We start from the raw sequence: 110,826 nt of genomic DNA on the forward strand, positions 1-110,826 counted from the left end.
TGAGATCAAGATCCTCGACGACGCCGTACCGACCGCGGCCGCGGCGGCCGAGGAGCTCGGCTGTGAGGTCGGCGCGATCGCGAACAGCCTGATCTTCGACGGCGACGGCGCACCCGTACTGATCCTGACCTCCGGCGCGCACCGGGTGGACACCGCGAAGGTCGCCGCCGAGCTCGGCATCACCAAGCTCCGCCGCGCGACACCGGAGTTCGTCAGGGAACACACCGGCCAGGCGATCGGCGGGGTCGCCCCGGTCGGGCATCCGCAGCAGGTCCGCACACTGGTCGACACCACCCTCGACCAGTACGCCGAGGTCTGGGCCGCCGCCGGCATCCCCCACTCGGTCTTCCCGACCTCGTACGCCGAACTGCTCAAGCTCACCAACGGCACTCCGATCACGGTCAACTAGCCGGGCCCGAGCAGACCGTCGATGGTCGAACGGACGAAGCGCCGCGCTGCGAAGCCGCGCCGGACCCGTGAGATCGGATTGCGTCGCAGCACGCCGTCGCGCTGAGCCTTGGCGGGCAGCGCAGCAGGGCCATAGCGGCGGTGGTAGATGTCTGCGACCACCGCCGTCGGGGCGCCGAGCGACGGTAGGAGCTCAAGCGCTTCGCGCTTGGTGATGAGGCGGCCGTCGGCCAACGTCACGCCGGCGCGGGCGACTGTGATGAGCCCGAGGTCGACCCAGACGTCCGCCCACCATCTCTTCCATCGACGGGCGGCCGGGTACCAGAACGTCTCCAGGTCTTGCCAGATGAACGCCGCCAGCTCCTCGTCAGTAGTTGCCGGAAGCAAGGAAGACGGCGCTGGGCCGTAGATGCTGAGATCACCCAGCAGCAGCTCGCGCCGGGTCACCGCAGTCACCGGTCGCGAGAAGTACTCGCTGTGCGCCCAGGTCGGATGCCGCAGCGACGAGTCGCCCAGCTGCGAGACCTGCAGGTAGCTGCAATGCAGCCCGCGAGCCAACGGGTGCGCCACCTCCAGCGACCGATGAAGCGCCTGCAAAGCAGCAGCATCACCAACAGGCCGATCGAGCACAGCGATCAGATCCAGATCGCTGACCCCGACCTGATAGTCGCCCAAGGCAAGCGACCCATGCAGCCACAGAGCACGCAACGGCACCACCGACGGCAGAGACGCGACGAAGCCGTCCAGCAGACGCTGGACGGCTTCGTCATAGGGCATGCTCAGTAGGCTAGCTTCAAGTCCACGTCAGCAGCGCGGACGTATGCCATCCGGTGGCCGAACCAGATCTGGTAGTAGCGGTCCTTGCCGAGCACCTGCACGTGATCCGTCGGCGGCTGACCAGCGAACGTCGTAGCGCGGTAGTAGTCCGTCTCGATGTTCGCGTCGCCCACCGGGTAGGCCTGCCCCGCACTGATCGAGTACTGCAGCGGCGTGACGGCCTGGTAAGGGATGCCCGCCGGGTAAGCGGCCTGCTCCGGGTATGCCCGCCCATAGACCGGCACCGAAGCCTTACCCTCCTTGGGCTTCACTACCAGCCCCGGCTTGGCGAAGGCATCAGGCGCGCCGACAGCACTCTTGAACCAGGCCTTCGCACCCAGGTACCAGATGGCCACCCAGTCGCCCGAGCGCTCCGCCACCACATACTGCGAGCCAGCAGCCGCACGCCCGCCGATGTCCGACACCTGCGTGGTGGAGTCGGCACCGTTCGGCCGGTTGCCGATGTCCTTGACCAACGGAGCCGCGTCGTCCGGCGCCTGGCGCAGGTACACGAAGTTGGTCCCCTGCGGCGCACACGGCTGGCCAGCAGTGGTGCAGTCGGTCACGACCTGCTGGTTGGAGGCGAAGCCGGGCTTGATGGTCACAGTGGTGCCGGCCTTGACCGGGAAGACGCTGTGCCCGTAGATCGGCGCGCCCAGCAGGTCGAAGTAGTGCTCCCAGTCCCAGTACGGTCCCGGATCCCAGTGCATGCCCGCTACTGTCGACGGCACCGTGCCAGGCACCTGGTCGTGGCCGATGATGTGTGCCCGGTCGAGCGGGATGTTGTTCTGCTTGGCCAGGTACTTCACCAGCTTGGCCGAGTTGCGGTAGAGCGCCTCGGTGTACCAGGTCGCGCCCTGGGCGGCGAAGCCCTCGTGCTCGATCCCGATGGCGTGCATGTTCACGTACCAGTTGCCTGCGTGCCAGGCGACGTCGTTGGCGTTCACGTGCTGCCAGACGTGCCCGTCGGACGAGCGCATCGTGTACTGCCACGACACGTACGTCGGGTCCTGGATCAGGTTCAGCGTGCCCTGCCAGCCGCCCTCGGTGTCGTGGATGACGATGTAGTCGATCTTGCCCGTCTCCGGCCGGTTCGCCAGGTCATGGTTGCCGTAGTCACCGGCACCCGGCCCGTACTGCGAGTACGGCGCCGGCAGCGACTCACAAGCCAGTTGCTTCGGGCACTGAGTGGCAGCAGCAGCCGCCTTGGCCACCGGAAGAGCGGTCTTGGCCAACTGCGCCTTGTCCGGCGTCACCTTGAGCGCCGGCATGACGAGTTGCTGGCCGGTGTTCGTAGTACGGGCTGCACCGAGCGCCAGGATCGCGTAGACGTCGTCGGCGAAGCCTGCGGCGCTAGTGCGGTCCGCTGCGCCGGCATAGGTGCTCACAGCCCCATACCAAGAGGCAGCGGAGGTAGAAGCGCCCACAGGCAGATTCAGCGACCGCTGGTAGGAGGCGAGCAGTGCTGCACCACCAGCGATGTTGGCAGCGGTGTCATTGCGCAGCGCGACAGGGTCGAGCCCAGTCAGGTTCGAGGCGGTGTACAGCGTCCGCAGCGACTCCCCCTTGGCCAACTGCTCACCACTCGACCGCTCCATGAGCTCAGTCGGAGCCACAGCCGTCAGGTGCATCGGCCCGTACCCGCCGGACGTGCTCGCCTTGCCCTGGTGGTCGTCCCACCGGGTCTCGGCGTACGACACAGCCATCAGTACGGACTCCGGTACGCCGTACTTGGCCGACGCGGACCGGAACGCCTCAGCCGCGGAGGCTGATGTGGCGGACGCGGGACCCGGGGTGGCAGCGGTCGCCGCGGGTGGACCACCAGACGACACGCCGGTCATGCTGATGGGCAGCGCTACCACTGCCAGTGCGGCGAGAATCTTCGGACGACGACGCATGTTCTGTTCTCCCTGACCCTGATGGGACTACGGTCACTCAGACCGGCAACCCGTTCACTCTGGGTCGCGCGGGACCGGATGTCAACGGTTAACCATTTTTGAGGTCAGAGCGTTCGATTCTGACGACAAGCGAGGGGCCATGGAAGCGTTGCCGTTGGCGTTCACGACCGGCTGGGCGAGCGGTATCAACGCCTACGCCTGCGTGCTGATCCTCGGTCTGCTCGGCCGGTTCGCCGGTGTCGGCGACGTGCCGCACGCGCTCACCACCAACGGGGTGCTGATCGCGGCCGGCGCCCTGTTCGCCTTCGAGTTCGTCGCCGACAAGATCCCGTACATCGACTCGGCCTGGGACGCGATCTCCACCCTGATCCGGCCGACCGTCGGCGCCATCATCGCCGCCCTGCTGGCCGGTCAGGCGAGCAGCTTGCACCAGGCCGTCATCGCGACCACCGGCGGCGTGGTCGCGCTGCTGTCCCACACGGTGAAGTCGAGCCTGCGGCTGGCGATCAACACCTCGCCCGAGCCGGTCACCAACATCGCCGCCTCGTCCGGTGAGGACGTCGCGGTGGCCGGTGTCGTCTCGCTCGCCGCCTTCCACCCGACCGCAGCCCTGATCATCGCCGCGATCCTGCTGCTGATCGGGCTGATCTCGGTGTACTTCGCGTTCCGCGCGATCCGCCGGGGACTCGCCAGGTTCCGCGCCTGGCGGGAGAGAAACAGCAATCCAGCAACTGGGAGCAGTGCAGTCTGATGGCCCGCGTGATCGTCATCGGGGCCGGCCTAGCCGGTCTCGCCACCGCCGTACGGCTGGCCAAGCTCGGCCACCAAGTCACCGTCTGCGAGAAGGATGACCGCCTGGGCGGCGCCCTGGGCCGGGTGGAGGCCGACGGCTTCAGCTGGGACGCAGGAGCAGCCAGTACTACGCTCCCGGCCGCCCTGCGTGACCTGTTCCGCAAGAGCGGCCGTCCGATCGAGAGCCTGGCCCAACTGGAGCCGATCACTGAGCCGCGTCGTCACCTGTTCGGCGACGGCTCGATTCTCGACCTGCCGGTCGGCGACCGAGCACTGCAGTCAGATGCCTGGGCACACCTCGCCGACGACAAGGCGGCGAAGCAGTGGACGGACCTGGTCGACAAGTACGGCGAGACCTGGCAGATCCTGCGCAAGTCCTCGCTGGAGCCGCCGCTGATGGACAAGCTTCCCCTGGCGGCGATCCGCAGCCTCAAGCCATGGCAGTCGCTCGAGCGCACCGCGCAGCGCAGCCTCGACGACGAGCGTGCCCGCGCGGTACTGCGCTACTACGCGATCCAGCACGGCTCCGACCCGAAGCTCACGCCCGGGTATGTCGGCGTTTGGTCCTACCTGGAGCGCACCTTCGGCCGCTGGACCATCGACGGCGGATTCGGCGTACTGGCCGACGCTCTGGCGCAGCGAGCGAGTGAACGCAAGATCGACATCCACACCAACGCAGAGGTCGTCGGAGTCGACACGGACCACGGACAGGTGACCGGTGTCCGACTGGCGGACGGCAAGACGCTCCCTGCCGAGGTAGTGGTCAGCGACATCGACCCCCGCGACCTCTACGGCCAACTGGTCGACGACCCGCAGGCCAAGAAGGTCCGTCGTAAGGTGCTCTCCACCCACCAGGCCCAGGCCGCGTACGTCGTCCACCTAGGTCTCAAGGACCCAGTGCCGTCCCTGCCCTTCGAGACCGTTCTGCACGGCAAGCCGACGGTAGTGGTCCGCACCGGCGGACAGGCTCCCACAGGGCATCAGGCCTGGTCAGTACTGGTCCACGGCTACCCCACAGACGACGTACTAGATCTCCTGGTCGCCAGGGGGCTCCACATCCGGGACAAGGTCGTCTCCCGGCAGACCTCTCCCTCTTGGTGGGCAGGAGTGGCCTGGGAGGGCTACAAAACCGCCCGGCGCCGGGCAGCGAACGCCTCTCCCATCAAGGGCCTGTACTGCGTCGGCGCGGGCGCCCATCCAGGCGTCGGAGTGCCCGCTACCACGCTCGGTGCGGCCATCGTTGCGGACGCCGTCGGCAAGGCTTGATCGCGGCGCATTAAGATTGACCGTTCATGTGTGCCGTGTCGGGGAGGTGTCCCGGCAGTAGAGAGGACCCCGGTGGATCAATCCCCCACGTCGACCGATCTCGAGAACGTCGAGCGAGCTGAGCTCGAGGCCGAGCAGCAGCACGTCGACCGGGTCTACGAGCGGGTCGCCGAAGCGGCCCGGTCCGCGTCCCGGATCGCGGTCGAAGGGCACCAGCGCGGTCAGGCCCAGAACGTCGGCCGGGTCCGCGACGAGGAGCAGACCGGTCTGTACGAGCGCGACGTACTGGTGTTCGCCGCCGCCCGCCGGATCGCCGAGCTGGACGCCGAGCACGAGGGACTGGTGTTCGGCCGGCTCGACTCCGACCAGGGCGACGACACCGAGCCGGTAGCGGCCGCAGCGGACCTCGAGAGCCTGTACGTGGGCCGCATCGGCGTCCGCGACGCGGAGTACGAGCCACTGGTCATCGACTGGCGTGCCCCGGCCGCCGAGCCGTTCTACCGCGCCACTGCGACCGACCGGCTGAAGGTCGTCCGCCGCCGCGTACTGCGTAACAAGGGCCCCCGCATCGCCGGGCTCGAGGACGACCTGCTCGCCCCCGAGCGCTCCCCCTCAGACCTGCCCGTACTGGGCGAGGGTGCCCTGATGGCATCCCTGTCGCGTGCCCGTGGCCACACGATGCGTGACATCGTCGCCACCATCCAGGCCGAGCAGGACGAGGCGATCCGGGCGCCAGCCCGCGGCGTAACCGTCATCGGCGGCGGCCCCGGCACCGGCAAGACGGTCGTGGCGCTGCACCGTGCCGCTTACCTCCTGTACTCCGACCGCAGGCGGTTCGAACGCGGCGGCGTCCTGGTGGTCGGCCCGTCCGCCGCCTTCATGGCCTACATCGAGCGGGTGCTCCCCAGCCTCGGCGAGAACACCGTCTCCCTCAGGGCCGTCGGCGAGCTCGTAGACGGCGTTCGCGCGACCGCTGTCGACCAGGCGGACGTAGCAGCCATCAAGGGCTCCCTGCGGATGACCGGCCTGCTCTCCCGGGCAGCACGCGACCGGGTGCCCGATGCGCCCACCAACCTGCGCGTATTCATCAACGGCGCGACCGTCGAGCTGGACGCGAACCAGCTCGACAACGTCCGCCGCAACGCCCTGCGCCGCACACCGCGCAACAAGGCCGGCTCGGAAGCTCGCAAGGGCCTGGTGGCCGCGCTGTGGCAGCGGTTCCCCGATGACCTGCGCAACGGCGTCTACGCCGACCGCGAGTCGTTCGGCGACATCGTCACGGACCTGCCGGCGTACAAGCAGTTCTTCTCGGCCTGGTGGCCGGTGCTCACTCCGGGCTCCGTCCTGCGCTGGCTGGGCGACTCCCGGCGGGCACAGCGCTGGTCGCGGGGAGACTTCACTACGACCGAGATCGACCAGCTGTCGGCGGCTATTCGGAGTACGAACGAGTTCACCATCGCGGACGTCGCGCTGCTGGACGAGCTGGGCAACCTGCTCGGACGGCCGCCAGTGGTCGAGGCCGGCAAGGACGAGGAGTTCGACTGGCTTGAGGGGCTCTCGGACGGCGTCAACGAGGTACTGACGACCTCTGAGCGGCGTCAGCGGGCGATCGCAGCTGCTGAGGCCGAGGAGCCGGATGAGTATGCGCACGTGCTGGTGGACGAGGCACAGGACCTCTCCCCCATGCAGTGGCGCATGGTGACGCGTCGCGGCCCGCAGGCGAGTTGGACGATCGTCGGCGACCCGGCGCAGAGCTCCTGGCCCGACCCGGCCGAGGCGCGCGCCGCGATGGACTCGATGCTGTCGCACCTCCAGCGGCACACGTTCCGGCTCTCGACGAACTACCGGAACTCGGCGGAGATCTACGCCTTCGCCGGCGAAGTGATCCGGCAGCAGATCCCAGACGCCGACCTGCCGAACGCAGTACGCCAAACCGGCGTGGATCCCGAGCACCGGATCTTCGACGCGGGCAAGGTCGCCGAGGCGGCTGCCGACGCAGCAGGCGAGCTGCTCGCGCTCGTCGAGGGCACGGTCGGCGTCATCGTCCCGCCGGTACTACGACCCGCCATCGACTCGGTCCTCGCCGAGCTGGGCGACTCCCGGGTCGTCGCGCTCAGCCCGCTGGACTCCAAGGGCCTCGAGTACGACGCAGTGGTGGTCGTCGAGCCAGACCGGATCGTCAGCGACACGCTGGGCGGCGTACGGGCCCTGTATGTCGTCCTGACCCGGGCGACCCAACGGATGATTACCATCAACAGCACTACCCACTGGTTGCCCGCCCGCGCCTCCTGAGAAGGAAGTAGAGCGGCGCTTTGACGAAGAACCACCTGACGCGGGGTGCGGCACTCGTTGCCGCAACCGCGCTGCTCAGCACGCCACTGGTCGCGGCGAGTGCGGCGACCCCGAAGCTGAAGTGGGGTGCGTGCCCGGACTCCGCGGGCGCACCTCGTGGCGTGTACTGCGCCAAGCTGCTGGTGCCGCTGGACTACAGCAAGCCCACTGGCCGGCAGATCACCTTGACGCTGTCGGCCAACGGCTCGCTGAGCTCGCCACACTTCATGCTGGTCAACCCGGGCGGCCCGGGTGCCTCGGGGATCGGCACCGAGAAGCTCGTCTCCGCCGCACTCCCCCAGGCAGTAGCCGACCAGTACTCCGTCTTCAGCTTCGACCCGCGTGGTGTCGGCGCCAGTACACCGGTGGACTGCGGTGACCTGACCAAGCTGAGCCCCCACCCGGCGCTGCCCTACAAGCCCGCCAATGCCAAGCAGGAGCAGCAGCGGGTCGCCCTGGCCAAGAAGGTGGCCGACCAGTGCGGAGCCAAGGCCAAGTGGCTGCTGCCGTACATCACCACCGAGAACGCCGCCCGGGACATGGACCGGATCCGGATCGCCCTGGGCAAGCAGAAGATCGACTACCTCGGCTACTCCTACGGCACCAAGCTAGGGGCGACCTACGCGACGATGTTCCCGCAGCACGCGGGCAGGTTCATCCTGGATAGCGTCGTCGACCCACTGGTCAGCACCTACCAGTCAGGCTTCGAGCAGAACGTCGCACTCGAGCAGCGCACCCAGCAGATGTTCAGCTGGGTAGCGGCCAACGACAAGACCTACCACCTCGGCAAGACCGGGCAGGCCGTTGCCAAGGCCTGGGAGCGGATCCGGACACGGCTGGCGGCCAAGCCCGTCAGTGGCAAGGTCGGCAAGCCTGAGCTCGACGACATGCTCGCCTCCAGCATGTACACGGAGGACTCCTGGCCGACCCTGCTGGAGGCCGTGACGCAGTACCTCAAGGGAGATCCGGAAGGACTGCTGTCCGCGGCCGACCAGCTGGCTCTGGGAGTCGACCCGGCACAGCTTGCCTACAACTGCAATGACAAGGGCTGGCCACGCACCTGGTCCCGCTGGCACCGCGACACTGTGCGCTCGGATCGCCAGGCCCCCCACTATGCGTGGCTGAACACCTGGTACAGCGCCCCCTGCGCGTTCTGGCCCGTTGGTCCCGCCAAGGCCGGGCGGATCGGCTCCAGCAAGGTCCCGCCGATCCTGCTGCTCCAGGGCCGGTACGACGGCCCGACGCCGCTGGCCGGCGCGCAGCGGATGCAACTCGTGCTACCCGGCTCGCGGCTGCTCGTCGATGCCGGTGGCAACCATGCGTCGTACCTGTTCACCGACAACCCGTGTACCGACGTACCGGTGGCGAAGTACTGGCTGACCGGCAAGCTGCCCGCTAATGGCACCTGCCCGGCTTCTAGGCCGGCAGGCTAACCGCGTGGGATGACGTAGTCGACCAGGTCGGCGTCATCCGCGCCCAGGTCGGCCCAGCGACTGGTGGTGTGCAGGACCGTCAGCCCAGAGGTCGGGTACTTCTGGGTGAGCTCGACGCGGTTCGGGCTGGTGCCGTCCAGCGCCAGCTCGTCCGCGAGCCACGGGATGCCCGGGGCATGGCCGACGACGACCACCGTCCGGACCTCGGCCGGGACGTCGTAGATGACCTGGAGCAGCTCCTCCGTGCCGGCGCTGTAGATCCGCCGGTCGTACCAGACGTCGGTCGCCATCGCGCCGGCCTCAGCGGCGTACTGCCAGGTCTCCCTGGTGCGGATCGACGGCGAGCACAGGACCAACTCGGCTTCGATGCCCTGGGCAACCAAATAGCGTCCTGCCGCGGCGGCGTCGGCCCGGCCGCGATCGGCGAGCGGCCGCTCGAGGTCGGGCATCGACTCGGGCGGCACCGCCTTCGCATGCCGGAGCAGTACCAGGGTGCGGTCGATCAGGAGATCCGACGGGTCAGCCATCGGATCAGGATAGGGCGTCTAGACAACCGCTGGCTGTAGATTGCGGAACACCTGACGGGTCGCCGTCGAACGGTTCAGCGTGATGAAGTGGATGCCGGGCGCACCACCGGTGAGCAGCGCGTCGGACAGCTCGCTGGCGATCTCGATCCCGACGGCCCGGACCGCCGCCGGATCCTCGGCGACCGCCTCCAGCCGATCGGTGACGGCCTTGGGCAGCGCCATCCCGGTCAGCAGCGCCATCCGCTCGATCTGCTTGATGTTCGTCACCGGCATGATGCCCGGCAGGATCGGGATGTCACAGCCCAGCGCGGAGGCCCGCTCGACCAGCCGGAAGTAGTCGTCCGCGCCGAAGAACATCTGGGTGATCGCGTAGTCGGCGCCGGCCGCCGCCTTCGCCGCCAGGACGCGGGCGTCGGTCTCGAGGTCCGTCGCCTCCGGATGCTTGTCGGGGAAGGCCGCCACGCCGACGCAGAAGTCGCCGAGCTCGCGCACCAGCTCGACCAGCTCGATCGCGTGGTTCAGCCCCTCGGGATGCGCGACCCACGGCTGCGACGGGCCACCCGGCGGGTCGCCGCGCAGGGCGAGCACGTTGCGCACGCCGGCCCCGGCGTACGCGCCGACGACCGAACGGAGCTCGTCGCGCGAGTGGGATACGCAAGTCAGGTGCCCGAGAGGAGTGAGCGAGGTGTCCTGGGCGACCCTCTCGGTGACCCGGATCGTGCCGTCACGAGTGGTGCCGCCGGCGCCGTACGTGATCGAGACGAAGGTCGGCCGCAGCTGCTCGATCTCGCGGATCGAGTGCCACAGCACCTCCTCCGCCTCGGGCGTCTTGGGCGGGAAGAACTCGAAGGAGAACGATGGCTGGTCGCCCGACAACAGCTCGCGGATCGTCGGCGTACTGCCCGGGAGGGTGGACGGGAGACCGGTTGCCATGAGGTCAAGGCTACCCGGGGCGTGGGGGTCCGCGCGCGGACCGACTACTCTCCGAGACGTGTATGCCGACGCAGACATCCCGACCGAGATCCAGCACGCCCTGACCGCGTTCCTGGACGTCCAGCAGGTGCGGCTCGCCGCGATCGGACCGGAGCTCGAGGAACAGGTCCTCGCCGCCCGCGACGCGACCAGCGGCGGCAAACGGCTGCGACCGTCCTTCTGCTACTGGGGATTCCGCGCGGCGGGCGGCGACCCGAAGCAGCCGATCCTGAAGGCCGCGGCCAGCCTGGAGATGCTGCACGTGAGCGCGCTCGTCCACGACGACGTGATGGATTCCTCCGACGTACGCCGGGGAGCACCGGCCGCCCATCGTCGCTTCGAGGCGCTGCAGCGGGCCAGGTCGGCGAAGACCGGCAACGGCGGCGACCCGGTCGGCTTCGGGATCGGCGCTGCCATCCTGCTCGGCGATCTCTGCCTGATCTGGGCCGACGAGATGCTGCACACGTCGGGATTCGACGCTGCCTCGCTGGCGGCTGCCTCCAAGTTCTTCGACGCCGTCCGGGTGGAGGTGACGGCCGGGCAGTACCTCGACCTGGTCGCCCAGGCATCGGGTGAGGCCGACATGGACCGGGCACTGCGCGTCCTGCGGTACAAGGCTGCTACCTACACCGTTGAGCGGCCGCTACACATCGGCGCGGCCCTCGGTGGGGGCGGACAGAAGTTGATCGATGCGCTTTCGGCGTACGGGCTGCCGTTGGGTGAGGCGTTCCAGTTGCGGGACGACCTGCTGGGTGTGTTCGGGGATCCGGCGCTGACCGGGAAGCCGGCCGGGGACGATCTGCGGGAGGGCAAGCGGACGGTGCTCACGGCGTACGCGGTGGAGCACGCGTCGGAGGTGCAGCTGGCCGAGTTCGACCGGCTGTTCGGGCGGGCGGATCTGGATGACGACGAGATCCAGTTGCTGCGCGAGATCCTGCAGGACAGCCGTGCGGTCCAGGCGTGCGAGGACCTGATCACCGATCGCACCGAGGACGCCCTCGACGCGCTGGACCGCGCCCCGATCGACGACGAGACCTCCCGTAAGGCCCTGGCGGACCTGGCCATCGCCGCCACCGCCCGCCACCTCTGAGCCTTGAACCGGCGCTGAGCGTCAGGCCTTCGCGAGCAGGCTGACGGTCCGCAGCAGGTCGGCGGTCACCTCGGGATCGCCGAGGATGATCAGCTTGAGGCTGCTGCGGTCTTCGTCGTACGCCGATTCGACCCGCAGCCGCCCGAGCCCGCCCTGATTGACCGCCGCATGCAGATGCGTGCTGATCCGGTCCGCCCCTGCCCGGTCGATCGCGTCGACCTGCACGATGCTCGACACCTCGACCCGCCGATCGCTCGCGCCGCCGCCGTCGGCGGCGGCCGGGATCCCCGTGAACGCCTCGAGATCGCCGGGGCTGATCCGGTACTGCTTCCCGATCCGGACCGCGTTCAGCTTGCCGTCACGGACGTAGTTGCGCACCGTCCGCACGTGCAGCCCGAGCTGATCCGCCACCTGCTCGACCGAAAACAACACGCTAGATCCTCATCATATGCCTTAGAATTCCCTATAGATCAAATCTAAGGGAAGGATACGGTACTTTGCGCACCTATCGCGCGACCAAAGCCATCGCCAATGAGCAGGACGCGGTCGACGCCATTGCGGACGCGCACTACTGGCATCAGGCCGAGTGGCTGGTCGTACCGGTCGAGTTGCTGCCCGCAGAGTTCTTCCAGCTGAGCAGTGGGCTGGCGGGCGCGATCGTGCAGAAGTTCGTCACCTACCGGATGGGCCTGGTCGTGCTGGGCGATGTGTCCGCGCATGAGGCGGCCAGCAAGCCGTTCCGGGACTGGGTGCGGGAGGCGAATCGCGGGCGGGAGCTGCGGTTCGTACCGGACCAGGCAGGACTAGATTGCCTGCATGAGTTGGCCGCAGGCACCTGAGCTCGCCCGGCCGCGGGTGCTCAGGCAGCGGTGGCTCGACCTGTCCTTCATCCACTGGGCAGTTGAGCCGGCCAGGGTCGCCCAGTACTTCCCGGCGGGCACCAGGCCCGACACGTTCGGGGGACGGACGTATGTCGGCCTGGTGCCCTTCCGCATGGTCATGTTCCGGTCGTTCCTGGAGACCAACGTCCGCCTGTACTCCGTGGACGCCACCGGCCGTCGAGGCGTTGTCTTCCTCAGCCTCGACACCAACTGGCTCCCACTAGTGGCCGGATCGCGCAGCACCCTGGGCATCCCCTATCGCTGGGCCCGCATGCAGCACAACCAGGACGGCGGCTGGCACACCTACACCTCGACGCTCCGCTGGCCGCGCATCAAGGCCAGCAGCACGATCGAGACCCAGGTAGGCGACCGGATCGAGCTCGGCCCACTGGAGCACTTTCTGACCGCCCGTTGGGGTCTACACCTCAGCAAGGCAGGCCGCACCTGGTACATGCCCAACGAGCACCCGCCCTGGGTCCTGCACCGAGCAGAGCTCATGACCTTCGAGGATCACGGCCTGCTCGCCTCAGTCGGGCTAGGCGACCTCGGCAGTCGGCCGCCAGACCACGTGGCCTTCAGTACCGGCGTACCGGCACGGTTTGGTCTGCCTAGAGGACCGGTACTTCGCTGACCAGGTCTGGTACGTCGTCGGCCTCGCGGAGCAGCACCCGCAGTTGTCCTGACTCGTTGGCGTCTTCGGCGAAGATCTGGAGCGCCACGTCGACCGTGTCGTGGTCATGGTCGAGCAGCTCCCGCCAACCGTCCCAGAGGACGACCTCCGGCTCCCCTGTCGACCTGTCGCTCAGCGAGTCGGCCAGTGCGTCCCAGTTGCGCCCGAACCAGCGCGGCAGGTCGAACGCGGTCGCACAGACGTCCAGGAAGCCGGTCTTGTCGTGCACGCTCGTGGTGTCGAGCAGCACGAAGTTCCAGCCGGCCGCGGTGACACTACGGCGTACCTGGTCGTGGGTGAGCTTGGAGTGCCACCGGTAGACGCCCGGGCGCAAGCCGTCGCTCAACAGCGTGCGCAGCTCAGTCATCCGTCCTCCTGGATCCGGCGGAACGACTTGTAGTGGTCGTCAGTGTAGTAACGCTCGTCGCTCCGACCGGTGATGATCCGGCGTGCGCCGCGGTCGTTCTCGCCCGGAGTCTTCACGGTGAACTCGTGGTAGTACCCGTTGCTCTGCTTCGGCAGGATCTTCTCGCGGTTGCCGAAGACGATCCCGTCGCGGCTGTACGGGTACGGCCCGCCCTTGTCGATCAGCGCGAGCGTCTGCCGCGCCTCCTTCGGCAGCTCGGCGGCCGACACGTACCGAAGCCCACTGACCGGGTCCTTGCCCGCCTTGGTCGCTTGGGTCTTGACCGACTCGGACTTGGTCGCCGTACCGGAGCCTGAAGCGCTGCAGCCGAGCAGAGAGGCGGCGAGCGTGATCACCATCATCGCGATCACGACCGCGGCGATGATCCGCGCGGCCTTCGGGTTGTTCATCATCCGGCGCCCCGCAACCGCCGGCTGAACTCCCCCGCCGCCGCGGCCGGGTCATCCGCCTCAGTGATCGCCCGCACGACGACCACCCGCGTCGCCCCCGCCTCGACCACCTCGTCCAGCCTGTCGAGGTCGATCCCGCCGATGGCGAACCACGGCTTGGCGGGCTGGCGACTGGCGGCGTACGAGACCAGCTCGAGCCCGGCGGCCGCACGACCAGGCTTGGTCGGGGTTGCCCAGGTCGGGCCGACACAGAAGTAGTCGGAGCCGTGCTCATCGACAGCGGCGTTCACCTGGCTGAAGGTGTGAGTGGAGCGGCCTATCACCGGCTCCATCCCCGTGATGGCCCGCGCGGCCCGGACCGGAAGATCCCGCTGGCCGAGATGCAAGATGTCGGCTCCCGCGGCGAAGGCGATGTCGGCGCGGTCGTTGACCGCGAGCAGCTTGCCGTGCCGCTTGCAGGCGTCGGCGAACACCTCCAGGTGCGCCAGCTCGTCTGCTGCCTCCAGGTCCTTCTGCCGCAGCTGCACGATGTCGACGCCACCGGCCAGCGCGGCGTCCAGGAACTGCTCCAGGTCGCCTTGCTTCTCCCGTGCGTCCGTACAGAGGTAGAGGTGGGCGTCGGCCAGCCGGTCACGCAGTCCGGCGTCAGCGGTGTGCTCAGTCACAGGGTCAGCCTGCCATGTGTATACACACGTAGTCTTGGCGGCATGGCTGAGCGAACCTGCGATGTCGTCATCATCGGCGCGGGGCTGATCGGTCTCGCCACCGCCTGGCGACTCGCTGTAGACGGTATCCAGGTGACGGTATGTGACCCGACACCCGGCAGCCAGACGTCCTCGGTCGCCGCCGGCATGCTCGCCCCGGTGACCGAGGTCGAGTACGGCGAGGACGAACTGCTCGCTCTCAACCTGGCCAGCGTCGCCGCCTGGCCCGCCTTCGCTTCCGAGCTGGAAGCCCTCACCGGCGAGCCGGCCGGCCTCCACCGCACCGGAACTCTCTCAGTCGCGTACGACGTCGACGACGCGGCCGCGATCCGCCGGCTGGCCGACTACCAGCGCAGGCTCGGCCTGGAGGTCGAGGAGCTCTCCGGCCGGGAGGCCCGCAAACGCGAGCCTCTGCTCGCCGCGGGAGTCACCGCCGGCGTCTGGGTCCCCGGCGACCACTCTGTCGACAACCGCCAAGCCGTCTCCACCCTGCTCCGGGCTTGTGAGCTGTCAGGGGTCGAGCTGGTCCGCCAACGCGTCGACCGAGTCCTGATCACCGGTACTACGGCAGTCGGCGTCGAACTGGAAGACGGGTCAGCCATCCACGCCGGCCAGGTCATCGCAGCAGCCGGCCCCTGGTCATCCCAGCTGGACGGCCTCCCGGCAGAGCTCCGTATCCCCGTCCGGCCGCTCAAGGGCGAGATCCTGCGACTACGGGTGCCTCCGGCGTACAGGCCTGCTCTCAGCCACACAGTGCGGGCTACTGCTCGCGGGTTCGCCGTGTACCTCGTACCGCGGCCCGGTGGCGAGCTGGTGGTCGGGGCGACCACCTCTGAGCTTGGCTACGACACCCGAGTGCTCGCTGGTGGGGTGTTCGCGCTGCTGCGGGATGCACGGATGATCCTGCCCCTGGTGGACGAGCTGGAGCTTGTGGAAGCAGTGGCCGGGTTGCGGCCGGCGACGCCCGACAATGCGCCGATCCTGGGACCGTCCGGCATCGACGGCCTGCTGTGGGCGACCGGGCACTACCGCAACGGAGTACTGCTGACTCCGATTACCGCACAGATCATCGCCGAGACGGTCCATACCGGCGTCCTTCCCCCGCTGGCGAGACCGTTCCAAGCAAGCCGCTTCGCCGAAGTTAAGGTGACGACATGAACGTGCTCGTCAACGGCAGTACTGAGCAGATCGCCGCTGGGACGACTGTGGCCGATGTGGTCGAGCGCTGGGCGCGCAGCCCGATCGGTGTGGCGGTGGCGGTGAACGAGGCCGTGGTGACCCGGACAGAGTGGCCCGGGACGACGCTGGCCGAAGGCGACCGGGTGGAGATCCTCACCGCGGTCCAGGGCGGTTGAGGAGGAACAATGAGTGACGACACCCTGGTGATCGCGGGCCGAGAGTTCACGTCGCGGCTGGTGATGGGTACCGGCGGGGCGCCGAGTCTCGAAGTACTGGAGGAGGCGCTGGTCGCGTCCGGTACTCAGCTGACGACGGTGGCGCTGCGGCGGCTCGACCCGAGCCAGCAGGGGTCCGTCCTCGATGTGCTGCGCAAGCACGACATCGCAGTACTGCCCAACACTGCTGGATGCTTCACTGCCGGTGAGGCGGTGCTCACTGCGCGGTTGGCGCGGGAGGCCTTGCAGACCGACCTGATCAAGCTCGAGGTCGTCGCGGACGACCACACGCTGCTGCCTGACCCGGTGGAGCTGCTGGATGCGGCTGAGACCTTGGCGGCTGATGGGTTCTCAGTGCTCGCGTACACGAACGATGACCCGATCCTGGCTCGGCGGCTGGAGCAGGTCGGGTGTGTGGCGGTGATGCCGCTCGGCTCGCCGATCGGGTCGGGGCTGGGGATCCGCAACCCGCACAACATCAGCATGATCGTCGAGGCGGCCAAGGTGCCGATCGTGCTCGACGCGGGCATCGGTACGGCGAGCGACGCGACGCTGGCGATGGAGCTGGGCTGCGACGCCGTACTGCTGGCTACCGCCGTCACCCGGGCCGAGCGACCGGCGCTGATGGCTGCCGCGATGCGCGACGCCGTGACGGCTGGGCGGGGAGCCTTGCTGGCCGGGCGGATCCCGCGCCGCTACCACTCGGCCCAGGCGTCGTCACCCTTGGATGGCCGAGCCAGCCTCTGACAACCTCCGTTTTTCGTCTTTCTGTTTTTGGATGCCCTCGGCACCAGTTGCCGGCGGCAAACACTCGATTGTGAACCACAATCGTGTAGTTCAGCCTTAAATTGTTACCTTTTCATCACAGCCGTAACAAATGACCCATGCGCACCTGTTGTCACATCTGTACCACCACTTACCGTCAAGGGACATTCACACGGGGAGATGGAAAGATGGGCAACACGTGGCGAAAGGTCCTGCGGGTAACGACTGGTTTTGCGGTCCCGCTGCTCGCGGCCGGGGTGATCACGGCCGGCTCGCCCGGCTTCGGCCAGTACAAGGTGAAGCACGGTGACACACTCAGCCACATCGCGGCGACGTACGGGACCAACGTCCGGACCCTGGTCGCGCTGAACAACCTGCCCGGCAACGGCAACGCGATCTACGCCGGCGAGGTGCTCCAGCTGCCCGGCAAGGCGCCCAAGCAGAGCCCGGTGAAGAAGAAGTCCCTGACCGGCGGGCGGGTTCCGTACGTCGTGAAGCCCGGCGACACGATCAGCAAGCTGGCCAAACGCTTCCGCTGCTCGCAGGCCAACCTGCTGGCCGCGAACGGGCTGCGCGCCACCGACCACATCTACATCGGCAAGCAGATCCTGATCCCGGTCAAGATCGTCGCCAAGCCGGTCGCTCACAAGAAGCCGGCCGCGTCGAAGCCCGGCAAGAAGAAGAACAACACCTTCGCGGGCCGGACGTACGCCGACCACATCGTCTCCGCCGCGGACGCCAACCGCGCGGCCCTCAGCAAGCGCAAGCTGCCGACCCGGGCCCAGATGCGGACGATGATCATCCACACGGCCAAGCGCTACCACGTCGACCCCGAGCTGGCGCTGGCGATCTCCTGGCAGGAGTCCGGCTGGAAGCAGCGGGTCGTCTCCCCCGCCAACGCGATCGGCACGATGCAGGTGATCCCGTCGACCGGGAAGTTCGCCTCCAGCTTCGTCGGCCGCCGGCTCGACCTGCTCAAACCCCAGGACAACGTGACCGCCGGCGTCGTGTTGCTCAACCGTTTGACCTCCGCGGCCCGGCTCGACATCGCGGTGGCCGGCTACTACCAGGGCCTCGGCGGCGTCCGCCGCAACGGGATGTACCCGGACACGAAGCAGTACGTGAAGAGCGTCCTCCGCCTGAAAGCGAGCTTCGAGAAGGGGTATGACCCGCTCCGCTAGCCTCTGTGCGGCGCGGCGGTGGAGGCGCGACCTTGCGCCTTATTTACACTCTCAGGGCAGACAGCTTTGAGAGGCGGCTCACCGCAAGTGACGGAAGACGTAGGCACCCAGGTGGGCGACCGCCTTGTCGGGCGAGTGCTCGACGGGCGGTACCGCGTGGGTTCGCGGGTCGCCAAGGGTGGCATGGCGACCGTCTACGAGGCCCTCGACATGCGGCTCGACCGGATCATCGCGCTCAAGGTGATGCACCTCGGGATGGGCGACGACGCCGAGTTCGGCCGCCGGTTCGTCGCCGAGGCCCGGGCCGCCGCCAAGCTCTCGCACCCGAACGTGGTCGCCGTCTTCGACCAGGGCACCGACCACGACACCCTGTTCCTCGCGATGGAGTACGTCCCCGGCCGCACCCTGCGTGACGTGATCCGCCAGCAGTCGCCGCTGCCACCCGCCCGGGCCCTGGACCTGCTGGCGCCGGTACTGTCGGCACTCTCGGCCGCCCACGACGCGGGCATCGTGCACCGCGACATCAAGCCCGAGAACGTGCTCATCTCCAACGACGGCACCGTCAAGGTCGCCGACTTCGGCCTCGCCCGCGCGGTCACCACGACCGGCAACACGGCGACACAGGGCCTGTTGATGGGCACGGTCTCGTACCTGGCCCCCGAGCTCGTCACCGACGGCCGCGCCGACGCACGGTCGGACGTCTACTCGTCCGGGATCCTCCTGTACGAGCTGCTGACGGGCAGCAAGCCGCACACGGGCGATACGCCGATCCAGGTCGCGTACGCGCACGTCCATGCCGACGTACCGCCGCCTTCGCAACTCGTACCGGGCATTCCGCCGTACGTCGACGCGCTGGTGCAGCGGGCCACCGCGCGCGACCGTGACCTGCGGCCGGCCGACGCGCGGGTCTTCAGCCGTCAGGTCCACCGGGTCCGCAGCGCGATCGAGGAGGGGCTACCGGACGACCCCGAGCTGACCGGCGACCTCACCGTGCCGATCCAGCAGATGCGGCAGGACAACGGGTACGACGACGGCTACTCGCGTGGGAGCGCGTACGTCGAGCATGTCGAGCAGCCGCCGCGGAACGACACCATCGTCGTACCGTACGAGCCTGCTCAGTCCTTGCTGCGACCGGCCGGGGCGACTCGGCAGCATCAGCCCGCTGAACCACTGACTCGGCAACCGCAACAGCAGCGTCGCGGTCGAGGGTTCATCGCGCTCATCGGCGTACTGGCTCTGGCGATCGGCGTCGGGACGGCGGCGTGGTTCTACGGCGTACACCGCTACACGTCTACGCCTGATCTGCTGAGGATCACCGCGGCCGATGCGAAGACGAAGGCGGGCGAGTCCGGGCTGACGACCGTCCTGGCGAACCAGGACTACTCGGAGGACGTCGCCAAGGGCGAGGTGATGGCGACCAACCCCGAGCCCGGCGCTCGCATCCGCAAGGAGGGCGAGGTCGAGCTGACGGTCTCCAAGGGACCCGAGCGCTACCGCGTACCGCAGCTCAAGGGCCTCGACGAGGATGCGGCCCGCCGTGCCCTGGAGTCGATCAAGCTGAACGTCGGCCAGGTCAGCCAGGCCTACAGCGAGACCGTCCCCACCGGTCGGGTGATCATCTTCTCGCCGAAGTTCGACTCGGTGATGAAGCCCGGCGAGTCGGTCAACCTCGCCATCAGCAAGGGCAAGAAGCCGATCGCGGTCCCGAACATGACCGGCAAACCGGTCCGCGAAGCAACCCGCACCCTGAAGAAGGCCGGCTTCACCGTCACCCGCACCGACCAGACCAACGAGACGATCCCCCAAGGCCAGGTCATCTCCCAGACCCCCAGCAACGGCACCCTGTTCGCCAAGGACAAGGTCACCCTGGTCGTCTCCAAGGGCCCCGCCCTGCGGAAGGTCCCCAACGTCCGCAGCAAGAAACTGGTCGACGCCCAAAAGATCCTCACCGAAGCCGGCTTCCTCGTCAAAGTCGAAAAAGCCCCCTTCAACCTGGGCCTCAACCTGGTAGCCGGCCAATCCCCCGCCGCCAACCAAATGGCCAAACCCGGCACCACGGTCACAGTCACCGTCCTCTGAAGAACTTCCCACGCAGCCTCACCGCTCGCTGCTCCGTCGCTAACCACTCGGCGCCCCCGCCCACCCGGGGTATGCGCTCCTGCGTCGCGCGAAAGCGAGAGTAGGCACCGGCCTTGCTCGGGCTGAGGTCTGGCGTGGTGCCCACGGACCGGCTGCTCGATCGCCCGAGGCCGGGCGCCGTCCTCCTGCCTTATGCAGCCGACGGGCTCAGCACTCGAACGTCGTGGGCCCGGCGCCACGCCCAGCGGTCCGACCTCCCCGCCTGCTAAGCGCGACAGCCGTGCCGACCGGGGCACCGATCGCGATCACCTACGAGCGCTCTCCCCGTCGGCGAGCCACGCGGTCGCCTCCCGGACGGAGCAGTCCGGACCGTTGCTTTGTGCAACGGGATAGCCTCGGGGGGACTTGGATTGGAGTTCGTTTTGAGCCTCGTTCACCGCGAGTTGAGCGTCAACGGTCTGACCATGCACGTCGCCGAGCAGGGGGAAGGACCTTTGGTTCTGCTGCTGCACGGGTTTCCTGACAGTTGGTACGCCTGGCGGCACGTGATCCAGCCGCTGGCCGACGCGGGCTACCGGGTCGTCGCGCCGGACCAGCGCGGCTACGGCGGTACCGACGCCCCGCCTGACATCGCCGACTACTCCATCCTCCACCTGGTCGGCGACGTCGTTGCCCTGATCCACGCGCTCGGCGAGGAGAACGCAGTCGTGGTCGGCCATGACTGGGGCGCCCCGGTCGCCTGGCACACCGCGCTGCTACGGCCGGACCTCGTGCGTGGCGTCGCCGGATTGTCGGTACCTCCCACGCAGCGCGGCGGCGTACCGACGCTCACCTCGGTACGCGAGCACTTCGGCCCGGACTTCTATCAGCTCTACTTCCAAGAACCCGGTATCGCCGACGCCGAACTCAACGCCGACCTCCACACCAGCTTCCGCCGCGTGATGGGCGGCCTCGCCTCCCCGATCGCCGGCAACGGCTTCCTCGCCAGCACTCGCGAGGTCGACGAACTGCCGTCGTGGCTGACAGAGGACGACATCGACGAGTACGCCCGGCAGTACAAGCGCAACGGATTCACCGGCCCGCTCAACTGGTACCGCAACATGGACCGCAACTGGTCCCTCACCGCCGCCTGGCAGGGCGCGTTGATCACCCCGCCGGCCCTCTACATCACCGGCGGCGCCGACGTGGTCCGCACCTTCTATCCACCGGACTTCATCGACCAACTCCCCCAGATCGTCCCCAACCTCCGCGGCGTCCTCGACCTCCCCGACTGCGGCCATTGGATCCCCGAAGAACGCCCCACCGAGGTGACCGACGCCCTCCTCACCTTCCTCGGCGACCTCTAGGTCTGGCCCGCGGTCAGTTGTTCTCCGAGGTACCGGCGCCGTTCGAGGGGGTCAGCTCTCGGAGCACGCGGCGCTGGACGTCGAAGTCGGTGAACTCAGCGTTGTGCAGGGATCGCAGTACCTGGTCGAGCTCGAGCCAGTACTGCTCCTTCTCGGGCCAGGTCAGAGGCAGTACGGCGACTCGCGCGCGGGCACAGCGCAGCTCGAGGCGAAACCGCAGTACCGCGTGCTCTCCGTCGTACGCCGGTACGTCGGCCAGGCTCGCCGCAGCCGTCAACTCGGCCAGCAGCGCGGCGTGTGCATCGGTCGCCAGCGTCAGATCGGCGTCTCGATCGCGCGCAGCCGCGATGAGGTCGGCGAACTGTTGCAAAGCCAGCGCCACCAAGGCGATCACGCCGGTCTTGATCGCCTCGTTCATGACCGGGTCCCCGACCGCCAGAGCACCGAGCGGTGTCGCCGCGATCGCCATCCCGATCAGCAGCGTGAACCGCAGGATCACGCCGATCAGCCGGTCGAGCAGTGAGTGGTCGACCCCGATCTGGACCTGCTGCAGTTGATCCCGCAGCTCCTCGATCCCCTGCAACACCGCGGCCCGGTCATCGGGCCCGATCCCTCCGACCTCGGCCAGGCGGGGCAGCAGTTCGTCCACCAGCTGTGGCGAAATCCCGAGGAACTCAGCAACCTCACCGAGCGGCAACTCAGCCAACTCGGCTGCCGTCACGAGCTGCGGCACGGCCTTCCGGAACTTGCGGCGTGACCGTTTCCCGCCGCTGTCCCGCACATGCTTCGCCGCCTGCAGCAACATCAGATCAAGATCGGTCACCACATCCCGGAGCGCCGCCGCCGCGGTATTCGGCCGTCCGGCGGCCCGAGCCACCGCCCGCCGCTCCTCACTACTGAGCAGCCGGTTCAATCCAGGCGGCCCAGCCTGGGAAACCGCCCCCTTCCGCTGCTCCCGCACGTCGGAGTCCCCACCCGGCACCCCTGCGGGGGTATCCACCCCCTCCCCACCCTGAGCCGAAGCAACCTTGAACCACTCAGGACGATTCGATCCAGCCTGCGAGAAGCTCATAACCCAAGCCTAGGCCGCAACTGGGGGCCTTCAGCCGGCTCCGTGGCCCACCGGTACTTGCTCGCCGGCGCGGGTCGGCCCAGGCGGGGTGCCCTTGCCGAACGGGCTTCCACCCAACGACTCCCGCCCATGCGGCGTGAGCCAACCCGACAGCTCCGGCCCCTGGGGAACGATCTGCGTCGGATTGATCCCGGTGTGCACCACGTAGTAGTGCTCCTTGATCTGCACGAAGTCGACCGTGTCCCCGAACCCCGGCGTCTGAAACAGATCCCGCGCATACGCCCACAACACCGGCATCTCGGTCAGCTTGCTCCGATTGCACTTGAAGTGCCCGTGATACACCGCATCAAAGCGAACCAGCGTAGTAAACAGCCGCACATCCGCCTCAGTGATGGTCTCCCCCACCAGATACCGCCGGTCCCGCAGCCGCTCGGACAGCCAATCCAGCGCCACGAACAGCCGCTCGTACGCCGCCCCGTAAGCCTCCTGCGACGACGCGAACCCGGCGCGATACACCCCGTCGTTCACCTCGGTGTAGATGCGCTTGGCAACTTCATCGATCTCGTCCCGCAGGTGCACCGGGTAGAGCTCCGGCGCCCCCTCCCGCTGGTACGCCGTCCACTCCGTCGACAGATCAAGCGTCATCTGCGCAAAGTCATTGGTCACCACAGCGCCACTGGGCACATCAACAATCGCCGGCACCGTGATCCCCTTCGGGTACTTCGGATCCCGCTTGAAGTACGCATCCTGCAACCGGGGAATCCCCAGCACCGGATCCACCCCACCCGGATCAAGATCGAACGTCCAACTCCGCTTGTCATGCGTGGGCCCGCAAAACCCGACCGACAGCACATCCTCCAACCCCAGCAACCGCCGCACGATCACCGCCCGATGAGCCCAAGGACAAGCCCGAGCCACCACCAACCGATACCGCCCCGCCTCTACCGCAAACCCATCCCGCCCGTCCTCCGTAATCCGGGTCGCGATGTACCGGCTATCCCGCTCAAACTCCCCTTTGACCATCACCCCCCAAGCATCCCCTACCCCCGCATCCCCCACGCCCCCTCGCGTTTCGCTCCTCCTTCGCTCAACCCTCATTAGAGCGAGCGGCGAGGCGGCGCGGGGGCGCCGTGTCAGCGTCGTGTCAGGGGTGGTGGACAGCATGGCGGCATGAGCACATTGGTGAGCGCGACGGTAGGAGCGGTGTGATGACGGCACAGGAAGGCCCGGCGATCCAGGTACGGGGGCTGGAGAAGTCGTTCAAGGAGTTGCAGGTGCTGCGGGGTGTGGACTTCGAGGTCGCGCCGGGGAGCATCTTTGCGTTGCTGGGGTCGAACGGGGCAGGGAAGACGACGATCGTGCGGATCCTGTCGACGCTGCTGCGGGCGGACGCCGGTACCGCCGTCGTCAACGGCTTCGATGTCGCGGCCGAGCCGCTGCGGGTTCGGGAGTCGATCAGTCTGACCGGGCAGTTCGCGGCGGTCGACGAGATCCTGACCGGCCGGGAGAACCTGGTGATGGTGGCCAAGTTGCGGCACCTGAAGAACCCGGGTCAGGTGGCGGACGAGTTGCTGAGCCGGTTCAACCTCACCGACGCGGGTTCGCGGAAGGTCTCGACGTACTCCGGTGGTATGCGCCGGCGGCTCGACATCTCGATGAGCCTGATCGGTCAGCCGGAGGTGATCTTCCTCGACGAGCCGACGACGGGGCTCGACCCCGAGGCACGGCTCGACGTGTGGAAGGTGGTGCAGGAGCTGGCCAAGGGCGGTACGACGGTTCTGCTCACCACCCAGTACCTGGACGAGGCCGAGCAGCTGGCCGACCGGATCGCGGTACTTCACCAGGGCCGGATCATCGCCAACGGCACTCTCGCCGAGCTGAAGAAACTCCTTCCGCCGGCCAAGGTCGAGTACGTCGAGAAGCAGCCGACTCTGGAAGAGATCTTCCTCGCCCTCGTTGGGAACGACAGTGAAGAGGTCCAGGCATGACCACCCATTTCTTCGGCGACACCAGCGTCCTGCTGGGCCGGTCGCTGCGTCACATCTTCCGTAGCGCGGACACGATCATCACGACCGCGATCACGCCGATCGCGATGATGCTGCTGTTCGTGTACGTGCTCGGCGGGGCGATCAAGACCGGTACCGACCACTACGTCAACTACTTGCTGCCGGGCATCATGCTGATCGCGATCGCGTCGGGGATCGCGTACACGGCGGTCCGGTTGTTCACCGACATGAAGAGCGGCATCTTCGAACGGTTCCACTCGATGCCGATCGCCCGTTCGTCCGTGCTGTGGGCGCACGTGGTGACCTCGCTGGTCGCGAACGCGATCTCGGTCGTGATCATCGTGCTGGTCGGTCTGGTGATGGGATTCCGTACCTCCGCAGGCCCGCTGGCCTGGCTCGCGGTGGCCGGCATCCTGCTGCTGTTCACGCTGGCGCTCACCTGGATCGCGATCCTCGCCGGCCTGTCGGCCAAGTCGATCGACGGGGCTGCCGGCTTCTCGTACCCGCTGATCTTCCTGCCGTTCATCAGCTCGGCCTTCGTCCCCACCGACACGATGCCCGGCCCGGTCCGCGCCTTCGCCGAGAACCAGCCGGTCACCTCGATCGTCAACACCATCCAGCGCCTGTTCGCCGAACAGCCCGTAGGCAACGACATCTGGACAGCGCTGGCCTGGTGCCTGGGCATCCTGATCGTCGGTTACCTCTTCGCCCTCCGCACCTACCGCCGCCAGATCGCGTAAGCCGAGGCGACTGCGCGGGGACACCTGAAGGGCGAGGGCCGTGGGTATCACGGCACTCGCCCTTCGCCCCGCCGAGGCCGGTTAGCCGGCCTGGTTCTCGACGGATGACTTGATTCCGGCGAGGGTGTGTCGCAGGCCGTCGTCGATGGACGGCCCTTCGGCGTGGTCGGTGTGCAGGCGGACGGTCAGCAGTGAGGTTCCCTCTGCGGCAGGGCCGATGTCGAGCTCGCCGTGGTAGTCGTGCGCCCCCGTCGCTCCCCACTTCAGCTTCTTGCCCTCCTCGACCACCTCGATCCACGCCTTGCCCGAAACCTCACGCTGCGGACCACCCTCAGGCTGGATGACGGCGGCAACCTCGACCTGGTCGCCGTCGGTGCGATGAGCCTCGGTCATCTGCGGCAGATAGTCCGGCAGATGCTCGACGTCGGACAGGTATCCGAACAGAACCTGCGCGGACACCGCCACGGTCGTCGATGCCTCGTAGTCACCCATGCCGAGTTCCCTTCGTCATCGGGCGTCCGGGCGTTCGACGTCGCCGCGCCAGCCGCCGGTCTCCACACCGCGCTTCTCGATGAACTCCTTGAAGCTCAGCAGATCCCGCTTCACCCGTACGCCGATGAGCCCGGTCTTGTCGGCCACCTGCTCGGCGAATCCCTCCGGATCGAGATCCATCTGCGCCGTGACCCGCGTCGTGGTGTCACCCAGCCGATGGAAGGTGATGACCCCGGCATGCCGCGGCTCGGTGTCCGACTTCCAGGCGACCCGCTCCTCGGGGTGCTGCTCGGTGATCGTCGCGTCGAACTCCCGGGTCACCCCGGCCATACTCGTCACCCAATGCGTGTGGGTGGCGTCGAGTTGCTTGATCTCGTCGACCCCGTCCATGAACTCCGGGAACGACTCGAACTGCGTCCACTGGTTGTAAACCGCGCTGATCGGCGCCTCGACGTCGACCGATTCGGTGGTGTTGCCCATGAGTGCATTCCTCCAGTTGTGGTGTCCACAACCGGTACCCGCGCCCAGCCGGAGGAACCACGAACTTATGCACCGACGCCTCCGGGCGTACTTGCCCCGCGAGGATTGGGGCCGGGTACCGGCAGGTCTGATTCGCCGGCGTGAACCGCACGCCGGCTGCCACACCACCGAAGGGCCCCACTATGGCCGGCGATGTCGTCGATCTGATCATGCAGGACCACCGGGAGGTCGAGCGCCTCTTCGACGAGCTCAAGAAGCACCCGGAGAAGCGGAAGAACCTGGTACCTGTCCTGACCACCCTCCTCTTCGCCCACAGCCGCGCCGAGGAGGCCGAGGTCTATCCGGCCGCCGCGGCCGAAGCCGGCATCGCCGACGACGTCGAGCACAGCCAGGAAGAGCACATCGAGGCCGACCAGCTGCTCGAGAAGCTGGCCGCCATCGACCCTGACTCGGCAGCCTTCGACCAGGCCCTGGACAAGCTGGTCGAGGCGATCACCCACCACGTCAACGAGGAAGAGTCGAGCGTCCTCCCCGGCATGCGCGCCAAGCTGACCACCGCCCGCCTGACCGAACTCGGTGAGGCCTTCGCCGCCAGCCGCAAACAGCACCTCGGCGAGCAGCCCGAAGACGTCACCCGCGACCAGCTGCTGCAGCAGGCCCGCAACCTCGACCTCAGCGGCGCGTCAGCACTGGCCAAGGACGACCTCCAGAACAAGCTGCAGCAAGAAGCCAAGGACTGAGGGCAGAGCAGCCACGGCGTCAGCGGTACCTCCACGGCGCCGTACTGCTTGTTCTGGAATCTCTCGCAGGCCGCCGGTCACTCGGACAATCCGAACCGCTTAGGATCGGGCCACTGTCAGCGTCCAGAGTCCGGCGCCCGGGCCTTTGGCATGCCTGCGCGTAGGAGACTCCCTGCACCAAGCCGTCGACTCACGCAAGGAGGTCGGTCAGGCTGTCGGCCGCTTGATGGAGCGGTACAAGCTCGACGCGGTCCAAGCCTTCACCGTCCTCCAGCGCTACTCCCAGGACCGCAACCAGCGCCTCTCCATCGTCGCCCGCCACGTCATCGACACCGGCCGACTGCCTGAATAGCTCTCAGCTGGTGTGGAGGGTGCGGAAGTGGTTCAGGGACGCAGGATCGCGGTCGGCGATCTGGATCGGGGGTGTGGGCCATTGCCAGACGTTGATGCCGGGTACGCGGGTGAAGTGGATCTTTCCGCGGGTGCCGTCGACGGCGACGGTTGGCCAGGCGGCGGCGATGCGGGTGCGGTCGGGGCCGTGGGAGCGGAGTACGTCGGCTAGGACGGCGATCGTGTCGTAGCCCTCATACGCGACGAACGACGAGGCTTCGGGCAGGCGATCGAGGACTCGTGAGCCGAGCGGGGTCAGGTGTTCGGGAAGGTAGCGCAGGAACGGGACTGCCGTGCCGGATTCGCCGAGCAACGCCGCCCAGTCGGCGAACTCCGGCTGGCCGGCTGGGGCGCCCAGCACGAGGTTGGCCAGTCGCTGGTCGCCACGGATTGCTTTGACGATGGGGACGGCCGGCTCCGGGTGGCCGACCAGGAGGAGAAGAGCCGTCGCGTGGCTGGAGGCGAGGGCATCGCACAACACGAGGGGATCGCTCGCGTCGAGTTCGATGACGGTACCGCCGTGGGCGGCGAAGTGCTCCTGCAGAATGCGGGTCCCGGTGAGCCAGTAGACGCTGGGCTGAGTGGTTACTGCGATGCGAGTATGGCCCTCTCCGAGCAGGTAGTCGGCGTAGAGCCGCCAGCCCCGGGACTGCGGCGGAGCGAGTCGAGCGACCCAGTCCGTAGGTGCTGACGTGAGGTCGTCGAGGACTGCCGACGAGCAGAGGAAAGGCACCTCCAGCGCATCGGCTCGGGCAGCGACCGCGCGGGCGACGACGCTGTGATACTCCCCCGCCAAGGCGGCAACACCCAACGCCGCCAACTCATCGACCGCCGCTGAAGCCCGAGGCGGGTCGGCAGCGGTGTCTCGGACCTGAAGTTCGAGCGGGCGGCCGGCGATACCACCAGACGAGTCCACGTCCCGGACAGCGAGCTCCATCCCAGCAAGCAAACTCCGGCCCGCGGAGGTCCAGCCAGGTTGGGTCAACGGCGTCAGTACGCCGATCTGGAGGGCAGGTGCGGGCATACGGACTCCCGAGGAGAGAAGGCCCGACCCAGGGCTGCCAGGCTTCAGGAAACCTAGCAGCCGTGGGGTGCGGCCCAGCTATCCGACGACCACCCGATCGATGTCCGGTGCCCAACCGGCGGAGTTGCTGAAGGAGATGGTGTTGGCACCACCGGATTGCAGGGTCCGAGTCACCGTGACCGAGCCGACCGTGTTCCAGTCGGCAGTGGCCGGGAAGGTGACGGACTGACCGTTGACGGTGGCGGTGCGGGCGACAGCAGACGCGTAGTAGATCGTGATCGGCTTGGCGCCGCCGGTACCGCCGTTGACACCCGAGATCGACAACGTACCGAGGTTGTTGCCGATGTACCCGACCTTCGAACCGCCCGAGCAAGCGGAGCACGACGAAACGACCGCCCCACCCGCCAGGCTGCCCGCCTCGGCCTCATAGCTGGTGGGCACGCTGCCGCCCGTACCAACCGTGACGGCCCCCAGCCCGACCCACCCGTCGGCGTTCTGGGTCGCGTTGGCGAAGCGCAGTTTCTTGGCGTTGGCCGAGGTCGCCTCGAGCGGGTTCTTCACCCGCAGTACCCATTGATAGTTGCCCTGGGCCACGTTTGCCAGGTTGACCGGCGTCTGGAAGTACTGCGGATAACCGAAGTCGCGGTACGTCGGATCCGCACCGACGTTCCAGTCCGGGAACGCCCGGATCTTCAGCGGCTGGATCGTCCGCAGATCCCAGTTCGTGTCCCAGCTCTGCACGACCGTACCGGCACTGTTCTTCAACCCCACCGTCACCTTCCACGGGTAGTAGAAGGGCGCGACGCCGGTGTTGCTGATCTGTACGCCGAGGTTGGTCGTCCCGCTGGCCGTGTTCTGGAAGTAGGCCTTGTTCACGGTGAGGTTGTAGCCCATCAGCCGGACCGCGGCGGCCACGTTGGCGTTGCCCGACGAGTAGCTGGCCGACTGCTCGTTGATCTTCCAAGTGGTGTGCTCCAGTTCGATACAAGCCTTCATGTTGTCGACCGCACCCGAGCCGCCCGGCCAGTTGTCGAAGGCGGCGGTTTGGATCTCCGGCCGCACCTCACCACCCATCGAGTCGTTGATCCACTTGTTCTCGGTTCCGGTACCGAGGTTGCGCTGCAGTTGCGAGTACGACGCTCCGCCCAGCGACTGTGGCAGCGTCACCCCGGCGAGCGGCGACCCTTCCCGGTAGCAGAACGAGTCGTCGTGATACCCGACATCCCGGCTGTTCGCCGCCCCGCCGGCCGCATCGGGATAGCGGATCTCGAGCTTGGTCGTGCTGAACGCGTTGTCGTAGGCGTTGACGATCTGCGCACCGTTCGCGTCGGTCGGCATGTAGTTCGGCAAGCCGTCGGACGTGTCGGTGTCGTACGGCCAGGTGTGCCACTCGCCCCAGAGCCCGATCAGGCCGAGATGGACGAACCCGAGTCGCGGGTCGCCGTCGTACCGGGCCCCGAACGCGGCGATGAAGTTCTTCAGCGCGTTCACCAGGTACGGGCTGTCGTAGTCGGGTTCGGTGACGTTCCAGTAGGTGTCGGTCCGGTAGTTGACCTGGCCGTTGAAGCAGGACGGGATCGCGTTCGCCGGATGGCTGCCGGTGCCGCCGGGATAGACCATGTAGAAGCGGATCGCGGCCTGGTTCCCCTGCGCGGCCGTCTCGGCCAGCATGTTGTCGAGGATGCTCCAGTTGTAGCTGCCGCAGTTCGCGGCGTTCGTCATCACCTCGGACAGGCCGAAGTAACCCCACGTCAGCGCGTGCGGGTAGCCGGTGTTCTGGTTCGCGCCCGGCGAGTAGAAGCGCGCGAACCCCTTGAGTGGATTGTCGAGCGGGCCGTCGGCGGCCTGCAGAGTGTGCGCCTGCAGGGCCGGATCGGGACTGGCCGGTGGCGCGGGCCGGGCAGGCGGTCCGGCCGGAGCCGCGCCGGCCGGGGTCACCGCCGCGACGCTCAGGCTGAGCGCTGCCGTGACGGCGGTGAGCGCGGCCAGCAGGCGGCGGCCGCGGATACGAAGGGGCATGGCTTCTCCTCGGGGCGAATATGAAGAAGTGTTGACAAACTTCCGAATAACTACATCATTAATCCAGAGCGAGCCACCTGACAAGAGTTCGCCGGAGCCGATCGAGGGACAGCAATGGGCCAAGCCAGACAACGGGACGACCGGCGGGTCGCATGGTGGTTCGTCGCGCCGGTCCTGGTGGGATTCGCCGTCTTCTACGCCTATCCGGCGGTCCGCGGCGTCTGGTACTCGCTCACCGACTACACGATGCTCGGTACGCCGTCGTTCGTCGGCGCGGAGAACTACACCGACCTGCTGGCCGACCGGCAGTTCTGGAGCTCGATGCTCGTCACGGCGTACTACGTCGTGCTCAACATCAGCTCGCAGACCGTGCTGGCCCTGGTCGTCGCGGCCCTGATGCACAGGCTGACCCGTTCGGTCGTACTCCGGGCAGCACTACTCCTGCCCTGGCTGGTGCCCAACGTGACGATCGGCCTGCTCTGGATGTGGTTGCTGGACACCAATCTCGGACTCGTCAACCATCTCCTGCACGCGGTCGGCCTCGGCCCGGTCGGCTTCTTCACCGACGCGCACTGGGCGATGCCCGCGGTCGCCGGGATCAACACCTGGGCCTACACCGGATACACCGCGCTCCTCCTGTACGCCGGAATGCTCCAAATCCCGCAACACCTGTACGAGAGCGCGTCGATCGACGGGGCCGGCGAACTGCGGATCTTCGCCCGGATCACCATGCCGCTGCTGCGACCGGTGCTCGCGCTGGTACTGGTCGTGTCCCTGATCGGCTCGTTCCAGATCTTCGACACCGTCGCCGTCACCACCAAGGGCGGGCCGGTGTCCGCGACCCGGGTCATCTACTTCTTCATCTACCAGCAGGCCTTCAGCTATTTCCACATGGGCTACGCGGCCGCCGCGGCGGTCTTCCTCGCGCTCGTGCTCGGAGTGTTCACCTTCGTCCAGCTCCGCCTGCTCCGGGCGTCGAGTTCGGACCTGGCATGAGAGGCGCAGCGATGAGATCGTCCAACCGCCGGACCCCGGGACGCGTCCTGGCCTGGGTCTTCCTGGCCGTCTTCCTGCTCGCGACGATCTTCCCGTTCTACTGGATGATCCGCACCGCGCTCACCCCGGCGGCCGACCTCTACAACGACAGCAGCTCGCTGCTCCCCCATCAACCGACGCTGATCAACTTCGCCCGAGTACTCGGTCTGACCACCGAGGCGGAGGCGAGGGCGGCGGGTGGTTCGGGCGCACACCTGGACTTCGGCCGGTACCTGCTGAACTCGGTGATCTACTGCGGGCTGATCGCCGGCGTGCAGACCCTGCTCTGCTCGATGGCCGGATACGCCTTCGCCCGGCTGCGGTTCCCCGGTCGCGATCTCGCCTTCACGCTGCTGGTCTCCGCGTTGATGGTGCCGCCGATCTTCACCCTGCTGCCGAACTTCATCCTGGTCAAACAGCTCGGCTGGATCAACACGATGGCCGGTATGGTCGCGCCGACGATCCTGATGACCCCGTTCGCGGTCTTCTTCCTGCGCCAGTTCTTCCTCTCCCTGCCCCGCGAGGTCGAGGAGGCCGCCATCCTCGACGGCGTCGGGCCGTGGGGAATGTTCTGGCGGGTCGCGATGCCGATGAGCCGTGGGCCGCTGATCACGATCGGTCTGACCACCACCGTCTGGGCGTGGAAGGACTTCCTCTGGCCGTTGCTGGTCGGCCGGGGCGAGGAACACCGCCTGGTGACCGTCGCCCTGGGCGTGTTCCTGCAGCAATCGCCCAACACCCAACCGGACTGGACCGGCCTGATGGCCGCTTCCACCCTCTCGGTCCTACCCGTCCTGCTGCTGCTCGTCTTTCTGGGGAAGCGACTGGTGCAGTCACTCAGTTTCACCGGCGGCAAGTAGCTCCTTGCCGTCAGCAACCATTCATCGGAGGACGTCATGAACCGCATCACCCTGGGCGCAGCAGCGCTGGCCCTCTCGCTGACCGCCCTGACCGGGTGCACCTCGAGCGACGATTCCGGATCCGGCGGCGCGGTGACGCTGGAGTACTGGCTGTGGGACGACAACCAGAAGGCGTCGTACCAGGCGTGTGCCGACGCGTTCCACACCGCGAACCCGGACATCACGGTCAAGATCACCCAGACCGCCTGGGCGCAGTACTGGCAGAACCTCACCACCCAGCTGGCCGCTGGTGACGCGCCGGACGTGTGGACCGACCAGGCGTCGTACTACCCGCAGTTCGTCACCAGCAACCAGATCCTCGACATCCAGCCGTTCGTCGATCGCGACAAGGTCGACCTGTCGCAGTACCAGGCCGGGCTGGCGGATCTGTACGCCAAGGACGGCAAGCGGTACGGCCTGCCGAAGGACTGGGACACGATGGCGCTGGTCTACAACACCACGCAGCTCAAGGCACAGGGCATCGCGCCGGCGGAGCTGGAGAACCTCACCTGGAATCCCTCCGACGGCGGCACCTTCGAGCAGCTGATCGCCAAAGCGACCGTCGACGAGAAAGGGCGCAACGGGCTGGACCCCTCGTTCGACAAGTCGAAGATCAAGACCTATGGTTTCCTGCCCGAGTGGGCCGACGGGTCGCAGGGGCAGAACGGCTGGGGGAACCTTGCCGTCAGCAACGGGTTCGAGTTCCTCGACAAGAATCCTTGGGGCACGCGGTACAAGTACGACGACCCGAAGCTCGCCGCGACCATCGACTGGTTCAAGTCGCTCATCGCCAAGGGGTACGCTCCCCCGCTGGACAAGGCCTCGACGCTGTCGCGCGATGCCCTGCTCAGCGCCGGGAAGGGCGCCATCACCTTCGCCGGTTCGTGGATGATCAACAGCTACCTGGCCGCGGACGCCAAGGTGAAGTTCGCGTTCGCGCCGCTGCCGACCGGACCGCAGGGACGCAAGACGGCGATCAACGGCCTGTCGGACGCGATCAACGCCGGTACCGAGCACCAGGAGCAGGCGTGGAAGTGGGTCAAGTTCCTCGGCTCGGCCGACTGCCAGAACATCGTCGGTGGTAACGGCGTCGTCTTCCCCGCGATCACCGCCGCCGGTGACAAGGCGCTGGCTGCGCACAAGGCGAAGGGCCAGAACGTGCAGGTCTTCGTCGACGAGGCCAAGGCGCCCGGCGGGACCTTCTTCCTCCCGGTCAGCGAGCACGGGAACGAGATCTCCCAGCTGGTCCAGGACGGGATCCAGTCCGCGGTACTGGGCCAGTCCGACTCGGCGACGGCTTTGAAGAAGGCCAACGACCAGGTCAACGCTCTGTTCAAGTAGCCACGTATCTAGCGCTCAAGTAGAAGGAAGAGCATGACTCTGCTCCTCGATGTGGCCGGACACACCCTCGCTCTACGCCACGACGGACCAGGCGTTCCGCGCGCCGCCGATGGAGGCATCATCCTCCCGGCGGGGCGGGTCGCCCTCCTGCACGACCTCGGAGACGGCCTGTTCTACCGGCACGGACAGAACTCCTGGAGCCCCTGCGGCTGGCGCCGGTTGTCCGACCAGCCGCTGCGGATCGCCAATCCGGTACGCCGAGTGACGGCCGACGACGACGCGTGGGACGACCCCTGTCGCCACCACTCGTCGGCCGTCGCCGCTCTCCAGGGAGAGGACGGAAGCGTCTTGCTGCTTGGCGCGCTGGGCCTGGGGGTGCCGCGGTTGACCGCCGATCGCGACACGTTGGCTGGGTGGTACGAGACGGGCGCCGCGCCCTGGTTCATTGCCTATGGCCCCGAAGAGGTCGTGTTCGCGGCCTATGCCCGGCAGCTCGCCGAGGCTTTGGGGCACGGGCGGAACCGGGCGGGGAACGTGTGGTGTTCCTGGTACGCGTACTACGAGGACATCACCGAGGAGCAGCTCACCAAGGACATCGAGGCGCTGGACGGGTTGCCTTTCGATGTCGTACAGGTCGATGACGGCTGGGAGGAGATGGTCGGCGACTGGTACGCCAATGGCAAGTTCCCTTCCGGCATGAGCGCGCTGGCTTCGCGAATCTCGGATGCCGGTATGGCGCCGGGGTTGTGGGTGGCGCCGTTCATCGCGCTCCCCTCCTCCCGGATCGCCCTTGAGCGTCCCGAGCTGTTGTTGCGCGATGTGAGTGGTGCGCCGGTTGTTGCCGGGTACAACTGGGGTACTGGGTACTACGCGCTCGACGTCACACTGCCGGCTGTGCAGGAGCATCTCGTTGAGCTGACGCAACGGCTCGTCCACGAGTGGGGGTTCCGGTACCTGAAGCTTGACTTCATCAACGCGGCGGCAGCGCCCGGCGTACGGGCTAATGGTGCTGGGCGTGAGGAGGCCTATCGTGATGCGCTGGAGTTGATCCGCCGGACTGCGGGCGATGATGTGTACCTGCTGGGCAGCGGTGCGCTGCTGCTGCCGTCGCTCGGGCTGCTCGACGGGCTACGCAGCGGGCCGGATGTCGCGCCGATGTGGCAGAACTACGCCAGCGACGATCCGTCCGACGCGATGGCCCGCAACGCGGTCGTCAACACGCTGCACCGGCTGTGGCAGGCGCCGCTGGCCGAGGTCGATCCTGATGTCGTCTACTTCCGCAGCCGATTGAACCTGCTGACCGAGCAGCAGCAGGAGTGGCTGCGCGATCTCGCCGACATCTGCCGGTTCCGGGCGGTGTCCGATCCGCCTTCCTGGCTGCGACCTGACGAGTTGCAGGCGATGAACGAGTACTTGAGTAGTACGCCGCGGATCGAGCGGGTCGGGCGGTACCGGTACCGGATCGACGGGCGGGACGTCGACTTCACGCCCGCGGTCGGTCCGCAGAGCGGGTCTGCCTATCCGATCAGTTGATAATGTTGCCGAGATGGCAACACGAAGGAGCGACCAGCCGTGACAGATGGCGCCGTCGCCGGCGTGGACCTTCCGCGGCTGCGCGAACTCAACTCGCTGACGATCGTCCGGGCGCTTCGCGATCACCCGCCGTCGACGGTGACGGAACTGTCGCAGCGCACCGGGCTGTCGCGTCCGGCCGTCGATTTGATCGCTCAGAACCTGGTGGCCGATGGCTGGGCGACCGTGATCGAGGCGGGTACCAGTAGTGCGGTGGGGCGGCCGGCACGGCGGTACCAGTTCCGTAGTACCGCCGGCTATGTTCTCGGCGTCGATGTCGGCGTACACAAGGTGCTCGCACTGGTCGCCGACCTGAACGGCGAAGTCCTCCACAGCCACCGAGCCGCCGTCGCCGCGGACGCCGACCCTCAGGCACGACTCGCGGCGCTCGACGAGGCGATCGAGGAATGCCTCACCGCCACGAAGAAGAAGCCTGCGGATGTCTGGGCCGTCACCATCGGTGTCACCGGCCCGGTCGACTCCTCCGGACGTACCTCCCTCTTCACCCCGCTCCCCGGCTGGGACCAGGTCGACCTGCCCGCACACCTGGCCGGCCGTTTCTCCTGCCCGATCATCGTCGAGAACGACTGCAAACTCGCGGCCCTCGCCGAGCGCTGGAAGGGGGCCGCCAGCGACGCGAGCGACGTCATCTACGTCCTGGCCGGCATGCGCATCGGCGCCGGCCTGATCCTCGACGGCGTACTCCGCCGCGGCTACGGCGGCGCCGCCGGCGAGATCGGCGCCCTCAAACAGGTCCGCTGGCTAGCCGCCCCCTCCCACCTCGAGAACTGCCCCGGCGTCCCCGCCAGCGTCAGCCCCGACGACGCCGCCGCCTGGGTCTTCGAAGCCGCCCGCCACGGCGACCGAGCCGCCAAAACCGCTGTCTCCCGCTACGTAAAAGACCTGGCCGTAGGCGCCGCAGCTCTAGTCCTAGCCCTGGACCCCCAGGTAGTCATCTACGGCGGCGGCTTCTCCCGCTCCGCAGACCTAGTCCTAGCTCCCCTAACCGCCGAACTCCAACGCCTCTGCCTCCGAGTCCCCGAAGTCCGAGCCTCCACCCTCGGCGCCGACTCAGTCGCCCTAGGCGCAATCCGCCTAGCCCTCAACGAACTGGACAACCGCCTCTTCTCCACCACGCTCTCCTCCCCCGCAGCCCCCACCGTCCGCTGAACCACCCCACGCTGCCTCACCTGCTCGCTCCTCCGCCGCTCGCCGCCTCGGCGCTCCCACCCGCGCTGGGTATGCGCTCTTCCGTCGCGCGAATGCGAGAGTAGGCACTCGCTTGTCGAGGGCGGCTGTCCGATGAGGGCGCTGCGAGCGTGACGGGCCGGGCGCAGTCCGGCCAGCGTGGTTGGGCATGCGCGGCGAATCCCTTGATGCGGGGGCGAGTCGCGCGGGCAACGAGCAGCTACTGGTACAGCTCGACGGTGCGGTTAGTGATGCGTCGTTGCATGCCCACCCGTTGCCCGGCCAGGGCTACATCGAGCAAGGCTTCCGTCTCAGCCCGATGGCCTCGATCGTCTGCGAAGCTCACGTCATGACGCATGAGGTGTTGCTGGCTGCACTCCTGGTCGTGGCGTCGTTCGCTACTGCGTTGTTGTCGGCCATTGCGGGCTTCGGTGGTGGGGTGCTGCTGTTGCCGGTGTTCGTCGCGGTCTTCGGTCCTCGCGACGCGGTCGCCGTCCTCACCGTTGCGCAGCTGGCCAGCAACGGGAGCCGGGTCTGGTTCAACCGTCACGAGATCGACCGGCGTCTGGTGATGATCTTCGCCGCCGGCGCAGTACCTGCTGCTGTGGCCGGTGCACTGCTTCTAACCACTGCACCGCTCCAAGCACTGACCCGGATCATCGGAGTGTTTCTGCTCGCGATGGTTGTCTGGCGCCGGATCCGCCCGAACGCAGCGCGAGTCGGCGACCGCGGATTCGCCGCACTCGGTGCCGCATCCGGATTCGGATCCGCACTCGTCGGCAGCGTCGGCCCCATGGTCGCCCCGTTCTTCCTCGCCCGCGGCATGGTCCGAGGCGCCTACATCGGCACCGAGGCCGCCTCCGCAGTCGTCATGCACCTCACCAAACTGATCGTCTTCGGCGCAGCAGCCGTCCTCACTTGGCGTACCGGACTAATAGGCCTCGCCCTCGCACCCGCAGCAGCCGGCGGCGCCTGGGCCGGCAAGAAGATCCTCGACCGCCTACCCGTCACCATCTTCGTCATCCTGGTCGAAGCCGGCCTCATCATCTCCGGCCTCCTCCTCGTGGTCACTGGCGGCTGACCTAGGCCGAGTTGCCAAAGGTTTGTGAGCCGGGCGCCCCAAATTGCGGCGCCGACCGCCGTCTCACAGCACGGACCACGGCGACAGCGCAACCCTGTCCATCCGGAGCGTGACGGCAGACGCCGGACGATGTGGTGCGTCGGCGTCTGCCGTCGGGAATCAGCGGTGGGTCAGTTGGCCGGGAGGCGGCCGAGTAGGCGCTGCATGATGGCGATCTCGCGGTTCTGGTCGGTTTGGATCTTCTTCGCCAAAGCGATCGCGTCGGCGTTCTTGCCGGCGGTCTGTTCGGTCTTGGCCATGGTGATCGCGCCCTTGTGGTGCTCGATCATCATCTCGGTCCACATCCGGTCGAACATCGCGCCCTGGGCGTTGCCGAGGTCGGACATCTCGTCCTCGGTCATCATCCCGGGCATCGATTCGTTGCTGTGATCGTGGTGGTTTGCGACCGGCACGGGCTTGCCCCAGCCGGTCAGCCAGCCGGTGAGGGTCTTGATTTCGGGATCCTGTGCCGACTTGATCGCCAGGGACAGCTTCCTGACCTCGGCTGTGGTTGCCTTGCGGGCGCCCATCGTCGCCATCTGCACGGCCTGCTGGTGGTGAGGGATCATCTGGGTGGCGAACGCGACATCGGCGTCGTCGAAGTCTCCGGCCGTACTGGTCGAAGCACTGGCTGACGGGGTGCCGTGGTTCATGCCGGGCATGGAGCCGCTGTCGGTGTCGTCGCCGCACGCGGACAGGGTGAGGCTGCCCAAGACGATCAGGGCCGTCGGGGCAGCGGTCTTCCACAGGTGGTGTCGCATAGTTGAGTCCTTGTCGTCGAAGCTGAACAACTGCGTGAATCCGGGCGCCGCCTTCAAGGCGATCGCACCCGGTAGTGGGCAGAGTTCGGCCTACGTCCGCAGAACGCAGAGCTTCGACAAGACCGGTCGGCACCAGAGCGGTGACGGGTCGTCAACCGCCACGAGGACCGGGGAGCCGGTCAGCTGGACCGGGTGTGCAGCGGTGAGGCTGCACCGGGCGAGAGCGACGATCAGCGCGAGCAGGAGCGCGACGAGCATCCCCAGGCAAACATCGTCCATCGCGTGGATATGGCCGTGGCCGTCCGGCCGCGCGGTCAGCTCGAGCGAGGACTCGACGTGCCCGGAAACACCAATCATGGCGGGGTTGTACGCGTGCCCATGATCTGCCGAGTACGACGCAGCCGACGCACCGGCCTGCGGCTGACCAGGTACCGGCGATTCGGTACCGAGGAAGGCCGACTGTCCTGGCGGGCTGCCTGCCATCTGATGGCCGACCGCCATCGCGGCGTCGTGATTTCCGGTCAGGCCGTGCATGGCGAACACACCTGCCAGGAGCAGCACGGCGATCAGAGCCCTGACGGACCCTCGTCGTGTGCACCAGCGCAGGCAGTTCATCGCCCCAAGCCTAGCCAGGACGTCCTCGCCGAACCTGGCATGGGCTACCGCTTCTAGCCGTGAGCCGGCCAATTCGGTGAAGTCTGGTCTTGCCTCGGTCCAGTAGCTGAACGTGCCGGCGACGAGTGCATCGAGAGGAGCGGGACCCATAAAGGCGATGACTGGCTGATCAAAGCTCAGGAGATTCGCTCCCGACGACTACCGCCGGCTCGGATTGAACGATCAGTCAGCGTCGAGCCACGGGATCAGCGCCGCCAGCAGGCGGTCCGGTGCGTCCAACGGGATCAGGTGGCCGCAGTCGTCGAGCTGGATCGAGGTGAGGTCGTCGGCGAAGGGAACGAGTTGCTTCGCCAGGGTCTGGCCGACCGGGTGGGAGCCGATGGCAAGTACGGGAACCTTGAGGCCCCGGGTGGGGAGGAGCTCGGCCAGCTCCTCCGCAGTACGGGACCTCGCCCGGTAATGCTCGAAGGCGCCGGCAAGCGCTGACTCTCCTTGGTAGGAAGCGGCGAAGGCATCGGTGAGTTCGGAGCCGATCCCCTCCCCACTGACCGTCCCGGCGCGAAGGAACCATTCGATGTACTCACGCTCATGACCGACCAGCACCCTCTCAGCCAAGCCAGGCACTTGGTGGAAGCCGAACCACCACGGCAAGCCGTTCTGCGTGAACGCCTCTGCTCCCGCAACGCCTGGCAACACCATTTCCATCACAGCAAGCCGCTGCGTACGGTCCGGACGCTGCAACGCGAACCCGATCGCCGCCGCGACACCCGCATCGATCCCGACCATCGTCGCGCTCTCGATATCGAGATCGTCGAGCAAGCCTTCGAGGCGTTCGGCCAACTCGAGTGCCGAACCGCCGGTGACGAGATCAGGCGCGACCACCCGGTGCGTCTGCGCGAGCCGGGGCGTGATCCGGTCCCACAGCCGATACGTATGCGGAAATCCGTGCAGTAGAACGACAGCTGACCCGGTACCGACGTCGATCACGAGGCTCCTCTGATTACCTTGGCTACCTGATGAACGCTACGAACCTCGGAGGAAGCATGGAAGACGGCACTTCCGCGCCACCAGGTCACTCGGGGGTAACCACCCCACGCGGCGACCTGTTCAACCCTGCTTGCCCGACCCGGCAACTGCTCGACCGCATCGGCACCAAATGGGTCGCGATGATCGTCAAAACCCTCGCCGAATCAGGCGAACTCCGGTACGCCGACCTCAAACGCCGCACCCCCGGCATCTCGGCCAAGATGCTCGCCCAGACACTGCGCGGACTGGAGAACGACCACCTCGTCGTACGCCGAGTCGAGCCGACCGTTCCACCCGCGGTCTCCTACTCCCTGACCCCACTCGGCCAGAGCCTCGACCAACCTCTCGCAGCCCTACGCGACTGGGCCGAAACCCACATGCCCGAGATCAACCGCGCCGCCCGACCCTGAGCAGCAGCTCGGCGAGCTCAGCAAGCATCGTGATCATGCACTCATGCCCGGTCGGCAGCTCCCACACCCGCGCCGGGTTACCGTTCGGCTGAACCGCACCGACCGGACGACGCGTGGCTGCGGAGGTTTCGTCCGACACCGCTTGTTGGCGAGTTCTGACACCGCCGGGCACGTGTCGGTGCCGCGGATGTTGGTTTGCGTCGACACCGCTTCCGCGCCCGACGGGTGTCAGGTTGTCCGCTGCCTTGTGGCTTGGGCCAGACGGTAGGAGTCGGTGCCGGTCTCGAGGATGGTGCCGCCGAAGGTGAGTCGGTCGACGATGGCTGCACATAGCCGGGGGTCGGTGAAGGTCTTGGTCCAGCCGCCGAAGGACTCACTGGACGCGATCGCGACCGAGGCCTTCTCCTCACGTGCTGCGCAGGGCTTCGGTGGGCGGTACTGAGTCGGCCCGGAGTGCGGGGTACGACCGACGACGGAGCCGCCGCCGACGACATCAACCTCGACACCACCTGTCCCCCGTGTCCCTGGCGCGACGAAGATCTGCTTGCGCGGTGCCTAATCGGTCTTCCCGCAACACCTCGCGGGCCCCTCAGTGTTCGCTGAAGAACCGTAGCAACAGCGGGCCGACGGTCTGTGGGTCGACGACGTGATCCGGCCCCTCGAGGGTCTCCCGTTGAGCGTGGGGTAGTAGGTCTGCAAGCTCGTCGGCTGCGCGGTCGAAGAAGTCCGAGGGCAGGCCTGCCATATAGGGGACCGTGATCGGTCCTCCGGTGGTGACCAGGACCGGTTGGGTGACCGTTGCCAGTCGATCGGCCGGCAGTTGGTAGCGGTTGACGAAGACGCTGTCGTGGACCAGCGTGGGCGCGAGGGCGACCGAATGCGCCCAATGCGCCGTCTGCTTGCCTGCCGCTTTCCTGGCCGCGATGTTGTCGTCGGAGGCGCCGCTCAAGCGCATGAACAGTTCGAGAACCTCCTCGTCTCGCCCGGCGTCGAAGGCGCGTCGGGTGTCCGCGACGTACTCCTCGAATCGCTGGCGGATGTCGTCCCCGACCGCGTAGGGCACCTCCCACACGGCGATCGTGTCGATGGCTGACCCGGCCGCGGCCGCTTCCAGCGCCAGCGCGCCGCCTGAGGACGCCCCGAACAGGTGTGCCGAGCCGCCCGCCTCCGCGATCAACGCATCCAGGTCCTCGATCTCCCTTTCCACGGCGTACGGCTCGGTGAAGCCGCTCGCGCCGCGTCCCCGACGGGCATAGTTGTAGACCGTGAAGTGCTCGGCGAGAGCCGGCGCCAAGGGAGCGTTCTCCACCCCCTCGTCGAGTGCTCCGCCCACCAGAATGACGGCCGGACCGCTTCCCTTCCGGTCGTAGGCGATGGTGGTGCCATCGTTTGATGTCACGCGAAAGGCCATCTCGTTCATCTCACATCTCCGTTCGAGAGGTTTGTCTCAGCGCCTGAGCAGCGTGCCGACGACGGCCTCAGTGCGCGACCACCGCGTCCTTGCGATCACGGCCGCCACCATGAGTAAGGCGAGCGGCAGCCAAGGGCTCTGCTCGAGCACGAACTGATCGGTGATGACAGCACCGGTCAGCAATGCCGCCAACCCGAGACTGGCCAGGCCCGCCAGAGCCGGGATCAGAAGTCCAACCCCTCCCGCGACCTCCAGCGCTCCGACCAGGTACCGGAGCCACTGGCCAGCCCCGATGTCGGCGAACATGTCCACCATGACCGGGTCGCCGGCGAGCTTCGAGATTCCGCCGCCGGCGATTATCGCCGCCAGCACGACGTGCAGAATCCAGACCCCGATGCTGCCCGCCCGCCCGGGCGTGCGCGCAACGGTTTCCGAGTTTTTCTTGGGGATGGTGCTCATTCGGCTCTCCTTGTCGTGTCCGGGTCTGGTAGCGGTGATGGCTTTGGCCGAGTGGGCCGGGTTGTCGGAGTTGATTTCGACCAAGTGCTCGCGGTAGCGGCATCTACTTCTTCTTGCGGTAGAGGACCATGGTGATGGGACCGAAGACCGCGACGAGAAGTACGGACGAGACGAGCACCCAGCCGAGTTCCCCGGCGGGCACCGAGCCGTCCATCAGGCCGCGTACCACGGTCGCCAGGTGGGTGATCGGGTTGACCTCGACGACCGCCTGCATCCACCCGGGCATCGTCTTCGGGTCCACGAAGATGTTGCTCACGAACGTCAGCGGGAACATCACCATCATGCTGACCCCCGCCACCGAGTTCGGCGTGCGCAGGATCAGGCTGAGCATCGTCCACAGCCACGACAGGCAGAACGAGAACACCAGCAGCAGCACCTCCGAGAGCACCACGCCGACGGCGCCACCCTCCGGCCGGAACCCCAGGACCAGTCCGAGCGTGATCACGATCGCCGACCCGATCGAGTAGCGCATCACATCGCCGAGCAGGGCGCCGACCAGCGGCGACGGTCGCCACACCGGAAGTGACCTGAACCTGTCGAACACCCCCTTCTGGATGTCGGTGTTCAGCGTTATGCCGGTGTTCATGGTGATCATGACGTTCGCCTGCACCAGGATCCCGGGCAGCAGGAACTGCAGGTACTCCTGAGTCGACCCGGCGAGCGCGCCACCGAACAGGTAGGTGAACATCAGCGTGAACATGATCGGGAACATGGTCACGTCGACGAGCTGCTCCGGGACGTGCTTGATCTTCAGCAGAGCGCGCCAGCCGAATGTCAACGAGGTGCGCACCGGGCCGGGGCGAGACGGCCGCTCACCGGCCAACAGCACGCTGCGCAGCGCGTCCTCAGTGACCGGCGCCGACCCCTGCTCCGCGGACGTGGCGGTCATGCGGCATCCTCCTCGGGTGTCTCCTCGGCGGCGTGTCCGGTCAGGGTGAGGAACACCTCGTCCAGGCTCGGCTGACCGAGCGCGAACTCGGTGACGTCGATGCCGCTGCGGGACAGCTCGGCCAGGGCGCGGGCGACCCGCTCGGGGTCGGAGATCCGCGCGGACAGCGCGGCCGGGTCAGCGGACGGTTCGGCCGCCACCTCGAGGACGCCGGCGAGGACCCGCTCTGCCTCGGCCCGCTGCTCGGGCGCACGTAGCCGTACGTGCAGCGAGCCGGCGCCGACCGATGCCTTGAGCTCGCCGCTCGAGCCCTCGGCGATCACCTTCCCGTGGTCGATCACCGCTATCCGGTCGGCCAACTGGTCGGCCTCGTCGAGGTACTGCGTGGTCAGCACCACGGTGGCGCCCTCGGCGACCATGCCCCTGACGATCTCCCAGACCTGGTTCCTGCTGCGCGGGTCGAGCCCGGTCGTGGGCTCGTCGAGGAAGATCAGTTCGGGGGTGACGACCAGGCTCGCCGCGATGTCGATGCGCCGGCGCATCCCGCCGGAGTACTTCTTCACCTGCCGGTCGGCCGCCTCGGCAAGACCGAACGCGTCGAGCAGGTCGGTCGCCCGCTCCCTGCCTCGGCGGCGTGAGTAGCCGAGCAGTCTGGCGAGCAGCAACAGGTTCTCCACCCCGGTGAGGTCTTCGTCGACCGACGCGAACTGCCCGGTGAGGCCCACCCTGCTCCGCACCGCCTGGGCGTCACGCACGACGTCGTAGCCGAGCACTTGCGCCTCTCCGGCGTCGGGGCGCAGGAGCGTGGCCAGCATGCGGATCGTGGTGGTCTTGCCCGCCCCGTTCGGACCGAGCACGCCGTACACGCCCCCGGCGCTCACGGCCAGGTCCACACCGGCGACCGCGTGGGTCGTGCCGAAGCTCTTCTTCAACCCTCTCGTCTCGATCGCGAGCTTTTCCATGGGTTCGATTCCTTCTCTCGGAGTTGCGAACGGATTGGTGAGCTAGTCAAGTTTGACTACTTGGCCAGAGCAGACAAGGACGAAACGTCTGGTCAAGTTGACTAGGCGCGCATCTTGAGGTGACCGGGGACCGTTCGCCACGAACCCGGATCATCGGCCATGGTGTAGGCGCCCTCAGACAGTCGTTTGCTCAGGCCCTTCGCCCACTCCAGTTCGGTGCGTGCCTGTCCAGCCCACAGTTCGGCCTGATCGCGGACGTGCTCGGGGGCGTCCCTATTGGGGTGCTCCCGCCACTCGGCCTGCACTACGAGCTCCGCTTCCAGTCGCGCGACCCGCTCGTTGACCTGCGCGATGGCATCTGCCCTGGTCAGCATGGGCAACATGGCGATGGACGCGTTGAGCATGTCCGGGTCGTGGGTGCGCCGCAGACCGTCGCGGACCAGTTCGACCATCTCGTCACGTCCCCGAGCAGTCGCGCGATACAGAACGCGCTCCGGCCCGGAGTTGCCCGGCTCGGCGTGTTCGGTGAGGAGGCCATCAGCAGCCGCCTTCTTCAGCGCGTGATAAATCGAGCCGGGCTTGATCTTGGCCCAACTCTCCGCACCCCAGCTCTGCAGTTCGGACCGCACCTGGTAGCCATGCGCGCCGCCGGAGAGGTGCACGATACCGAGTACCAGGAGCTTCGTCGCCGACATGCGCCCACCTCCGCTCAACCCTCTCGTCTCGATCGCGAGCTTTCCCATGGGTTCGATTCCTTCTCCCGTGTTGCGAACGGACCGGCTGAGGCTAGTCCAGTTTGACTACTTGACCAAAGTACACGAGGAAGAAACGTCTAGTCAAGCTTGATTAGGCGCGCATCTTGAGGTGACCGGTCGCAGCCGGGTTGCCGAACCGTACAGGTTGCTGAAGGCAACGAACCGGCTGGTCCGACAGGATCGTAGGCCGCGAGCATGGCACGGAAACCTTCGTCGTCCATCTGGTAGACGTCCACTTGCAGCCGTACCCAACTGTCGGCGTGCTGCGGGCCGATCTGCTCGATGCGGAAGTGGGTGGCTGCCTGCTCGACCGGCTCAGCGCGGCGTACGACCTGGACATCGGTCAGACCGGGCGCGACTCCGTACGACGCCGCGATCTCGTCCCAGTCCGAACCCCGTCGCCTGCGACCAGAACGACAAAGTGTCCCGCGGCGCCGCCAACGCGACAACCGAGCCGAACCGACGCCGCATCAACCCCAGCACAGACGACCCGGGACCGGACTCATCCGCAAGACCCCAGAGCGACTCCGCCTCGACCCGTTCAATCCGCTCGATCAACTCCACCCGGCCATCATGTCTTCCTTGCCCTTCAATGCCTAGCTTGCTTGTGGCAAGTCAGGGGGTAGACTGGCGCGGCTGCTGGGCAAGCCAGATCGTCGTGCAGGCTCGCGGCTCACTGGACAGGAGGAAGGCGGCGCAATGCCCGTTGCGAAATTTCAGCATCAGAGTTGTTCGGTCGCTCGGAGTCTTTCGGTGCTGGGGGAACGCTGGACGCTGCTGATCCTGCGTGACGCGCTGGAAGGAATGACTCGGTTCGGGAGCTTCCAGGAGTCTCTCGGGATCGCGCCCGATGTGCTCACCGACCGGCTGAACACCCTGGTCGAGTACGAAGTGATGAGACGTGAGGCCTATCAGGAGCCAGGCCGCCGCACCCGGTACGAATACGAGCTCACCGAGGCCGGCAAACAGCTCCACGTCATCATCGGCGGCCTCCAGCAGTGGGGCGACGCGAATCTGCCTTGGCCGGAGGGCCCGACGGCTTTGAGGCAGACACGCGGTACGTCGAAGCCCCTGCACGTCGGGTTCGTCGACGAGGACGGGCGTGAGGTTCCGCTCGACGAGGTCGACACGGTGCATTTCAACGACTACCCGAACCGATAGGCAGGCCAGGGTGCCGGGGTCCCGGCGCCCTGGTCGCAGTCATGTCAGCGCACGGTCTTCGCGGCCGTGGTGATGATCGCGGTCACGTCCGACGGATGGGAAACCATCGCCAAGTGAGATGACTCGATCCTGACCACGTGTGACTTGGCCCGGGCGGCCATCACTTCCAGCTCCGCCGGTGGGATCACTTTGTCGGCGGTCCCGATGAGAGCCCAGGACGGGATCGACACCCAGGCGGGGGTACCGGAGGGCTCGTCGAGGGCACTGGCGGCCAACGGCCGCTGACTGGCGGCAAGCACGGCCGCTGTGCCCGGCCGGACGTCGGCGGCGAAGATCTGGCGGAAGAGCTCCTGCTTGACATAGAGGTCCACGTTGCCCCCGCCGCCCGGAATGGGCACGAAGTCGAACACCGTACTCGGATCGGCAACGGCTACGCCTGAGCCCGGCTTTGCCGCAGCCAGTTGCACGACCGATTCCGCGGCATCGGGCATGAAGGCATCGATGTAGACCAGTGCCTTGACGTTGGGGTTTCCCGTTGCCGCATTGGTGATCACGGCTCCGCCGTAGGAGTGACCGACCAGCACCAACGGGCCGCTGATACTCGACAGGTAGCCGGCCAGATAGGCGGAGTCGGTGGCCAGTCCTCGTAGTGGGTTGGGCTCCACCATCACGCGATATCCGCGGCCTTGAAGCCGCTCGGTGACGGCCGACCAGCTGGAGCCGTCCGCCCACGCGCCGTGGACCAGCACGATCGTCGGCTTGACTACCGACGAATCATCAACGGCCGCCGCCGAGCGACCGGCACCACCTGTCAGCGTCAGCCCGAGTGCGCCGACCGCCAATACGGCGATCAGTCCTCGGACAGCGTTCCTCATCTTGGGCATGACCTCTCCTAGTTGTAGCTGTAGCCGAGCATTGGTTGATCCGTACTACGGGCTCCGCGGCCCGACTGATGTCGAACAACTCAGCCTTGGTGGCTTCCGGACGTCTCCTGAAGCCATCGCAGGGTGTGTTCGGCGATCTCCTGCCAACCGGAATCGAAGACATAGGAATGGCCACGGTCCGCGAAGACCTCGTAATCGGTCCTGGCGTTGCGCTCATACAGCCCGAATGCCTGCCGCGCGACGACCTCCGGAACGGTGTGATCCTTCCCGGCGCCGATGATCAGCAGCGGTCCCCGATCGGCTGTCGCGGTATCGACGGCCGTCGGCGAGTTCGGGTCCTTCTTGGCTTCGGTTGCCTCGAACAACGGGCGGCCCGGACCGGGGATGGCCCATCGCTCGAAGAGTTCGCCCGCCTCCGCCTTCGTCACCGCGTTCCCGAAGGCATACCGGAACTGTCGGCGGGTGAGCGCCACGGCCCTGGACCGGTTGGCCTTGCTTTTCAGCACCGGGAGCGCAGACCTGACCTGGGCCAGCGGCAACTTCGTGACGCCCTTCATCGGTGCGGGGCTGAGCGCGACCGCCGCCGAAGCGACCTTCTGCGCAAGGAGCTTCTGCGCGACCAGTCCACCGAAGGAGTGGCCGACGACGATCGGCCGTTCCGGAAGATTGCGCGCGATCTTCTCGTACGCCTCGGTGACAGCCTGGATCCCCACTCCACCCAACCCACTGGCATCGGCGCGGGTCTGAGCCGCCGTGGCGAGATCGCCTGGCCATCCAGCCACGAGCGGGTCGTAGCCCGCTTGCCGAAACAGCTGCACCCACGGCTCCCACGCATCCGAATGGATCCACAACCCATGGACGAACAACACTGGCCTGCCTTGACTACCTGACATGACACTCCTTGACTGCAATAGATTCGGTCGTTACTGAGGACTGCGTTACGGGTGCAGCTTCGACGGCCAGTCGGCCGGCACCCGTCCCTGTGGACCGGGAACTGACTGGTCCTGCGGGTGTTGGGTCGGTGCTGCCAGAACGGGCCCGTCGAGGAAGTTGTCTGTGCGGTAGTCCCAGAACCAGTCCTCGCCGGGCTCGAAGCTCTGGATGACCGGGTGGCCGGTCGCCTCGGCGTGAGCGGTCGCGTGCTGGGACGGCGAGTTGTCACAGCAGCCGATGTGGCCGCAGGCAGCGCAACGCCGTAGGTGAAACCACCATCCACCTGTTGCGTCACACTCGACGCAACCTGTCCCGCTTGGCGGGACCGATGTGTCGATGGCTTCGGATTGCCGACTCATGCTGCGCCTCCGTGGTTGTTGGCGGTCGTCGTGGCCTGGCGCAAGGCGACGAAATCTGTGACGGTCTTGACGAACTTTTCGGGCTCGCCGACGACCAGGGTTGGGACGTCCACCTCGGCAAGCCGATCCCGTACGTCCCGCAGGTCCGGCCTGCGTTTGGGATCCACCGTCAGATCGACCGTCCGCTGCCACTCAGCCAGCTGCTCGGGCTGATCCAGAGCGAGTTGCAGCGCGACGAACCCGCCGTGCGAGTGGCCGAGGAAGTAGACCTTCGCGTCGCCGAGCTGCTGGATGACTTGGTCTGCGAAGTAGGCGTACCTCTCGACGCTGTAGTTACCGTCGGGGAGCAGATCCGACTCCCCCGTACCGACGGGCGCGAGATAGACCATGGTCATCTCCCGCTCGAGGTCAGGCATTCGCAAGTACGGCCAATGGATCCCGGGGCCACCAGGGTGGACGACACAGGCAGGACCACGGCCGGCTACGTGATAGCCGAACCTCAGCCCGTCGATCGTGACCACGTGCGATCGAGGCGTCGACGCGTCAGACATCTGGAGAGCTCCAATTCTTGGGGACGATGGTGGCCTGGCCGGCGCTGCTCAAGCTCTTGCCAGCGCGGCATGGGTCGATGCCACCGCGCTGGCGCCTTCGCCGACGGCCGCCGCGACCCTTTTCATCGAGCCGTGGCGCAGATCGCCCACTGCGAAGAGGCCGGGAGTGCTGGTCTCGAACGGCAGCGGCCGGCGGCCGTTCCACTCGGGTCCCAGTTGATCCTGCGGAATCAGCGCGTCGGTGAGGATGAAGCCGTGGTCGTCACGGACGACCTCGCCGAGCCATTCCGAGGCGGGTTGGGCACCGATGAAGCAGAACAGCGCGGAACTCTCGCCCGTGAGCTCGTTGCCGGCGGCATCGGTGAGTGTGAGGCCCGTCAGGTAGTTGTCGCCGTACAGCGCCGTGACCCGGGTCGAGGTCCGAACGGTGATGGCCGGGTCCGCGAGGATCCGTTCGACCAGGTAGCTCGACATCCCCGTCCTGATGTCGGCGCCTCTGATCACGAGGTCGACCTGACACTTCTTGGAGGCAAGAAAGATGGCCGCTTGGCCGGCCGAGTTCGCCCCGCCGACGACCGTTACGGGCAACCCGGAAAGCCTCCGGGTCTCGACCTCGGTCGCGGCGTAGTAGATGCCCGCGCCCTCGAATTCCGGCCATCGTTCGAGCGGCAGCTTGCGGTACCTCGCTCCGGTCGCGGCAACCACGGCTCGTGTCGCGATGACCGTCCCGTCCACCAGGTGAATCTTGTGCTCACCGCCGCTCGACTCAAGCCGTGCCACCTCGCACGGGCTGTAGACGCTCGCACCGAACTTCAACGCCTGGGTATGCGCCCGGCCGAGCAGGTCTGCTCCGCTCAACCCGTTCGGGAAGCCGAGGTAGTTCTCGATCCGGGAACTGGCCGCAGCCTGTCCACCGGGGCCGATGCTGTCCAGCAGCACCGTCTCAAGCCCTTCGGACGCGCCGTACACCGCAGCCGCGAGCCCGGCCGGTCCCGCCCCCACAACGACCAGGTCGACACTCTTGTCTGCCTCGGCAAACCGGTAGTTGAGGCCCAAGAGCTCGGCCAGCAGCCCTGGTGTCGCGTGGCGGATCACTCCTGCCGCGGTGATCGCTACCGGGAGATCGCCAGGTGTCAGCCCAGTTGCTCTCAGCAACTTGAGACCTTCGGCCGTGCCCGAATCGAGCCACTGGTGTGGCAGTTGCAGGCGTGCCGCGTAGGTACGCAGCGCCAGTGACGACGCGGTCCGCTCCTCGCCGACGATTTCCAGCGACCGCGCCGCGCTGGCCTTGAGCTCGTTGCGGCGCGCCATGAAGGTGGTCAGCAAGATGTCCGAAAGTTCGGCATCCTCGGCCATCAACCGGCGAAGCTCCGTCGGTGTGATCCGGTGTACCTGACCCGCCTCAGCCATCCGTCCGGTCAGATAGACCGCCTGTCCGCTGAGCAGGCTGATCTCGCCCAGAACCCCTCCCGGCCCCTCGCGCGCGATCACCTCCGCGGCTTCGCCGGCCCGGAGCTCACGAACGACCTCGGCGGCGCCGCTGTCGACCAGGACCAGGTCGTACGAAGGGTCGCCGGGGCTGTAGAGCACCTCACCGGCCTCAGCATCGTGCGGGGTGCCGTACATGCGGAGTCGATCCAGCTGTTCCGGGCTGAAGACCGCGGAGGTATGCGGGTGGGCCTGATCTTCTGACGGCATCTTCGTTCCCTCGATGGTCGGCTCCGGCGGAGGTCCGGTTCGTGTTGACTTGTAAAACACTAGCCAGCATACTTGCGATAGTCCAGTCGGATACCGCTCGGCAATTCGTTGCTTCGGGCCCCTTCTGTATGCCTTCCATCCAGCTGAGGACCAGGAGCCCGTCATGACGACAACCTCACCGCCGCAACTCGCGGGCAGCATCGAGCCACGACGCTCAGGTGAGCGGAGACGCAGGATCGGCTTCGCGGGAATGGCCTGGGTCTCGCTGTCGCTCTCGATCGCAGCCGCCGCACCTTCGCCGCTCTACGTTCTGTACCAGGCAGAGTGGGGTTTCGCGTCCTGGCTACTCGGGCTGGCGTTCTCGGTCTACGCGTTCGCGTTGCTACTGGCCCTGGTGACTGTCGGCTCGTTGTCCGACTATCTCGGCCGCAGACCCGTCCTGGCCAGTGCCGCCCTCGCCCAGCTGACAGCGATGACGCTGTTCCTGGTCGCGCCGAACATCGGCACGGTTCTCGCAGCCCGGACCCTGCAAGGGTTCGCCACCGGAGTCGCGACCGCAACCGTCTCGGCCGCGCTGACCGATCTGGCGCCAAACAGGAACCGGCAGCTCGGTGCCGTGATCGCCGGTATCGCCCCGCTGGCCGGACTGTCGGTAGGCGCGATCTCCACCGGCCTGATCGTGCACGCGGCGCACACCCCCATACCGATCGTCTTCACCGCGCTCGACGTCCTTTTCGTGATCGGCCTGGCGGTCGTCGTAGCCGCGCCCGAATCGGTACAGCGCCGCGGCGGCGCTTGGAAGAGCCTGGTGCCACGCCTCCGGATCCCGCCGGCTGCCAGGACTGCCTTCGTCGCGAGCTCGCTCCTCAACGTCGCGGTCTGGACCACCAGCGGGCTCTGCCTTGGGCTGGTCGCGGTGATCAACCGCGATGTCTTCGACCTGCACAACGGCCTTGCCAACGGCGGCATCATCGCCCTGGTGATGGGTGTGTCCACCGCGACAGCGATCGTCACGCGGCATCTCGACGCCCGCTCCAGTGGACTGATCGCCACGACCACGCTGGCGGCAGCAGCCGCAGGGATCGGCGTCGGTGTGGTGGCCACGAACCTGGTGATCTATCTGGTTGCCTCGGTCGTGGCCGGAATCGGTGTCGGTACGGGATTCGGCGGCTACATCCGGCTCCTGACCCCCACCACTGGTTCCGAGGATCGCGCCGAGCTGTTCACCGCGATGTATGTGGTCAGCTATCTGAGCTTCGGCTTACCAGTGGTGGCAGCAGGCGCCTTCATCGATTCGGCCGGGCCCCGGCCTGTCATCACCGTCTTCTGCGCCTTGACCGCGGTGTCGGCCGCCCTGGGCAACCTGATGCTCAAACGATTCGCGAGCCGTGGGTCTGATCGATGACTTCCAGTACCTCCCCGGCCGGCGTCTCCGGCGTACTGCGGGACAACTCCCCCGATCCGGAACGCGTCACCTACCTGGAGCTCTTCTTCGATCTCGTCTTCGTCTTCGCAATCACCCAGATCTCGGCCGTGCTCACCGTGGAGCCGACATTCCTGGCCCTGGCCCAGGGTCTGATCATCTGCCTGGCGGTCTGGTGGGTCTGGGTCTACACCGCGTGGGCTACCAACTGGCTCAACCCCGAGACCCGGTCGGTCCTGCGGCTCCTGCTGGCCCTGACCGCGATCGGACTGGTGATCAGCGAATCCATCCCGTCCGCGTTCGGCCATCGCGCGCACCTGTTCGTCGCGGCCTATCTTGCCTACGGAACCTTGCGCACAGTCGGGGTGATCGCGGCCACGCGTACCGCAGCACCTACTGTCGCCGCCGGGCAGTGGCGCATCCTCGCCTGGTCGATCGGCTCCGGAGCGTTGTGGACGGCCGGCGCCGCTCAACATCGCGAGACCTGGCGGGTCGCCTGCTGGGGCCTGGCGATTGCCACCGAGTACGCCGGGCCCGCGGCGTTGTTCTGGCTCCCAGGTCTGGGCAGGTCCTCCTGGGGCGCGTGGCGGATCCGGGGCGGGCACTTCTCCGAGAGATCCGCGCTCTTCGTGATCATCGTGCTCGGTGAGTCGATCCTCGTCATCGGCAACGCGCTCGACACCGATCAACTCACCCGGCCGGTCGTACTGGCCGCCGCGGTGAGCTTCATCGGCGCCGCCCTGCTGTGGTTCCTCTACTTCGCGCACGGGCAGGCGAGAGGCCGCGACTTCCTCGCCGGCCGGATCTCGACCGGACCCGTGGCCCGGCTCTCGTACACCTATCTGCACGGAGCGCTGATCGTCGGCCTGGTCGCCACCATCCACGGTTCCGAACTCGCCCTGCACCGCCCGATGGAGCTTGCGACGACGCCGGACAGCGTTCTGGTACTTCTCGGCCCCGCCCTCTATCTGGGTGGACTGGTTGCGTTCAAGTCATCGATCGGCGTGCGAGTCGGCCAGATTCCCGCACATCTGCTGGGTATCGCCAGCCTGACCGCCCTGTTCGGACTCTCCGCATTGCACGCCGTCTCAGCCACGCTGCTGGAACTGGCCACCGGCGCCATGGCGACGATGCTCCTTATCGCCATCTGCGACGAGATCCTCTACCTGCGCCGCACCCGGACCGAGCCGATCACCGTGGGCCGCTAGTCGGCGCTGCGGACCGGATAGGCGGCGGTGCGCACGAAGTCGACGTCGTCGACGCCACGCAGCTTGGCCGGGTTCTCGACGAAACCGACCCGGACCGGTCGATGGGTTCCCTTCGTCTCCCGCACCATGGTGGGGCCACAGGCCGGAGGAACGAAGTCGTCTCCCCACTGCTGGAGCGCCGCCAGTACCACCCGCAACTGCCGGCCCGCCTCGGTCGGGTGATAACTCATCCGAGGACGTGAGCCCTGTTCGCGATACTCGTGTTTCTCGAGCACACCCGACGTCACCAAGGTCGCCAGCCGGGCGGTGAGAATGTTCGGGGCGATCCCCAAGGCGTCCTCGAAATCGGCGAACTTCGTCACACCGTTGATCAGCGCCTCACGCAGGATCAGGAACATCCACCGCTCGCCGACGATCCCAACAGTCCGCTCGATCGAGCAGAACGCGGCTTCTGCCGGCGTGGTCAGGGCAAGACTCATCCCGACAGCGTAGGCCAGGTAGCACAGCGCTAGCCAGCGCCTCCACGCCGGACGCAGTCACGACAGTGCTGTGAGTCACGACTCCTGGACGCCAACTTGGTCAGTCGTGCCGCAACACGACCGGCTGGCAGGCGTGCTGTACGCCGGGCAGAGCGTTGCGGCGCACGCTTATCCCGGAACGAACCGTCAGGAACGCGATGAGTCCCCCCACTGCACACATCGCCGCGCTGATCAGCATGCTGGTACCGAATCCTGCGCTCAGGGACCCGGCATCCGCGGCACTACGAACCTCGACGCCGGCCACACCCGGCAGCACCGCGACGGAAATCAGACCAGCAACACGCGCGATCGCATTGTTCGCGCCCGATGCTGCGCCGGCCCGATCGTCACCGACGGATGCCAGCACCGCGGAGGTCAGCGGCGCGATCGTGATCGCCAGGCCCAGCCCGAACACCAACACACCAGGCAGGACACCGCTCAGATACCGGGTGTCCAGCCCGATACCTGACAGCAGCACGAATCCGGCCGCGGCCAACAGCGGGCCCGCCACCATCGCAAGCCTGGGTCCGGTGCGTTGAGTCACTGCACCGACCCAGGTCGACAGCAGCAGGATCTCCAGCGTGATCGGCAAGGTGGCCAGGCCTGTCTGGGTTGCGGAGTACCCCATGGACATCTGCAGGAACAAGCTGAGCAGGAACAAACCGAGACTCAAGGCTCCGTAGATCATGAAGGTCAGAAGGTTCGCCCCGGCGAACTGGCGCGACCGGAACATCGTCAGCGGCAGCAGCGGCGCCGGATGACGCGATTCGATGACCACAAAGGCGACAAGGAGCGCGGCACCGCAGACACCTGCCGCAATCGTGACGGGTGTCCATCCGTTCATGGGCACCTCGATCAGGGCGATGGTCACTCCTCCCAGGCCGAGAGTGGCGGCGACTGCCCCGGCGGCATCCAGCCTGCCTGGCGCGGCCATGCGGCTCTCCGGTACGTGCCGGACTGTGGCGGCCAGTGCGATTGCGGCCAGTGGCACGTTGATCAGGAACACCGCTCGCCAGGAGATCGTGTCGACCAGCCAGCCTCCCAGCAGTGGACCGAGGGCACTCGAAACTCCGGACAGCCCGGCCCACGCTCCGATCGCGCGGCCCCTGTCGTCGGCGCGGATCACGCCGTCGATCAGCGCGAGGCTACTGGGCACCAGCAGCGCTCCCCCAATGCCCTGCGCGAGCCTTGCCGCGACCAGGACGGCGGGTGTCGGCGCGAGTCCACAGGCGATGGACGCAGCGGTGAAGATGACGAGGCCGATCAGGAACAGCCGCTTCCGGCCGCGCCGGTCCCCGAGGGCTCCGCCCAGCAGCAACAGGGCGCTCAGCGTCAGCAGGTAGCCGTCCATCACCCACTGCAGAGTGGCGAACCCACCACCGAGGTTCCGCGCGATCGACGGCAACGCCACGTTCACGACCGAGCCGTCCAGGAAGACGATGCCCGAACCGAGCGCGGTGACGGCGATCAGCCATCGGCCCCCGCGCGAGGACAAGGCCAGCCGGCCCGGTGCAGCAGAGCCGGCCGCCACAGCGGCCCGTCCGTCACCTGCGACCGTCATCAGGTCAGCCCGGGCTGACGGATGCCGGCCAGAAACTCGTCGATGGTCGACACGACGTGACCGAACCGTGGGTAGGAGATGTCGATCGCGGCACGGTGCGCCTCCTCGGTGAACTCGGCGACCGCGTCGGTCAGGAAGGTCACGTGGTACCCGGCCTCGAGAGCATGCCGGCCGGTTCCCTCGACGCAGGTCTGCGACGTCAGCCCCGCGAACACCACCTTCTCGATCCTGTTCTCCCTGAGCAGATCATCGAGATCGGTGCCTCTGAACGAGTCGTACATCCGGTGCCTGCTCACGACGACGTCACCGGCGGCCGGCCTGAGCGGCTCGTAGAAGTCGGCTCCGTAGCTGCCCTTCCAGAACAACTGGTGGGCCAGGCCACCCTGGAAGGTCGGGTGGACGTACTTGAGGTCGTCGAAGCTGTGCTCGTCCAGGCCGTGCGGGGCGTAGAAAGTCTTCACCCCGGCGCCCCGGGCGCCTTCGAGCAGCCGGGCCAACTGTGACCTCAGATCGAGCTTGTCGCGCATCTCACCGATCTGAGCGTTGAGCTTGCCGTCGTCGGCCAGGAAGTCGTTCAGCACGTCGATCAGGATCAGGCCGGTGCTCACGGCGTCGTACTGAGCGGAGTCCATCGAGGGGTCCTTCGTCTGGGCGTGGTCGGAGTCGCTGGTCGCCTGCAGCCACCACTGATGCGCAGCTCTTAATTAGATGGCGACTGTAATCTAACGTATGCTGACTTGTCTAACACTAGTCAGAATCGACGGTGTCGGACTCACTACTCTTCAGGGGAGCTGCAGATGCGGTACACCACCTTCGGCCGACGGACCGGCCTGCGCGTCTCGCAGTACGCGCTCGGCACGTCCAACTTCGGCACCCGCTGGCCCACCGGGGCCGACGAGGAGTCCTCCCGGCAGATGTTCGAGGTGTTCGCGGAGGCCGGCGGGACCTTTCTCGACACCGCCGACACCTACCAGTTCGGCGAATCGGAGACCCTGCTCGGCCGGTTCCTGGCCGGCCGCCGGGACCACTTCGTTGTCGCGAGCAAGTACTCTCACGCCTCCGTCCCCAACGGCGGGTTGCTGGAAACCGGCAACAGCCGCAAGACGATGGTCCGCGCGCTCGAAGCGTCTCTGCGGCGACTCGACACCGACTACCTCGATCTGTACTGGGTCCACTCGCCGGACTTCGTGACCCCGATCGAGGAGATCGTCAGCACGCTCGATCACCTTGTGCAGCAGGGAAAGATCCTGCACGGCGGCCTGTCCAACTTCCCCGCCTGGCGGATCGCCCGCGGTGCCACGCTCGCTGACCTGCGCGGCTCCGCGTCATTGATCGGGGCCCAGTTCGAGTACAGCCTCGCCGCCCGGGACGCCGAGCGCGAACTCCTGCCGATGACCGAAGGTCTCGGGCTGGGAAGCACCCTCTATTCACCACTCGGCGGCGGACTACTCACCGGCAAGTACCGGCACAGCAAAGAGGGTCGCCTCACCACGATGAACTCCATCATCCAGCGCGAGGACACCGACCAGAAGACCGCCGTCGTCGATGAGGTTCTGGCTGTCGCGACCGAGCGGGGCGAGAAGCCTTCCCGGGTAGCGATGGCGTGGCTCAATCAGCGCGCTCGCCGATCCTCGACCGCGGTCGTGCCAGTCATCGGACCGCGCACCACCGACCAACTCGACGACTATCTCGCCGCACTGGAGATCACCCTGACCAGCGAGCAGTACGACCGCCTCGAGAAGGTGTCCACTCCCCCACTCGGCATTCCGCACGACGGCGCCCGGCAGACCACGAACGCCGTTCTCGGCGGTCAGCTCGATCACTTCGACCAGTTGGGCGCCGTCAGTTGACGCAGCCCGTCCCCCATTTGCGAACACGATTCACTACCAGAGATGAGTAGGACAGATGACGAAGATCAAGAACGCCGTGGTGCTGGTGACGGGCGCCTGGTCGCCAGCGCGTTCGGGCCGGTACTCGGGAAGAACGGCGGCGAAGTCTTATATATGATCGTCGTCATCCATCAGGCTGAGTGATGTCAGCCCAAGAAGGAGGACGGGCTGTGCGAGTCTCGCGCGAGCAGGCGGCAGAGAATCGGGAGCGGGTACTGGCCGTTGCCGGGCGGCTGTTTCGTGAGCGGGGTTTCGACGCGGTGTCGATCGCGGACCTGATGGGTGCTGCGGGTCTCACACACGGCGGCTTCTACAAGCAGTTCACCTCGAAGGAAGCTCTCCAGGCCGAGGTGTGCGCCCGTGGCGCGGCGGACAGCGTCGCCGCCTTCGACAAAGCGCTCTCCGCGGCCCGGCAGGGCGAGACGGGCAGCTCTAGTGCCTTCGCGGCGCTGCTCGACGACTACCTGTCCGCGAAGCATCGCGACCAGCCCGGCAACGGCTGCACGGTGGCTGCCCTTGCGGGTGACGCCGGCCGGCATGGCGAACGAGTGCAGGAGCAGTTGGCGGCCGGCGTTCGGGGCATGGCCGAGGCTGTCCATGTGATCCGATCCACCGCGGTACGGAGCGCGGGCGACAGCACGGATCAGCTGGACCTGGCAACCTTGTCGGCCATGATCGGCGCTGTCGTCCTTGCCCGGTCGGTACGCGAGACCGATCCCTGGTTGTCCGAGCGGATTCTCTCGGACACCAAGCATCGGCTCGCTCAGTAGAACAGCGCGCCGGCGGGACCGGTCGTCATACAGCCACTCACGCAGCCAGGGTTGCGTTCATCGTGATCGGTACCGAGAGGGCTTTGGAGAAGGCGCACCATGCGCGGGCTCCTTCGGCGATCTCGGCGAACTTCTCCTGCGACGCGCCCGGACCTTGGCCTCGACTGTCAGGTGGATCCCCGCGATGGACGGCCCGTGGTCATCGGTGGCCATGGTGAGGGCGACCGAGGTATGCACGTAGTCGACCGTCAGGTCGTGGTGATCGGAGATGTTGGCGAGCGCGTGGTTGAAGCAGCCGGCATGGCCGGTGGCGAGCAGCTCTTCGGGGATCGCCCCAGCGGCGCCGTCGAAGCGGCTCGCGTAGGTATACGCGGCGTCGCGCAAGGTGCCGGTGGTTGTCGAGAGACTTCCTTTGCCTTGTTTGAAAGGCCCGTGCCAGTCTGAGGTACCGGTAACAATCATGGATGTCTCCTGAAGTCGTTCGGGCACGACGGCGGCTACTTGCCGGCTGCGGGCTTGATCTTGGCGATCTCCTCGCCGAGGTGATACTCCAACGGGCTCTTCTGCTGCAGGCCGTTGTCGAACAACTGAGCCGCGACCGACTGGAACTCCGGACGTGCCGCCGCACCCCAGAAAGCGTCCGAATGCAAGGGGAACTCCTCGTCGGGAAGACGGGTGTACTTGTTGATGAAGCCCTTGATCTCGCCGAGTGCACGGTGATCCCAGTTCGACACGCGGGTGGCGTAGGCATCGACGAAGGCCTCGAACTCGGCGTCGGGGACTGCGCGGTTCACATAGCCGTACCTCTCCGCGAGCGCGCCGTCGAAGTCGTCGCCACCGAGGAGGATCTCGAACGCACGGCCGCGGCCCACGAGAGCCGGCAGCCGTCCGCCCGCACCGCCGCCGGCCACGGCCGTGAAGCCGACCTCCATCTGACCCAGAATCGCCTTCTCCACGCTGGCGAAACGGATGTCGGTGGCCAGGACGAACTCGCTCCCGGCGCCGCGCGCGATCCCACGGATGGCACTGATCGTCACCTGCGGCAGCTTGCTGATCCGCACGGTGATGTCCACCCACGCCGGATAACCCGTCGCACTCGGCAGCGCCTCGGCGATCGACGGATCTCCCGCCAGGTCGTAGTGGGCGAGATAGAAGTCGGGGTCGGCGCTGTCGAACAGCACGACATTGACGGTCTCGTTCTGCTCCAGCTCGGTGAGCAGCACCTTGAGATCGCCCATCATCTCCGCGTCGATCACATTGACCGGCGGGTTGTCGAACGTGACCCGCCAGAAGGTCGGTGACTCCGGAGTGAGCGTGAGATGCCTGGGTTTGTACTCGTCGATGAAGGTCATGCCACGAACATACAAGTCTCACTTGTAAAAAGCTAGCCAGACTGGATCCGGGTAAACTCGGTGACGATCAGAAGCTGGATTGGGCCGCGATCGCATCGCGGTCGATGAGGGACCAGACGTGGGCGATCCGTCCGCCTTCGAACCGGTAGAAGACGTGCTCGGCGAAGGAGACCGCCCTGCCTGTCGGTTGATGGCCGAGGAATGTGCTCGTCGGGGTGCAGTCGAACCAGAGCCGGCAGGCCACCAGGTCGTCACCAATAGACAGCAACTGGGCCTCGAAGCGCAGGTCCGGGACCGCGCGAACATCCTCCGCGATCATGTCGGCGTACTCCTGGCGGCTCAGCAGCTTGTCGTTGTAGACGAGTTCGTCGCAGACATAACGGTCCAGCTCGTCGAACCGCCGGCCGTTCAACGCGTCGAGGTACGCCAGGTACGTGGACTCCAGGTGGTCGTGAACCACGGGTTCTCCCTCAAATCAGCCGGCTTGCTGGTGGCGCTCGCGGTAGACGCGGGTCTTGTGGCGGTTGCCGCAGATATTCATGTCGCACCAGCGCCCTCGACCGCTGCGCGATGTGTCATGGAAGGCCCACCGGCAGTCCGGCGCCGCGCAGAGCTTGACCCGGCTCCAGTCTCCGCGGCCCACGGCCACAACCACCGTCTCGACGAGGGTGTCGAGCCAAGGCCTTCCCGACCGGGCCGCGATTCGCAACCCGCCCGCATCGTCATGGACGAGCTGAAGCGGATAATCCGCGAACGCCGTGGCGACATCGAACTCACCCGACAGCGACTGACGCAGCGCCGCACGAAGAGCGACGGCAGCCGTCAGATCCTCCGGACCCAACTCATCCCCGGCCGCGTGCAGGTCGCACTCCCCCAGCCAGTCCACCAAGCCGCCCGGCGAAGTCAGCCGCTCACCGCCGGCATGGTTCTGACCGTGCCGGCTGAACGATCGCTGGTCGACCGTGTTGAGGAACTCGGCGATCAAGTCCAATCCATCCACGACACCACCATACACAAATACTGGTGTTGCGGACCATCAACACCACTGTTAGCGTTCAACGGTGTCGATGGAAAGGATGCAGAGATGCCCGGCTCCCAGCAAGTACTCACGGTGCCCGACGCCGACCTCGACGACCTCCGCGCACGCTTGCGCGGGACGCGGTGGGCGAAGCCATGGCCGGTCGACGCCTGGAGAACTGGTACCGACAGCGACGAGTTGCGTCGACTGGTCGGCTACTGGTCGACGGCGTACGACTGGCGTGAGCACGAAGCGGCGGTCAACGCCCTGCCGTCTGGGTTCGCCGACGTCGGGGACATATCTGTTCACTACCTGCGTTTCGACGCCGAGCGCGCCGGGGCACTACCGCTCCTGCTGGCCAACGGCTGGCCCAGTTCGTTCCTCGAACTGGCCGGCCTGGCAGACCGGTTGTCCACGCCCTCGCGGTACGGCGGTAACGCGGAGAACTCGTTCACCGTTGTCGTCCCGAGCCTGCCCGGGTTTGGACTGTCTCCGCAGCGGCCGACCCTCGACCAGGCCCCGCTGACCCACGACATCTGGCACCGGCTCATGCACGACGTTCTCGGTTTCGAGCGGTACGGCGTACACGGCTCCGACCTAGGTGCAGGAGAGTCCAGCTTGCTCGCGCAGGCCCAGCCGGAGGCGGTGGCCGGCGTACATCTCCTGGACGCCGCCGGACCGCAAAGCTACGACCCGGCGGGGTTGACCGACGACGAACGCGCTTACCTGGCAGCAGAGAAGGCCTGGTTCGACGCCGAAGGCAGCTACGCCCACCAGCAGGAGACCCGCCCGCTGACCCTCGCCCAGGGTCTGTCCGATTCTCCGTCGGGCTTGCTCGCCTGGATTCTCGAGAAGTATCGGGCGTGGAGCGACTGTGGCGGCGACCCGGCAGGCCGGTTCGGGGACGACTTCCTCCTGACCCAAGCGTCGCTGTACTGGTTCACCAACACGATCTCGACCTCGTTCCGCCCCTATTACGAGCGAGCTCACGGAATCAGGCCGAGCGTCGAACGTGTCGAGGTGCCGACCGCGATCGCCGTCTTCCCCCACGACCTCGGAGGCCGGCCACCCCGCGAATGGATCGAGCGGACCTACCACCTCACCCGCTACACCACCATGGCCCGCGGAGGACATTTCGCCGCCCTCGAGGAACCAGACCTGCTCGCCGCCGACCTCACCACCTTCTTCTCCGAGCTCGCCTGAGGTCGGATCATTCTTTTCTGGTTGTGTGTTCGGTTCGTAGCTGGTCGGTGGCCACGTTGATGCCTGCGACCCGCCCGGCCAGGGTTGGGTGGCTGTGCTCGAGCTTGGCGCCGGCCTCGGCCAACGGTGCCAGCAGCATTGCGGTGTCGCTGTCACCGAGGGCGTGCAGGACCCGGTCGACGCTGGCCTGGGTGGCCGGGTCGAGGTTGTCGAGCACGGTGATCTGCGCGGCGAGCCGGCGCAACCTCGCGGAGTTCTCCCGCGCCCACTGAGTGACGGCCCGGTCGCCGGCGCGCCGGTCGCGGGCTGCCTGGACCCGTTGTTCGCCGGTCACTCCTTCCGGGTCGGTGGTGTGGGGGTTGAGCCGCAGGTAGCGGCGTTCGGCGGCCTGACGGCTGGACACCCCGAGCGCAGGGGCGATCTCGACCCAGCTCGCGCCACGGTCGCGGGCCGCGCCGATCAGCATCGGTTCCCACGCCGCGAGCCGGTCCTGGACGACGCGCAGCTCCGCCAGCGCAGTCAGGACGTCCGTCGAGGTGACGCTTGCCGAGCCCGCCCGGTCGGCGTCGTCGCCGGCCAGGGCGGTGAGCTGCCGGACGGTACGTTCCACGGCGGCGATCGCAGCCGCGGGAGGCGCCTCCTGGTGACCCTGGACCATGCCATCGGCTGCCATCGTCACGCTCCCGTCTGCTCTTCGAACATGTCAGCACTTCGATGACATTTTCTACTTGTCATCGTTCCGTTGACATGCTATATCGGAAATGCAGGGTGACACCACCCGTGGATTGAAGACCGAACTGAAGTCTGTTCGAGGACTGAGGAGGTGCAGGGACGATGTTGATCCGTACCGATCCGTTCCGGGAGTTCGACCGGCTTGCCCAGCAGTTCTTCGGGAGCCAGGGGCCGGGCACGTGGTCACATCCGACGGCGATGCCGATGGATGCCTACCGCGAGGGCGATCAGTACGTGGTGGCGTTCGATCTGCCGGGGATCTCGCCGGAGGCGATCGATCTGGACGTCGAGCGCAACGTGCTCACGGTGAAAGCCGAACGCCGGCCGCTCGAGCTCGGCGAGGACGTGGAGATGCAGGTAGCCGAGCGTCCGCTCGGGGTGTTCTCCCGCCAGTTGTTCCTGGGCGACACCCTCGACGCCGACCGGATCGAGGCCGGTTACGAGGCCGGCGTGCTGACGCTGAAGATCCCGATCGCCGAGCAGGCGAAGGCGCGCAAGATCGCGATCGCCAACAACGACGGCGACCGCAAGCAGATCGACGCCTGACCCGTCGGCGTGCGCCGTGGCGCGCCGACCCGGCGGGACTCGACAAGAACAAGGTCAGGGACACGTTGTCGATGGGGTGAGATCGATGACCGCAATCCAGCAGCAAAGACTCGACGAGGCCGAGGTGTTCGTCGACCTCGTGCTCAGCAACGACGACTGGGTACGGGCCGAGTTCGACGAACTGATCGCCGACTGCTGGGAATCGCCGTGCGAACCACCCCTCGACAAGGGTTGTCCACCCGCCGGCGGATGGTCGGCAGGGCCACCGTCCAGGTGGCCCCGCCAACCAAGGAAACCGGTGCGCTCGACCGCGCCCACTAGCCGGCCGCGCGGACGGGGACGCGGCCCTCCGGGGCCGGGTCGTGCCCACTCCTTGAGTAGTCCGGCCGAGGCGGTCCAGTGAGGACGCCCCGGTGACAGTCCCGTGAGGAGGTGAGCAGATCCCGGACAAATGAAGCCTTGACCCGGTGATGCGGCCGCCCGCAGTCAAATCCTCGACCCGCAGCGACGAGACCTTTGTCCGCCGCCTGTCCTTCCTAGGACGACACACGCTGGCGCGGGCCGCCGCATCACCCCGGTCGATCACCCCGATTCACGACCACAGTCCTTACTTCGCAGTGGATTCCCCCGGCACAGGTGAGCGCGATGAATCACAATGCGGCCCAGCGACCGGCCTCGACGAAGACCGTGCGGTGGCTGCCGACCGACCCGTTCGCCCACTTCGAAGACATCCACCGCCGGATGAACCAGCTGATGCAGCAACTCACCACGAACCCTGCACCAACGGACTGGAAACCCGCGGTCGACATCGAAGAGACCGACGACGAGTACCTCATCGAGGTCGACCTGCCCGGCGCCTGCACCGACGACGTGGTGCTGGAACGCAACGACCACTCCCTCACCGTGCACGGCCAGATCCCCGCCCGCAATCACACCGGCGTACTGCGCCAGCGCACCCGCCACACCGGGCCACTGCACCACACCATCCGCCTTCCCGGACCCGTGCTGGGCGAAAAGATCACCGCGAGGCTGACCCATGGCCTCCTCGCCATCCACGCTCCGAAGGCCGACCCCGGCCCCGCCCACCGCGTCCACATCGTCGACCCCGACGCCGATCTCGACACTTCCAGCGGAGGGCAGCCATGACCACAGCACGGGAACCCGACCCATACCTGGTCCTCGGCGTTACCGTCGAGGCCTCCGACCACGACCTCGACCACGCCTTCCGAGGCCTCGTCCGCCGGCTCCATCCCGACACCCGCACACCACCGGCACCAAACACCCGCGCGGACACCGATCTCGACGCCGACCTCACTGTCGACGCCGATGCCGACCGGCGGCTGCAGGAACTCCTCACCGCCTACGCCACCCTGCGCAACCCCATCAGCCGCGCCGCGCACGACCGCACCCGAACCAGACCGGCCCCCCACCGTGCGGCTGCATCGGCCACGACACCGATGACGACACCGCCGGCCCGAGTCCACGCCGTGCAGCAGCCCTCCACACCTCCTACCGCGATCAGGGTCGGGCCGGCGCTCCGGGTCGGGCCGGTGCGCTGGGAGCCCTCCGCAAGCCAGGGCCCGCGAAGTCGCTGAGCCTTACCAAGTCACCCCTCTAGCCGCGCCGTCGATTGTCCGCCGGTCCGCCGTCAGGACGGGAGCTCGGGGATCGATGAGGTGCGCTTCGCGCACGTCCAGGGTCTGGTAGGTCAGGGTGGGCTGGCCGACCTCAGGTGGTTGACGACCTTCTCGGTCACGCTGAGCCCGGCCACGGCATGGTCTTCCCAGAAGGTGGGGAACTCCGGTAACCCAGCACGCAGCCGGGCGACAGAGGCAGCGTGGGGAGTAGCAGAGCCAGTCGATTCCTTGGGTTTGTCAGGTGTCTGAGAGGCTTTGGTCGTGAATCGGTCGCGGATTGCTGTGTTGGCCTTGCTTGCGGTGGCGGCGGCTTGGGGGTCGACCTTCTTTTTGACCAAGGATCTGCTGACGCGGATGGATGTGGCTGATTACCTGGCGTTGCGGTTCTTGATCGCGGCGGTGGCGTTGATTGCCATTCATCCGCCGGCGATCTCGAAGCTGAGTCGGCTGGATCGGGGGCGAGGTGTTGCCCTGGGCATCATGTATGGGGTTGCGCAGCTGGTGCAGACCGAGGGGTTGCGGCATACGTCGGCGAGTGTGTCGGGATTTGTGACCGGGATGTACGTGGTGTTCACGCCGTTGCTGGCGGCAGTGATTCTGCGGCACAAGATCGGTAAGTGGGCTTGGGTCGCGGTTGTGCTGGCGACGGTGGGGCTCGGGGTGCTGTCGCTGCGTGGGTTCAGCATGGGGACCGGGGAGTTGCTGACGCTTGCGTCGGCTGGGTTGTACGCGTTGCACATCATTGGGCTTGGGGCCTGGTCGACACCGGGCAACGCGTTCGGGTTGTCGGCATTGCAGATGGTCACCATCACCGTTGTGTGCGCAGTCGGGGCCATTCCGGGCGGGTTCTCGCTGCCCAGCGGGACGGGTGACTGGATCGCGGTTATTTACATGGCGTTGATCGCCGGCGCGGTCGCGTTGATTGTGCAGACGTGGGCACAGGCCCACCTGACACCGACCCGGGCGGCGATCGCGATGACAATGGAGCCGGTGTTCGCTTCGGCCTTCGCCGTACTCTTCGGAACGGAGAGTGTGACCGGGCGGATGCTGATCGGTGGCGCGCTGGTCATGTCGGCGATGTATCTGGTCGAGCTGGCGCCGCGGCGGAAGTTCGAGGCCGAGGTTCAGCACTTGGGGCAGTAGGAGGGAGGGTGAGATGCGCGACAACAGTGCGCTAAGAGTGCGGTGGTTTCCGTACGCCGTGATCGCGCTCCTCCTCGCCGTCCTCGCGACCGGTACGGCGGTCAATCTCGACCGCAATCCCCAACCGCAACTGGTTGCCGAAGGCATCACCGGCCGCGCCGGCCCGACCGCGCTGGAGTCCCCCACCAACGAGGCTGACCTGGCCAGGCCGGAGCTGATCCGCGATGCGCTGATCGATCTCGACGCGCTCACCCTGCCCGATGGCGCGACGCTGGCCGGGTGGAACGGGCCCTGGCGGTTCGTGTGGCCGCGGGACGCGTCGTTCGTCGCCGCCGCGCGCTGCTCGATCGGACAGTACGCCGAAGCCGACAAGGTGCTCGGATTCCTCGACAAGATCAGGCCGGACAAGGGCCGCTGGGCAGCAAGGTACTCCGCTCCGGAAGGCACCGAACCCCAAGACGGTCGCGAACCCCAACTCGACGGCTCGGGCTGGATTCTCTGGGCAACCTGGTTCTGTGGAGAGACCCAAACCGCAAAGTCAGGCGCAGAAAGCACCACAACCCTGAGCAAGTACTGGCCGATGGTGAAGGAGTCAGGCGATCAGATCGTCGCCGAGATCCAAGCCACAGGCCTGCCCGACCCCTCCCCGGACTACTGGGAGCGCCCTGAGGATCAGGTGACCCTCGGCACCATCGCCCCACTCATCACCGGACTCCGCTCCGGTCTGGCGATCGCCAGAACCCTCAACCACAGCGACGAAGTAGCGCACTGGCAAACAGCGCTCGGGCGACTGACCAAGGCGACCGACAAGCACTTCGGCCCGACCTACCCCCGCACCCCCGCCAAGGCCGTCAGCTTCGTCGAGCCAGGCATCCAACCGGTAGCTCTGCAAGGCGGCGCCGACGCGATCGTCACGGTTCTCGGCCCACCCTTCGCCCCCGCCCGCGACGTGACCACGAAGGCGATCGAGCACGCCCGGAACGTACTCACCCAGCCCAACGGCGGCGTCACCCCAGGCGAGGAGTGGCGTACCGACGGAGTCTCGTGGACGCCGCAGACCGCTCTGTTCGCACTGAGCGCGGCCGCCCGCGGCGACCGCAGCACAGCAAGAGAACTTCTCGACTGGCTCGACACCCACCGCACACCGACGGGCTCGCTGCCGGAGAAGGTCAACCGCGACCTCAAGCCCGCCGGCGAAGCCCCCCTCGCCTGGACCACCGCCCTGGTAGTCCTCACGGCCTCCGCGCTGGATCACCCACTACCAATCCCCTAAAGAATCTCCATCACATCGGCAGTAGGTGCGGCAGGCCGCGCAGTCGACGTCGCGGTGGAGTAGAAGAACGCAGTCGACGCAATGTCGTCCTGCAGCGGCAGGTACCGCCCGCCCGACCGCCACCCCAGTGCCTGTACGTCGACCCGCAGCCGCGTCCGGAACCGCACAGGGTCCGGCAAATGGAACCGGTACATCCCGAACCTCTGCTGACTCTGGTACTGCCCATCCGGCCGCAAAACCTGAGGCAACCCCAGATACGGCGTACTGAACTCCGTGTATCCACCCCGATCCGCGCCCAGATCGAAGTTCCACGCACCCCCGAAGTAGTCCTCGGTCCCCGTCCCGCAGATCGTCGGGAACTCCTCGTCATCGTCGACGTAGAACTTGACCTCCCCCTCACCCCACCAGCCACTGCTGTTCACACCCCAGGCCAGATACGTCCCCACGTAATGGCCAGGTCCCTCCACGCCATCCAAAAGCATGTGAACGGCCTTGGAGGCCAGCGGATTGCTCCGCCGCCACTGCGTGTGCAGGTACGCCGATCCATCGGCCACCGCACCCAGCCAGTAGTCCACCTGGAAGTAGACGACCACGGACGTGTCGGCCGTGTTCTCCAGCGTCAACAAGGCCTGCGACCGGAACGGCATCTCCCAGTAGCAGTTGAAGCCGCCATTGGGGTTCACCGCGACCGGCAGCGAGTTGACCTGCGCGAACCGCCCCCACCCCGAGCAGAAGAAGTCCCCCACCGGCGCCTCGATCGCCGGCGCCTCGTCGCCGTCCCAATGCCCGCGCAACACCAGCCGACGCCAGTTGTCGCTATGGGTGGTGAGCCAGATGTGCGTGATGCAGCCCGGCCCGGCGATGTCGGCGAGCGTCACCGTCTCCCCCGCCGCGATCTCGATCGACGGCGACACCTTCCAGCCGACCCCGAGATCGCGCGCCGCGTGAGCCCCGGTTCCCTCGGTACGCCGACCGCCCTGGCCGGGCTCGCCAGTGGGGTTCTCCGCGCTGATGGAGCGGGTCTGGACGTCGACGACCGCGCTGATCCCGGACAGGTTCGGAAGAGTCATGCGCCCGAGCCTAGGGTCCGGGATCGCCCGTCGACAGACTTGGAAATCGATTTCTCACACTCTGGTCAAAAGAGTGGGACAGCAGATCCGACCCGGGCGCAGTCTTTAGTGGTGCAGGCCGGCATCAGCCGGCCCGGACGAGGAGACGGTGTGACGTTCGACGAATGGGCCCGGGTGGGGCTGCCCAAGTTGCTCAGGTTCGCGACCGTCCTGTGCGGATCCGGCGATCTCGCCGGCGACGTGGTGCAGGACGTCGCGATCAAGGCGCACCGGCATTGGGACCGGGTCGCCGCGGCCGACGTACCCGATGCCTATCTGCGCCGGATGGTGGTCAACGAGTACCTGTCCTGGCGCCGCAAGTGGTCCCGGATCGTTCCCCGGCCCGAGATCTTCGCGACCGAGACGGTCGCCGACCACGCGGTCCAGCAAGCCGACCGGGACGAGCTGATCACCGAGCTCGCGAAGCTGCCCCGCCGGCAGCGCGCAGTCCTGGTACTGCGGTACTTCGACGGCATGTCCGACGCGGAGATCGCCGAGACCCTCGGCTGCTCGGCCAGCAACGTCCGCGCCCACGCTTCCCGCGCGCTGGCCGCCCTGCGGATCGAGCTGGCCGCCCCCAAGTCGTTTCAGAACACTGGAGTAACCCATGCGCACTGAGGAAGACCTCCGCAACGCCTTCGACCACCTGGCCGGCACGGCCCCCGCCGCCGCCGAGATCCTCGCCCGCCTCACACCCGACGCCAAGCCGGTACGCCGGACTCGCACGCCGCTCGTCCTGGCCACGGCCCTCGCGACTGCCGCCGCAGCCGTCGGCGGGCCACTGCTGATCTCCCACCTGAGGGAATCCGGGCAAGCGGCCCAGCCGACCACGGGCACCGCCTGGACGCCTTGGCTCGACGTGCCGACGCTCAAGGGGATGCGGATCAATCCCCGCGTCAGCACCGCGAACCGGCAGACCTGGGAGCTCGACAAGGTCATGGGGCCCTGGTCGGCGACCTGTCTGGTCACCGCGCATCGCAACGGGGACTTCGATCCGAAGACCATTCCGGCCGGCAGTCCGGACGTGGACATCAACGGGGCGAGCGGCCGGGTGATCACCTCGACCAAGAACAAGCCGCTGGTTCCTGAGCCGGACAGCGGCTTCATGCGCGGATTCATGACCTACCCGGCGAAGACCATCGTCTGGCAGCCGGCTCCCGGTCTCTGGGTGCTGGTGAGCTGCCAGACCCAACTCGAGGGTGGCACTCCCCAGGTCCCCAAGCTCGACACCCCGTGGAAGGTCGACCTGCCGAAGGCGACGGAGCTGGCGCGGGCGATCTCTGTCGGTGGACAGCTCGTCTCGCCGTACAAGATCGGCTATCTGCCGAGCGGGATCAAGCCGAACCGGGTGACCTATCAGAGTCCGATCGGTGAGGTCGCGGGTACCGGGCACAACTTCATCACCTTCCTGTCCGATGGTGATCCGGCGACCGGCTATCAGCCGAAGCCGAAGCCGAAGGATCCGGTCTACAAGCGCTCGCCATGGGAACCCATGCCGGGTGACGATCTGAAGATCACCTACAACACCAGCAAGTTCTGGGACACGGTGTCGAGGATCCGGACGCTGCCTGATCTGAAGATCAACGGCATGGACGGCTGGTACGTCGGCGACGGCATCGCGGGCGACAGCGGGTCGGTGGGCGGGGCCAACGACGCGAAGACGGCGGTCCACCTCGAGGGCCACCGTGTGCAGGTCACCGTCCAGAGTCTCGGCGGCATGGTCAGCCAAGCCGACCTGGTCAAGGTCGCCCAAGGCCTCCAGCTCGCCGCCAGCAGCACAGACCAGGCCACCTGGTTCGACATCGCGACGGCGATCCCCGCCCCGAGATGAGCGCGCCACGTGGGCGCACGGCACGGGCCTGCGGCGTGAGCGCGGCAGCGTAGGTGATCAGCAGGCGCGGACCTTGGCGGTGAGGCCGTGTTCGAAGGACAGGCAGGACCAGGGGCGGCCCTGGTCCTGCTTGGCGCGGATGATGAGGGGGTAGGCGTCGGCGCCGCGGATGGTGGGGCTGCGGTCGGTTTTGAGGGTGCCGATCGCGCCGCCTCGGGCCTCGGCGGCGGCTTTGACGTCGGCGATGGTGACGGTGCTCGCGGACTGCTTCTCAGCGGCGGCCTTCGCGTCGTCCGCCACTGCGAGGGCGAATTTGATCTCCGGCGGCTGGGACCAGGTGGTCGAGGTCGCCGGGAAGACCACGCCGAACATCACCAGACCGACCAGGCCGATGATCAGGCGGGCCTTGCGGGCGTTGTCCGCCGCCAGGATCGCCGCGCAGGCGAGCGCGACCAGCAGCGTGACCCCGCGGATGATCCAGTGCCGGTCGAGCCGGCTGTCGACCGCGAGGGCGGCGACCAGCGCAATCACCACACAGGCGACCGCGGCAATCGCAGCGCGTGCGTTGGGCGACACCGCCCGAACCCCAGACGGCACAACCCCAGCCTCCGGCGGTTCGGCGTCGGTATTGGGCAGCTCGGAACTCATGGCGCTGACGATAGAGGGGTGCCGTTCGTCGCAGCGAATCGGCCGTTCGCCGAGTGGCGCGCCGGGTGAGGGCAAACGATCGGGGTGACGGTGGCAGGTTCGAAGGAGTCCCCACCGCCCCGAGGGATTGGACGCCGTCATGAGTTCTGAGGACCCTGGATTCTGGAGTGTTTCGCGTCGCCGGGCGCTGCAGCTGACCGGTGGGGTGGCCGTCGCAGGCACCCTGCCGACCGGCTCGGCCGACGCCACACCGGCCGCCGAGTCTCGCAGTACCGGTGGGTCGGCCAGTCTGAGCCAAGGCACCAACTTCATGGTGTCGGTATCGCCGGACGGGCGATGGCTGGCGTTCGACCTGGTCACCGCGATCTGGGTGACGCCCGCCCAAGGCGGTCAGTCGCGACGGCTGACCGATGACCTCCAGGACGCGACCCGGCCGCGCTGGGCGCCCGATGGAGAGAGCATCGTCTTCCAGTCCTATCGGGACGGCAACTTCCATCTGTGGACGATCCGGCCCGACGGGTCCGGGCTCCGGCAGCTGACGACCGGACGCTTCGATCATCGCGAGCCGATGATCGCGCCCGACGGCAAGTCCGTACTGTTCTCGTCGGACCGCGGCGGCAACGGGAGCTACGGAATCCACCGCCTCACCCTCGCCACCGGTGCGATCGTCGCGCTGACCGACGACCCCAGCGAAGAGGCCGAACCGGTCTACTCACCCGACGGAACCAAGATCGCCTTCACCGTCGACGCGTCCGCCATCATCGAGCTCGACCTGACCACCGGACAACGCCGTACTGCGGTCGCAGCGCGCACCGGCAGCAGCCTCTACGGCCCGTCGTACTCCCCCACCGGCCAACTCGCCTACGTACGCCTCACCGGCCCGGTCAGCGAACTCATGATCGGCGATCAACCGGCGACGAGCGGCAAGGACGTCTTCGCCCTGCCACCCTCCTGGGACGCCACCGGCGAGCTCTACTACACAGCCGACGGCCTGGTACGAAAGCTCAAGGCGGACACCGTCGTCGCCTTCACGGCCGCCGTGCCGGTCACAGCGAAGCGACCGCGACCGAAGTCGCCCGACCTCGAGTCGACCAAGCGCCACCGCGTCCTGGGCATCGCCGGCCCGACCGTCTCCCCCGACGGCCGCTGGCTCGCCTTCCGAGCCCTGAACGCCCTCTGGCTCGCCGAGACCAGCGGCCGCGGCCAACCACGCAAGCTCGTTGCCGACGGCTACTTCAATTCGGACCCGGACTTCTCGAAAGACGGCAAGACGCTGCTCTACGCCAGCGACCGCGACGGCACGGCCGACCTCTGGTCACACGATCTGGCCACCGGCGCCGACACCAAGCTTTCGTCCCTGCCCGGCGCCCAGACCGCGCCGCGCTACTCCCCCGACGGCAAACAGATCGCCTACCAGGACCAGGACGGCATCGCCTGGGTCCTCGATCTGGAGTCGGGTCAGGTCCGCCAGCTCACCCCGACGCTCTTCCAGCCCGGCCGGGTCAGCTGGTCCGCCGACGGCAGCACGATCGTGCTCGGCGCGGTCAAACCGTTCTCGAAGCGCTTCCGCGAAGGCACCAGCCAGCTCCTGTACGTCGACGTCGCGACCACCGCCCTCGAGTACGTCGAACCGATGCCGTTCCGCTCACTCGCCACCCGGGGCGACGACGGCCCGGCCTTCTCGCCCAACGGCAAGTGGCTCGCCTTCGTCGTCGAGAGCCTCCTGTACGTCGCACCGGTCGACCGTCGCGGCCGCTTCACCGGCAACCCACGAGCGATCACTGACGAGGCGACCGATTCGCCTGTCTGGCAAGACGATCGGACGCTGCTCTACCTGCACAACGGGCAACTACGCCGTACGGACCTGCGGGGCTCGCGGCCGCAGACCGTCAAGCTCGACCTGCAGTGGCAGCGCGCGAAGGTCAACCAGCTCGTGACGATCCACGCCGGCGCGGTCTGGGACGGGCGGGCGAAGGAGCTGCGACAGGACGTCGATGTCGTTGTGGACGGGTCGAGGATCGCAGCGGTCCGGCCGCATCACGGCAAGGCGGACATCGACGCGAGTGGGCTGACCGTCATGCCCGGGCTGATCGATGCGCATGTGCACTGGCATCTGCGTGGGCGCGCTTGGGGGTCGCGGCAGGGGAACGTCTGGCTGTCCTACGGGGTGACGACGACGCGGTCGCCGGGCGATCCGGCGTACCAGATGCAGGAGACTCGGGAAGCGCTCTCGCACGGGTCGCTGACCGGGCCGCGGTACTTCGCGACGGGTGAGGCGATCGACGGGTCGCGGGTGTACTACAACTTCATGCGGCCGACGCTGTCGTTGCGGCAGCTGGGCCTGGAGCTCGATCGGGTCGAGGGGCTCGCGTACGACCTGGTGAAGACGTATGTGCGGTTGCCGCTCGAGTATCAGCGGCGGGTGATCGCCGCGGTTCATCGGCTCGGGCTGCAGTTGTCGTCGCATTATCTTTACCCGGCTGAGCATCTCGGGATGGACGGGATGGAGCACACGGGGGCGACGAATCGGCTCGGCTACTCGCATACCGTGAGCCGGCTCGGGCGGGCGTACGGCGATGTCGTGACGCTGTTCACCAAGGCCGGGTTGTCGGTGACGCCGACGTTGTTCAACTCGACGATGGCGCATGTGGATGATCCGTCGCTGGTGAACGATGTGCGGACGACGACGCTGTATCCGGCGTGGGAGTACGCCGCGTTGCAGGCCAAGGTGCAGGCGGCTGCTGGGCCGGCCGGGGTGACGACGCGAGCGTTGCTGGCGGGGAACGTGGACATGGTGTTGCGGATTCACCGGGGTGGTGGGCTGGTGATCTCCGGTACGGATTCGCCGTTGGACAATCCCGCGATCTCGCTGCATGCCAACCTGCGGTCGATGGTCGCGGGTGGCTTCACGCCGTACGAGGCGCTGACGACGGCGACGCGGAATCCGGCGAAGTGGCTGGCGCTGGAGGACAAGCTCGGGGTTGTTCGGGCGGGCGCGCAGGCCGATCTGTCGTTCGTGCGGGGGAATCCGCTGGCGGACATCACGCAGGCGGCCGCGGTTCAGCAGGTGATGGTGGGTGGTCGCTTGCACACCGTGGACCAGTTGCTCGCGCCGTTCACGGGTCAGCAGGTGGCGCCGGCGCTGGTTGCCGCAGGCAACACTCCGCAGCCACTGACCGCGTCGCAGGCGCACGCGCATGACCCGGAGTACTGGTGGCATGAGCCGGAGTGGTTACACAGACTTTGCTGCGAAGGGTGAAATAGGCTCGGGTGCATGAGCGACCTGGGGATCTCGGCGGCCAGTGCGGCGGAGCTTGTGATGATGCGGCAGTGGGCTGCTGACGAGGGATGGGATCCGGGGGTCTCGGACATGTTGGCGTTCGGGGCCGCGGATCCTGCGGGGTTCCTGGTCGGGCGGGTGGACGGTTCGCCGATCGTTTGTTGCTCTGGGGTTCGGTACGGGCGGGACTACGGGTTCCTCGGGTTCTACATCGCTCGACCGGAGGTGCGGGGGCAGGGCTATGGGATCGCACTCTGGCAGGCGGTGATGGCGCATCTGGCTGAGCGCACAGTCGGTCTCGACGGAGTAGTCGACCAGCAAGACAACTACCGGAAATCCGGCTTCAAACACGCCCTCAACCACGTGCGCTACTCGGGTGTGCCAACCGTTGGGACTGGTTCAGTGCCGGCCGGGGTTGAGTTGGTGGATGGGCGGTCGCTGCCGTTTCGGCAGGTGGCTGATTACGATCGGCGGTTCTTTCCGGCGGAGCGGGAGGCGTTTCTTTCGGTCTGGGTGGGGTTGCCTGGGCACCGGTCGGTGGCTGCGGTCAAGGACGATGAGCTTGTCGGCTTCGGGGTGCTGCGGCCTACTGACAGCGGCGCGCGGATCGGCCCGCTCTATGCAGCGTCGGAGGGCATCGCGGAGGCCGTCGTGGGCAGGCTCGCGACCTCGGGCGAGGAGATCGCGCTCGACGTACCGGATGTGAACGCGGCAGCGATCAGGTTGGCCACCCGCCTCGGGCTGAGCCCGACCTTCGAGTGTGCGCGGATGTATGCCGGTGGTCCGCCGCCGGTCGTCGATCAGGCGGGGATCTTCGCGACGACGACCCTCGAGCTCGGGTAGGCGGGAATCCGACATTTCCGCACGGCATCTTGCAGTAATCAACATTAGCTCCTAGCGTGATCGCGACTTGGTGTACCCGCCCGTTCACCGATCGTGAGGATGCTCAATGTTCAAGTTGTTGTTGCCACTTGTGCTGATGGTTCCTGGGGTGCCGGCGCAGGCCGCTGACCAGAGTTGGGTGCTGCCCGGTGTGGGCGGCGTCGGCGCGACCGTGCAGTCGACCGGGGGCAAGCTCCGCCTCGACGTCAGCTCGAAGGGCGCCACGGTGGTCAGCGTCGCGGACCTCGGCGTACTGACCGCTGCCGGTGACCTGTCCGAGAACCTGGCGCTGACCTCGGAGACCCACCAGACGCTGCGGTCGTCGTACCGGATGACGACCGGGAAGCAGCGGGACCGGACCGTGTTCCAGCAGGAGAGCCGGCTGACCTTCGGCAACTCGAGCGGGTCGTTCGCGTTGGTCGTCCGGGTGTCCGACGACGGCGTCGCCTTCCGGTATGAGCTGCCCGGCCCGGTCACCGTCCAACGCGAGACCGGGGGCTACGAGTTCGCCGCCGACGCGACCAACTGGCTGCAGCCGTACAGCCCGCAACACGAGAACGAGCACGCCCAAGCGACCGCCGCCACCGCACCGACCGGCCAGTTCGGCCACCCCGCACTGTTCCGCACCGGAGCCAACTACGCACTACTGGCCGAATCAGGACTCGACGGCCGGTACTCCGGCGCGCGCCTCACCCACACCCAAGGCTCCATCCGGTACGACGTCCAGCTGGCCGACCCACAAGTCGCATCATCGGGGCCCTTGGCAACCACCTGGCGAACGATGATCGTCGGCGACCTCCCCACCGTCACCGCCTCGACCCTCGTCGACGACCTCGCCGACCCGGCCCGCTTCACCGACACCAGCTGGATCAGACCCGGCCTCTCGTCCTGGTCCTGGCTCGCCGAGAACAACAGTCCACGCGACTTCGAACGCCAGAAGGCCTACGTCGACGCGGCCGCGAAGAACAGCTTCAAGTACATCCTCGTCGACGAAGGCTGGAGCGCGGCCTGGCTGCCTGAGCTGACCCGGTACGCCCGTGCCCGCGGTGTCGACGTACTCGTCTGGTTCCACTGGACCAACCTGCAGACGCAGGCCCAGCGCGACGACTGGTTCCCGAAGCTGGTTGCCTGGGGCATCAAAGGCGTGAAGGTGGACTTCATGGAGTCCGACACCCAGGCGCGCTACCAGTGGTACGACGCGATCCTCGCCGACACCGCGAAGTACAAGCTGATGATCAACTTCCACGGCTCGACGGTGCCGCACGGACTGGCCCGGACCTGGCCGCACCTGATGACGATGGAGGGCGTCCGCGGCGAGGAGAACGGGCTGAACGCGTCGCGCAACACGATCCTGCCGTTCACCCGGAACGTGATCGGCTCGATGGACTACACGCCGACCCGGTTCGCGACAGCGGCCAACCCGAAGCCGCAGACCACCAATGCGCACGAGCTCGCCCTCCCGGTCGTCTACGAATCGGCCTGGACACATGTCGTCAGCTCGCCGGAGGAATTGGCGTCGCAGCCCGAGGGTGCGCGATTCCTCGGTCAGCTGCCGACGACGTGGGATGACACGCGACTGGTCGCGGGAGCGCCTGGTAGTCAGGTGGTGATGGCTCGACGGAGTGGGACGAGGTGGTTCGCCGGTGGGATCACGGCGGGTGGGGCGAGCACTTTCGCAGTACCGCTGACGTTTCTTGGCGGTACGCAGCAGTGGCTCGTCGAGGTGATCACTGACAACGGCGCTCAGCTTGCCAGGTCCTCGTCCGTGCGCAAGGAAACCGACCAGCTGGCGATTGCTGTTGGCAACCATGGCGGCTTTGCCTTGCAGGCTTGTCCGTACTCCACTGGGCTCACGACTTGCGATCAGGCGCGTCCGGCCGTTCCGACGACGAAGGTCACGGTGACTGCTTCGGCCGGCGAGGTGGCGACGGGTGAGACAGTGAGCGTGCAAGGGGTGTTCGCCGTTCAGGCCAATGGGCCGGTGCGCGATCTGACGCTGGCTCCGGAGGTACCGGCCGGATGGACGCTGGTTGCGGGTGCGCCGGTGGTGCGGAACCGGATGAACAACGGGGAGAGCGTGACGGCGAGCTGGTCGCTGCGGCTCGACTCGGGTGGCGCTCGGGGTGATCTCGAGCTGGTGGTCGCCGGTGACTACACGACGGCAGACGGGCGGGCGATCCACTCGGCCGGGGCGGCGCCGGTCTTCGCAGCGCCTCCTGCCCCGCGGGGTTCGACGTACGTGAGTGATCAACCGTGGATGAACGAGACCAACGGGTACGGCCGCCCACAGCAGCGGGATCGCAGTCACGGCGGGGACCTGCCGCCGGCGACCCTGTCGATCGCGGGCAAGACGTTTGCCAAGGGCATCGGTTCGCACGCGGCGAGCTCGCTGACCACTTGGCTCGGTGGTGCTTGCACGCGGTTCGTGGCCGACGTCGGGATCGATGACGACGTCGAGTCGGCCGAAGGTTCGGTCACTTTCGTGGTGGTCGGCGATGGCAGGACGCTGGCCAGTACTCCGGTCATCCGCTCCGGTGATACCGCCACTCATCTGGATCTCGACGTCAGCGGGATCAAGCGGCTGACGTTGTCGACCACGGACGGCGGCGACGGGAAGAACAGCGATCATGCCGATTGGGGAACGGCGTCGCTCGCTTGTGCTTCTTAGCCTTCGGAGGCTTTGAGGATGCGTTGGCCGAGGGTGTGGAGTGCCTCGCGAAGCTCGGGTGGCTCGATCACCGAGAAGGTCGCTTCGAGCGACGCGAGGCGGTAGGCGTACCAGTCCGGCTCGTCGGTACTTCCGATCAGCCGGGTGTGGGTCTCGTCGATCGGCTCGAGCCGGCCGAGTTTGCGGGCGAGCACGATGTCGGCGAGCGGCGCGTCGATCACCACCTCGATGGCGTAGCGCCAGCCCTGGGCGAAGTGGTCCTCGATGGCGGCGATCGGATCGAGGACCTCCGGTGGGTCGAAGGTCTCGTCCATCAGCTCCGTCGTGGTGACGCGGTCGACGCGGAGTACTCGCTGGGCGTCCTTGGTGTGCGACCAGCAGAGCAGGTACCACAGGCCTTGGCGGACGGAGACGGCCCAGGGATCGACGTCCATCGTGATCGGGTCGCGGTCTCCCCTGGTGTAGCCGATGCGCAGCCGGCGGGCCGCCGTACAGGCTTGGACCAGGGCTGCGGTCGTCTCGGGGTTGGGGTAGGTGCCTTCGGCTGCTTGGCGTGGGGTGATGATGCGGCGCATCGACTCGGCGGGCTCAGCGACCGGCTTGGGTAGTACGCGGATGATCTTGTTGAGGGCGCTGCCGGCCGGGTCTTCCGGGTCCGAGGCTCGGTGATGGCCTTCTAGCGCGGCCATCATCAGCCCGAGTGCTTCGGCGGTGGAGAACATCAACGGTGGGAGGCGGAAGCCGCGGCCGACGCGATACCCGCCGTACCGGCCTGGGGTGGACACGATGGGGATGCCGGCTTCGCGGAGGATCCCGACGTACCGGCGGGCGGCGCGGTCCGTGACGCCGAGCCGCTGGCCGAGGCGCTCACCGCTGATTCCGGGGTTGTCCTGGATCAGCTCCAGCGCCATCAGCGCCTTCGCCGTCGGGCTCAGTTCGTCCACGATCACCAGTCAACCTCCCTTCCCGGACGCAGAACGTCCGCATTGGATATTAACGTCCAGAACCATGACTAACTACGACCTCCCACACGAGGCGCCGATCGCGGGGACCGAACTCGAGACGATGCTCGGCTCGCTGGAGCGGCAGCGCGCGATCTTCGCCTGGAAGTGCGGCGGCCTGGACTCCGCCGGCCTGCAGAAGTCCCACCCGCCGTCGACGATGACACTCGGCGGGTTGATGAAGCACCTGGCGCTGTGCGAGGACGAGTACTTCACCCACCGCCTGACCGGAACGGAACTGGGAGCGCCGTGGGACGCGGTCGACTGGGACGCCGACCCCGACTGGGAGTGGCACTCGGCCCCCGACGACACCGCCGAGGAGATCTACGCGCTCTGGAACGCGGCGGCCGACCGCTCGCGAGCAGCCGTCGCCGGAGTACTGGCAGAGGGCGGGCTGGACAGCTTGGCGCAGTACAAGAACTCTCGTGGCGAGACGCCGACGCTGCGGCGGCTCCTGATCGACCTGATCGAGGAGTACGCCCGCCATGCCGGCCACGCGGACCTGATCCGCGAGGCGGTGGACGGGCTGACCGGTGAAGAGCCACCGCGATGACGCTCGACTCCGTTGCGGACCAGTTGACCTTCCGGCTGGCCAACGAGGCGTCGTGGGAGGACCTGCAGCTCGTCTTGGGCGACAGCGATGCCGGGCAGTGTCATTGCCAGCGGTTCAAGACACGCGGGTGGATGTGGGCGGTGACCACCGAGCCCGAGCGGGCCGGGCTGATGCGGGAGCAGACCAACTGCGACAACCCGGGAGCCAAGCAGACGAGTGGGCTGGTGGCCTATCTGGATGACGAGCCGGTCGGGTGGTGTGCGGTTGAGCCGCGGACGGCGTACCCGCGGCTGTTCGGGCGTACGCCGGTGCCGTGGAAGGGTCGCGACGAGGACAAGGAGGACGACTCGGTCTGGGTCATCACCTGCTTCGTCACGCGGTCCGGGTACCGGCGGCGCGGGGTCAGCTACGGGATGGCTCGCGCGACGATCGACTACGCCCGCTCGCGTGGGGCCCGGGCGCTGGAGGGGTATCCGATGATGCCGGCGGCCGGAAAGGACGTGCCGTGGGGTGAGCTGCACGTCGGGCACTACAGCGTCTTCGAGGAGGCCGGCTTCAAGGAAGTCAGCCACCCGACGTTGCGGCGGTTTGTGATGCGGGTCGATTTCTAGAAGGGCAGCTTGGGTTGCGGCGGCGCGTGGGTCGGGTCGACGCCGTCGAAGAGGCTGCTGACCGACTCGCCGTCGTGGATCCGCTTGATCGCCTCGGCGAACAGGCCGGACACCGAGCTGACCTGCAGCTCGGGGAAGCCGTCCGGGCGCGGCACGGTGTCGGTGCTGATCACCTCGGTGATCGACGGGTGCGACCGCAACCGCTCGACCGCCTTGCCGGCGAACAGTCCGTGCGTGGTGGCGACGGCGGCCTGCGTACAGCCGAGGTCCTTCAACCGGTCCAGCAGCTCGATGATCGAGCCGCCGGTGGCGATCTCGTCGTCCAGGACGATCGCCTTCTTGCCGGCCACGTCGCCGACGATCGCGTCGATCACCACCCGGTCGTCCGAGAGCCGCTGCTTGCTGCCCGCGGCTACCGGCAGGCCGAGCAGCCGGGCGAACTGGGTCGCCGTCTTCGCATTGCCCAGGTCGGGGCTGACGACGACTGTGTTCGTGAGGTCGGTACCGCGGAAGTGCTCGGCCAGTACGCCGATCGCGGTCAGGTGGTCGACCGGCACCGAGAAGAACCCGTGCACCTGGGGTGCGTGCAACGTCATCGTCAGCACCCGGTCGACACCGGCCGCGACGAGCAGGTCGGCGACCAGACGGGCGCCGATCGAGATCCGCGAGGCGTCCTTCTTGTCCGAGCGCGCATAGGCGTAGTGCGGCATCACGGCGGTGATCTGAGCCGCCGAGGCGCCCCTGGCCGCGTCGATCATGAGGAGCAGCTCCATCAGGTGCTCCTGGGTCGGCGGAACCAGCGGCTGAACGATGTAGACATCGCGCTGGCGGCAGTTCACCTGCAACTGAACCTGTAGGCAGTCGTTGCTGAACCGGTGGATCTCCACCGGCGACAGGTCCACACCGAGATCGGTGCAGATCTGCTGAGCAAGGCTGGAATGGGCACTGCCACTGAACACGACGATCTCTCGCACGGCTCTCCCCGAACGCTGTGACCCGACTGCTTGAAGCCTATCTCGCGGGGTTTTCCATCTTCGCCTTGAGGGCGTCCAGCAGCCCCTGCACCAGCTTGATCGTGTCGTCGTCGATCAGGTTGGCGCCCTCGTCGAAGCGCTCGTGGGCACGGAACGCCATCACCTCGGGCTTCACGACGACGTCCGAGTGGGTCCAGAGGAACGCCTGCCGGAGCGCGAGCTGGGCCCGGACGGTACCGAAGTTGGTCGGGGCGGCGCCCATGATCGCGATCGGCTTGTGCAGCAGGACCGAGGTCGCCGACGGGCGCGAGGCCCAGTCGATCGCGTTCTTCAGTCCGCCGGGGATCGAGTAGTTGTACTCCGGGGTCGCGATCAGCAGCCCGTCGTGGGCCGCGATCTCCTCGCGGAGCCGGCGCGCCTGGGCCGGCAGGTTCTCGGGGGTGTCGAGGTCGCCGTCGTACCAGGGCAGGTCGGCCAAGCCCTCGTAGATCGAGATGTCCACACCGTCGGGCGCGAACTTCTGCGCGGCCCGCAGCAACGCGGTGTTGAGGGAGCCGGCGCGGAGACTGCCGGAGATACCGAGAACCTTGAAGTCAGTCACGAAACAATTTAAACATAAACTATCTGCTCGCAATTCCCTGCCCACGGTGAGTGAGGTCACTTCACCGCTTCAGCTGAGGTCGCCGCCGTGGTCCGGTGGGCTCAGCTGAGGATGCGGGCCAGGATCTCTGCCGCGGTCCGGCAGTCCTCGGCTGAGGCGTCGAGGTGGGTGACGACCCGTAGCTGGGTGGCGCCGACGCCGCCAACTCGTAGGCCGGCTGCCTCGGCGGCTGCCACAACCTCGGCGACGGAGTGGTCCGTGCCGGCGAGGTCGGCGACGACGATGTTGGTGTCGACCTGGTCGGGTTTGACCGAGCCGGGGGCAGCGTCGGCGAGGAGTTCGGCGATCTGGCGGGCGTTGGCGTGGTCTTCGGCCAGGCGCTCGACATTGTGGTTGATCGCGTAGAGGCCGGCGGCGGCCAGTACGCCGGCTTGGCGCCAGCCCGCGCCCAGGCGTTTGCGCCAGACTCGTGCTTCCTTGATGAGCTCGGTCGAGCCGACCAGGACGGAGCCGACGGGGGCGCCTAGGCCCTTCGAGAGGCAGACGCTGGCGGCGGCCGCTCGGGAGGCGTAGGCCTTCAGCGAGATGCCTGAGGCGACCGATGTGTTCCAGAGGCGAGCGCCGTCGAGGTGGAGGGGCATGCCGATCGAGTCGAGCTCGTCGGCCAGGGCGTCGTACGAGCGCTGGATGGCGCCGCCGCCGAAGTTGTGGGTGTTCTCGACCGAGACGGCTGCGGTCTGGACGAAGTACGGGCCGAGGTCGGGGGCGATCAGGGTGCGGATCTGCTCGAGGTCGATCTGGCCGGCTGGGGCGCTCCAGGTGCGGGTGGTGACGCCACTGATCGCCGCGTGGGCGCCGAGCTCGGCGCGGGCGATGTGGGCGCTCGCCTCGCAGAGCACCTCGGAGCCGGGTGGGACGAGCGCCCGGACGCCGAGGATGTTGGCCAGCGACCCGGTCACGGTGAAGAGCCCGGCCTCATGCCCGAGCAGCGCGGCGACCGTCTCCTCGAGTTCGGTGACCGTGGGATCCTCGCCGTACACGTCGTCGCCGAGAGGGGCGCTGGTCATCGCGGCCAGCATCCCCGCGGACGGCTTGGTCACCGTGTCGGAGCGAAGGTCGATCATGCCGCCTCCGCTCCCGTCGCCGTCCCGGCCATCGAGGCGGGCGCCGGCGTTGCGTAGTACCGGATCATGCGCGGGCGCCGCGGAGGCGTTCGGCGACGAGGAAGGCCAGTTCGAGGGACTGGTGGCGGTTGAGGCGGGGGTCGCAGGCGGTCTCGTAGCGGTTGACGAGATCTTCGGCGACCAGTTCCTCGCCGCCGCCGAGGCACTCGGTGACGTCGTCGCCGGTGAGCTCGATGTGCATGCCGCCCGGCCAGGTGCCGACCTGCTCGTGCGCGTCGAAGAAGCCCTGGACCTCGTCGATCACGTCGTCGAAGTTGCGGGTCTTGTAGCCGTTCGGCGTCTCGTAGGTGTTGCCGTGCATCGGGTCGCACACCCACGCGACCGGCGAGCCGTGGTCGCGGACCGCCTCCAGCAGCGGCGGCAGCCCGGCGCGGATCTTGCCCGCGCCCATCCGGGTGATGAAGGTCAGCCGGCCCTCGATCCCCTTCGGGTTCAGCTTGTCGATCAGGGCCCGGATGTACTCCGGGGTCGTGGTCGGGCCGATCTTCACGCCCAGCGGGTTGCTCAACGTCGACAGGAACTCGATGTGCGCGCCGTCCAGCTGACGGGTCCGCTCCCCCACCCAGAGCAGGTGGCCGGACACGTCGTACGGCAGCTCGGTGCGCGAGTCGATCCGGGTCAGGGCGTGTTCGTACTCGAGGATGAGCGCCTCGTGGGAGGCGTAGAAGTCGACCGTCTTGAACTCGTCGGCGGTCGCCCCGCAGGCGCGCATGAAGGCGAGCGCCCGCTCGATCTCACCGGCCAGCTGCTCGTAGCGCTGCCCGACGGGCGAGGACTTCACGAAGTCGGTGTTCCAGGCGTGCACCTGGTGCAGGTCGGCGTACCCACCGGTGGTGAACGCGCGGGTCAGGTTCAGCGTCGCGGCGGCCGCGTTGTAGACGCCTCGCAGCCGCTGCGGGTCTGGGATCCGCGACTCCGGCGTGAAGTCCAGCCCGTTCACGGCGTCACCCCGGTACGACGGCAGCGTCACGCCGTTGCGCGTCTCGTCGCCGGAGCTGCGGGGCTTCGCGTACTGCCCGGCGATCCGCCCGACCTTCACGACCGGCACGCTCGCGGCGTACTGGAGCACGACGGACATCTGCAGCAGCACCCGGAGCTTGGCCCGGATGTTCTCGGCGGTCACCCCGTCGAACGTCTCCGCGCAGTCGCCACCCTGCAGCAGGAACGCCTCACCGCGCGCCACCGCACCGATCTTGGTGGTCAGGTCGTCGCACTCACCGGCGAACACCAGCGGCGGCAACGTCCTGAGCTGCCCGATGACGTGTTCCAGCGCCTCTTGATCCGGCCACTCCGGCTGCTGCAACGGCTTCAAGGCCCGCAGCTCGTCCAGAGTAGGAACCCCAGGCACTTCCCCCGCACTCAACGTCGCAAATTGCATGTCCCCAGCCTATTCCAGCCGTCTCACCCTCTGCCCAGCCGTCTCACCCCGTCCACCCCGCCCCCGCCAGTCGCGCCCGCCGCCAGCCCCACTTGGGGAGGGAAATACCCCGCTCCGGGGGCAAGATCCACCCCGGCACCGGCCAAAATCCTCCCCGGGCTGGGGTGTCCACAGGGCCAGGAAAAGGGGGCGCCGCGGGTGGTGGGTCGAGGGCATCTTGTCTGTGTGGAGAACGATCAGCAGGGGCGAGTGGGGGCGGCGTTGAGGGGTGGGGGTGATGAGTCGGTTCGGTTGTTCGTGGAGTTGCGGCAGCGGCAGAAGGGGGCCTTCAGCCGGACGCAAGCGTTGGCGCACGGGATCACCGACAAGGTGCTCCAGCGCAGGTGCCGGGTGCGGCAACTGCAGCGGGTGCATCACGGCGTGTATGTCGACTTCACCGGTCCGTTGCCGTGGGAAACCAGGATGTGGGCTGCCTGGCTCGCCTGCGGACCGGAGGCTGCCCTGACCGGCAAGACCGCGCTCCGGTACTACGGGTTGGAAGGCGACTGGGATGACAACGACCCGATCCACCTGGCCGTACCCCACGCGCGTCGCCTCGACCGCCGGGGAAAGATTCGGGTGACCCGCTGGCGCGAACTCGATGCGCGGTTGCATCCAACCCGCAAGCCACCGACCGTACGGCTGGAGGTCGCCCTGTTGACGACCGCGAGCCGGGAACGAGAGACCGCACGGCAGGCAGCAATGCTCCTGGACGCCTGTCGCCAGCGCCGGACCACTCCACAACGGCTGCTGGCCGAGCTGGAATCGCTCGGGCAGCTGGCCGGTCGAGACGGCATCCGGCAGATCCTGCTCGACGCTGTGGACGGTGTGCAGTCGTTCCTCGAACAGTGCTACCTGCGCCGGGTCGAGCGCGCTCACGGCCTGCCCACTGCCGACCGCCAGGTAAGAGCCGTCACAGCTGCCGACTCCACCACGGCTGACCACTCCGGCACGGCCGAGTCCACGACCACTCCCCCGGCCAGCCCTTCGACGCGAGTCGTCTATCGCGACGTCGAGTATTCGCCGTACGGCGTGATCGTCGAACTCGACGGCCGGCTCGGCCACTCCGACGCGCTGTCCCGCTGGCGTGACATGAGCCGGGACAACGCCGCTGCGACGAGCGGGAAGCTCACGTTGCGGTTCGGGTACCAGCTCGTCAGCCACCCCTGCGAGACCGCAGCCCAGGTGGTGACCGCCCTGCGCCACCGCGGTTGGACCGGCGCCCCTCGCCTCTGCTCCCCCACCTGTGCGCTTGGGGAGGATCCTGTCCGGATCCGGGGAGGCAAATACCCCCATTCGGGGGCAACATCCTCCCCACCGGAGGCGAGAAACCTCCCCGGCTAGCTGAGCGAGCTGAGGTCCGGTGGGACGTCGACCGCGTGCTCCCGCAGGACGCTCAGCGGAATCGTCTCGAGCGCTCGGTGGTGGCTGGACGCGAGGACGATCGGCGCTGCCGCACCCGCGTGGTACGCCTGAAGCCAGCGGACCGCGACGACACACCACCGGTCCCCCGGGCGCAGGCCGGTGAAGCCGAACTCCGGCCGGGGCGTGGACAGATCGTTGCCGATCGACGCCTGATGAGTCAGAAACTCCGTCGTCATCACCGCGCACACGGTATGACTGCCGAGATCCTCAGGGCCGGTGCTGCAGCAGCCGTCGCGATAGAAGCCGGTGACCGGATCGGTGCCGCACTCCTGGAGCGCCTCGCCCAGGACGTTGAGTTCGTTCTCCATCGGAGGTCGGTCAGGATGCCTTGGTGTCGCCGAGGCGGGGCTTGATGTGGTCGTCGACCGACTCGCCGGCCTTGATGAGTTCCTTGGCCTTCTCGGCGTACATGTCGACGTACTCCTGGCCGGACAGCTCCATCAAGGCGTACATGATCTCGTCGGTGACCGAGCGCAGCACGAAGCGGTCGCGCTCCATCCCCTCGTACCGGGAGAAGTCGAGCGGTTTGCCGATCGACACGCCCGGGCGGATCAGCCGGGGCAGCCGGCGGCCGGGCTCGCGGATCAGGAACTTCGGCCAGACCGAGCCGGGCGGGTTGAGCTTCTCGGTGTCGATCATCGCCACCGGGATGACCGGCACGCCGGCCACGATCGCCATCCGGGCCACGCCGGTCTTGCCCTTGTAGAGCCGGCCGTCGGGCGAGCGGGTGCCCTCGGGGTAGATGCCGAACAGCTCACCTTTGGCGAGGATCTCCAGCCCGATGTTCAGCGCGGCCAGCGACGCGCGGCCACCCGAGCGGTCGATCGGGATCTGGCCGACCGAGCGGAAGAAGGTCGCCATCAGGCGGCCCTTCAGCCCGGGCGCGGTGAAGTACTCCGACTTCGCCGGGAAGACGATCTGCCGCGGCACCGCCACCGGCAGGAACACCGAATCGGTGAACGCCAGGTGGTTGCTCACCAGCAGCGCCGGCCCGGTCGAGGGAATGTTCTCCAGCCCCTCGACCCTGGGACGGAAGAGGAGCTTCGCAATCGGTCCGACGAAAAACCGCCTGAGGAACAGGTACAGCAACGCCTTCACCTCCGTCACTCGGCCGAGAGCCTACGGTCCACCATCCTCCAGAAGCAACGTGACCGCCAGGAATAGGCGGGTTGCACTCTGTGTTGTCCCGTGGTTGCAGACTGGGTGCGATGTCGATCACGACACTCATGCCGGGGTGGGCGGGTGGCTCCGTGGCTGCGACCATTGGCATCTGCTGGATCCGTCCGACCGTCGAGGAGTACCCGTGGCAGTGCAAGCTCATGCGGAGGAGTTCCGCAGCCCAGGATCCGGTGCGAACGCCGCGACCGGGGTGCTCCTGAGCCACGGCTTCACCGGCTCGCCACGGTCGATGCGGCCGTTCGCCGAGCACCTGGCGGCCGAGGGCTTCGGGGTCGCCGTACCGCGGTTGCCCGGGCACGGGACGACCTGGCAGGAGATGAACAACACCCGCTGGCAGGACTGGTACGCCGTACTGGACAACGAGTTGGAGCGCCTGCGCAAGGAGCACGACCGGGTGTTCGTGGCCGGGCTGTCGATGGGCGGATGCCTGGTACTACGGCTCGCCGAGCAGCACGGCGAGGACATCTCGGGTGTGATCCTGGTCAACCCGTCTGTGCAGACCGACGACAAGCGGCTCGTGCTGCTCCCGGTGCTGCAGCGGCTCGTCCCGTCGTTCCCCGGCATCTCGAACGACATCAAGAAGCCCGGCGTCGACGAGGGCGCCTACTCCCGGATGCCGTTGCGCGCGCTCCACTCGCTCTCGCAGCTCTGGACGATCACCCGGGCGGATCTGGCCAAAGTCACCCAGCCGGTGCTGCTTTTCCGCAGTACTGTCGATCATGTCGTGGAACCGAGCTCGGGCCGGTCGATCCTGGCGTCGATCTCGTCCCGCGACGTGACCGAGACCCTGCTCGAGGACAGTTACCACGTGGCCACTCTGGACAACGACGCACCCCGCATCTTCGCCGACTCCACCTCCTTCATCCACCGGGTGACCGCCGATGCGTGACAACGGCCTGACCGCGTCGACCTACACGTCGATGGGCGGCATAGACCCCCAGATCGCCGAACCAGTCCTCAACGCCCTGGCCGAGGCGGACATCGCGGCGTACACCAAGGCTCCGCGCCAGGCCGCGCAGGCGGACGACGTACCCAAGGAATCAGCTGAAACTGACGCTGAGGCCGCTACCGACCCGGAAAGCACCGCCGTCGCCGAGTCGGCCGCACCGGCGCCGGCGATGGCTGACGAAGCCGCTCCCCCGCGGATTCCCGTCGGGTTCGACGAGATCTTCGTCGATGCTGCGGCCGAGGTCAGGGCCCGGGGGGTCATTGCCCGGAGTACCGAGGATGCCGAGTGGGCGTCTTTGGTGGAGCAGTTCAATCTGCCGTCGGCTGAGGGGCATGACGCGACTCCGGTGCCGCGGTGGCCGGTGAGTGAGGATGTCGAGGAGGGGTCGTACGAGCCGCTCATCGACGTACCGGCCGGGTTGATCGTCGGGGACACCGATGAGGATCCGCCGGAGGAGCCCCCGGCCCGGCGGCAAGAGGATCATCATGATCATTTCGTGCCGCCGGAGCCGCCGAAGGGACCGAAGCTGGACTGGATCAGCCGGGCTGCTTGGCTCGGGTTGATCGGTGGGCCGGTGCTGCTGATTCTGGCGGCGCTGCTCGACTTCGGGACGGGACGGATCACCACGCTGGCGGTGGTCGGGTTCATCGGCGGATTCCTCACCCTGGTGATCCGGATGAAGGACCGGCTGCCACCGGAGGACACCCCGGACGATGGCGCCGTCGTCTAGCCGTTAGGCTGCAGATCGTCGGACAATCCGACGAGATGGAGCCGAAGGAGGCACCCGTGCAGGTCACCGAGACGGTCGAGATCACCGGCCACCTGATGGATACCGGGTTGCTGTCCCGGGTCCTCGACGACATCCGCGGGTACGGCGGCGAGTACACGCTGGACAAGTTCGACCTCGGCTACGACAAGGACGACCCGTCCACCGTCCGGATGACCGTCGGCGCCGAGGACGAGGAAGCGCTCCAGCGCCTGCTGATGCGGATCCAGACCAAGGGCGCGAACCTGGTCAACCCCGGTACGCCGGAGATCTCCGAAGTACTCCAGGACGGCGTCTTCCCGGACGGCTTCTACTCGACCACGAACCTGCCCACCAGCGTCCGCCTCAACGGCCACTGGGTACCGGTCCGCAACCCCGAGATGGACTGCGGCCTGCTGGTCGAGGGCGAGGACGTCCGGACCATCCCGATGTCCGAGGTGAAGGCCGGGATGCGGATCATCTCCAGCGCCCAGGGCGTCAAGGTCACTCCGCCGATCGTCACCCACGACGAGGAGTCGTTCGGCTTCATGGAGTCGGACGTGTCCAGCGAGAAGCCGCAGGGCGTCCTGGTCAAGCAGGTCGCCGAGGGCATGCGCGAGGCGAAGGCAGCCGGGCTGAAGGTGCTCTGGGTCGGCGGCCCGGGCATCGTCCACACCGGCGCCGCGCCGGCCATGGTCGCGATCGTCGAGGCGGGTTTCGTCGACGTCATGTTCGCCGGCAACGCGCTGGCCACCCACGACATCGAGTCGTCCTTGTACGGTACGTCGCTCGGCGTCGACCTGGCCCGCGGCCGCGGGGTCGAGCACGGGCACGAGCACCACATCCGGGCGATCAACACGATCCGCAAGGCCGGCTCGATCGCCGCGGCCGTCGAGTCCGGCGTACTGACCTCTGGCGTGATGCACGCCCTGGTCAAGAAGGGCAACAAGTTCGTCCTGGTCGGCTCGGTCCGCGACGACGGCCCGCTGCCGGACGTCTACACCGACGTACTGGCCGGCCAGCGAGCGATGCGCGCCGAACTCGAAGGCGTCGGCTACTGCCTGATGGCCGCGACCATGCTCCACTCGGTTGCCACCGGCAACATCCTGCCCGCGTCGGTCCCGCTCACCTGTGTGGACATCAACCCAGCCACCGTCACCAAGCTCGCCGACCGGGGCTCCGCCCAGGCCCGAGGCATCGTCACCGACGTAGGCCTCTTCATCGAACACCTGGCCCGGGAACTCTCCCCGGCCTACGCCGACGCCAACTGACTTTGTCGGTGCCGAGTGCCATGGTGGATCCATGGCACTCAGGACGAAAGCTCATTGGTTTGGTGTGGTGCTCAACTCGCCTGATCCGAAGGCGTTGGCGGAGTTCTATCAGCGGTTGCTCGGGTGGACGTTGTATCCGTCGGACGACGACTCCGACTTCGTCAGTCTGGCGCCGTCGGAGGAGGCGGGGTACAACCTTGCCTTCCAGCGTGAGGATCTGTACGAGCGTCCGGTCTGGCCGGCTGAGCGGGGGAAGCCACAGATGCAGCTCCACCTTGATCTCGAGGTGGACTCGCTCGACGAGGCGGTCGCGCATGCTGTCGGGTGCGGGGCGGAGTTGCCGGAGTTCCAGCCGCAGGAGCGGGTTCGTGTGATGCTCGACCCAGATGGTCACCCGTTCTGCCTGTATCTCGGCTGAGCAGGCAGGATGGGTTCCATGACGGAACTCGTGCACCTGGCGGTTGTCGACGGCATCGCGACGATCACGCTCGACTCGCCGGACAACAAGAACGCGCTCTCCCAGCAGCTGACCAGCGAGCTGCTGGCTCACCTGGAGACGGCTGACCGGGACGACGCCGTCCGGGCGATCGTGATCCGGTCGGCGCTGGACGTGTTCTGCTCCGGGGCGGATCTGTCCGAGGCGACATCGGTCGGGATGAAGGTCGGCGCGCAGCGGATGGTCGACGTCCAGCGCGCGATCGTGGCGAACTCCAAGCCGGTCGTCACCCGGGTCGCCGGACCGGTACGGGCCGGCGGGATCGGTATCGTCGCCGCCTCCGACATCAGTATCGCCGGCCACAGCGCGACCTTCGCCCTCACCGAGGTCCGCCTCGGCCTGGCCGCCGCGACGATCTCGCTGACCGTGATCCCCCGACTGACCGACCGCGCCGCCTCCCTCGCCTTCCTCACCGGCAACAGCTTCGACGGCGTCGAGGCAGCGAGCCTCGGACTGGTCACCCAGTCGGTCCCCGACGCGGAGGTCGACTACACCCTCGCCGAAACCCTCAAGTCCCTCCTCAAGGGCGCCCCCCAAGGCCTCCGCGAGTCCAAGAAACTCCTCAACCGAGAACTCCTCGCCGACATCGACGCCCGCGGCACCGACCTCGCTGAGTTGTCCGCATCACTGTTCGGCTCCCCCGCCGCACAGGAGGCGATGCTCGCCTTCCTCAACCGCAAGAAGTAGTAGCCGAACTCAGGGCAGGGTGAGCTCGACCAGCATCGGGAGGTGGTCGGAGCCCGCGGCCAGGTCGGCGCGGGTGACGCCTTCGACGGAGTCGAGCGGGATGACCCGCCCGGCTAGGCCTGGGGACAGCAAGGCGCCGTCGATGCGTTTGACTGGGTTGTCGGAGTGGAAGGTGTTGCCGGCGTTGAGGCCCAGGTCGGTCAGGCCTTCGGCGGCTAGGCGGTCCCAGACCGGGCCGCCTGGTTCTTCGTTGAGGTCGCCTACCAGGAGGTAGGGGAGGTTGAAGGACTTACAGCCCCGGAGTACCTGCTCCAGTTCGTGCTGGCGGCCGCGGATGTGGAGGCCGAGATGGCAGACGATCAGGGCCAGGTCGACGCCACCCAGCGTGGTTCGGCCGCCGACCGAGCCGCCGGGGAGCTGGGTCGCGATGAAGCGGAAGCGGCGGCGCACGAACGGGCGCCAAACCCTCCAGTGCAAGGGATCCGCGAGGTCGATGCCATCGGCAACCAAGATCGCGTTGCGTGCCGAGGCCGCGACGTACCGGAGGCCGAAGCTTGCCGCCATCGCCTCGCGTTTGCGGCGGGTGCCCCACCAGGTCGGCGCTTCCTGGACCAGCATGACGTTCGGCGCGCAGGCCTTGACCACGCGCGCCAGCGCCTCCCGGTCGTCGCCCCAGCGGTGCACGTTGTACGAGAGCACCCGCATCGAAGGCCCGGCCGCACCCCCGTTGCTCGCGGCAACCGGCTCGGAGCTGGCCGCGCCCTCGTCGCTCGCGGCAACCGGGTCGGGGCCGTTCGTCATGCCTCGGTGTCGCCGTTCAGCTCGGCGGGCGCCGGTTCTTTGATCGGTTCGGCCGTTCGCATGCCCGTACGCCGGCCAACCGACTTGCGCGCCGCCCGCTCGAGCCGGGTCGACCGGGCCCCACGCGCGGCGGCCGTCTTGGCCGTCACCGCGGTCGTCTTGACCCGCACCCGACGCAGCCAGGTCGCCTCTTCGCGCGCCAGGTCGGCCGCACCGACCATGCCGGCTTCAGGACCCAGTACCGCCCGTACGATCCGCGCCTCGGGCCGGAACCCGCGCCCGGTCAGCGTCCGCTTGAAAGCCTCCCGCGCCGGCGCGAGCAGCAACTCCCCCGCATCCGACACGCCACCACCGATCACGAACGTGCCGGGGTCGAGCGCAGCCGCCAGATTGGCCAGGCCGATTCCGAGCCAGCGGCCGACATCTTCCAGCAACTCGACCGCGACCGGATCGCCGTCCTTCGCGAGCGCGGTGACCATCGGACCGTTGATCTTGCGCGGGTCGCCATCGGCCGCCCGCAACAGGTTGTGAGCAACCGGCGAACCGGACAGCGCCAGCTCACGAGCCTCACGCGTCAACGCGTTGCCCGACGCGTACTGCTCCCAGCACCCACGGTTGCCGCACTCGCAGCGGTGCCCGCCCGGTACGACCTGCATGTGCCCGAACTCGCCGGCGATACCGAACTTGCCGCGCTGCAGAGCACCGTCGTTGAGGATCGCGCCGCCGATACCGGTACCGAGCGTGACGCAGACCAGATGGCTCTCACCCTGCCCGCCGCCGAACCGCCACTCCGACCAGGCGGCCGCGTTGGCGTCGTTCTCGACCACCACCGGCAGCCCGAGCCGGCGCTCGACGGCGTCGCGCAGCGGCTCGTGCCGCCACGCCAGGTGCGGGGCGAACAGTACGGACGAACGCGTGCCGTCGACGAAGCCGGCCGCACCGATCCCGACCGCGATCACGTCGTGCCGCGACTCGAGGTCGTGCACGATCTCGGCGATCGCGTCCTCGGTCTCGCGCGGGTCCTTGGTCGGCGTGTCCCGGCGCAACCGGTCCAGGATGTTGCCCTCCGGATCGACCACTCCGGCGGCCACCTTGGTGCCACCGATGTCGATCCCGATCGTCAGCGCCTGCGTCAGAGCCATGTCACGACCCTCCTGGTGGATCCCCCGGATTCCATAGCAAGCCTACCTACCGCTGATGAGCTCAACGGTGTTTCTCCGGGGCCGGGGCCGGCTTGCGGGCCAGGTCGGCGGCGCCGATCAGGCCGGCGTCGTTGCCCAGTTCGGCGAGGCCGAAGGCCGGGTGCGGGCGGTTCGCCTTGGCCGGCAGGTTCTTCTCGAAGGCGACCTGGGCCGACTTCAGCAGCAGCTCCTTGGCCGCGCTCACGCCACCACCGATCACGATCGTGCTCGGGTCGAACAGCGTCGCGATGCTCGCCAGCCCTTCACCCAGCCAGCGCCCGAGGTCGTCAAGCAGTTCGACAGCGCACGGATCACCGGTAGCCGCCGCCTCGGTGATCATCGGACCGGTCAGCGCGGCCGGGTCGGTGATCCCACAGACGCTCAACATCTGCGCCGCCGCCAGCGACCCAGACTCCGCCTGCGCACGTCCCTCACGCACCAGAGCCCGCCCCGACGCGTACTGCTCCCAGCACCCACGAGCCCCACACCCACACCGATGCCCGCCCGGTACGACGCGCATGTGCCCAAGCTCCGCCGCGACCCCATGAGCACCGCGCAGCAACTCGCCGTCGATCACCACGCCGCCACCGATCCCGGTGCCGACCGTCACGCAGACCATGTGCTCGACATCCTTCGCCGCACCGAAGGCGAACTCGCCCCAGGCGGCCGCGTTGGCGTCGTTCTCGACCACCACGGGAACCTTCAGCGCGTCAGCGACCCGTGCGCCGAGCGGTTCGTCCCGCCAGGCCAGGTTCGGCGCGAAGAGCACGGTCGAGCGGTCCGAGGAGACGAACCCGGCAGCGCCGATTCCGACCGCCTCGACCTGGTGGTCCTTGATCAGCTCGGCGGCCGCGTCGATGATCGCCGCCGCGGTCGCGTCGACCGAGTCGGCCGGGGTGTCGCGATGCGTGCGCGCGCCGATGGCGCCGTCCGCGTCCACGATGCCGGCGGCGATCTTCGTCCCGCCGACATCGATGCCGATGCTCAATCCCATGGTTCGGGGTCCTCACTCACGTCGATCCGGTCCACGCGGGACCGGGCGGGCCGTTCGGGTTCCTGCGCCTTGGCGGTCCGCGACTCTGCGTCCTCCCGGGCCTGCCGCGCGGCCTCCGCGGCAGCTTCCAGCAGCGACCGTACCGATCCGAGCACCCCGGCCGCGGCCGTCGACAGCTGCTCGATCGTCTCCGGGCTGGTCGTCCGAACCTTCGCGATCAACTGGCACAGCGGACACCACTGACACTCGGGCCCGCTACGCGACGTACTGTGCTGATGCTCTTCTTCGGGTGCTGGTTCTTCTTTTTCAGCTTTCGGTGGTTCCTGGTGGTCGTGCTTGGCGGCCTGCTGCAGTACCGCGAACAGCTTGGCTGCCTCTTCGGCGACCGAGCCGACGGGCTCCTTGCTCATCTGGTGCCCTCCGAGATCGCCGTCGGCTCGTTGTCGAACTGCTGACTCATCTGCTCACGGATCTCCTGCGCCAGCGCCTCGACCGAGTCCAGCGCCCCGTTCGCGGACCCGTTCGCAGGCGGCAGATCGACAGCCCGCGGCAACGGCTCACGCGGCGCGAATCGCACCTGCAGCCGCCCATCGTCCAGCCGCGCGCCCGCGACAACTCCACGGGCCAGCGCCGCCGGCAAGGGCAGCACCCGCCGGTACGAGCCAACAGTGATGATCAGCTCGTCCCCGTGCCGGGCCAGCTCAAGGTCGCTGGCCGACGCGAGCGGCAGCGGCATGGTCAGCGTGTACGTCCGCCCGTCGGTGTCGATGTGCCGATCCACCCACAGCGACGTCTCGTCGGTCGCCCGGGTGAACGGGTCGTCCTTGCCGTACATCTCGACCGCGAACGCCGCGAGCTCCTCGACCCCGACCGGCTCGCACGCACGGTACGGCGACTCCCAGATCGGCAGCGGCCGGAACGAGTCGGCGACGTCGTCGAGGATCCCGCGCTGCGCAGCGACCCACTGGCGTCGCCAGTTGTCGGCGCCGGCCGCCGGGAAGACCCGGTTCGCGATGACGCCGTCGACGCGGTAGCCGAACAGCGACAGGGTCGTGAGCGAACGTCGGGCTTCGGCGACGACGACGGCTTCAGGGGTCAGTACCAGCCGTACTGAAGCATCGGGGCCGGTCAGCAGCGTGCGGATGTCGGCCAGGTCGCCCTGCAGCCGGCGCAGCGCGTCGAAGACGGTGTCGTCGGGCATCGGCAGCCCGGAAGCCTTGCTGAGCCAGGGCCGGAAGGCGCGGACGACCTTGCGCTCGGCATTGAAGATGCGGCCCAGGTACCAGGTCAGGGCGTCCGGCAGTGCGAGCAGCCGCAGCGTCTCGGCGGTCGGTGCGCAGTCGACGACGATCACGTCCCAGCGGCCGGACCGGACGTGGTCGCGCACCTCGAGCAGCGCGAGCACCTCCTCGGCGCCCGGCAGCACGGTCAGCTCCTCGGCCTCGATCGGGTCGACCCCGATCACGTTCAGCACCGAGCGCAGGTACGCCTGGATGTCACCCCAGGACCGCTCGAACCGGCGCTGCGCGTCGATCTGCTGGACGAACAGCAGGTTGTCGATCTCGGTCGGTTCTCCCCCGACCTCACTGTCGAACGCATCCGACAGCGAGTGCGCGGCATCGGTCGACAGCACCAGCGTGCGCAGCCCCCGCAACGCGGCGAGCGTCGCGGTACCGGCCGCCGAGGTGGTCTTCCCCACGCCGCCTTTACCCGTGTACAGCAGAATGCGAGTCACTGGATCAGGACTCGACGCGCTTCTTGAGGCCCTTCAGGGCGGTGTCGATGATGACTTTCTCGGCCTTGCGCTTGAGCAGGCCGATCATCGGGATCGCCACGTCGACGGCGAGCCGGTACGTCACCTCGGTGCCCTGGTCGCCCAGGTCGCGCAGGACGTACGAGCCGTCCATGCCCTTCACCATCTTGGCCTGGACGAGCGTCCAGGTGACCTCGTTGCGGGACCAGACGTAGTCCAGCGTGTACTCGTCCGAGATCGCCCCGGCATCCACCTTGAACCGGACCTGTTTGGGCCGGCCGGCCTCGTCCGTGGACAGCACCTGCGTCTCCCGCATCGAGTCGGCCCACTCCGGGTACGCCTCGAAATCCGCGATCACCGCCATGATCGCCTTCGGGGTCGCGTTCACGACGATGGTCGAGGTGGTCTGCTCTGCCATCGATTCACCTCTTCGCTGCCGGGACGGGTTCTGCCAGGACTGATCGGAGGTCGCTCGCGCGGCCCCGGGGTCCAGCGACGAGACTATCGCGGGATCGGACTGCACCCTTCCCTCACCCGCGGCGCGGCCTTGCTCGAGTTCGTCCTTCAGCCGCCAGATGTTCGCCCGGTACTGCGCCACGTACCGTTCCCGCAGTTTGCCCAGCCGGCGACCGCCGACCGCCTTGACCGGGTCGATCCGCAGGTACCAGTGCACGACCACTCCGTCTCGCACCGGCTCCAGCCACCACTCCGCCGTACCGATGCCCTCGCCGGTCACCGCCCAGCGCACGCCGTCGGGGCCGCGCCGCTCGGTCGGGGTCAGGATCAGGCCCGGCCACCACTGTTTCCACAGGGTGTCCGCGCCGAGCCGCTGGGCAACGTAGGCTGGTTCGGCGACGAGGAGATCGTCGCAACTGATGTCTAGCGCCGGCATGCCTTGATCCTGGTGTCCAGTGAGTCACAGATCTGACTACTTGTGGGTAGGTTGACGGTAGCGTGCGTCTGAGTTGTCCATTCGTAACCGTCTGAGGAGACGCGAATGCGTGAGTTCACCACCCCTGCCGTCATCGAGCCGCCGACCACCGGCAGCTTGAGCGATCCCGTCTGGGCGAACGCGTCGTCCCATCCTGACACCGCGGTGTTCAGTCGACGGGTCGAGGGTGGCGGCTGGCTGGACATCACCGCCGCCGAGTTCGCGCAGCAGGTGGGTGCGGTGGCGAAGGGCCTGATCGCGGCCGGCGTCAAGCACGGCGACCGGGTCGCGCTGCTCAGCGCCACGCGGTACGAGTGGACCCTGATCGACTACGCGATCTGGAGCATCGGCGCGGCGACCGTGCCGATCTACGAGACCTCGTCGGCCTCGCAGATCCAGTGGATCCTGACCGACTCCGAAGCGGTCGTGGCGGTCGTCGAGAACGCCGCGCACGGGGTCGTCGTCGAGTCCGCCCGGGCCGAGGCGCCCGCCCTGCAGGAGGTCTGGCAGATCGAGTCGGGCGCCGTCGACCAGCTCACCGCCCTCGGCCAGCAGATCAGCGACGCCGAGCTGGACAAGCGGCGTACGGCGGTCGTCCCTGGTGATCTCGCGACGTTGATCTACACATCAGGCACGACCGGGCGGCCGAAGGGCTGCAAGATCAGCCACTCCAACTTCATGGACGAGCTCGGCACGGCCACCAAGGTGCTGCCCGACCTGTTCAAGCTGGACGGCGCATCGACGCTGCTGTTCCTGCCGCTGGCGCACGTGTTCGCCCGGATCATCCAGGTCGGCTGTGTGCTGATGCGGGTGAAGGTCGGGCACACCGCCGACGTGAAGAACCTGGTGCCGGACCTCGGCTCGTTCAAGCCGACCTTCATCCTGAGCGTGCCGCGGGTGTTCGAGAAGGTGTTCAACACTGCGTCGCAGACCGCGCACTCGGCCGGCCGGGGCAAGATCTTCGACGCCGCCGCCGAGACGGCGATCGCGTACTCGGAGGCGCAGGACAAGGGTGGCGCGGGCTTCGGGCTGAAGGCCAAGCACACGCTGTACGACAAGCTCGTCTACGGCAAGCTGCGCGCGGTGCTCGGCGGCCAGGTCGAGTACGCCGTGTCCGGTGGGGCGCCGTTGGGTAATCGGCTCGGACATTTCTTCCGCGGCATCGGCGTACCGGTGCTGGAGGGTTACGGGCTGACCGAGACGACTGCCGCGCTGGCCGTGAACCTGCCGGACGACATCCGGATCGGGACGGTCGGCAAGCCGCTGCCCGGTGTGACGGTCGGTGTGGCCGACGACGGTGAGCTGCTCTTCAAGGGCGGGCAGGTCATGCTCGGCTACTGGAAGAACGACGAGGCGACGGCTGCGGCGATCGACTCGGACGGGTGGTTCCACACCGGCGACCTGGGTGAGTTCGACGCGGACGGGTTCATCAAGATCACCGGGCGGAAGAAGGAGATCCTGGTGACCGCGGGCGGCAAGAACGTGGCCCCCGCAGTACTGGAGGACCGGATCCGGCTGCACCCGCTGGTCAGCCAGTGCATGGTCGTCGGCGACGGCAAGCCGTTCATCGCCGCGCTCGTCACGATCGATCCGGAGACCATCCCGGCCTGGGCCGAGAAGCACGGCAAGCCGAACGACATGTCGGTCCTGGTGGACGACGAGGACCTGATCGCCGAGATCCAGACCGCCATCGACGACGCCAACACGGCCGTCTCCAAGGCCGAGGGCATCAAGAAGTTCAGCATCCTGACCGAGGACTGGACCCAGGAGAACGGCGAGCTCTCGCTGAAGCTGTCGCTACGCCGCCACATCGTGATGAAGAAGCACGAAGCCGACGTCGAGGCGCTCTACGCCAAATAGGCACCGCCTCCGCCACCGACTGACGACCTCGAACAGGTAGCGGTGACCTTGAACACGCTATTTCTTGTTCAGGGTCGCCGGTGGGTGTTCAAGGTCGCCGGTTGTGGCGGGCGGATCAGTCGGTGAGGTCTTCGTAGGTGTTCTCGGCGGCTTCTTTGAGCTCTTTGACGGCTTCGCCTACGCCGGTGGCGGCGAGGATGCTGCCGAGGATCGTGTTGGCCCACTTGAAGGCGCTGAGGTACCGGCGTGGGCCCGGGCCGACGGCGTTGAAGAGTCTGGCCAGCGACCGAGCCCAGCCCGCGAGCTTCACCCGGAGGTTGGCGCCGGTCAGGCCGCAGACGAACAGGCGCTCGTCGTACGCCGCGTCGCCGACCACCTCGCGCAGTTCGGCGAAGGCGTCGCGGTCGGCCAACTCGTCGTACGCTGCGAGCAGCTCCTGACTCTGCTCGGACGGCAACAATCCGTCCGGCCCGATCGCCAGCCGCAGGAACTCGTCCAGCTGCCTGACGAACTGCTGCAGTGCTTCCCGATCCTCAGCGGGCATGACTCCTCCAGGGCAAGTTTCTGGCGGAGGGCCTATCTGCTACATCGGAAAGCTCGGTGGCGCGTTACCTGCCGAGGGACAGCTCAGTGGCGGGTCAGTTGCTGAAGGACAGCTCGCCGGCGTGCTCGACGAGCTCGAGTTCATCGCCGAGCGCCCACTCGGCCACCCGCGAGACGGTCTCGGCGGAGATCGCCGGGGTGACCGCCGTGGCGGGGATGCCGGTGGTGCTGTGGGCGTCGTGGGGCAGGACGACGCGCAGGCCGCGGGCGAGCGCAGTACGGGCTGTGGCACTGACGCACATCTCGGACATCAGTCCGCAGATCGCTACCGCTTGTACGTCGTGAGCGGCGAGAAGCTCGGCGAGCGGAGTACCGGCAAAGGAGTCATCCCGCAGTTTGCGGATGATCGACTCCCCCGGCTCGACACCGAAATGGAGTTCCCACCCCGGTCCACCCGGTGCATCCGCGGTCCCCGGGGCACCGTCGTTCTGGACGTGGACGATCAGTACGCCGGCCGCCCGTGCCTTCGCCAGGAGTTCGCCCACCCGCTCGAGCAACCGCTCGGACTCAGGTACAGCGGCGAGGCTGCCCAGCTGGAGGTCGATGATCAGCAGTGCCTGGACTGATTGCATGGGCGCGAGCGTAACGACTCGTGCCCCGCGGTGGCGCACCCTCCAACGCCACCGCAGGGGTGCAGTGGCCCCCTGAAACCACCGCTGAGTCGCGCCTCCCCCCTCCAAGGCACTGTGCCGGTCGCGTTTCTGATCACCGGCTTGATGTACAAGAGGACCGAGATACCCGCTTGATACGTCCGATTCCCGGATAATTTTCGGCGGCTTCGGTATCTCAGGGTCGCCGGCCGCCTCCTCTCCGGCAGAACAGACCGATCGTGGACGGAGTCCGCCGCAACCGCGACAATGAGTGAGTGGCTGGCGGGGCCGCCGACAGAACCGGAGTCTTTGCAATGGATCTGCTGCGAGATGTCAGCACCGCCGAGCTCGTCAAGCGAGCGCAGGCGGCTGACCAAGCGGCGTGGAACGCGCTGACGGCGCGGTACACCAACCTCTTGTGGTCGGTGGCCCGCGGCATGCGCCTGGGCAGCGACGACGCTGCCGACGCCGTCCAGACGACCTGGCTGCGACTGGTCGAGCGTCTGGACACGGTGCGTGAGCCGGAACACCTGGGCAGCTGGCTGGCGACGACCGTACGCCGGGAATGCCTCGCGATCCTCCGCCGCCGGGTGCCGACGCCGACCGATTCCGACTGGGACAGCCTGCCGGACGACGACGCCGCTCCACTCGACGCCGGTCTGCTGAAGACGGAGCAGGAATCCGCTCTCTGGCGAGCGTTCCGCCTGCTCAAGCCGCGGTGCCAGGCGCTCCTGCGAGTGCTGATGGCAGATCCACCACCGGCGTACGCCGATGTCGCCGCGTCCCTCGACATGCCGGTCGGAAGCATCGGCCCGTCCCGCCAGCGCTGCCTCGCCAACCTACGGAAGCTGGCCATGCCATGAACGCCTTCGACGATGACGACGAGCTGATGGCTCAACTCAGTCGGCTCGCCGGCGAGCTGGACGCCGTACCGGAGCATGTGATGGCCGCTGCCCGGGCGGCGATTCTCACCCGCGACCTCGACAGCGAGCTGGCCGAACTGGTTGCCGACTCCTCGGCGACCGAGGCGGAGCTCGAGTTCGAGCTGGTCCGGGGTGGAGCCGTCGACGTGGATCGGCTGCTTTCCTTCGACAGCGGCGAGCTCCAGGTCGAGTTGGAGGTCGTGCGGGATGGCGACGAGCTGACGCTGATCGGTCAGGTGATCGGTACTGCGCCGGTGGACTGCTCACTCGAGTACGGCGACAGTCGCCGGGTCGCGCTGCCTACCGACGAGCTGGGGCGGTTCCTGGTCGACGGGTTGTCCGGTGGGCCTTTGAGAGTGCGGTGCAGGTCGGCGACAGGCGCTTCGGTCGCGACAGCTTGGGTGATGGTTTGACGCTGTCAGCACCCGAGGGCGACGAAGGACAGCGCGGTGGCGAGCATGACCGGGTCGTCGGCGATGCTCGCCCGGACGGCGCGCAACGCAGTACCGAAGGATGCTCCGCCGCGCAGGTGCTCGTGGAAGTCGACCATCAGGCCGGCGGTGGCGGCGTCGTTCACCGGTACGACGCTGGCGAGCAGGCTGGCCGTGCCGAGTGGGACCAGGGCGGAGACGACGCCGAGGAGTTCGTCGGCGCCGACCGCAGCGGCGACGCCGGACTCGCAGCTGGACAGGACGAGTCTTTGCGGGGCCCGGCGCAGGCGGCCGAGATCGTAGATGGTCAATGGGCCGTCGTGCAGGGTGAAGTTGGAGAAGAGCGGGTTGTCGGTGCGGAAGATGCCGTGGGCGGCGATGTGCGCGGTCCAGGCGCCGTCGAGCGCGGCCAGGGCGGCCTCGGCGGTCGCGCTCTGGTCCAGCAGGGTGATCGCGTCCGGGTAGCCCTTGTTGATCAGTTCGAGTTCGCCGCCGCTGCCGTCCAGACCTGGGCCGACGACCAGCGCCACCCGGCGGCGCGACGGGGCCTTCGTCCGGCCGGCTTTCAGCCACAGCGCGGCCGAGGGGGCCACGGTCAGCGGCACCGCACCCAACGCCGGCAACATCGCCCAGGGCGCCGACTGCAACCGAGCAGTGGGAACGACGACGACGGGTCCGCTCGGGTTGCCTCTGTGCAGGTCGGCCGCGGCTGGACCGAGAAGAACCTGCTGCAGTCGCTTGCCGGCGGTTTCAAGAGCTTCCAGAGCTCTGGCCGGTGGCCGGCCTCGAGCCAGCCGGCGCAGCATGAACCTGGCCAGCTCGATCTCCCGGACGGCCGCGGCCACCGGCCCGACCCGATGCATGCGCACCCGGCGCCCGACCACGCTGATCGCAAACAGCTCGCCATCTACCTCGGTCAGCTCAACCAGCCGATGCTCCCCCAGCCCACCCAGCAGTTCCTCCAGATCCCCAGAGGTGGTCGGGGTGCTGGTGGGGCGGGCGGCGAGGCGGCGGGTCCTGGACCGGATGGCGGATTCGAGGCGGGTGCGGTCGGTGAGGAGTCGGTCGGTGACGGGGCCTGGAGCGGACTCGTTGAGGCGGGCGGTGATGTTGCGGAGGGCGGCGAGTTCTTCGGCGAGTTCCCGATCGTCGGGGCCGTGGACCGGTGGTACGGCGAGGGCGCCGGCTCGCCAGAGTTCGCTCCAGCGCAGGAGCATGCGCGCGTCTCCCCGGCGTACGGCGTGTCGCTGGGCGAGGGCCGCAAGCTCGGTCCCGTACGCCGCCGCATGCGCGCGCAACTCAGGCGCCGCCAGCGAACGCTGGTGATCCCCAGCCGCCTGCAACCCGCGCCGGCAAGCGATCAGCGTCGCGGCGGTGGCGCCCCGACCCTCCGCCCGCAGCGCCTCCGCGAGCCAACCCGCCGCATGACCGTACGCAGGCCCGCGCCGACGGAATCGAGCAGCAGTGGCCAGGTGCCGATCCGCGTCGTCTCGCCGACCGACCTCAGCAGCCAGCCGGCCGGCGAACAGATGCGCCGACGCCGCCTCTGCAGAGTGCAGCTCGTCGAGCCGATCAGCCACCCGCCCGGCCTGAGTGCTCAACCGCGCACCACGCTGGCCAGCGTCGTACCGCGACTGCAGCACGACGAACGACGCCCGAGCCTGCCAACTCTTCCGCCCCTGCCGCCGGAACAGTTCAGCAGCAGCCGCAGCCCGCTCCCCCGCCAGAGCGGCCTGCCCTGCCGCCTGTGCTGCCTGCGCCGCAGCGAAGAGCAGATCAGCCGTCGCAGTCCCGTTCCCAGTCTCGTTGGCCAGCGCCTCCTCCGCGCTGGCCAGCGCTTCACCCGCCAGCCCAGCAGCGAGCAGCACCGCCGAGCGGTCGATGGCCAAGCTCGGCCAGGACGTCTGCAGGGCCGCGTAGCGAGCCCCCGCTTCGTCGAGAAATCCGAGCGCCTCGGGCAAGTCGCCCCGCTGATAGGCCAGATCTGCCCGATTGTGGACCGCCATCGCCGACTCCAGGTCCTGGCCCTCGGCGGTCAGCAGTTGCTCGGCGATCACCAGGTCGCGGTCGGCCCGGGTCGCCTGCCCGAGCGCGGCGTACACCAGGAACCGATGGGTGCGCGAGCGCGCCTCCCACAGCCGGTCGCCCCCTGTGCGCAGTACCTTGACTGCCCGGCGAAGGTCGGCGAGCGCTTCGTCGTACCGGCCGAGCACCCGCAACAGATAGCCCCTGCGCATGAGGACGCGACCACTGTGAATTCCATTGCTGAGCGCAACGGCATGGTCCAGCGCCGTGAGTCCTTCCGCCGCGCGGCCGGCCAGCCCCAGGGTGAGCCCGAGGGTCGCCTCGACGTCGGCCGTCCGCTCCGGATCGCCCGACCTGCCCGCCAGCCGAACCGCCCGGCGAAGCTCCGCGATGGCCTCGGCCGCCCGCCCCGAGTCGCGCAGCACGATGCCCTTCGCCTGGTGAGCGATCGACGCGGTCCGTGGATCCGGCGACTGCGCGAGCAGGGTCTCCGCCGCCCCGAAAGCCTCGGCCGGCCGCGCCACCGCGAGCGGAAGCAGATCGTCAGCTGCCTGCTGACGGCCTGGTCGGGGGTCGCCATTGGCAACTGACACGGGGACGAGTCTAGTGTCCTGAGTCGGACGTTGGCGCTTCAGCTCCAGCGTCCAGGTGCGTGCATCGCGGTGCTGGAGGAGCATCCTCGATGCGGAGCATCGTGGATGCTGCGCCAGTGCCGGGAGGTGCGTGCCTGGGCGCTGGAGATGTGCGCCAACGTCCGACTCAGGACACTAAGTTGCTGGACACAGAAACTGCAGGGTCGAAATCTGGAGGGGTAATGCAGGAAGACACATCGGGCGAAGGGGCGGCGGCCGCCGGTCCGAAGGATGTTCCCGAGACGCCGTGGGCCGAGCAGCGCCGGGCCATTCAGGAAAGTTATGGCGCCGGGCCGGGCAAGTCGCGGTGGCGGGTGGGGATCGGCACCGGTGCCGGTGACACCGAATTCCTCTACGAGGAAGGCGTGCTGCTCGTCCGGCAGCAGTACTTCGACGAGGTGCGCGAGATCCTCGTGCAGCTCGGGCTGTTCCCCTCCGAGGACGACCAGGCGGCCGAGCGGCGGGCAGCCGATGCCGAGGGCCGGGCCGAGCGTCAGTTCGTCGAACCCGTGCTGGCGGGCCTGCGGCTCGTTCGGCTCTCGTCGGACCGGGACTACGACACGATCGAGGTACTGGAAGCCGTCACCAAGGGCGGCCGGCCGAGCGTCGACGGACGGGCCGCCACGCAGATCAGCGGGGTCGGCCGGGACAGCGTCGCGCTGAACCATGTCGTCCCGCTGTGTGGCAACGGTGCCGGATGTCCGGCGACCGAGCCCGAGCCGGTACCCGCCGTCAGCTCGCCGTACCCCGGCTACACCCCGGATCGCGGGGCCGGCGACGGGGTCAAGGTCGTCGTGGTCGACACCGGGTTCGACGCGGCAGCGCCGGGACGCAGCCAGTGGCTGGAGGGCGTGGAGGGTGATCCCGACTACGCCCAGATCGGCGACACGCTGAACAAGTACGCGGGTCACGGCACCTTCATCGCCGGACTCATCCGCTGCGTCGCGCCGCGGGCCGAGGTGTACGTCCGGGGGGTGCTGAACTTCGGCGGCTCGGCGCTGGAGTCCGACCTCGTCCAGGCGCTCGACGCCGTCCTGAACGAGGACTTCCCCGACATCATCAGCATGTCGGCCGGCACCCACGCGTACGACGCGACCGGTCTGCTCAGCTTCCGGGTCTTCGACGAGTTGCGGCTGAGCCACCACAAGGGCGTCGCCCTGATCGTTGCAGCAGGCAACGATGCGAGCCGGAAGCCGTTCTGGCCGGCCGCGTCGCCGTTCAGCGTCTCGGTCGGGGCGCTCGCGACCAGCTGGCAGGGACGGGCGCCGTTCAGCAACTTCGGTGGCTGGGTGGATGTCTATGCGCCTGGGCAGGATCTCGTCAACGCGTTCCCGGTCGGGAGCTACGAGTACCACGAACCGCCGAACGTGATCCCGGGGCAGCCGCCGCGGGTGGAGCGGTTCTACGGGATGGCTCGCTGGAGCGGTACGTCGTTCAGCACCCCGATCGTCGCCGGCCTGGTCGCCGCCCGGATGACCCGCACCGGCGAGAACGGCCGCGACGCGGCTGCGGCGCTCGTCAAGGAGGGCCAACTGAACGCGCAACCTGCCGTCGGCGCTGTCCTGCTCCCCGAGTAGGCGGCATCCAGGGGACCTCGCCGGCTAGCCGGGGTTCAGGAAACGGGTGATCGAGCTGATCCGGTCGTCGCTGATGGTCAGGACTACGTGTCCGGTGTCGCGGCGATCGGATCCGGTCACGAAGTAGCACCGGTACGCCGGCAGCCGGTTGGCGCCGGCCGGCTCCAACTCCAGGGTCGCTGAGTCGCGCCCGCCGGCGCTGGCCTCGAGGAACGCGGCGATCGCCGGCGGGCCGTAGTACTGGTGTGGTGCCGGAGGCATGGCCAGCCAGGCGTCGTCGGTGAGCAGGGTCTTGATGGTGGTGATGTCGTCGGCGGCGAAGGCTTCGGCGAATCTCCGGGCGACGTCGCGTTCGGTCTCGGTGTCGCGCGGTGGTGGCGGGCTGTGCAGGGATGCGCGGGCGCGTTGGAGTGCGCCTTTGACGGCTGTCGGCGTGGTGTCCAGCAGCTCGGCGGTTTCGGGCGTGGAGAAGTCCAGCACGTCGACCAGGATCAAGGCGGCCGCCTGACGCGGGGGCATCCGCTGGAGTGCGGTGATGAAGGCGAGTTCGATGTTCTCGCGCTTGACCAGCTGATCGTCGAGCAGCGCATCGGGGTACGGCTGGAGCCAGGTGACGTCGCCGCGGCTGGTCGGCTCCGGCGGATCGAACGGTGGCAGCGGCTCGGCCGGCGGGCGGCGCTTGCTGTCCCGGATCGCGTTGAGGCAGCGGTTGGTGGCGATCTTGTACAGCCAGGTGCGCAACGACGAACGTTCGTCGAAAGCGGACAGCCCGCGCCAGGCGGCCAGCAACGTCTCCTGGAGCAGGTCGTCCGCATCGGTGAACGAGCCGAGCATCCGGTAGCAATGCAGATGCAGCTCACGCCGGTACGGCGCGGTCAGCTCCTCGAAGCTCTGCATCCCCACATCGTGCCAGCCCTCACCGTTCCGATCGCGAACCCGCCGGTGTCTATCCAGGTATGACAACACCACTCGACATCGTCCTGGCCTACTACAACGCCTGGACCGGCCACGACTTCGACCAGGCGATGACCTACCTCGCCGACGACCTGGTCTGCCACGCGCCGGCCGGGCGGATCGAAGGCGCCGAGGCGTTCCGCGCCTTCATGGAGCCGTTCTCCCAGATCCTGCTCAAGGCGGAACTGCTCGCGTCGTACGGCGACGACACGACCGTGCTGCTGATGTACGGCACCACCACCCGCCCAGTTGCCGACGCGCCCGGTGCTGAACTCCACACCGTCCGCGCCGGCAAGATCGTCGACCTCCGCATCATCTTCGACCGACTCCCCTTCGAGCAGGCCCGCGCTGCCCAGGGCAAGCCCGCCTGACGACTACGGCGCGGGCGGGCCGTCGAAGGGGGCACTCCAGGTCTGGTTGGGCTGGTGGGTACCGCAGGAGTAGGTCGCGACTACTGCATTGGGGTCAGCGAGGTTGCCGCCGGCGATGTCGATGCAGACGCCGGTGGACTGCCTGAGCTGGCCGGAGCGGTTGTAGGTCCACTTCTGCTTGGTGTCGCTGCTGTTGCAGGCGGCCAGCCGGAGGCCGGTGGAGTCGCCGGAGATGCACAGCGCCGTGTTCGCCAAGGAGGAGATGAGTCCCGTGGCCTGGCGTTGCCACTGCTGGTTGCTGTTGCCGGTACAGCCGTACAAAGCGACCTTGTTGCCGACAGCAGCACCGGTATAGGCGTCCAAGCACAGGGCGGTTGCCTGGAATGCACTCTGCGGCGCTTGGATCTGACCAACCGGGATCGCGGCGCCGCAGCTTCCCGGGTCGATCGTGTAGATGGCGGTGTCGTGACTGGCGATCGTCATCGTGATGGACGATTGCACCGACTGGTTGGTGTGACTCCACAGGTCCCGGGCGGTGCGAGTGCAGCCGGTGTTCCCGAAACCCACCCGCGCCAGGTCCAGGGTGTAGCTGGTCGAGGTGGAGTTCTTGTTCAGTACCGCGACCGCGCGGCGACCGCCGGCCAGCGGCTTGACGACGACGTCGATCCCGGCGGTGGCCGAGGCGTTGCTGCGGGACGCGAGGTAGCCACCCGCACCGAGCGCGTCCTGGTCGACGGCGATGATGTCGCTGTTCTTGAGAATGTTCAGCTGCGGCGCGTACGTCGTCGGGTCGGCGGCCAGCTTGCGGATGTCGGAGCTGATCATCAGCGGCGAGCCCATCGCCGACCAGAGCGCGAACTGGCTGCGCTGCTCGGCGAGGGTGAGCTGCTTGTTGTCACCGATGAGCAGCATGTCCGCGTCGTTGTGGTTGCCCGGGCCGTTGTAGCGGGCCAGCGCGATGGTGTCGGTGAGGTTCTGGTAGACGCCGCCCTCGTAGTAGTCGCCACCATGCGGCCAGTTCCAGGCCGAGGCGTTGTCGCCGTGCCAGACGGCGATGTCTGGACTGACCCGCCACATCTGGCCGAGGGTGCGGACCCAATCCATCGAGTTGTACTTCTCGGTGCTGGTCGGGCCGTACCCGGCGGGTGCGGACTCGTTGAACAGGATCTTCCGGCTGGTACTGGCCGTGGCCGTCTTCAGAGCGTTGGCCATGGTGGTGAAGATCTGCTGACGATTGCTGCTGGTCGTCCCGCAGTTGTCCAGCTTGAGGGAGTCGATCCCCCAGTACGCCAGCGAGTTGGCATCGGCTTGTTCGTGTCCCATCACCCCGCCTGGTACGCCCTGGCAGGTGTTGACGCCCGAGGTGCTGTAGAGCCCGGTCTCCATCCCTTGACTGTGGAGGTAGTTGGAGTAGTCGGTCAGCTCCCAGTCGAACCCGGGCTGGCTGCTACTGCCCCAGGTTGCCGCCCCATGCAGGTAACCGGCGCTCGTCCGTTGCATCCAGCAATCGTCCACGGTGAGGTTGGTGTAGCCGGCAGCAACGAGACCGGTGTCCTTCATGGCCTTGGCCTGGTCCTGCATGAACTGCTGGAACGAATAGCCGGTCCTGGTGCCGTCGAGACGTGCTTGCGCGGCGCAGGTGAAGCGCGCCCAGTTGTTGAAGCCCATCATCGGTTTCACGCCGATGGCGGTGCTGGTGTTCGCGGCGATCGGGTCGGCGACGGCTGCGGGCGACGTGCTGACGACCAGTCCGGTGGTGGCCAGCGCGGCTGCTGATGCGAGGGTGACCAGCCTTCTCATGGGCGGGCTCCTTTCAGGAGGAGTTTCACGAGCCGATGGCCGGGTCGCTGGTGGAGGCCGCACCGGTCTCGATATGGCCGGCGAAACGACGCAGGTACGCCGAATCGGTGCTGCTGGTGACGCTGATGTCGTACCAGCGGTTGCCGGCGGCAACGCCCCAGTTGGGCACCACGCGGGAGGTGCCGGGCTGGACCGTGTACGAGTACGGCTGGGTCGGCGCGTAGCGGTCCACGCCGGTGAAGGTCACGGCTTTGGTCCCGCCGTTGACGAAGGTCAGGTCGACGTAGCCGGTCGCCGCATTGTGCCGGGCGGTGACCTCCGGTCCCAGTTCCGCGATGGTCCCGGCCCGCTCCTGGACGAAGCCGTTGGGTCCGTACACACCGAACTGGTAGCGGGTCGACGGCAGCGCCCAGGTGTCGGTGAGAGACTTGCCGCCCCCGACCGTGTAGGGCCAAGGTCCGTCGCTACGGGTCGCCGAGGTGACGAGGAACCCCGCTCCTGCCGTGCCCCGGTTCGTGAAGGTGAACTGCATCCGGCCGTTGACCACCACGGTGTCGACTGCCAGGTCGTACGGAATCGCCCGTGCCTTGCGCACACCGGACTCCTGCATGGGCAGCGCGCCGGTCTTGGGCGGGACCGGGTGGTAGTCGGGCGGCGAGGTGTGCGAGGCCGGCGGCTTGTACGCCGTCGTACTCGGCAACGACGGCTTCGTGCTGTCGGACCCGGTGAAGTCGAAGGCCGAGGTGAGGTCGCCGCAGACCGTCCGGCGCCAGTCGGACACGTTCGGGCTGTGGACTCCGAAACGCTTCTCGATGAACTGGATGATCGAGGTGTGGTCGAAGGTCTGCGAGCAGGTCCAGCCGCCGCGGCTCCAGGGCGAGATGGCCAGCATCGGCACCCGCGGTCCGAGCCCGTACTGCAGGTTGGTCGTGTAGCCCGATCCCCCGCCGCCGGTGTAGATCTCGCCGGTGGTGCTCGCGGTCGACAGGCCCTGCGCGGCCGACGCCGGCGGGTACGGCGGGACGACGTGGTCGAAGAAGCCGTCGTTCTCGTCGTACGTGAGCAGCAGCACGGTCTTGCTCCACACGGCCGGGTCGGCAGTGAGCGCGTCGAGGACGCCCGACACGTACCAGGCACCGTAGTTGGCGGGCCAGCTCGGGTGCTCGGTGAAGGCTTCGGGGGCGGCGATCCAGGAGACCTGCGGCAGGTTGCCCGCCAGTACGTCGGCTTTGAGCTTGTCGAAGTACCCGTCCCCGTTCTTCGCGTTCGTACCGGTGCGGGCCTTGTCGTACAAGGGGTTGCCGGGCTGGGCGTTGCGGTACTTGTTGAAGTACAGCAACGAGTTGTCGCCGTAGTTGCCGATGTAGGGATCGCTGTCCCAGCCCCAGCTGCCAGCGGCGTTCAGGCCGGAACCGATGTCCTGGTAGACCTTCCAGGATACTCCTGCCTGCTGGAGGACCTCGGGGAAGGTGTTCCAGCCGTAGCCGGCTTCCTCGTTCCCGACCACCGGTCCCCCGTTGGTGCCGTCGTTGCCGACCCAGCCGGTGTACATGTAGTAGCGGTTCGGGTCGGTCGCGCCCATGAACGAACAGTGGTACGCGTCGCAGATCGTGAACGCGTCGGCGAGGGCGTAGTGGAACGGGATGTCGGTGCGGGTCAGGTGGGCCATCGCGGTGGTGCCCTTGGCGGAGATCCAGCGGTCCCAGCGGCCACCGTTCCAGGCGTTGTGCGTGTCGTTCCAGCCGTGCGGCAGGTCCTCGATGAAGGTCAGGCCGAGGTTGCTCACCGCCGGCCGGAACGGCAGCGTCACCTTGCCGCTGCCGTCCGCCTGGTACCAGACGCTCTTCCCACTGGGCAGCGGGAGCGGGCGGGGATCGCCGAATCCACGGACACCGCGCAGCGATCCGAAGTAATGGTCGAAGGAGCGGTTCTCCTGCATCAGGACGACGACATGCTCGACGTCCGCGATCGTGCCGGAGCTGATCGCCGCCGGGATCGCGGCGGCCTTCTCGATGACGGCGGGCAGCGCGGTGGCCGCGGCGGCCGCACTCGCGAACTGCAGGAACCTACGGCGATTGACGTCGGTCACGGGACATCTCCTCGTGGGCGTGATCCGGGGCGGGATACAGCGACGCAGCAGCAGTGCTCATTAATGAAAGAAAGCGCGTTTAAGTGCGCATTACTCGGCATCCGCATGCATCATCGAACCGGCTCATGGCCCTGTCAAGAACTCCGCCGGCACTGAAGGGAAACCTCTCGGGAAAAGTGCTCACTTGGTGAGCACTTCACCCCGGCATGATGGCTTCACCAGCTCGACACCGACCCAGGGAGTGCCCCGATGTTCCGAGGATTCGCCACCATCAGCTTCTACGCCGACGACCTCGCCGCCGCGCGCGACTGGTACGCCGAACTGCTCGGCCAGGAGGCGTACTTCCAGTTCCCGCCCGCTCCGGCACCGCCCGCGTACTTCGAGTTCCGGATCGGCGACGACGAGGACGAACTCGGCTTCATCGACCGCAAGTACGCCCCGCCCGGCGCCGCCAACGCCCCTGGCGGCGCCGTCATGCACTGGCACGTGGACGACCTGCAGGCCACCTTCGAAAAGCTCCTGTCGATGGGCGCCAAGGAATACACCCCCATCACCTCCCACGGCGACAGCAACTTCACCACCGCCGCCGTCATAGACCCCTTCGGCAACGTCCTGGGCATCATGCACAACCCCCACTACCTGGAAATCCTCCAGGCACGCACGGGCACGGCGGCCGGCTGACCCCACGCTGGCCGGCCGGGCCATTCGCATCTCGCCGGCTGACCTGCCGGGCCAGCCGCATCTCGCCGGCCGGCCCGGGCAGGCGCTCAGGAGATGATCTGCGCGATCTCCCAGTGATTGCCCGCCGGGTCGGCGAACGCGGCGGTCCGGCGGCCCCAGGGGCGGTCGATCGGACCGTTCACCAGCTCCACTCCGTGCGCCTTCAGCTCAGCGGCCGTTGTATCCACGTCATCTACTCGGATGGTGAACAACGACCGCCCGCCACTACCGGCCGTCGCGGGCCCGATCAGCAGCGGAACCTCGGCGACGGTGACCAGGTTCAGCATCAGGTTGCGCAGCTTCAGCAACGCCGAATCCTCGTCCTCGAAGATGACCTCGAGCCCGAACACCCCCACATAGAACTCCTTGCAACCAGCAACGTCATC

General features: G+C 67.6%; 113 protein-coding genes (1 of these 113 cut by a window edge). 55 read left to right on the forward strand and 58 right to left on the reverse strand.

The genetic code is table 11. From position 1 onward, the window contains the following. The coding region (locus ABD116_RS13175) for a YbaK/EbsC family protein (RefSeq protein WP_343968536.1) at window positions 1-409 on the forward strand (409 nt) is incomplete at its 5' end. On the opposite strand, the gene ABD116_RS13180 is transcribed toward ABD116_RS13175, so the two are convergent. Both ABD116_RS13180 and ABD116_RS13185 read right to left on the reverse strand, forming a co-directional pair. After that, window positions 406-1,185: a hypothetical protein gene (locus tag ABD116_RS13180; RefSeq protein ID WP_343968538.1), complete on the reverse strand. Its 780-nt coding sequence runs from the start codon at window positions 1,183-1,185 to the stop codon at window positions 406-408. The two genes, ABD116_RS13175 and ABD116_RS13180, sit on opposite strands and share 4 nt — an antisense overlap. A gap of 2 nt (window positions 1,186-1,187) precedes the next feature. Beyond that, entirely contained in the window at window positions 1,188-3,122 is a 1,935-nt protein-coding gene (locus tag ABD116_RS13185) for an N-acetylmuramoyl-L-alanine amidase (protein ID WP_343968540.1), read from the reverse strand. A gap of 139 nt (window positions 3,123-3,261) precedes the next feature. On the opposite strand from ABD116_RS13185, the gene ABD116_RS13190 reads away from it, so the two are divergent. From ABD116_RS13190 to ABD116_RS13205, 4 genes are all read left to right on the forward strand, one after another. Further along, window positions 3,262-3,873 (forward strand): DUF4126 domain-containing protein, encoded by a 612-nt coding sequence (locus tag ABD116_RS13190; protein WP_343968542.1) that lies wholly within the window; start codon window positions 3,262-3,264, stop codon window positions 3,871-3,873. Next, window positions 3,873-5,180, forward strand: a complete 1,308-nt coding sequence (locus ABD116_RS13195) for a phytoene desaturase family protein (RefSeq protein ID WP_343968544.1) — start codon at window positions 3,873-3,875, stop codon at window positions 5,178-5,180. Before ABD116_RS13190 ends, ABD116_RS13195 begins: the two co-directional genes overlap by 1 nt. Window positions 5,181-5,252: 72 nt before the next feature. Continuing rightward, a complete protein-coding gene (locus ABD116_RS13200; protein WP_343968546.1) occupies window positions 5,253-7,472 on the forward strand; it encodes a HelD family protein in 2,220 nt (739 codons plus the stop codon). Window positions 7,473-7,492: 20 nt separating this feature from the next. After that, window positions 7,493-8,944: an alpha/beta hydrolase gene (locus ABD116_RS13205; protein WP_343968548.1), complete on the forward strand. Its 1,452-nt coding sequence runs from the start codon at window positions 7,493-7,495 to the stop codon at window positions 8,942-8,944. Here the strand turns inward: ABD116_RS13205 and ABD116_RS13210 are convergent. Both ABD116_RS13210 and metF read right to left on the reverse strand, forming a co-directional pair. After that, a complete protein-coding gene (locus ABD116_RS13210) occupies window positions 8,941-9,471 on the reverse strand; it encodes a SixA phosphatase family protein (RefSeq protein ID WP_343968550.1) in 531 nt (176 codons plus the stop codon). The genes ABD116_RS13205 and ABD116_RS13210 overlap by 4 nt on opposite strands. Window positions 9,472-9,489: 18 nt before the next feature. Continuing rightward, window positions 9,490-10,404, reverse strand: coding sequence for a methylenetetrahydrofolate reductase [NAD(P)H] (metF, locus tag ABD116_RS13215; protein ID WP_343968552.1), 915 nt, complete (start codon window positions 10,402-10,404; stop codon window positions 9,490-9,492). A gap of 58 nt (window positions 10,405-10,462) precedes the next feature. Between metF and ABD116_RS13220 the strand changes: the two genes are divergently transcribed. Next, window positions 10,463-11,533, forward strand: coding sequence for a polyprenyl synthetase family protein (locus ABD116_RS13220; RefSeq protein WP_343968554.1), 1,071 nt, complete (start codon window positions 10,463-10,465; stop codon window positions 11,531-11,533). 21 nt (window positions 11,534-11,554) lie between these two features. On the opposite strand, the gene ABD116_RS13225 is transcribed toward ABD116_RS13220, so the two are convergent. Further along, window positions 11,555-11,965 (reverse strand): helix-turn-helix domain-containing protein, encoded by a 411-nt coding sequence (locus ABD116_RS13225; RefSeq protein ID WP_343968556.1) that lies wholly within the window; start codon window positions 11,963-11,965, stop codon window positions 11,555-11,557. 65 nt (window positions 11,966-12,030) lie between these two features. On the opposite strand from ABD116_RS13225, the gene ABD116_RS13230 reads away from it, so the two are divergent. Further along, window positions 12,031-12,372 (forward strand): DUF4180 domain-containing protein, encoded by a 342-nt coding sequence (locus ABD116_RS13230; RefSeq protein WP_343968557.1) that lies wholly within the window; start codon window positions 12,031-12,033, stop codon window positions 12,370-12,372. Further along, entirely contained in the window at window positions 12,350-13,045 is a 696-nt protein-coding gene (locus ABD116_RS13235; RefSeq protein ID WP_343968558.1) for a YqjF family protein, read from the forward strand. Before ABD116_RS13230 ends, ABD116_RS13235 begins: the two co-directional genes overlap by 23 nt. Here ABD116_RS13235 and ABD116_RS13240 read toward each other — a convergent pair. From ABD116_RS13240 to thiE, 3 genes are read right to left on the reverse strand one after another with little or no spacing between them, the layout of a single operon-like run. Then, the gene (locus ABD116_RS13240) at window positions 13,023-13,451 is read right to left on the reverse strand and encodes a barstar family protein (RefSeq protein ID WP_343968559.1); all 429 of its coding nucleotides are present in this window, start codon (window positions 13,449-13,451) and stop codon (window positions 13,023-13,025) included. The two genes, ABD116_RS13235 and ABD116_RS13240, sit on opposite strands and share 23 nt — an antisense overlap. Continuing rightward, window positions 13,448-13,900 carry a guanyl-specific ribonuclease gene (locus ABD116_RS13245; RefSeq protein WP_343968560.1) on the reverse strand — a complete coding sequence of 151 codons (453 nt, stop codon included), beginning with the start codon at window positions 13,898-13,900 and terminating at the stop codon, window positions 13,448-13,450. The genes ABD116_RS13240 and ABD116_RS13245 overlap by 4 nt, the downstream gene beginning before the upstream one ends. After that, window positions 13,900-14,565, reverse strand: coding sequence for a thiamine phosphate synthase (gene thiE / locus ABD116_RS13250; RefSeq protein ID WP_343968561.1), 666 nt, complete (start codon window positions 14,563-14,565; stop codon window positions 13,900-13,902). The genes ABD116_RS13245 and thiE overlap by 1 nt, the downstream gene beginning before the upstream one ends. 42 nt (window positions 14,566-14,607) lie before the next feature. On the opposite strand from thiE, the gene thiO reads away from it, so the two are divergent. The 6 genes from thiO to ABD116_RS13280 all read left to right on the forward strand — a co-directional run bounded on the left by thiO (window position 14,608) and on the right by ABD116_RS13280 (window position 21,369). Next, complete coding sequence (thiO, locus tag ABD116_RS13255) at window positions 14,608-15,762, forward strand: glycine oxidase ThiO (protein ID WP_343968562.1); 1,155 nt, start codon at window positions 14,608-14,610, stop codon at window positions 15,760-15,762. Continuing rightward, window positions 15,759-15,959 (forward strand): sulfur carrier protein ThiS, encoded by a 201-nt coding sequence (gene thiS, locus ABD116_RS13260; protein WP_343968564.1) that lies wholly within the window; start codon window positions 15,759-15,761, stop codon window positions 15,957-15,959. Before thiO ends, thiS begins: the two co-directional genes overlap by 4 nt. Window positions 15,960-15,968: 9 nt before the next feature. Beyond that, the gene (locus ABD116_RS13265; protein WP_343968566.1) at window positions 15,969-16,745 is read left to right on the forward strand and encodes a thiazole synthase; all 777 of its coding nucleotides are present in this window, start codon (window positions 15,969-15,971) and stop codon (window positions 16,743-16,745) included. A 206-nt stretch (window positions 16,746-16,951) separates the two neighbouring features. Then, complete coding sequence (locus ABD116_RS13270; protein ID WP_343968567.1) at window positions 16,952-17,944, forward strand: LysM peptidoglycan-binding domain-containing protein; 993 nt, start codon at window positions 16,952-16,954, stop codon at window positions 17,942-17,944. 87 nt (window positions 17,945-18,031) lie between these two features. Further along, on the forward strand, window positions 18,032-20,023 hold the full coding sequence (pknB, locus tag ABD116_RS13275; RefSeq protein ID WP_343968568.1) for a Stk1 family PASTA domain-containing Ser/Thr kinase: 1,992 nt from the start codon (window positions 18,032-18,034) through the stop codon (window positions 20,021-20,023). 422 nt (window positions 20,024-20,445) lie between these two features. Beyond that, a complete protein-coding gene (locus ABD116_RS13280) occupies window positions 20,446-21,369 on the forward strand; it encodes an alpha/beta fold hydrolase (protein WP_343968570.1) in 924 nt (307 codons plus the stop codon). A gap of 13 nt (window positions 21,370-21,382) precedes the next feature. Here the strand turns inward: ABD116_RS13280 and ABD116_RS13285 are convergent, their stop codons facing one another. Together ABD116_RS13285 and ABD116_RS13290 are read right to left on the reverse strand one after the other, a co-directional pair. After that, a complete protein-coding gene (locus ABD116_RS13285) occupies window positions 21,383-22,369 on the reverse strand; it encodes a hypothetical protein (RefSeq protein WP_343968572.1) in 987 nt (328 codons plus the stop codon). Between the two features lie 102 nt (window positions 22,370-22,471). Next, entirely contained in the window at window positions 22,472-23,605 is a 1,134-nt protein-coding gene (locus tag ABD116_RS13290; RefSeq protein WP_425552087.1) for a glutathione S-transferase family protein, read from the reverse strand. A 44-nt stretch (window positions 23,606-23,649) separates the two neighbouring features. Between ABD116_RS13290 and ABD116_RS13295 the strand changes: the two genes are divergently transcribed. Beyond that, window positions 23,650-24,429, forward strand: a complete 780-nt coding sequence (locus tag ABD116_RS13295; protein WP_343968574.1) for an ABC transporter ATP-binding protein — start codon at window positions 23,650-23,652, stop codon at window positions 24,427-24,429. Further along, window positions 24,426-25,187 carry an ABC transporter permease gene (locus tag ABD116_RS13300; protein WP_343968576.1) on the forward strand — a complete coding sequence of 254 codons (762 nt, stop codon included), beginning with the start codon at window positions 24,426-24,428 and terminating at the stop codon, window positions 25,185-25,187. The genes ABD116_RS13295 and ABD116_RS13300 overlap by 4 nt, the downstream gene beginning before the upstream one ends. Before the next feature lie 81 nt (window positions 25,188-25,268). Here the strand turns inward: ABD116_RS13300 and ABD116_RS13305 are convergent, their stop codons facing one another. Together ABD116_RS13305 and ABD116_RS13310 are read right to left on the reverse strand one after the other, a co-directional pair. Next, window positions 25,269-25,679, reverse strand: a complete 411-nt coding sequence (locus tag ABD116_RS13305; RefSeq protein WP_343968578.1) for an SRPBCC family protein — start codon at window positions 25,677-25,679, stop codon at window positions 25,269-25,271. A 15-nt stretch (window positions 25,680-25,694) separates the two neighbouring features. Next, window positions 25,695-26,159 (reverse strand): SRPBCC family protein, encoded by a 465-nt coding sequence (locus ABD116_RS13310; RefSeq protein ID WP_343968580.1) that lies wholly within the window; start codon window positions 26,157-26,159, stop codon window positions 25,695-25,697. Window positions 26,160-26,341: 182 nt separating this feature from the next. Here ABD116_RS13310 and ABD116_RS13315 point away from each other — a divergent pair, with 182 nt between their 5' ends. Beyond that, window positions 26,342-26,899 (forward strand): hemerythrin domain-containing protein, encoded by a 558-nt coding sequence (locus ABD116_RS13315; RefSeq protein WP_343968582.1) that lies wholly within the window; start codon window positions 26,342-26,344, stop codon window positions 26,897-26,899. A gap of 145 nt (window positions 26,900-27,044) precedes the next feature. Then, window positions 27,045-27,251: an ANTAR domain-containing protein gene (locus ABD116_RS13320; RefSeq protein ID WP_343968584.1), complete on the forward strand. Its 207-nt coding sequence runs from the start codon at window positions 27,045-27,047 to the stop codon at window positions 27,249-27,251. 3 nt (window positions 27,252-27,254) lie between these two features. Here ABD116_RS13320 and ABD116_RS13325 read toward each other — a convergent pair whose 3' ends face one another. Next, window positions 27,255-28,313 (reverse strand): ABC transporter substrate-binding protein, encoded by a 1,059-nt coding sequence (locus ABD116_RS13325; RefSeq protein WP_343968586.1) that lies wholly within the window; start codon window positions 28,311-28,313, stop codon window positions 27,255-27,257. A 78-nt stretch (window positions 28,314-28,391) separates the two neighbouring features. Next, entirely contained in the window at window positions 28,392-30,332 is a 1,941-nt protein-coding gene (locus tag ABD116_RS13330; RefSeq protein ID WP_343968588.1) for a DUF4832 domain-containing protein, read from the reverse strand. 114 nt (window positions 30,333-30,446) lie between these two features. Here ABD116_RS13330 and ABD116_RS13335 point away from each other — a divergent pair, with 114 nt between their 5' ends. The 6 genes from ABD116_RS13335 to ABD116_RS13360 all read left to right on the forward strand — a co-directional run bounded on the left by ABD116_RS13335 (window position 30,447) and on the right by ABD116_RS13360 (window position 37,448). Continuing rightward, a complete protein-coding gene (locus ABD116_RS13335; protein WP_343968590.1) occupies window positions 30,447-31,328 on the forward strand; it encodes a carbohydrate ABC transporter permease in 882 nt (293 codons plus the stop codon). Between the two features lie 11 nt (window positions 31,329-31,339). After that, complete coding sequence (locus ABD116_RS13340; RefSeq protein WP_343968592.1) at window positions 31,340-32,227, forward strand: carbohydrate ABC transporter permease; 888 nt, start codon at window positions 31,340-31,342, stop codon at window positions 32,225-32,227. Window positions 32,228-32,263: 36 nt separating this feature from the next. Beyond that, window positions 32,264-33,607 carry an ABC transporter substrate-binding protein gene (locus ABD116_RS13345; protein WP_343968594.1) on the forward strand — a complete coding sequence of 448 codons (1,344 nt, stop codon included), beginning with the start codon at window positions 32,264-32,266 and terminating at the stop codon, window positions 33,605-33,607. 33 nt (window positions 33,608-33,640) lie between these two features. Next, complete coding sequence (locus ABD116_RS13350) at window positions 33,641-35,140, forward strand: glycoside hydrolase family 36 protein (protein WP_343968596.1); 1,500 nt, start codon at window positions 33,641-33,643, stop codon at window positions 35,138-35,140. A gap of 39 nt (window positions 35,141-35,179) precedes the next feature. After that, window positions 35,180-36,349, forward strand: a complete 1,170-nt coding sequence (locus tag ABD116_RS13355; protein WP_343968598.1) for an ROK family transcriptional regulator — start codon at window positions 35,180-35,182, stop codon at window positions 36,347-36,349. Window positions 36,350-36,536: 187 nt separating this feature from the next. Beyond that, on the forward strand, window positions 36,537-37,448 hold the full coding sequence (locus tag ABD116_RS13360; protein ID WP_343968600.1) for a sulfite exporter TauE/SafE family protein: 912 nt from the start codon (window positions 36,537-36,539) through the stop codon (window positions 37,446-37,448). A 170-nt stretch (window positions 37,449-37,618) separates the two neighbouring features. Here the strand turns inward: ABD116_RS13360 and ABD116_RS13365 are convergent, their stop codons facing one another. From ABD116_RS13365 to ABD116_RS13375, 3 genes are all read right to left on the reverse strand, one after another. Then, on the reverse strand, window positions 37,619-38,248 hold the full coding sequence (locus tag ABD116_RS13365) for a DUF305 domain-containing protein (protein ID WP_343968602.1): 630 nt from the start codon (window positions 38,246-38,248) through the stop codon (window positions 37,619-37,621). A gap of 90 nt (window positions 38,249-38,338) precedes the next feature. After that, window positions 38,339-39,013 (reverse strand): hypothetical protein, encoded by a 675-nt coding sequence (locus ABD116_RS13370; protein WP_343968604.1) that lies wholly within the window; start codon window positions 39,011-39,013, stop codon window positions 38,339-38,341. Window positions 39,014-39,085: 72 nt separating this feature from the next. Further along, window positions 39,086-39,850, reverse strand: coding sequence for an alpha/beta fold hydrolase (locus ABD116_RS13375; protein ID WP_343968606.1), 765 nt, complete (start codon window positions 39,848-39,850; stop codon window positions 39,086-39,088). Between the two features lie 56 nt (window positions 39,851-39,906). Between ABD116_RS13375 and ABD116_RS13380 the strand changes: the two genes are divergently transcribed. Continuing rightward, on the forward strand, window positions 39,907-40,299 hold the full coding sequence (locus ABD116_RS13380; protein ID WP_343968608.1) for a winged helix-turn-helix transcriptional regulator: 393 nt from the start codon (window positions 39,907-39,909) through the stop codon (window positions 40,297-40,299). Between the two features lie 228 nt (window positions 40,300-40,527). On the opposite strand, the gene ABD116_RS41790 is transcribed toward ABD116_RS13380, so the two are convergent. The 6 genes from ABD116_RS41790 to ABD116_RS13410 all read right to left on the reverse strand — a co-directional run bounded on the left by ABD116_RS41790 (window position 40,528) and on the right by ABD116_RS13410 (window position 44,775). Continuing rightward, window positions 40,528-40,839, reverse strand: a complete 312-nt coding sequence (locus ABD116_RS41790) for an ATP-binding protein (RefSeq protein ID WP_425552089.1) — start codon at window positions 40,837-40,839, stop codon at window positions 40,528-40,530. Window positions 40,840-40,888: 49 nt separating this feature from the next. After that, a complete protein-coding gene (locus ABD116_RS13390; RefSeq protein WP_343968610.1) occupies window positions 40,889-41,698 on the reverse strand; it encodes an alpha/beta fold hydrolase in 810 nt (269 codons plus the stop codon). A gap of 48 nt (window positions 41,699-41,746) precedes the next feature. After that, window positions 41,747-42,169, reverse strand: coding sequence for a DoxX family protein (locus tag ABD116_RS13395; RefSeq protein ID WP_343968612.1), 423 nt, complete (start codon window positions 42,167-42,169; stop codon window positions 41,747-41,749). A gap of 103 nt (window positions 42,170-42,272) precedes the next feature. Further along, window positions 42,273-43,118, reverse strand: coding sequence for an ABC transporter permease (locus ABD116_RS13400; protein WP_343968614.1), 846 nt, complete (start codon window positions 43,116-43,118; stop codon window positions 42,273-42,275). Beyond that, complete coding sequence (locus tag ABD116_RS13405; protein WP_343968615.1) at window positions 43,115-44,080, reverse strand: ATP-binding cassette domain-containing protein; 966 nt, start codon at window positions 44,078-44,080, stop codon at window positions 43,115-43,117. The genes ABD116_RS13400 and ABD116_RS13405 overlap by 4 nt, the downstream gene beginning before the upstream one ends. Window positions 44,081-44,181: 101 nt before the next feature. Beyond that, the gene (locus tag ABD116_RS13410; RefSeq protein WP_343968617.1) at window positions 44,182-44,775 is read right to left on the reverse strand and encodes a PadR family transcriptional regulator; all 594 of its coding nucleotides are present in this window, start codon (window positions 44,773-44,775) and stop codon (window positions 44,182-44,184) included. 813 nt (window positions 44,776-45,588) lie between these two features. Between ABD116_RS13410 and ABD116_RS13415 the strand changes: the two genes are divergently transcribed. After that, the gene (locus ABD116_RS13415) at window positions 45,589-45,996 is read left to right on the forward strand and encodes a winged helix-turn-helix transcriptional regulator (RefSeq protein ID WP_343968619.1); all 408 of its coding nucleotides are present in this window, start codon (window positions 45,589-45,591) and stop codon (window positions 45,994-45,996) included. A 44-nt stretch (window positions 45,997-46,040) separates the two neighbouring features. Here ABD116_RS13415 and ABD116_RS13420 read toward each other — a convergent pair whose 3' ends face one another. The 5 genes from ABD116_RS13420 to ABD116_RS13440 all read right to left on the reverse strand — a co-directional run bounded on the left by ABD116_RS13420 (window position 46,041) and on the right by ABD116_RS13440 (window position 50,586). After that, the gene (locus ABD116_RS13420) at window positions 46,041-46,880 is read right to left on the reverse strand and encodes an alpha/beta fold hydrolase (RefSeq protein WP_343968621.1); all 840 of its coding nucleotides are present in this window, start codon (window positions 46,878-46,880) and stop codon (window positions 46,041-46,043) included. Window positions 46,881-46,960: 80 nt separating this feature from the next. Then, window positions 46,961-47,773 carry an alpha/beta hydrolase gene (locus ABD116_RS13425; protein WP_343968623.1) on the reverse strand — a complete coding sequence of 271 codons (813 nt, stop codon included), beginning with the start codon at window positions 47,771-47,773 and terminating at the stop codon, window positions 46,961-46,963. Between the two features lie 45 nt (window positions 47,774-47,818). Beyond that, window positions 47,819-48,172: a UBP-type zinc finger domain-containing protein gene (locus ABD116_RS13430; protein ID WP_343968625.1), complete on the reverse strand. Its 354-nt coding sequence runs from the start codon at window positions 48,170-48,172 to the stop codon at window positions 47,819-47,821. Next, complete coding sequence (locus tag ABD116_RS13435; RefSeq protein ID WP_343968627.1) at window positions 48,169-48,723, reverse strand: alpha/beta fold hydrolase; 555 nt, start codon at window positions 48,721-48,723, stop codon at window positions 48,169-48,171. Before ABD116_RS13435 ends, ABD116_RS13430 begins: the two co-directional genes overlap by 4 nt. A gap of 48 nt (window positions 48,724-48,771) precedes the next feature. Beyond that, window positions 48,772-50,586: an FAD-dependent oxidoreductase gene (locus tag ABD116_RS13440; RefSeq protein WP_343968629.1), complete on the reverse strand. Its 1,815-nt coding sequence runs from the start codon at window positions 50,584-50,586 to the stop codon at window positions 48,772-48,774. Here ABD116_RS13440 and ABD116_RS13445 point away from each other — a divergent pair. Beyond that, window positions 50,585-51,826, forward strand: a complete 1,242-nt coding sequence (locus ABD116_RS13445; RefSeq protein WP_343968631.1) for an MFS transporter — start codon at window positions 50,585-50,587, stop codon at window positions 51,824-51,826. The two genes, ABD116_RS13440 and ABD116_RS13445, sit on opposite strands and share 2 nt — an antisense overlap. Beyond that, window positions 51,823-53,052, forward strand: coding sequence for a low temperature requirement protein A (locus ABD116_RS13450; protein ID WP_343968633.1), 1,230 nt, complete (start codon window positions 51,823-51,825; stop codon window positions 53,050-53,052). Before ABD116_RS13445 ends, ABD116_RS13450 begins: the two co-directional genes overlap by 4 nt. Here the strand turns inward: ABD116_RS13450 and ABD116_RS13455 are convergent. The 3 genes from ABD116_RS13455 to ABD116_RS13465 form a co-directional block, all read right to left on the reverse strand. Further along, the gene (locus tag ABD116_RS13455; RefSeq protein ID WP_343968635.1) at window positions 53,049-53,531 is read right to left on the reverse strand and encodes a winged helix-turn-helix transcriptional regulator; all 483 of its coding nucleotides are present in this window, start codon (window positions 53,529-53,531) and stop codon (window positions 53,049-53,051) included. The two genes, ABD116_RS13450 and ABD116_RS13455, sit on opposite strands and share 4 nt — an antisense overlap. 100 nt (window positions 53,532-53,631) lie before the next feature. Then, complete coding sequence (locus tag ABD116_RS13460) at window positions 53,632-55,131, reverse strand: MFS transporter (protein WP_343968637.1); 1,500 nt, start codon at window positions 55,129-55,131, stop codon at window positions 53,632-53,634. Continuing rightward, window positions 55,131-55,763: a cysteine hydrolase family protein gene (locus ABD116_RS13465; RefSeq protein WP_343968639.1), complete on the reverse strand. Its 633-nt coding sequence runs from the start codon at window positions 55,761-55,763 to the stop codon at window positions 55,131-55,133. Before ABD116_RS13465 ends, ABD116_RS13460 begins: the two co-directional genes overlap by 1 nt. A 165-nt stretch (window positions 55,764-55,928) precedes the next feature. Here ABD116_RS13465 and ABD116_RS13470 point away from each other — a divergent pair, with 165 nt between their 5' ends. Together ABD116_RS13470 and ABD116_RS13475 are read left to right on the forward strand one after the other, a co-directional pair. After that, the gene (locus tag ABD116_RS13470; protein ID WP_343968641.1) at window positions 55,929-56,981 is read left to right on the forward strand and encodes an aldo/keto reductase; all 1,053 of its coding nucleotides are present in this window, start codon (window positions 55,929-55,931) and stop codon (window positions 56,979-56,981) included. A gap of 209 nt (window positions 56,982-57,190) precedes the next feature. Further along, window positions 57,191-57,790: a TetR/AcrR family transcriptional regulator gene (locus tag ABD116_RS13475; protein ID WP_343968643.1), complete on the forward strand. Its 600-nt coding sequence runs from the start codon at window positions 57,191-57,193 to the stop codon at window positions 57,788-57,790. Between the two features lie 57 nt (window positions 57,791-57,847). Here ABD116_RS13475 and ABD116_RS13480 read toward each other — a convergent pair whose 3' ends face one another. The 4 genes from ABD116_RS13480 to ABD116_RS13495 form a co-directional block, all read right to left on the reverse strand. Beyond that, window positions 57,848-58,279: an OsmC family peroxiredoxin gene (locus ABD116_RS13480; protein WP_343968645.1), complete on the reverse strand. Its 432-nt coding sequence runs from the start codon at window positions 58,277-58,279 to the stop codon at window positions 57,848-57,850. A gap of 8 nt (window positions 58,280-58,287) precedes the next feature. Further along, window positions 58,288-59,142, reverse strand: a complete 855-nt coding sequence (locus tag ABD116_RS13485) for an enoyl-CoA hydratase/isomerase family protein (protein WP_343968647.1) — start codon at window positions 59,140-59,142, stop codon at window positions 58,288-58,290. A 67-nt stretch (window positions 59,143-59,209) separates the two neighbouring features. Continuing rightward, on the reverse strand, window positions 59,210-59,602 hold the full coding sequence (locus ABD116_RS13490) for an ester cyclase (RefSeq protein WP_343968649.1): 393 nt from the start codon (window positions 59,600-59,602) through the stop codon (window positions 59,210-59,212). Window positions 59,603-59,617: 15 nt separating this feature from the next. Then, the gene (locus ABD116_RS13495; protein WP_343968651.1) at window positions 59,618-60,127 is read right to left on the reverse strand and encodes a CGNR zinc finger domain-containing protein; all 510 of its coding nucleotides are present in this window, start codon (window positions 60,125-60,127) and stop codon (window positions 59,618-59,620) included. 99 nt (window positions 60,128-60,226) lie between these two features. Between ABD116_RS13495 and ABD116_RS13500 the strand changes: the two genes are divergently transcribed. After that, a complete protein-coding gene (locus tag ABD116_RS13500) occupies window positions 60,227-61,363 on the forward strand; it encodes an epoxide hydrolase family protein (RefSeq protein WP_343968653.1) in 1,137 nt (378 codons plus the stop codon). A gap of 7 nt (window positions 61,364-61,370) precedes the next feature. On the opposite strand, the gene ABD116_RS13505 is transcribed toward ABD116_RS13500, so the two are convergent. Then, on the reverse strand, window positions 61,371-62,036 hold the full coding sequence (locus ABD116_RS13505; RefSeq protein WP_343968655.1) for a hypothetical protein: 666 nt from the start codon (window positions 62,034-62,036) through the stop codon (window positions 61,371-61,373). Between the two features lie 161 nt (window positions 62,037-62,197). On the opposite strand from ABD116_RS13505, the gene ABD116_RS13510 reads away from it, so the two are divergent. The 5 genes from ABD116_RS13510 (at window position 62,198) to ABD116_RS13530 (ending at window position 66,694) form a co-directional block, all read left to right on the forward strand. After that, the gene (locus tag ABD116_RS13510; RefSeq protein ID WP_343968657.1) at window positions 62,198-62,641 is read left to right on the forward strand and encodes an Hsp20/alpha crystallin family protein; all 444 of its coding nucleotides are present in this window, start codon (window positions 62,198-62,200) and stop codon (window positions 62,639-62,641) included. A gap of 645 nt (window positions 62,642-63,286) precedes the next feature. Further along, window positions 63,287-63,787, forward strand: coding sequence for an Hsp20/alpha crystallin family protein (locus ABD116_RS13515; protein WP_343968659.1), 501 nt, complete (start codon window positions 63,287-63,289; stop codon window positions 63,785-63,787). Then, on the forward strand, window positions 63,784-64,236 hold the full coding sequence (locus tag ABD116_RS13520; RefSeq protein WP_343968661.1) for a J domain-containing protein: 453 nt from the start codon (window positions 63,784-63,786) through the stop codon (window positions 64,234-64,236). The genes ABD116_RS13515 and ABD116_RS13520 overlap by 4 nt, the downstream gene beginning before the upstream one ends. Window positions 64,237-64,539: 303 nt before the next feature. Beyond that, on the forward strand, window positions 64,540-65,421 hold the full coding sequence (locus ABD116_RS13525; RefSeq protein WP_343968663.1) for a DMT family transporter: 882 nt from the start codon (window positions 64,540-64,542) through the stop codon (window positions 65,419-65,421). 13 nt (window positions 65,422-65,434) lie between these two features. After that, window positions 65,435-66,694 (forward strand): glycoside hydrolase family 15 protein, encoded by a 1,260-nt coding sequence (locus ABD116_RS13530; protein WP_343968664.1) that lies wholly within the window; start codon window positions 65,435-65,437, stop codon window positions 66,692-66,694. On the opposite strand, the gene ABD116_RS13535 is transcribed toward ABD116_RS13530, so the two are convergent. Further along, on the reverse strand, window positions 66,691-67,764 hold the full coding sequence (locus tag ABD116_RS13535) for a glycoside hydrolase family 172 protein (RefSeq protein ID WP_343968665.1): 1,074 nt from the start codon (window positions 67,762-67,764) through the stop codon (window positions 66,691-66,693). The genes ABD116_RS13530 and ABD116_RS13535 overlap by 4 nt on opposite strands. A 150-nt stretch (window positions 67,765-67,914) precedes the next feature. Between ABD116_RS13535 and ABD116_RS13540 the strand changes: the two genes are divergently transcribed. Both ABD116_RS13540 and ABD116_RS13545 read left to right on the forward strand, forming a co-directional pair. Next, window positions 67,915-68,421 (forward strand): SigE family RNA polymerase sigma factor, encoded by a 507-nt coding sequence (locus ABD116_RS13540; RefSeq protein ID WP_343968667.1) that lies wholly within the window; start codon window positions 67,915-67,917, stop codon window positions 68,419-68,421. Further along, complete coding sequence (locus ABD116_RS13545; RefSeq protein WP_343968669.1) at window positions 68,411-69,634, forward strand: hypothetical protein; 1,224 nt, start codon at window positions 68,411-68,413, stop codon at window positions 69,632-69,634. Before ABD116_RS13540 ends, ABD116_RS13545 begins: the two co-directional genes overlap by 11 nt. 57 nt (window positions 69,635-69,691) lie before the next feature. Here the strand turns inward: ABD116_RS13545 and ABD116_RS13550 are convergent, their stop codons facing one another. Beyond that, a complete protein-coding gene (locus ABD116_RS13550) occupies window positions 69,692-70,282 on the reverse strand; it encodes a hypothetical protein (RefSeq protein WP_343968671.1) in 591 nt (196 codons plus the stop codon). 139 nt (window positions 70,283-70,421) lie between these two features. On the opposite strand from ABD116_RS13550, the gene ABD116_RS13555 reads away from it, so the two are divergent. From ABD116_RS13555 to ABD116_RS13565, 3 genes are all read left to right on the forward strand, one after another. Further along, window positions 70,422-73,541 carry an amidohydrolase family protein gene (locus ABD116_RS13555; RefSeq protein WP_343968673.1) on the forward strand — a complete coding sequence of 1,040 codons (3,120 nt, stop codon included), beginning with the start codon at window positions 70,422-70,424 and terminating at the stop codon, window positions 73,539-73,541. Window positions 73,542-73,556: 15 nt separating this feature from the next. Beyond that, on the forward strand, window positions 73,557-74,405 hold the full coding sequence (locus ABD116_RS13560) for a GNAT family N-acetyltransferase (RefSeq protein ID WP_343968674.1): 849 nt from the start codon (window positions 73,557-73,559) through the stop codon (window positions 74,403-74,405). Between the two features lie 106 nt (window positions 74,406-74,511). After that, the gene (locus ABD116_RS13565) at window positions 74,512-77,112 is read left to right on the forward strand and encodes an NPCBM/NEW2 domain-containing protein (protein ID WP_343968676.1); all 2,601 of its coding nucleotides are present in this window, start codon (window positions 74,512-74,514) and stop codon (window positions 77,110-77,112) included. Here the strand turns inward: ABD116_RS13565 and ABD116_RS13570 are convergent. Continuing rightward, window positions 77,109-78,062 (reverse strand): helix-turn-helix transcriptional regulator, encoded by a 954-nt coding sequence (locus ABD116_RS13570; RefSeq protein WP_343968678.1) that lies wholly within the window; start codon window positions 78,060-78,062, stop codon window positions 77,109-77,111. The two genes, ABD116_RS13565 and ABD116_RS13570, sit on opposite strands and share 4 nt — an antisense overlap. 58 nt (window positions 78,063-78,120) lie before the next feature. Between ABD116_RS13570 and ABD116_RS13575 the strand changes: the two genes are divergently transcribed. Continuing rightward, window positions 78,121-78,666: a mycothiol transferase gene (locus ABD116_RS13575; RefSeq protein WP_343968680.1), complete on the forward strand. Its 546-nt coding sequence runs from the start codon at window positions 78,121-78,123 to the stop codon at window positions 78,664-78,666. Continuing rightward, window positions 78,663-79,277 carry a GNAT family N-acetyltransferase gene (locus tag ABD116_RS13580; RefSeq protein WP_343968682.1) on the forward strand — a complete coding sequence of 205 codons (615 nt, stop codon included), beginning with the start codon at window positions 78,663-78,665 and terminating at the stop codon, window positions 79,275-79,277. Before ABD116_RS13575 ends, ABD116_RS13580 begins: the two co-directional genes overlap by 4 nt. On the opposite strand, the gene ABD116_RS13585 is transcribed toward ABD116_RS13580, so the two are convergent. The 4 genes from ABD116_RS13585 to ABD116_RS13600 all read right to left on the reverse strand — a co-directional run bounded on the left by ABD116_RS13585 (window position 79,274) and on the right by ABD116_RS13600 (window position 83,414). Then, on the reverse strand, window positions 79,274-80,251 hold the full coding sequence (locus ABD116_RS13585; protein ID WP_343968684.1) for a ribose-phosphate diphosphokinase: 978 nt from the start codon (window positions 80,249-80,251) through the stop codon (window positions 79,274-79,276). The genes ABD116_RS13580 and ABD116_RS13585 overlap by 4 nt on opposite strands. A gap of 37 nt (window positions 80,252-80,288) precedes the next feature. Further along, complete coding sequence (locus ABD116_RS13590) at window positions 80,289-80,852, reverse strand: NADPH-dependent FMN reductase (RefSeq protein WP_343968686.1); 564 nt, start codon at window positions 80,850-80,852, stop codon at window positions 80,289-80,291. A 101-nt stretch (window positions 80,853-80,953) separates the two neighbouring features. Continuing rightward, window positions 80,954-81,976: a threonine aldolase family protein gene (locus tag ABD116_RS13595; protein WP_343968688.1), complete on the reverse strand. Its 1,023-nt coding sequence runs from the start codon at window positions 81,974-81,976 to the stop codon at window positions 80,954-80,956. Between the two features lie 64 nt (window positions 81,977-82,040). Continuing rightward, window positions 82,041-83,414, reverse strand: coding sequence for a class II 3-deoxy-7-phosphoheptulonate synthase (locus ABD116_RS13600; protein WP_343968690.1), 1,374 nt, complete (start codon window positions 83,412-83,414; stop codon window positions 82,041-82,043). A gap of 225 nt (window positions 83,415-83,639) precedes the next feature. On the opposite strand from ABD116_RS13600, the gene ABD116_RS13605 reads away from it, so the two are divergent. Next, the gene (locus ABD116_RS13605; protein WP_343968692.1) at window positions 83,640-84,797 is read left to right on the forward strand and encodes a type IV toxin-antitoxin system AbiEi family antitoxin domain-containing protein; all 1,158 of its coding nucleotides are present in this window, start codon (window positions 83,640-83,642) and stop codon (window positions 84,795-84,797) included. On the opposite strand, the gene ABD116_RS13610 is transcribed toward ABD116_RS13605, so the two are convergent. Next, window positions 84,794-85,186, reverse strand: a complete 393-nt coding sequence (locus tag ABD116_RS13610; RefSeq protein WP_343968694.1) for a DUF2237 family protein — start codon at window positions 85,184-85,186, stop codon at window positions 84,794-84,796. The two genes, ABD116_RS13605 and ABD116_RS13610, sit on opposite strands and share 4 nt — an antisense overlap. A 10-nt stretch (window positions 85,187-85,196) precedes the next feature. After that, window positions 85,197-85,985, reverse strand: coding sequence for a lysophospholipid acyltransferase family protein (locus tag ABD116_RS13615; protein ID WP_343968696.1), 789 nt, complete (start codon window positions 85,983-85,985; stop codon window positions 85,197-85,199). 196 nt (window positions 85,986-86,181) lie between these two features. Here ABD116_RS13615 and ABD116_RS13620 point away from each other — a divergent pair, with 196 nt between their 5' ends. From ABD116_RS13620 to ABD116_RS13640, 5 genes are read left to right on the forward strand one after another with little or no spacing between them, the layout of a single operon-like run. Further along, a complete protein-coding gene (locus ABD116_RS13620; protein WP_343968698.1) occupies window positions 86,182-86,946 on the forward strand; it encodes an alpha/beta hydrolase in 765 nt (254 codons plus the stop codon). After that, on the forward strand, window positions 86,939-87,736 hold the full coding sequence (locus ABD116_RS13625) for a hypothetical protein (protein ID WP_343968700.1): 798 nt from the start codon (window positions 86,939-86,941) through the stop codon (window positions 87,734-87,736). Before ABD116_RS13620 ends, ABD116_RS13625 begins: the two co-directional genes overlap by 8 nt. A 35-nt stretch (window positions 87,737-87,771) precedes the next feature. Next, entirely contained in the window at window positions 87,772-89,022 is a 1,251-nt protein-coding gene (locus tag ABD116_RS13630) for an ornithine cyclodeaminase, nickel-pincer nucleotide-dependent (protein WP_343968702.1), read from the forward strand. A gap of 31 nt (window positions 89,023-89,053) precedes the next feature. Beyond that, the gene (locus ABD116_RS13635) at window positions 89,054-89,440 is read left to right on the forward strand and encodes a VOC family protein (protein ID WP_343968704.1); all 387 of its coding nucleotides are present in this window, start codon (window positions 89,054-89,056) and stop codon (window positions 89,438-89,440) included. A gap of 18 nt (window positions 89,441-89,458) precedes the next feature. After that, entirely contained in the window at window positions 89,459-90,205 is a 747-nt protein-coding gene (locus ABD116_RS13640; RefSeq protein ID WP_343968706.1) for an enoyl-CoA hydratase-related protein, read from the forward strand. A 9-nt stretch (window positions 90,206-90,214) separates the two neighbouring features. On the opposite strand, the gene ABD116_RS13645 is transcribed toward ABD116_RS13640, so the two are convergent. From ABD116_RS13645 to ABD116_RS13670, 6 genes are all read right to left on the reverse strand, one after another. Then, window positions 90,215-91,006 carry an endonuclease/exonuclease/phosphatase family protein gene (locus tag ABD116_RS13645; RefSeq protein ID WP_343968708.1) on the reverse strand — a complete coding sequence of 264 codons (792 nt, stop codon included), beginning with the start codon at window positions 91,004-91,006 and terminating at the stop codon, window positions 90,215-90,217. Continuing rightward, window positions 91,003-92,148 carry an ROK family glucokinase gene (locus ABD116_RS13650; protein WP_343968710.1) on the reverse strand — a complete coding sequence of 382 codons (1,146 nt, stop codon included), beginning with the start codon at window positions 92,146-92,148 and terminating at the stop codon, window positions 91,003-91,005. Before ABD116_RS13650 ends, ABD116_RS13645 begins: the two co-directional genes overlap by 4 nt. 61 nt (window positions 92,149-92,209) lie before the next feature. Beyond that, window positions 92,210-93,181 carry an ROK family glucokinase gene (locus ABD116_RS13655; RefSeq protein ID WP_343968712.1) on the reverse strand — a complete coding sequence of 324 codons (972 nt, stop codon included), beginning with the start codon at window positions 93,179-93,181 and terminating at the stop codon, window positions 92,210-92,212. Beyond that, a complete protein-coding gene (locus tag ABD116_RS13660) occupies window positions 93,172-93,591 on the reverse strand; it encodes a hypothetical protein (RefSeq protein WP_343968714.1) in 420 nt (139 codons plus the stop codon). The genes ABD116_RS13655 and ABD116_RS13660 overlap by 10 nt, the downstream gene beginning before the upstream one ends. Continuing rightward, on the reverse strand, window positions 93,588-94,916 hold the full coding sequence (locus tag ABD116_RS13665; RefSeq protein ID WP_343968716.1) for an ArsA family ATPase: 1,329 nt from the start codon (window positions 94,914-94,916) through the stop codon (window positions 93,588-93,590). Before ABD116_RS13665 ends, ABD116_RS13660 begins: the two co-directional genes overlap by 4 nt. Window positions 94,917-94,920: 4 nt before the next feature. Then, the gene (locus ABD116_RS13670; RefSeq protein ID WP_343968718.1) at window positions 94,921-95,826 is read right to left on the reverse strand and encodes an SRPBCC family protein; all 906 of its coding nucleotides are present in this window, start codon (window positions 95,824-95,826) and stop codon (window positions 94,921-94,923) included. A 105-nt stretch (window positions 95,827-95,931) separates the two neighbouring features. On the opposite strand from ABD116_RS13670, the gene ABD116_RS13675 reads away from it, so the two are divergent. After that, complete coding sequence (locus tag ABD116_RS13675; protein ID WP_343968720.1) at window positions 95,932-97,725, forward strand: AMP-dependent synthetase/ligase; 1,794 nt, start codon at window positions 95,932-95,934, stop codon at window positions 97,723-97,725. A 115-nt stretch (window positions 97,726-97,840) separates the two neighbouring features. Here ABD116_RS13675 and ABD116_RS13680 read toward each other — a convergent pair whose 3' ends face one another. Both ABD116_RS13680 and ABD116_RS13685 read right to left on the reverse strand, forming a co-directional pair. Further along, entirely contained in the window at window positions 97,841-98,269 is a 429-nt protein-coding gene (locus ABD116_RS13680; RefSeq protein ID WP_343968722.1) for a hypothetical protein, read from the reverse strand. Window positions 98,270-98,363: 94 nt separating this feature from the next. After that, complete coding sequence (locus tag ABD116_RS13685) at window positions 98,364-98,900, reverse strand: isochorismatase family protein (RefSeq protein WP_343968724.1); 537 nt, start codon at window positions 98,898-98,900, stop codon at window positions 98,364-98,366. Window positions 98,901-99,232: 332 nt separating this feature from the next. Here ABD116_RS13685 and ABD116_RS13690 point away from each other — a divergent pair, with 332 nt between their 5' ends. Continuing rightward, window positions 99,233-99,781, forward strand: a complete 549-nt coding sequence (locus ABD116_RS13690) for an RNA polymerase sigma factor (protein ID WP_343968726.1) — start codon at window positions 99,233-99,235, stop codon at window positions 99,779-99,781. Next, entirely contained in the window at window positions 99,778-100,254 is a 477-nt protein-coding gene (locus tag ABD116_RS13695; RefSeq protein ID WP_343968728.1) for a hypothetical protein, read from the forward strand. Before ABD116_RS13690 ends, ABD116_RS13695 begins: the two co-directional genes overlap by 4 nt. Before the next feature lie 5 nt (window positions 100,255-100,259). On the opposite strand, the gene ABD116_RS13700 is transcribed toward ABD116_RS13695, so the two are convergent. Further along, the gene (locus ABD116_RS13700; protein ID WP_343968730.1) at window positions 100,260-102,890 is read right to left on the reverse strand and encodes a CHAT domain-containing protein; all 2,631 of its coding nucleotides are present in this window, start codon (window positions 102,888-102,890) and stop codon (window positions 100,260-100,262) included. 221 nt (window positions 102,891-103,111) lie between these two features. Here ABD116_RS13700 and ABD116_RS13705 point away from each other — a divergent pair, with 221 nt between their 5' ends. Then, window positions 103,112-104,506: a S8/S53 family peptidase gene (locus tag ABD116_RS13705; protein ID WP_343968732.1), complete on the forward strand. Its 1,395-nt coding sequence runs from the start codon at window positions 103,112-103,114 to the stop codon at window positions 104,504-104,506. Between the two features lie 24 nt (window positions 104,507-104,530). On the opposite strand, the gene ABD116_RS13710 is transcribed toward ABD116_RS13705, so the two are convergent. Then, entirely contained in the window at window positions 104,531-105,403 is an 873-nt protein-coding gene (locus ABD116_RS13710; protein WP_343968734.1) for an RNA polymerase subunit sigma-70, read from the reverse strand. Window positions 105,404-105,462: 59 nt separating this feature from the next. Here ABD116_RS13710 and ABD116_RS13715 point away from each other — a divergent pair, with 59 nt between their 5' ends. Continuing rightward, on the forward strand, window positions 105,463-105,831 hold the full coding sequence (locus tag ABD116_RS13715; protein WP_343968736.1) for a nuclear transport factor 2 family protein: 369 nt from the start codon (window positions 105,463-105,465) through the stop codon (window positions 105,829-105,831). Window positions 105,832-105,834: 3 nt separating this feature from the next. On the opposite strand, the gene ABD116_RS13720 is transcribed toward ABD116_RS13715, so the two are convergent. Beyond that, window positions 105,835-107,631 (reverse strand): ricin-type beta-trefoil lectin domain protein, encoded by a 1,797-nt coding sequence (locus ABD116_RS13720; protein ID WP_343968738.1) that lies wholly within the window; start codon window positions 107,629-107,631, stop codon window positions 105,835-105,837. 25 nt (window positions 107,632-107,656) lie between these two features. Next, window positions 107,657-109,720 carry a phosphocholine-specific phospholipase C gene (locus tag ABD116_RS13725; protein ID WP_343968740.1) on the reverse strand — a complete coding sequence of 688 codons (2,064 nt, stop codon included), beginning with the start codon at window positions 109,718-109,720 and terminating at the stop codon, window positions 107,657-107,659. Between the two features lie 249 nt (window positions 109,721-109,969). Here ABD116_RS13725 and ABD116_RS13730 point away from each other — a divergent pair, with 249 nt between their 5' ends. Then, entirely contained in the window at window positions 109,970-110,401 is a 432-nt protein-coding gene (locus tag ABD116_RS13730; RefSeq protein WP_343968742.1) for a VOC family protein, read from the forward strand. A gap of 86 nt (window positions 110,402-110,487) precedes the next feature. On the opposite strand, the gene ABD116_RS13735 is transcribed toward ABD116_RS13730, so the two are convergent. After that, window positions 110,488-110,826, reverse strand: the 3' portion of a protein-coding gene (locus ABD116_RS13735) for a VOC family protein (protein WP_343968744.1). It continues 57 nt past the right edge of the window; the window shows 339 of its 396 coding nt (coding positions 58-396); its start codon lies beyond the right edge, outside the window; its stop codon occupies window positions 110,488-110,490.

Source organism: Kribbella koreensis (genome assembly GCF_039525325.1).
Lineage (GTDB): Bacteria > Actinomycetota > Actinomycetes > Propionibacteriales > Kribbellaceae > Kribbella > Kribbella koreensis.

Bases quoted from the DNA above. Each gene is read 5' to 3' on its own strand.
- ABD116_RS13180 (WP_343968538.1), bottom strand. From the start codon at position 1,185: ATGCCCTATGACGAAGCCGTCCAGCGTCTGCTGGACGGCTTCGTCGCG.
- ABD116_RS13185 (WP_343968540.1), bottom strand. From the start codon at position 3,122: ATGCGTCGTCGTCCGAAGATTCTCGCCGCACTGGCAGTGGTAGCGCTG.
- ABD116_RS13190 (WP_343968542.1), top strand. From the start codon at position 3,262: ATGGAAGCGTTGCCGTTGGCGTTCACGACCGGCTGGGCGAGCGGTATC.
- ABD116_RS13195 (WP_343968544.1), top strand. From the start codon at position 3,873: ATGGCCCGCGTGATCGTCATCGGGGCCGGCCTAGCCGGTCTCGCCACC.
- ABD116_RS13210 (WP_343968550.1), bottom strand. From the start codon at position 9,471: ATGGCTGACCCGTCGGATCTCCTGATCGACCGCACCCTGGTACTGCTC.
- metF (WP_343968552.1), bottom strand. From the start codon at position 10,404: ATGGCAACCGGTCTCCCGTCCACCCTCCCGGGCAGTACGCCGACGATC.
- ABD116_RS13235 (WP_343968558.1), top strand. From the start codon at position 12,350: ATGAGTTGGCCGCAGGCACCTGAGCTCGCCCGGCCGCGGGTGCTCAGG.
- ABD116_RS13240 (WP_343968559.1), bottom strand. From the start codon at position 13,451: ATGACTGAGCTGCGCACGCTGTTGAGCGACGGCTTGCGCCCGGGCGTC.
- ABD116_RS13245 (WP_343968560.1), bottom strand. From the start codon at position 13,900: ATGAACAACCCGAAGGCCGCGCGGATCATCGCCGCGGTCGTGATCGCG.
- thiO (WP_343968562.1), top strand. From the start codon at position 14,608: ATGGCTGAGCGAACCTGCGATGTCGTCATCATCGGCGCGGGGCTGATC.
- thiS (WP_343968564.1), top strand. From the start codon at position 15,759: ATGAACGTGCTCGTCAACGGCAGTACTGAGCAGATCGCCGCTGGGACG.
- ABD116_RS13265 (WP_343968566.1), top strand. From the start codon at position 15,969: ATGAGTGACGACACCCTGGTGATCGCGGGCCGAGAGTTCACGTCGCGG.
- ABD116_RS13270 (WP_343968567.1), top strand. From the start codon at position 16,952: ATGGGCAACACGTGGCGAAAGGTCCTGCGGGTAACGACTGGTTTTGCG.
- ABD116_RS13290 (WP_425552087.1), bottom strand. From the start codon at position 23,605: ATGCTGTCCACCACCCCTGACACGACGCTGACACGGCGCCCCCGCGCC.
- ABD116_RS13295 (WP_343968574.1), top strand. From the start codon at position 23,650: ATGACGGCACAGGAAGGCCCGGCGATCCAGGTACGGGGGCTGGAGAAG.
- ABD116_RS13300 (WP_343968576.1), top strand. From the start codon at position 24,426: ATGACCACCCATTTCTTCGGCGACACCAGCGTCCTGCTGGGCCGGTCG.
- ABD116_RS13305 (WP_343968578.1), bottom strand. From the start codon at position 25,679: ATGGGTGACTACGAGGCATCGACGACCGTGGCGGTGTCCGCGCAGGTT.
- ABD116_RS13310 (WP_343968580.1), bottom strand. From the start codon at position 26,159: ATGGGCAACACCACCGAATCGGTCGACGTCGAGGCGCCGATCAGCGCG.
- ABD116_RS13315 (WP_343968582.1), top strand. From the start codon at position 26,342: ATGGCCGGCGATGTCGTCGATCTGATCATGCAGGACCACCGGGAGGTC.
- ABD116_RS13325 (WP_343968586.1), bottom strand. From the start codon at position 28,313: ATGCCCGCACCTGCCCTCCAGATCGGCGTACTGACGCCGTTGACCCAA.
- ABD116_RS13330 (WP_343968588.1), bottom strand. From the start codon at position 30,332: ATGCCCCTTCGTATCCGCGGCCGCCGCCTGCTGGCCGCGCTCACCGCC.
- ABD116_RS13335 (WP_343968590.1), top strand. From the start codon at position 30,447: ATGGGCCAAGCCAGACAACGGGACGACCGGCGGGTCGCATGGTGGTTC.
- ABD116_RS13340 (WP_343968592.1), top strand. From the start codon at position 31,340: ATGAGATCGTCCAACCGCCGGACCCCGGGACGCGTCCTGGCCTGGGTC.
- ABD116_RS13345 (WP_343968594.1), top strand. From the start codon at position 32,264: ATGAACCGCATCACCCTGGGCGCAGCAGCGCTGGCCCTCTCGCTGACC.
- ABD116_RS13350 (WP_343968596.1), top strand. From the start codon at position 33,641: ATGACTCTGCTCCTCGATGTGGCCGGACACACCCTCGCTCTACGCCAC.
- ABD116_RS13360 (WP_343968600.1), top strand. From the start codon at position 36,537: ATGCGCGGCGAATCCCTTGATGCGGGGGCGAGTCGCGCGGGCAACGAG.
- ABD116_RS13365 (WP_343968602.1), bottom strand. From the start codon at position 38,248: ATGCGACACCACCTGTGGAAGACCGCTGCCCCGACGGCCCTGATCGTC.
- ABD116_RS13370 (WP_343968604.1), bottom strand. From the start codon at position 39,013: ATGGGTCCCGCTCCTCTCGATGCACTCGTCGCCGGCACGTTCAGCTAC.
- ABD116_RS13380 (WP_343968608.1), top strand. From the start codon at position 39,907: ATGGAAGACGGCACTTCCGCGCCACCAGGTCACTCGGGGGTAACCACC.
- ABD116_RS13395 (WP_343968612.1), bottom strand. From the start codon at position 42,169: ATGAGCACCATCCCCAAGAAAAACTCGGAAACCGTTGCGCGCACGCCC.
- ABD116_RS13400 (WP_343968614.1), bottom strand. From the start codon at position 43,118: ATGACCGCCACGTCCGCGGAGCAGGGGTCGGCGCCGGTCACTGAGGAC.
- ABD116_RS13405 (WP_343968615.1), bottom strand. From the start codon at position 44,080: ATGGAAAAGCTCGCGATCGAGACGAGAGGGTTGAAGAAGAGCTTCGGC.
- ABD116_RS13410 (WP_343968617.1), bottom strand. From the start codon at position 44,775: ATGTCGGCGACGAAGCTCCTGGTACTCGGTATCGTGCACCTCTCCGGC.
- ABD116_RS13420 (WP_343968621.1), bottom strand. From the start codon at position 46,880: ATGCCCAAGATGAGGAACGCTGTCCGAGGACTGATCGCCGTATTGGCG.
- ABD116_RS13425 (WP_343968623.1), bottom strand. From the start codon at position 47,773: ATGTCAGGTAGTCAAGGCAGGCCAGTGTTGTTCGTCCATGGGTTGTGG.
- ABD116_RS13430 (WP_343968625.1), bottom strand. From the start codon at position 48,172: ATGAGTCGGCAATCCGAAGCCATCGACACATCGGTCCCGCCAAGCGGG.
- ABD116_RS13435 (WP_343968627.1), bottom strand. From the start codon at position 48,723: ATGTCTGACGCGTCGACGCCTCGATCGCACGTGGTCACGATCGACGGG.
- ABD116_RS13445 (WP_343968631.1), top strand. From the start codon at position 50,585: ATGACGACAACCTCACCGCCGCAACTCGCGGGCAGCATCGAGCCACGA.
- ABD116_RS13440 (WP_343968629.1), bottom strand. From the start codon at position 50,586: ATGACGGGCTCCTGGTCCTCAGCTGGATGGAAGGCATACAGAAGGGGC.
- ABD116_RS13450 (WP_343968633.1), top strand. From the start codon at position 51,823: ATGACTTCCAGTACCTCCCCGGCCGGCGTCTCCGGCGTACTGCGGGAC.
- ABD116_RS13455 (WP_343968635.1), bottom strand. From the start codon at position 53,531: ATGAGTCTTGCCCTGACCACGCCGGCAGAAGCCGCGTTCTGCTCGATC.
- ABD116_RS13460 (WP_343968637.1), bottom strand. From the start codon at position 55,131: ATGACGGTCGCAGGTGACGGACGGGCCGCTGTGGCGGCCGGCTCTGCT.
- ABD116_RS13465 (WP_343968639.1), bottom strand. From the start codon at position 55,763: ATGGACTCCGCTCAGTACGACGCCGTGAGCACCGGCCTGATCCTGATC.
- ABD116_RS13470 (WP_343968641.1), top strand. From the start codon at position 55,929: ATGCGGTACACCACCTTCGGCCGACGGACCGGCCTGCGCGTCTCGCAG.
- ABD116_RS13485 (WP_343968647.1), bottom strand. From the start codon at position 59,142: ATGACCTTCATCGACGAGTACAAACCCAGGCATCTCACGCTCACTCCG.
- ABD116_RS13500 (WP_343968653.1), top strand. From the start codon at position 60,227: ATGCCCGGCTCCCAGCAAGTACTCACGGTGCCCGACGCCGACCTCGAC.
- ABD116_RS13505 (WP_343968655.1), bottom strand. From the start codon at position 62,036: ATGGCAGCCGATGGCATGGTCCAGGGTCACCAGGAGGCGCCTCCCGCG.
- ABD116_RS13510 (WP_343968657.1), top strand. From the start codon at position 62,198: ATGTTGATCCGTACCGATCCGTTCCGGGAGTTCGACCGGCTTGCCCAG.
- ABD116_RS13515 (WP_343968659.1), top strand. From the start codon at position 63,287: ATGAATCACAATGCGGCCCAGCGACCGGCCTCGACGAAGACCGTGCGG.
- ABD116_RS13520 (WP_343968661.1), top strand. From the start codon at position 63,784: ATGACCACAGCACGGGAACCCGACCCATACCTGGTCCTCGGCGTTACC.
- ABD116_RS13530 (WP_343968664.1), top strand. From the start codon at position 65,435: ATGCGCGACAACAGTGCGCTAAGAGTGCGGTGGTTTCCGTACGCCGTG.
- ABD116_RS13535 (WP_343968665.1), bottom strand. From the start codon at position 67,764: ATGACTCTTCCGAACCTGTCCGGGATCAGCGCGGTCGTCGACGTCCAG.
- ABD116_RS13545 (WP_343968669.1), top strand. From the start codon at position 68,411: ATGCGCACTGAGGAAGACCTCCGCAACGCCTTCGACCACCTGGCCGGC.
- ABD116_RS13550 (WP_343968671.1), bottom strand. From the start codon at position 70,282: ATGAGTTCCGAGCTGCCCAATACCGACGCCGAACCGCCGGAGGCTGGG.
- ABD116_RS13555 (WP_343968673.1), top strand. From the start codon at position 70,422: ATGAGTTCTGAGGACCCTGGATTCTGGAGTGTTTCGCGTCGCCGGGCG.
- ABD116_RS13560 (WP_343968674.1), top strand. From the start codon at position 73,557: ATGAGCGACCTGGGGATCTCGGCGGCCAGTGCGGCGGAGCTTGTGATG.
- ABD116_RS13565 (WP_343968676.1), top strand. From the start codon at position 74,512: ATGTTCAAGTTGTTGTTGCCACTTGTGCTGATGGTTCCTGGGGTGCCG.
- ABD116_RS13575 (WP_343968680.1), top strand. From the start codon at position 78,121: ATGACTAACTACGACCTCCCACACGAGGCGCCGATCGCGGGGACCGAA.
- ABD116_RS13580 (WP_343968682.1), top strand. From the start codon at position 78,663: ATGACGCTCGACTCCGTTGCGGACCAGTTGACCTTCCGGCTGGCCAAC.
- ABD116_RS13595 (WP_343968688.1), bottom strand. From the start codon at position 81,976: ATGATCGACCTTCGCTCCGACACGGTGACCAAGCCGTCCGCGGGGATG.
- ABD116_RS13600 (WP_343968690.1), bottom strand. From the start codon at position 83,414: ATGCAATTTGCGACGTTGAGTGCGGGGGAAGTGCCTGGGGTTCCTACT.
- ABD116_RS13610 (WP_343968694.1), bottom strand. From the start codon at position 85,186: ATGGAGAACGAACTCAACGTCCTGGGCGAGGCGCTCCAGGAGTGCGGC.
- ABD116_RS13625 (WP_343968700.1), top strand. From the start codon at position 86,939: ATGCGTGACAACGGCCTGACCGCGTCGACCTACACGTCGATGGGCGGC.
- ABD116_RS13630 (WP_343968702.1), top strand. From the start codon at position 87,772: ATGGAGCCGAAGGAGGCACCCGTGCAGGTCACCGAGACGGTCGAGATC.
- ABD116_RS13635 (WP_343968704.1), top strand. From the start codon at position 89,054: ATGGCACTCAGGACGAAAGCTCATTGGTTTGGTGTGGTGCTCAACTCG.
- ABD116_RS13640 (WP_343968706.1), top strand. From the start codon at position 89,459: ATGACGGAACTCGTGCACCTGGCGGTTGTCGACGGCATCGCGACGATC.
- ABD116_RS13645 (WP_343968708.1), bottom strand. From the start codon at position 91,006: ATGACGAACGGCCCCGACCCGGTTGCCGCGAGCGACGAGGGCGCGGCC.
- ABD116_RS13650 (WP_343968710.1), bottom strand. From the start codon at position 92,148: ATGGCTCTGACGCAGGCGCTGACGATCGGGATCGACATCGGTGGCACC.
- ABD116_RS13655 (WP_343968712.1), bottom strand. From the start codon at position 93,181: ATGGGATTGAGCATCGGCATCGATGTCGGCGGGACGAAGATCGCCGCC.
- ABD116_RS13660 (WP_343968714.1), bottom strand. From the start codon at position 93,591: ATGAGCAAGGAGCCCGTCGGCTCGGTCGCCGAAGAGGCAGCCAAGCTG.
- ABD116_RS13670 (WP_343968718.1), bottom strand. From the start codon at position 95,826: ATGCCGGCGCTAGACATCAGTTGCGACGATCTCCTCGTCGCCGAACCA.
- ABD116_RS13675 (WP_343968720.1), top strand. From the start codon at position 95,932: ATGCGTGAGTTCACCACCCCTGCCGTCATCGAGCCGCCGACCACCGGC.
- ABD116_RS13680 (WP_343968722.1), bottom strand. From the start codon at position 98,269: ATGCCCGCTGAGGATCGGGAAGCACTGCAGCAGTTCGTCAGGCAGCTG.
- ABD116_RS13685 (WP_343968724.1), bottom strand. From the start codon at position 98,900: ATGCAATCAGTCCAGGCACTGCTGATCATCGACCTCCAGCTGGGCAGC.
- ABD116_RS13690 (WP_343968726.1), top strand. From the start codon at position 99,233: ATGGATCTGCTGCGAGATGTCAGCACCGCCGAGCTCGTCAAGCGAGCG.
- ABD116_RS13695 (WP_343968728.1), top strand. From the start codon at position 99,778: ATGAACGCCTTCGACGATGACGACGAGCTGATGGCTCAACTCAGTCGG.
- ABD116_RS13705 (WP_343968732.1), top strand. From the start codon at position 103,112: ATGCAGGAAGACACATCGGGCGAAGGGGCGGCGGCCGCCGGTCCGAAG.
- ABD116_RS13710 (WP_343968734.1), bottom strand. From the start codon at position 105,403: ATGCAGAGCTTCGAGGAGCTGACCGCGCCGTACCGGCGTGAGCTGCAT.
- ABD116_RS13715 (WP_343968736.1), top strand. From the start codon at position 105,463: ATGACAACACCACTCGACATCGTCCTGGCCTACTACAACGCCTGGACC.
- ABD116_RS13720 (WP_343968738.1), bottom strand. From the start codon at position 107,631: ATGAGAAGGCTGGTCACCCTCGCATCAGCAGCCGCGCTGGCCACCACC.
- ABD116_RS13730 (WP_343968742.1), top strand. From the start codon at position 109,970: ATGTTCCGAGGATTCGCCACCATCAGCTTCTACGCCGACGACCTCGCC.